This is a genomic window from Cupriavidus sp. 05T42 (assembly GCF_056396345.1).
Window position 1 is genome coordinate 57291 of sequence record NZ_JBFTLH010000014.1, and the last position, 100894, is coordinate 158184.

The 100894-nt window shown below is 66.9% G+C and carries 97 protein-coding genes and 1 pseudogene (1 of these 98 running past the window's edge); 57 read left to right on the forward strand and 41 right to left on the reverse strand.

From position 1 onward, the window contains the following. Positions 1-104: the 5' end (the start) of a LysR family transcriptional regulator gene (locus AC1EJR_RS18955; protein ID WP_092299665.1), read on the reverse strand. 820 nt of this gene lie to the left of the window's left edge; 104 of the gene's 924 nt are visible here — the first part of the coding sequence; it begins with the start codon at positions 102-104; the stop codon falls past the left edge of the window. 107 nt (positions 105-211) lie between these two features. Here AC1EJR_RS18955 and AC1EJR_RS18960 point away from each other — a divergent pair, with 107 nt between their 5' ends. Next, a complete protein-coding gene (locus tag AC1EJR_RS18960) occupies positions 212-961 on the forward strand; it encodes an SDR family oxidoreductase (protein WP_477147391.1) in 750 nt (249 codons plus the stop codon). Between the two features lie 75 nt (positions 962-1036). Then, positions 1037-1468, forward strand: a complete 432-nt coding sequence (locus tag AC1EJR_RS18965; RefSeq protein ID WP_092299953.1) for a MarR family winged helix-turn-helix transcriptional regulator — start codon at positions 1037-1039, stop codon at positions 1466-1468. Positions 1469-1501: 33 nt separating this feature from the next. Here AC1EJR_RS18965 and AC1EJR_RS18970 read toward each other — a convergent pair whose 3' ends face one another. Further along, positions 1502-2281 (reverse strand): enoyl-CoA hydratase, encoded by a 780-nt coding sequence (locus AC1EJR_RS18970; protein WP_454757748.1) that lies wholly within the window; start codon positions 2279-2281, stop codon positions 1502-1504. Positions 2282-2461: 180 nt separating this feature from the next. Between AC1EJR_RS18970 and AC1EJR_RS18975 the strand changes: the two genes are divergently transcribed. Beyond that, positions 2462-3076, forward strand: a complete 615-nt coding sequence (locus AC1EJR_RS18975) for an HD domain-containing protein (RefSeq protein ID WP_477113547.1) — start codon at positions 2462-2464, stop codon at positions 3074-3076. On the opposite strand, the gene AC1EJR_RS18980 is transcribed toward AC1EJR_RS18975, so the two are convergent. The 3 genes from AC1EJR_RS18980 to AC1EJR_RS18990 all read right to left on the reverse strand — a co-directional run bounded on the left by AC1EJR_RS18980 (position 3073) and on the right by AC1EJR_RS18990 (position 6090). Next, the gene (locus AC1EJR_RS18980) at positions 3073-3906 is read right to left on the reverse strand and encodes a class II aldolase/adducin family protein (RefSeq protein ID WP_477147392.1); all 834 of its coding nucleotides are present in this window, start codon (positions 3904-3906) and stop codon (positions 3073-3075) included. The genes AC1EJR_RS18975 and AC1EJR_RS18980 overlap by 4 nt on opposite strands. 73 nt (positions 3907-3979) lie before the next feature. Beyond that, on the reverse strand, positions 3980-4741 hold the full coding sequence (locus tag AC1EJR_RS18985; RefSeq protein ID WP_255370955.1) for a MetQ/NlpA family ABC transporter substrate-binding protein: 762 nt from the start codon (positions 4739-4741) through the stop codon (positions 3980-3982). Between the two features lie 98 nt (positions 4742-4839). Further along, a complete protein-coding gene (locus tag AC1EJR_RS18990; RefSeq protein ID WP_477147393.1) occupies positions 4840-6090 on the reverse strand; it encodes an acyl-CoA dehydrogenase family protein in 1251 nt (416 codons plus the stop codon). A 299-nt stretch (positions 6091-6389) separates the two neighbouring features. On the opposite strand from AC1EJR_RS18990, the gene AC1EJR_RS18995 reads away from it, so the two are divergent. Both AC1EJR_RS18995 and AC1EJR_RS19000 read left to right on the forward strand, forming a co-directional pair. Beyond that, a complete protein-coding gene (locus tag AC1EJR_RS18995; protein WP_092299682.1) occupies positions 6390-7379 on the forward strand; it encodes a fatty acid desaturase in 990 nt (329 codons plus the stop codon). Continuing rightward, complete coding sequence (locus AC1EJR_RS19000) at positions 7366-8193, forward strand: phosphate/phosphite/phosphonate ABC transporter substrate-binding protein (protein WP_477113550.1); 828 nt, start codon at positions 7366-7368, stop codon at positions 8191-8193. Before AC1EJR_RS18995 ends, AC1EJR_RS19000 begins: the two co-directional genes overlap by 14 nt. 10 nt (positions 8194-8203) lie before the next feature. Here AC1EJR_RS19000 and AC1EJR_RS19005 read toward each other — a convergent pair whose 3' ends face one another. The 8 genes and pseudogenes from AC1EJR_RS19005 to AC1EJR_RS19040 all read right to left on the reverse strand — a co-directional run bounded on the left by AC1EJR_RS19005 (position 8204) and on the right by AC1EJR_RS19040 (position 15684). Next, a complete protein-coding gene (locus AC1EJR_RS19005) occupies positions 8204-9151 on the reverse strand; it encodes an ABC transporter ATP-binding protein (RefSeq protein WP_092299685.1) in 948 nt (315 codons plus the stop codon). Further along, the gene (locus tag AC1EJR_RS19010) at positions 9148-9540 is read right to left on the reverse strand and encodes an oligopeptide/dipeptide ABC transporter ATP-binding protein (protein ID WP_477113569.1); all 393 of its coding nucleotides are present in this window, start codon (positions 9538-9540) and stop codon (positions 9148-9150) included. Before AC1EJR_RS19010 ends, AC1EJR_RS19005 begins: the two co-directional genes overlap by 4 nt. Positions 9541-9618: 78 nt before the next feature. After that, positions 9619-10089 (reverse strand): annotated as a pseudogene (locus AC1EJR_RS19015) (ATP-binding cassette domain-containing protein); the annotation flags it as partial. A 70-nt stretch (positions 10090-10159) separates the two neighbouring features. Continuing rightward, complete coding sequence (locus tag AC1EJR_RS19020) at positions 10160-11038, reverse strand: ABC transporter permease (protein WP_477147394.1); 879 nt, start codon at positions 11036-11038, stop codon at positions 10160-10162. Then, a complete protein-coding gene (locus AC1EJR_RS19025) occupies positions 11035-12033 on the reverse strand; it encodes an ABC transporter permease (RefSeq protein WP_092299694.1) in 999 nt (332 codons plus the stop codon). Before AC1EJR_RS19025 ends, AC1EJR_RS19020 begins: the two co-directional genes overlap by 4 nt. Positions 12034-12037: 4 nt before the next feature. Further along, positions 12038-13642: an ABC transporter substrate-binding protein gene (locus AC1EJR_RS19030; protein WP_477113551.1), complete on the reverse strand. Its 1605-nt coding sequence runs from the start codon at positions 13640-13642 to the stop codon at positions 12038-12040. Between the two features lie 34 nt (positions 13643-13676). Further along, positions 13677-15059, reverse strand: coding sequence for an LLM class flavin-dependent oxidoreductase (locus AC1EJR_RS19035; RefSeq protein WP_477147395.1), 1383 nt, complete (start codon positions 15057-15059; stop codon positions 13677-13679). Positions 15060-15213: 154 nt separating this feature from the next. Further along, a complete protein-coding gene (locus tag AC1EJR_RS19040) occupies positions 15214-15684 on the reverse strand; it encodes a nucleoside deaminase (protein ID WP_477113553.1) in 471 nt (156 codons plus the stop codon). A gap of 214 nt (positions 15685-15898) precedes the next feature. Here AC1EJR_RS19040 and AC1EJR_RS19045 point away from each other — a divergent pair, with 214 nt between their 5' ends. Then, complete coding sequence (locus tag AC1EJR_RS19045) at positions 15899-16084, forward strand: hypothetical protein (protein WP_092299706.1); 186 nt, start codon at positions 15899-15901, stop codon at positions 16082-16084. A 118-nt stretch (positions 16085-16202) separates the two neighbouring features. On the opposite strand, the gene AC1EJR_RS19050 is transcribed toward AC1EJR_RS19045, so the two are convergent. From AC1EJR_RS19050 to AC1EJR_RS19060, 3 genes are all read right to left on the reverse strand, one after another. Next, positions 16203-16592, reverse strand: a complete 390-nt coding sequence (locus tag AC1EJR_RS19050) for a DUF427 domain-containing protein (RefSeq protein ID WP_477113554.1) — start codon at positions 16590-16592, stop codon at positions 16203-16205. A gap of 271 nt (positions 16593-16863) precedes the next feature. After that, positions 16864-17571, reverse strand: coding sequence for a GntR family transcriptional regulator (locus tag AC1EJR_RS19055; protein WP_092299711.1), 708 nt, complete (start codon positions 17569-17571; stop codon positions 16864-16866). A 90-nt stretch (positions 17572-17661) separates the two neighbouring features. Next, positions 17662-18417, reverse strand: coding sequence for a TerC family protein (locus tag AC1EJR_RS19060; protein ID WP_477147396.1), 756 nt, complete (start codon positions 18415-18417; stop codon positions 17662-17664). Between the two features lie 192 nt (positions 18418-18609). Between AC1EJR_RS19060 and AC1EJR_RS19065 the strand changes: the two genes are divergently transcribed. The 7 genes from AC1EJR_RS19065 to AC1EJR_RS19095 all read left to right on the forward strand — a co-directional run bounded on the left by AC1EJR_RS19065 (position 18610) and on the right by AC1EJR_RS19095 (position 27028). Then, complete coding sequence (locus tag AC1EJR_RS19065; RefSeq protein WP_477113555.1) at positions 18610-19620, forward strand: 2-dehydropantoate 2-reductase; 1011 nt, start codon at positions 18610-18612, stop codon at positions 19618-19620. A 246-nt stretch (positions 19621-19866) separates the two neighbouring features. Next, on the forward strand, positions 19867-20583 hold the full coding sequence (locus AC1EJR_RS19070; protein ID WP_477147397.1) for a GntR family transcriptional regulator: 717 nt from the start codon (positions 19867-19869) through the stop codon (positions 20581-20583). 339 nt (positions 20584-20922) lie between these two features. Further along, positions 20923-22158 (forward strand): formyl-CoA transferase, encoded by a 1236-nt coding sequence (gene frc / locus AC1EJR_RS19075; RefSeq protein WP_477147398.1) that lies wholly within the window; start codon positions 20923-20925, stop codon positions 22156-22158. 116 nt (positions 22159-22274) lie between these two features. Beyond that, positions 22275-23057, forward strand: coding sequence for a fumarylacetoacetate hydrolase family protein (locus tag AC1EJR_RS19080; RefSeq protein WP_092299724.1), 783 nt, complete (start codon positions 22275-22277; stop codon positions 23055-23057). 279 nt (positions 23058-23336) lie between these two features. Further along, a complete protein-coding gene (gene oxc / locus AC1EJR_RS19085) occupies positions 23337-25070 on the forward strand; it encodes an oxalyl-CoA decarboxylase (RefSeq protein ID WP_092299727.1) in 1734 nt (577 codons plus the stop codon). Positions 25071-25111: 41 nt separating this feature from the next. After that, on the forward strand, positions 25112-26362 hold the full coding sequence (gene frc, locus AC1EJR_RS19090) for a formyl-CoA transferase (protein ID WP_092299730.1): 1251 nt from the start codon (positions 25112-25114) through the stop codon (positions 26360-26362). 219 nt (positions 26363-26581) lie between these two features. Next, complete coding sequence (locus tag AC1EJR_RS19095; protein WP_092299733.1) at positions 26582-27028, forward strand: PAS domain-containing protein; 447 nt, start codon at positions 26582-26584, stop codon at positions 27026-27028. 76 nt (positions 27029-27104) lie between these two features. Here AC1EJR_RS19095 and sucD read toward each other — a convergent pair whose 3' ends face one another. Together sucD and sucC are read right to left on the reverse strand one after the other, a co-directional pair. Next, positions 27105-28037 (reverse strand): succinate--CoA ligase subunit alpha, encoded by a 933-nt coding sequence (sucD, locus tag AC1EJR_RS19100; protein ID WP_477113556.1) that lies wholly within the window; start codon positions 28035-28037, stop codon positions 27105-27107. A 1-nt stretch (position 28038) separates the two neighbouring features. After that, positions 28039-29253: an ADP-forming succinate--CoA ligase subunit beta gene (gene sucC / locus AC1EJR_RS19105; RefSeq protein ID WP_477147399.1), complete on the reverse strand. Its 1215-nt coding sequence runs from the start codon at positions 29251-29253 to the stop codon at positions 28039-28041. 350 nt (positions 29254-29603) lie between these two features. On the opposite strand from sucC, the gene frc (AC1EJR_RS19110) reads away from it, so the two are divergent. Both frc (AC1EJR_RS19110) and AC1EJR_RS19115 read left to right on the forward strand, forming a co-directional pair. Continuing rightward, positions 29604-30836 (forward strand): formyl-CoA transferase, encoded by a 1233-nt coding sequence (gene frc, locus AC1EJR_RS19110; RefSeq protein WP_092299738.1) that lies wholly within the window; start codon positions 29604-29606, stop codon positions 30834-30836. A gap of 55 nt (positions 30837-30891) precedes the next feature. Then, a complete protein-coding gene (locus AC1EJR_RS19115) occupies positions 30892-33021 on the forward strand; it encodes an acetate--CoA ligase family protein (RefSeq protein ID WP_477147400.1) in 2130 nt (709 codons plus the stop codon). A 179-nt stretch (positions 33022-33200) separates the two neighbouring features. Here the strand turns inward: AC1EJR_RS19115 and AC1EJR_RS19120 are convergent, their stop codons facing one another. Further along, positions 33201-33515 (reverse strand): HAD family hydrolase, encoded by a 315-nt coding sequence (locus tag AC1EJR_RS19120; RefSeq protein WP_441593462.1) that lies wholly within the window; start codon positions 33513-33515, stop codon positions 33201-33203. A 107-nt stretch (positions 33516-33622) separates the two neighbouring features. After that, positions 33623-34591, reverse strand: a complete 969-nt coding sequence (locus AC1EJR_RS19125; protein WP_092299747.1) for a LysR family transcriptional regulator — start codon at positions 34589-34591, stop codon at positions 33623-33625. Positions 34592-34806: 215 nt separating this feature from the next. Between AC1EJR_RS19125 and oxlT (AC1EJR_RS19130) the strand changes: the two genes are divergently transcribed. The 7 genes from oxlT (AC1EJR_RS19130) (at position 34807) to AC1EJR_RS19160 (ending at position 45189) form a co-directional block, all read left to right on the forward strand. Continuing rightward, complete coding sequence (gene oxlT, locus AC1EJR_RS19130) at positions 34807-36138, forward strand: oxalate/formate MFS antiporter (RefSeq protein ID WP_092299750.1); 1332 nt, start codon at positions 34807-34809, stop codon at positions 36136-36138. Continuing rightward, positions 36135-37046, forward strand: coding sequence for a LysR family transcriptional regulator (locus AC1EJR_RS19135; protein WP_477147401.1), 912 nt, complete (start codon positions 36135-36137; stop codon positions 37044-37046). The genes oxlT (AC1EJR_RS19130) and AC1EJR_RS19135 overlap by 4 nt, the downstream gene beginning before the upstream one ends. Before the next feature lie 237 nt (positions 37047-37283). Further along, positions 37284-37496, forward strand: a complete 213-nt coding sequence (locus AC1EJR_RS19140; protein WP_092299756.1) for a hypothetical protein — start codon at positions 37284-37286, stop codon at positions 37494-37496. A gap of 515 nt (positions 37497-38011) precedes the next feature. Further along, positions 38012-39331, forward strand: a complete 1320-nt coding sequence (gene oxlT, locus AC1EJR_RS19145; RefSeq protein ID WP_477147402.1) for an oxalate/formate MFS antiporter — start codon at positions 38012-38014, stop codon at positions 39329-39331. A 132-nt stretch (positions 39332-39463) separates the two neighbouring features. Then, positions 39464-41203, forward strand: coding sequence for an NADH-ubiquinone oxidoreductase-F iron-sulfur binding region domain-containing protein (locus AC1EJR_RS19150; RefSeq protein WP_477147403.1), 1740 nt, complete (start codon positions 39464-39466; stop codon positions 41201-41203). Continuing rightward, positions 41200-44064: a formate dehydrogenase subunit alpha gene (fdhF, locus tag AC1EJR_RS19155; protein ID WP_441593459.1), complete on the forward strand. Its 2865-nt coding sequence runs from the start codon at positions 41200-41202 to the stop codon at positions 44062-44064. Before AC1EJR_RS19150 ends, fdhF begins: the two co-directional genes overlap by 4 nt. 108 nt (positions 44065-44172) lie before the next feature. Further along, a complete protein-coding gene (locus tag AC1EJR_RS19160; protein ID WP_477113557.1) occupies positions 44173-45189 on the forward strand; it encodes a zinc-binding alcohol dehydrogenase family protein in 1017 nt (338 codons plus the stop codon). 93 nt (positions 45190-45282) lie between these two features. Here AC1EJR_RS19160 and AC1EJR_RS19165 read toward each other — a convergent pair whose 3' ends face one another. Both AC1EJR_RS19165 and AC1EJR_RS19170 read right to left on the reverse strand, forming a co-directional pair. Then, the gene (locus AC1EJR_RS19165; RefSeq protein WP_255370947.1) at positions 45283-46185 is read right to left on the reverse strand and encodes an alpha/beta fold hydrolase; all 903 of its coding nucleotides are present in this window, start codon (positions 46183-46185) and stop codon (positions 45283-45285) included. A gap of 288 nt (positions 46186-46473) precedes the next feature. Further along, a complete protein-coding gene (locus tag AC1EJR_RS19170; RefSeq protein ID WP_092299774.1) occupies positions 46474-47091 on the reverse strand; it encodes a TetR/AcrR family transcriptional regulator in 618 nt (205 codons plus the stop codon). A gap of 283 nt (positions 47092-47374) precedes the next feature. On the opposite strand from AC1EJR_RS19170, the gene AC1EJR_RS19175 reads away from it, so the two are divergent. The 22 genes from AC1EJR_RS19175 to AC1EJR_RS19280 all read left to right on the forward strand — a co-directional run bounded on the left by AC1EJR_RS19175 (position 47375) and on the right by AC1EJR_RS19280 (position 67502). Continuing rightward, positions 47375-47758 (forward strand): helix-turn-helix domain-containing protein, encoded by a 384-nt coding sequence (locus tag AC1EJR_RS19175; RefSeq protein ID WP_092299777.1) that lies wholly within the window; start codon positions 47375-47377, stop codon positions 47756-47758. A gap of 382 nt (positions 47759-48140) precedes the next feature. Further along, a complete protein-coding gene (hmgA, locus tag AC1EJR_RS19180) occupies positions 48141-49475 on the forward strand; it encodes a homogentisate 1,2-dioxygenase (protein ID WP_477147404.1) in 1335 nt (444 codons plus the stop codon). Positions 49476-49494: 19 nt separating this feature from the next. Further along, positions 49495-50775 (forward strand): fumarylacetoacetase, encoded by a 1281-nt coding sequence (gene fahA / locus AC1EJR_RS19185; protein ID WP_477147405.1) that lies wholly within the window; start codon positions 49495-49497, stop codon positions 50773-50775. 459 nt (positions 50776-51234) lie between these two features. Beyond that, the gene (locus tag AC1EJR_RS19190) at positions 51235-51993 is read left to right on the forward strand and encodes a beta-ketoacyl synthase chain length factor (protein ID WP_454757761.1); all 759 of its coding nucleotides are present in this window, start codon (positions 51235-51237) and stop codon (positions 51991-51993) included. After that, the gene (locus AC1EJR_RS19195) at positions 51986-52762 is read left to right on the forward strand and encodes a lysophospholipid acyltransferase family protein (protein ID WP_092299789.1); all 777 of its coding nucleotides are present in this window, start codon (positions 51986-51988) and stop codon (positions 52760-52762) included. Before AC1EJR_RS19190 ends, AC1EJR_RS19195 begins: the two co-directional genes overlap by 8 nt. Further along, a complete protein-coding gene (locus AC1EJR_RS19200) occupies positions 52749-53018 on the forward strand; it encodes a phosphopantetheine-binding protein (RefSeq protein WP_092299792.1) in 270 nt (89 codons plus the stop codon). The genes AC1EJR_RS19195 and AC1EJR_RS19200 overlap by 14 nt, the downstream gene beginning before the upstream one ends. 40 nt (positions 53019-53058) lie before the next feature. Continuing rightward, a complete protein-coding gene (locus AC1EJR_RS19205) occupies positions 53059-53316 on the forward strand; it encodes an acyl carrier protein (RefSeq protein ID WP_477147406.1) in 258 nt (85 codons plus the stop codon). A gap of 6 nt (positions 53317-53322) precedes the next feature. Beyond that, positions 53323-53880, forward strand: a complete 558-nt coding sequence (locus AC1EJR_RS19210) for a COG4648 family protein (RefSeq protein ID WP_092299798.1) — start codon at positions 53323-53325, stop codon at positions 53878-53880. Beyond that, a complete protein-coding gene (locus tag AC1EJR_RS19215) occupies positions 53873-55603 on the forward strand; it encodes an ApeI family dehydratase (RefSeq protein ID WP_255370948.1) in 1731 nt (576 codons plus the stop codon). Before AC1EJR_RS19210 ends, AC1EJR_RS19215 begins: the two co-directional genes overlap by 8 nt. Continuing rightward, the gene (locus tag AC1EJR_RS19220) at positions 55600-56349 is read left to right on the forward strand and encodes a glycosyltransferase family 2 protein (RefSeq protein WP_477105891.1); all 750 of its coding nucleotides are present in this window, start codon (positions 55600-55602) and stop codon (positions 56347-56349) included. The genes AC1EJR_RS19215 and AC1EJR_RS19220 overlap by 4 nt, the downstream gene beginning before the upstream one ends. Then, on the forward strand, positions 56346-57359 hold the full coding sequence (locus AC1EJR_RS19225) for an LpxL/LpxP family acyltransferase (RefSeq protein ID WP_441593454.1): 1014 nt from the start codon (positions 56346-56348) through the stop codon (positions 57357-57359). The genes AC1EJR_RS19220 and AC1EJR_RS19225 overlap by 4 nt, the downstream gene beginning before the upstream one ends. A gap of 23 nt (positions 57360-57382) precedes the next feature. Further along, the gene (locus AC1EJR_RS19230; protein ID WP_441593453.1) at positions 57383-57799 is read left to right on the forward strand and encodes an acyl-CoA thioesterase; all 417 of its coding nucleotides are present in this window, start codon (positions 57383-57385) and stop codon (positions 57797-57799) included. After that, on the forward strand, positions 57796-58425 hold the full coding sequence (locus AC1EJR_RS19235) for an outer membrane lipoprotein carrier protein LolA (protein ID WP_477113558.1): 630 nt from the start codon (positions 57796-57798) through the stop codon (positions 58423-58425). The genes AC1EJR_RS19230 and AC1EJR_RS19235 overlap by 4 nt, the downstream gene beginning before the upstream one ends. Before the next feature lies 1 nt (position 58426). Continuing rightward, on the forward strand, positions 58427-60793 hold the full coding sequence (locus tag AC1EJR_RS19240) for an MMPL family transporter (protein ID WP_477147420.1): 2367 nt from the start codon (positions 58427-58429) through the stop codon (positions 60791-60793). Between the two features lie 5 nt (positions 60794-60798). Next, positions 60799-62028, forward strand: coding sequence for an NAD(P)/FAD-dependent oxidoreductase (locus AC1EJR_RS19245; RefSeq protein ID WP_092299810.1), 1230 nt, complete (start codon positions 60799-60801; stop codon positions 62026-62028). Next, entirely contained in the window at positions 62016-62618 is a 603-nt protein-coding gene (locus AC1EJR_RS19250) for a DUF3261 domain-containing protein (RefSeq protein WP_477147407.1), read from the forward strand. Before AC1EJR_RS19245 ends, AC1EJR_RS19250 begins: the two co-directional genes overlap by 13 nt. Continuing rightward, positions 62615-63805: a beta-ketoacyl-ACP synthase gene (locus tag AC1EJR_RS19255; RefSeq protein ID WP_477147408.1), complete on the forward strand. Its 1191-nt coding sequence runs from the start codon at positions 62615-62617 to the stop codon at positions 63803-63805. The genes AC1EJR_RS19250 and AC1EJR_RS19255 overlap by 4 nt, the downstream gene beginning before the upstream one ends. Position 63806: 1 nt before the next feature. Beyond that, positions 63807-64292 carry a hotdog family protein gene (locus AC1EJR_RS19260; RefSeq protein WP_255370950.1) on the forward strand — a complete coding sequence of 162 codons (486 nt, stop codon included), beginning with the start codon at positions 63807-63809 and terminating at the stop codon, positions 64290-64292. After that, the gene (gene fabG, locus AC1EJR_RS19265; RefSeq protein WP_144197106.1) at positions 64289-65020 is read left to right on the forward strand and encodes a 3-oxoacyl-ACP reductase FabG; all 732 of its coding nucleotides are present in this window, start codon (positions 64289-64291) and stop codon (positions 65018-65020) included. Before AC1EJR_RS19260 ends, fabG begins: the two co-directional genes overlap by 4 nt. Further along, positions 65017-66246, forward strand: a complete 1230-nt coding sequence (locus AC1EJR_RS19270) for a beta-ketoacyl-ACP synthase (protein ID WP_454757765.1) — start codon at positions 65017-65019, stop codon at positions 66244-66246. Before fabG ends, AC1EJR_RS19270 begins: the two co-directional genes overlap by 4 nt. A gap of 67 nt (positions 66247-66313) precedes the next feature. Further along, the gene (locus AC1EJR_RS19275) at positions 66314-66763 is read left to right on the forward strand and encodes an excinuclease ATPase subunit (RefSeq protein ID WP_092299825.1); all 450 of its coding nucleotides are present in this window, start codon (positions 66314-66316) and stop codon (positions 66761-66763) included. A gap of 76 nt (positions 66764-66839) precedes the next feature. Beyond that, entirely contained in the window at positions 66840-67502 is a 663-nt protein-coding gene (locus AC1EJR_RS19280; protein WP_441593447.1) for a 4'-phosphopantetheinyl transferase family protein, read from the forward strand. Positions 67503-67512: 10 nt separating this feature from the next. Here the strand turns inward: AC1EJR_RS19280 and AC1EJR_RS19285 are convergent, their stop codons facing one another. Continuing rightward, entirely contained in the window at positions 67513-68247 is a 735-nt protein-coding gene (locus AC1EJR_RS19285; protein WP_092299975.1) for an IclR family transcriptional regulator, read from the reverse strand. A gap of 244 nt (positions 68248-68491) precedes the next feature. Between AC1EJR_RS19285 and AC1EJR_RS19290 the strand changes: the two genes are divergently transcribed. From AC1EJR_RS19290 to AC1EJR_RS19310, 5 genes are all read left to right on the forward strand, one after another. Next, complete coding sequence (locus tag AC1EJR_RS19290) at positions 68492-68767, forward strand: helix-turn-helix domain-containing protein (protein WP_092299829.1); 276 nt, start codon at positions 68492-68494, stop codon at positions 68765-68767. Beyond that, entirely contained in the window at positions 68767-70092 is a 1326-nt protein-coding gene (locus tag AC1EJR_RS19295) for a type II toxin-antitoxin system HipA family toxin (RefSeq protein ID WP_477147409.1), read from the forward strand. The genes AC1EJR_RS19290 and AC1EJR_RS19295 overlap by 1 nt, the downstream gene beginning before the upstream one ends. Positions 70093-70436: 344 nt before the next feature. Then, a complete protein-coding gene (locus AC1EJR_RS19300) occupies positions 70437-70718 on the forward strand; it encodes an isochorismatase (protein WP_092299833.1) in 282 nt (93 codons plus the stop codon). Further along, positions 70711-70932, forward strand: coding sequence for a translation initiation factor IF-1 (infA, locus tag AC1EJR_RS19305; protein ID WP_092299836.1), 222 nt, complete (start codon positions 70711-70713; stop codon positions 70930-70932). Before AC1EJR_RS19300 ends, infA begins: the two co-directional genes overlap by 8 nt. A gap of 38 nt (positions 70933-70970) precedes the next feature. Then, on the forward strand, positions 70971-71225 hold the full coding sequence (locus AC1EJR_RS19310) for a translation initiation factor 1 (protein ID WP_092299977.1): 255 nt from the start codon (positions 70971-70973) through the stop codon (positions 71223-71225). A 12-nt stretch (positions 71226-71237) separates the two neighbouring features. Here the strand turns inward: AC1EJR_RS19310 and panE are convergent, their stop codons facing one another. From panE to atzF, 6 genes are all read right to left on the reverse strand, one after another. Next, positions 71238-72158, reverse strand: a complete 921-nt coding sequence (gene panE, locus AC1EJR_RS19315) for a 2-dehydropantoate 2-reductase (RefSeq protein WP_441593445.1) — start codon at positions 72156-72158, stop codon at positions 71238-71240. 80 nt (positions 72159-72238) lie between these two features. Beyond that, on the reverse strand, positions 72239-72943 hold the full coding sequence (locus AC1EJR_RS19320; RefSeq protein ID WP_369823525.1) for a GntR family transcriptional regulator: 705 nt from the start codon (positions 72941-72943) through the stop codon (positions 72239-72241). Between the two features lie 111 nt (positions 72944-73054). Next, the gene (locus tag AC1EJR_RS19325) at positions 73055-73876 is read right to left on the reverse strand and encodes an ABC transporter ATP-binding protein (protein ID WP_092299844.1); all 822 of its coding nucleotides are present in this window, start codon (positions 73874-73876) and stop codon (positions 73055-73057) included. A 2-nt stretch (positions 73877-73878) separates the two neighbouring features. Beyond that, positions 73879-74730 carry an ABC transporter permease gene (locus AC1EJR_RS19330; protein ID WP_441593444.1) on the reverse strand — a complete coding sequence of 284 codons (852 nt, stop codon included), beginning with the start codon at positions 74728-74730 and terminating at the stop codon, positions 73879-73881. 5 nt (positions 74731-74735) lie between these two features. Next, on the reverse strand, positions 74736-75746 hold the full coding sequence (locus tag AC1EJR_RS19335) for an ABC transporter substrate-binding protein (RefSeq protein WP_454757767.1): 1011 nt from the start codon (positions 75744-75746) through the stop codon (positions 74736-74738). Between the two features lie 41 nt (positions 75747-75787). Next, positions 75788-77518, reverse strand: a complete 1731-nt coding sequence (gene atzF, locus AC1EJR_RS19340) for an allophanate hydrolase (protein WP_477147410.1) — start codon at positions 77516-77518, stop codon at positions 75788-75790. A 334-nt stretch (positions 77519-77852) separates the two neighbouring features. On the opposite strand from atzF, the gene AC1EJR_RS19345 reads away from it, so the two are divergent. Then, positions 77853-79154 carry a cation:proton antiporter gene (locus AC1EJR_RS19345; RefSeq protein ID WP_477147411.1) on the forward strand — a complete coding sequence of 434 codons (1302 nt, stop codon included), beginning with the start codon at positions 77853-77855 and terminating at the stop codon, positions 79152-79154. 20 nt (positions 79155-79174) lie between these two features. On the opposite strand, the gene AC1EJR_RS19350 is transcribed toward AC1EJR_RS19345, so the two are convergent. The 3 genes from AC1EJR_RS19350 to pdxR all read right to left on the reverse strand — a co-directional run bounded on the left by AC1EJR_RS19350 (position 79175) and on the right by pdxR (position 83143). Then, positions 79175-80077, reverse strand: coding sequence for a DMT family transporter (locus AC1EJR_RS19350; protein WP_092299856.1), 903 nt, complete (start codon positions 80075-80077; stop codon positions 79175-79177). 92 nt (positions 80078-80169) lie between these two features. Then, positions 80170-81615: a PQQ-dependent sugar dehydrogenase gene (locus tag AC1EJR_RS19355; RefSeq protein WP_477113560.1), complete on the reverse strand. Its 1446-nt coding sequence runs from the start codon at positions 81613-81615 to the stop codon at positions 80170-80172. A 40-nt stretch (positions 81616-81655) separates the two neighbouring features. Beyond that, positions 81656-83143, reverse strand: coding sequence for a MocR-like pyridoxine biosynthesis transcription factor PdxR (gene pdxR, locus AC1EJR_RS19360; protein ID WP_092299862.1), 1488 nt, complete (start codon positions 83141-83143; stop codon positions 81656-81658). Positions 83144-83245: 102 nt separating this feature from the next. Between pdxR and AC1EJR_RS19365 the strand changes: the two genes are divergently transcribed. Together AC1EJR_RS19365 and AC1EJR_RS19370 are read left to right on the forward strand one after the other, a co-directional pair. After that, positions 83246-84511, forward strand: a complete 1266-nt coding sequence (locus AC1EJR_RS19365; RefSeq protein WP_477147412.1) for a 4-aminobutyrate--2-oxoglutarate transaminase — start codon at positions 83246-83248, stop codon at positions 84509-84511. A 230-nt stretch (positions 84512-84741) separates the two neighbouring features. Further along, a complete protein-coding gene (locus AC1EJR_RS19370; protein WP_477147413.1) occupies positions 84742-85701 on the forward strand; it encodes a Bug family tripartite tricarboxylate transporter substrate binding protein in 960 nt (319 codons plus the stop codon). Between the two features lie 9 nt (positions 85702-85710). Here AC1EJR_RS19370 and AC1EJR_RS19375 read toward each other — a convergent pair whose 3' ends face one another. The 3 genes from AC1EJR_RS19375 to AC1EJR_RS19385 form a co-directional block, all read right to left on the reverse strand. After that, positions 85711-86880, reverse strand: coding sequence for an acyl-CoA dehydrogenase family protein (locus AC1EJR_RS19375; protein WP_477147414.1), 1170 nt, complete (start codon positions 86878-86880; stop codon positions 85711-85713). A gap of 24 nt (positions 86881-86904) precedes the next feature. Beyond that, positions 86905-87957 carry a Bug family tripartite tricarboxylate transporter substrate binding protein gene (locus AC1EJR_RS19380; RefSeq protein WP_477113562.1) on the reverse strand — a complete coding sequence of 351 codons (1053 nt, stop codon included), beginning with the start codon at positions 87955-87957 and terminating at the stop codon, positions 86905-86907. An 87-nt stretch (positions 87958-88044) separates the two neighbouring features. After that, complete coding sequence (locus tag AC1EJR_RS19385; RefSeq protein WP_255370952.1) at positions 88045-88875, reverse strand: IclR family transcriptional regulator; 831 nt, start codon at positions 88873-88875, stop codon at positions 88045-88047. 132 nt (positions 88876-89007) lie between these two features. On the opposite strand from AC1EJR_RS19385, the gene AC1EJR_RS19390 reads away from it, so the two are divergent. After that, a complete protein-coding gene (locus tag AC1EJR_RS19390) occupies positions 89008-90252 on the forward strand; it encodes a CaiB/BaiF CoA transferase family protein (RefSeq protein WP_092299881.1) in 1245 nt (414 codons plus the stop codon). Between the two features lie 18 nt (positions 90253-90270). Continuing rightward, positions 90271-91377, forward strand: a complete 1107-nt coding sequence (locus AC1EJR_RS19395) for a CaiB/BaiF CoA transferase family protein (protein ID WP_477113572.1) — start codon at positions 90271-90273, stop codon at positions 91375-91377. Position 91378: 1 nt separating this feature from the next. Here the strand turns inward: AC1EJR_RS19395 and AC1EJR_RS19400 are convergent, their stop codons facing one another. The 5 genes from AC1EJR_RS19400 to AC1EJR_RS19420 form a co-directional block, all read right to left on the reverse strand. Beyond that, positions 91379-92065 (reverse strand): Fe2+-dependent dioxygenase, encoded by a 687-nt coding sequence (locus AC1EJR_RS19400; protein WP_092299887.1) that lies wholly within the window; start codon positions 92063-92065, stop codon positions 91379-91381. Positions 92066-92112: 47 nt separating this feature from the next. After that, entirely contained in the window at positions 92113-94392 is a 2280-nt protein-coding gene (locus AC1EJR_RS19405; RefSeq protein WP_477147415.1) for a TonB-dependent receptor, read from the reverse strand. A 352-nt stretch (positions 94393-94744) separates the two neighbouring features. Further along, positions 94745-95389, reverse strand: a complete 645-nt coding sequence (gene leuD / locus AC1EJR_RS19410; protein ID WP_092299890.1) for a 3-isopropylmalate dehydratase small subunit — start codon at positions 95387-95389, stop codon at positions 94745-94747. Further along, a complete protein-coding gene (leuC, locus tag AC1EJR_RS19415; protein ID WP_477113564.1) occupies positions 95382-96800 on the reverse strand; it encodes a 3-isopropylmalate dehydratase large subunit in 1419 nt (472 codons plus the stop codon). The genes leuD and leuC overlap by 8 nt, the downstream gene beginning before the upstream one ends. Before the next feature lie 20 nt (positions 96801-96820). Further along, on the reverse strand, positions 96821-97789 hold the full coding sequence (locus AC1EJR_RS19420) for a tripartite tricarboxylate transporter substrate binding protein (RefSeq protein WP_477147416.1): 969 nt from the start codon (positions 97787-97789) through the stop codon (positions 96821-96823). Positions 97790-98044: 255 nt separating this feature from the next. Here AC1EJR_RS19420 and AC1EJR_RS19425 point away from each other — a divergent pair, with 255 nt between their 5' ends. Genes AC1EJR_RS19425 through AC1EJR_RS19435 form a run of 3 tightly spaced genes read left to right on the forward strand, consistent with a single transcriptional unit; the run spans position 98045 to position 100668 of the window. After that, positions 98045-98449, forward strand: coding sequence for a cupin domain-containing protein (locus AC1EJR_RS19425; protein WP_477108125.1), 405 nt, complete (start codon positions 98045-98047; stop codon positions 98447-98449). 41 nt (positions 98450-98490) lie between these two features. Next, entirely contained in the window at positions 98491-99483 is a 993-nt protein-coding gene (locus tag AC1EJR_RS19430) for a Bug family tripartite tricarboxylate transporter substrate binding protein (RefSeq protein WP_477147417.1), read from the forward strand. 12 nt (positions 99484-99495) lie between these two features. Next, on the forward strand, positions 99496-100668 hold the full coding sequence (locus tag AC1EJR_RS19435; protein ID WP_092299904.1) for an acyl-CoA dehydrogenase family protein: 1173 nt from the start codon (positions 99496-99498) through the stop codon (positions 100666-100668). Positions 100669-100787: 119 nt separating this feature from the next. Here the strand turns inward: AC1EJR_RS19435 and AC1EJR_RS19440 are convergent. After that, on the reverse strand, positions 100788-100894 hold a 107-nt coding region (locus tag AC1EJR_RS19440; protein WP_284454538.1), incomplete at its 5' end, for an IS3 family transposase.

Genomic DNA, 100894 nt, shown 5'->3' on the forward strand with positions numbered 1-100894 from the left:
TTGCTGAGCGCAGCGGGCGTGACGCCCAGACGCCGCGCGGCCCCCGAGAAGCTGCCCGTTTGGGCGCTCAGGATGAAGGATTCGAGAAGACTCAGGCCTTCCATCGTCAGATCCGATACTTTTGGTTGAAATTGATGATCCGGATTATGGGCTATTCGCGCGGCAATCGTGTGTGGATACTTCACTCACCCTAACCCGATGGAGTTTCGACATGACCACCGCCACCACCTTTGCCGGCAAGGTTGCTTTCGTTACTGGCGGCGCCCGCGGCATTGGCGCCGCGATCGTCCAGCGTCTGGCGCAGGACGGCGCAGCCGTGGCATTTACCTACAAGGGCTCGACCGCCAACGCCAACGCACTGGTGGCCAGCGTGGAAGCCGCTGGCGGCCGCGCACTGGCCATCCAGTCGGACGCAGGCGATGCGGCCTCGCTCACGCGCGCCATCGACGACGCCGCGCGGCACTTCGGCAAGATCGACATCCTCGTGAACAATGCCGGCGTGCTGCTGATGGGCGGGATCGATACCTTCTCGCTGGAAGACTTCGACAAGACCCTGGAAGTGAATGTGCGCGCCGTCTTCGTCGCGTCGAAGGCGGTCTTGCCGCACATGGGGCAGGGCGGTCGCATCATCAATATCGGCAGCTGCAATGCCGAGCGCATGCCGTTCCCGGGCGGMGCGGCTTACGCGATGAGCAAGTCGGCGCTGCAAGGGCTCGTGCAAGGCATKGCGCGCGACCTCGGGCCGAAGGGCATCACGGTCAACAATGTCCAACCCGGTCCGACCAATACCGATATGAATCCGGAGTCCGGCGATTTCGGCGGCGCCCTCCATGCCCTGATGGCCCTGGAGCGTCACGCGCATCCGGCCGAGATCGCAGGCATGGTTGCCTACGTGGCCAGCCCGGAGGCTGGTTTCGTTACTGGTGCAAGCCTGACGATCGACGGCGGTTTCAACGCCTGAGCGGACGGGTTCAAGGCGATGTGCGTGATATGATTCACATGCGAACTAAATCACGACAACTCTTGCCTCAGGAAGATGCAGCATCGCCTTGTATATCTATTGAACGTTGGCCAGCGTCGACTGCAACGATGGCAGACGCGCGCAGCCGGTGGCGGGGTGACAGCGGCTCAGTCCGGGCTGCTGTTCTTCCTGGGCACGCACGACGGTGCACTGATGAGCGAGGCGGCTGCCGCGCTCGATCTGGGTGCGCCGGGCATCAGCGGTCTGGCTGACCGGACCGAAAAAGCTGGATTGATCGAGCGCCGGGCCGATGAGACCGACGGCCGGGCATCGCGCTTGTGGCTGACGGATGCAGGGCGTGCCGCGCGCCAGCGTTCCAAGACGCGCATGAAGGACCTTAATGCAAAGTTGACCGAGGGCTTCACGGAGGCGGAAGTCGACGTGGTGGCGCGGTGGCTCGCCAGCCTGCAGGAAAAGTTTCCCGTTGCCGACGACGGGGACGCGTAACCTGGGCTGCGGCTGGGGCCGCAGCGTGCACGCTTACTGCTGCGTCACCTTCGAGAAATCTGGCTTGCGTTTTTCGGCGAAGGCGGCAAACGCCTCCCTGGCCTCGGCGCTCGTCAGCCGTTCCTGGAACTTGGCGCTCTCGCTATCCATCTGGGCCACCAGCGCCTCGGCTTTACGCATCAGCGCCTTCATCGCGCTGAGGGAACCGGCCGGCTTGGCGGCGATGCGCTCGGCCATGCGGCGCGCTTCCGCACGAAGTTGATCGTTGTTGCAGACCCTGTTGGCGATGCCCCACGCCACGGCAGTCTGGGCGTCCAGCGGCTCACCCATCGCAAACATCTCGAATGCCCGGGCGTGGCCGATGCACAGCGGCATCAGGTAGCTCGAGGCCGCCTCAGGCACGAGCGCGAGATTCACGAAAGGTGTGATCAGTTGCGCATCCTGCGCCAGCAGCACGTAGTCGCAATGCAGCAGCATGGTGGTGCCAACGCCGACGGCCTTGCCGTGGACCGCTGCAACGATGGGCACCGTCGCCTTGGCCAAGGCATGCAGAAAGCGGTGCACATGACGTTCGGCAGGACCCTTTCCCGCCGCGATCGCTGCGAACTCGCTCACATCATTCCCTGCAGTGAACATGTCCCCATCCCCTTGCACCAGCAATACGCGGATGTTGCGATCGTGCTCGGCGCGCTCGATGGTATCAGCCAGCGTGCCGTACATCTGATTCGTGAGGGCGTTCTTCTTGTCCGGTCTGGCTAGCGTGATGGTCAGCACGCCGTCAGTCAGGTCGGTGCGAATTTCCGGGGTGGTCATGTCGGTCTCCATGGGTTTAAGTTCGTATGCGAAGTATATTGATACTTTGCATGCGAAGTAAAGTCCCTGCGGGTCGACGGCAAGCGGTCTTCTGTCCGCTGGCGGGGGTAGTGCCTGAAGCACGCGAAGGTGGCTGCTAGACTTCTTCCTTCCAGTGATTCTTATCGCCTCGTGTTCACCATGGACCTTTCCCACCTGGAGCGGCAGCTCGCCTTCCTGAGAGAGATTGATCGACTGAAGAGCGTCGTAAGGATGTCGCCGCTGATCGATCGCTCGCGTCGAGAAAACAGTGCCGAGCATTCCTGGCATCTCGCCATGTATGCGCTCGTGCTGTCGGAGCACGCGGCGGCGCCTGTCGACGTGGTCCGCGTCGTGAAGATGCTCCTCCTCCACGATATTGTGGAGATCGATGCCGGCGATACACCGTTCCATGATCCGTCGATGCAGGCCGATCAGGTGGAACGGGAGCGCCAGGCGGCGGAGCGGATCTTTTCCTTGTTGCCGGATGCGCAAGCCGCCGAGTTTCGCGGTCTTTGGACCGAATTCGAGGCGGCGGAGAGCGACGACGCGAAGTTCGCCAAGGCGTTGGACCGCTTCCAGCCGCTACTTCACAACGTGGCAACGGACGGCGGCACCTGGGTCGCGCCTCGGGTCAGTGAGGAGCAGGTCTTCGCGCGTTACGGGCCGACCATCGAAAGTGGCGCACCCGCCCTCTGGCAGGTGGCCGTCCAGCTCGTACGGGAACACTTCAGCGATCCGCTGGCCGGGAAAGCCGATCTTGACGGGCGTGTCTAATCGAGCAGATCGGGTTCTGCATCCACCAACCCCGCGAAGAGGCTCTCGAACGCGTGCAACGAGCCTTCATTGCCGCCCACCTGGCCATGTGTGTGCCGCGCCGTGGCAGTGTCGATCAGTTGTGGTGTGCCGGCGGCTTCGGCGAGCAGTTGCGTGTGCGCGGCGTTCTCCAGCGCGATGTACCACCAGCCCGTGGCTTYCACGGTGGGACCCGCCGTCAGGATGCCGTGGTTCTTCAGGATCGCACCTTTGTACGTCTGGCCGTTGCCCTTGTCCAGGGCCTGCGCAATGCGATCCCCCTCGGAGTTGTCCACGACCATACCGGTGAAATCATCGAACAGCACGTGGTCTTCAAAGAACGAGCACGCATCCTGCGTCAGAGGATCGAGCTTGCGGCCCAGCGTGGACCAGGCCTTGCCGTAGGTGGAATGCGTATGCGCGGCTGCTACGACGTKCGGGTGTGCCTCATGAATGGCCGCGTGGATGGCAAAGGCCGCCTTGTTCAGCGGGCGGTTGCCGACCACTGTTTCACCGCGGGAGTTCACGAGCAACAGGTCGGAGACGCGGATGCGCGAGAAATGCACGCCGAGCGGGTTGACCCAGAAATGATCGGGAAACTCGGGGTCCCGCGCGGTGATGTGCCCGGCAAGGCCGAGCGCGAAGCCCTGGCGTGCAAAGAGGCGGAAAGCGCCGGCAAGACGCTCCTGACGGTGCCGACGCTCGGCCGCCACGCTGGGGCGCTCAGGTAGCGGGTCGAACCAGAATTTCTGCCGCGGTTCTGGGTTGGGCGTGAAAGACGCCCGGTGTTCGAACGGAAAGACGGAGTTCATCGTTGGACCTTTGCGGCGATTCCCGCAGGCAATTCGTTGTCATTCACGCAGATGTCGCTGCGCGTCTTCGGGATCAGAATGCAGGGATGATCGACCCCTTGAACTGGGTGTTGATGAAGTTGCGCACTTCGTCGGACTGGTAGGCCTTGACCAGTCTGGCCACCCATGGCTTTTCCTTGTCTTGCGGGCGCGTGGCAATCAGATTCGCGTAGGGGCCGCGTGCATCCTCGATCGCAATGGTGTCCTTCTGCAAGGACAGTCCGGCCTGGTAGGCATAGTCGTTGTTGATCGATGCCGCCGCGAGGTCAGGCAGCGCACGCGGCAACTGCGCGGCGTCGAGTTCCACGAGCTTGAGCTTGCGCGGATTCTCCACCACATCGAGCGGCGTCGCGTTGACGCCGTTCTGGCCTACCCCCACCTTCAACTTGATCAGGCCGGCCTTTTGCAACAGCAGCAACGCGCGATTGCCGTTCGACGGATCGTTCTGGATGCCGATGCGCGCGCCTTCCGGCAGTTGATCAATGCTGTGGTACTTCTTGGAGTAGATGCCGAGCGGCGCCGTGATCGTCAGGCCAGCCGGCACGATCTTGTAGCCACGCGTCTTGATCTGGCTGTCGAGGAATGGCTTGTGCTGGAACGCGTTCGCATCGAGATCGCCAGACGCGAGCGCCTCGTTGGGCTGCAGGTAGTCGTTGAATACCACGACGTCGATCGTCAGGCCGTCCCGGGCGGCCACTTTCTTGACCACATCGAAGATCTGCTCCTGGTTGCCGGCCGAAATGCCAACCTTGATCTTCGATTTTTCCGGTGCGCCCTGCGCCGAGGCAGATCCCATGCCCCCGGTCACGCCGATGCCAACCCCAAGCGCCACGATGAGGGCGCGCGTCCATGTTTTCATTGTGAGAGTCCCTGATTGATGTGAGTTGCGAGGTGCTAAAACAGACCCGTGGTAGGTGGGGGCTGATCCTTGAGCAGCCAGGCGCCTACGGCGGCGGATTTCCACTGGCGCGGATTGTGATTCGCCACGGTGCGTGCATTGCGCCAATGCCGATCGAGGTTGTAGGTGCGATCACACGCCGATGCGCCCCCGACGTCGAACACGTACTCGGCACTCTTCAATGCGGCGCCTACGGCGAAGTACTGTGCCTGGGCCACATCGATGGACGCCTGCGTCAGCGAGGCATCGCTGAGGTGGTCGGCCCACGCGGCGTCAATGGCGTCAGCGGCGCGCAGCGTGGCCGCTTCGGCCGCGTAGACTTCGGCGGCAATCTGGCCGATGGTCTCCTGCACGTAGGGGTCATCCACCGAACGCTCGGCCGAACTGTGCTTGATGGGCCGCGCCTTGTTGCGTGCGAACCAGATCGCATCGTTCAACGCGTTGCGTGCGATGCCGGCCTCGGTAGCGGCGAGGAAGAGCTGGAACACGGGCGTGACGGGATTCCGGCGGTCCCGCGGAACATGACTGCGGCGGACTTCGTCCGGCTCCACTCGCATGTCCGTAAAGCGCGTGGTACCGCTGGCGGTGAGGCGTTGTCCGATGGTGTCGAAGTCATCGACGAGTTCCATGCCCGCGCGTTGGCGTGGCACCGTGAAATGAGTTTCCTGCCCGGTCTCGTCCAGGGCGATGGACGTGACCCAGTCCGCGTACAGTGCCCCGGTGCTGTAGTACTTCGTGCCGTTGACGACGTGATGGTCGTCGTTCCGCACGATCGTCGCCCTGACTTCGCCCTGCTTGCCACCGCGTTCGATGCCGCCATTCCCGATGATCTGGCCAGACAGTAAGCGGTTGAACCAGCGGTCGCGTTCGGCTTCGTTGTCCTGTCCTGCCAATATCCCTTCCACGAGGCCGAAGTTCGGCCGCAGAGATTGAGCGAGATTGGCGTCGACCGCCGCGAGGTCGATGACGAACTGGATCGTGTCCCGAATGCTGCCACCCGGGCCGCCATATGCCTTGGGTATCCTGAGCGTCAGCAGGCCAGCGTTCGCGATCTTTCGGGCGAGCGCAAAGGGCAGCTCGCGCCGGGACTCACGCGCGCTGGCCTCGGCCGCGATCTCGGGCAGCAATGCCCTCGCGCGCTCGCGCAGCACGGCGACTTCCCCGGCCGGCGGTAGCGCTTCGCCGCGCGGGGCAGGGTGCGGGTTGACGGCCGYGTCGCGCGGCGCCAGCGTATCGATAGTTCCCATGTCGTCATCGTGGTTCGGGGCCACTCAGGGTAATCAATACGGCGGGAACGGCGAAGCACGATATCCGCATGTCGATATCGCTTGCGCGTGCGATTCATATGCGAAATCCGGCTGTGCGGTGGCGCGTGGGAATGCCGTCACGGTCGCCCACCGGCGTCGGGTGAATGAGCTCATGAGGAATACGCCGGGAAGTGCTCCGACACCGGGCACGCGCATATTCATATGGTCATTCAATCGTTCCGGTCCAGCGGCTCATGCCCGTAAGCTGAACGTCCATTTCCCGTTGCATCACAGCATTCATGGCCACCTACCTCGACAACAGACAGCGCGCCGAACTGGCCCACGCCGCCCGTCATTGGCTGTGGCGATCGGAATTGCCAACCTGGCTGCTGATCGTTGCCGTCTACGCGTCGTGGTTCGGCGTGGCGGTCAACGCCAACCGGATCGGGCTGCCGCTCGCCTGCGTGCTGCTGACGTTGGCGACCACGTGGTTCCTGTCACTGCAACATGAACTGCTGCACGGCCATCCCACCCGGCTGCCGTGGCTCAATGCCCTGCTAGGCGCCGCACCACTTGGCATCTGGCTGCCATACGGCATCTACCGGCGCTCACATCTGGAGCACCATGCTGCGGACCTCACCCATCCGGATGGCGATCCGGAAAGCTACTTCCTGTACGCCGGTGACTGGCACGCAGCCGGGCCGCTGGTGCGCAGGCTCTACGCGGCGCGCAATACGCTGACAGGGCGTGTGTTGCTCCAGCCGGCGTTTGCCATTGCCTCGATTGGCGCCGATGCCGTGGGCCGGGTTCGCCACGGCAACTGGGAGGATGTGCCGACGTGGATCGCCCATCTGCTGGCGCTAGGCGTGCTGCTGGTGTGGCTCGATACCTCCTGCGGGATGCCGGCGTGGCTGGTGCTGGCGGGCGTGGGATACCCGGCGCTGTCGCTTGCCGCGATCCGTTCCTTCCATGAGCATCGTGTGGATCCGCCGTTTGGCGCGCGCAGCGTGATCAACGATGCCGGATGGGCGTGGCGGCTCCTGTTCCTGAACAACAACTATCACCTCGTGCATCACGATCTGCCAGCAGTGCCATGGTTTGCGCTTGCTTGGGTCTATCGTCGGCGTGCCGGGGACTACCTGGCGCGCACGGACGGATTCCTGGTGCGCGGCTATCGCGAATGGATCTTTCGATACGCGTTGCGTGCCGTGGCACCGGTGGCGCATCCGGTGTATCACGCCCCGGCGGAGCGCCCCAGGGACGCAGGAGGACACCATGAGCGCACCTGAACGCTGGGTGGCCGCACTGCCGATGTACAACGTTAGCCCCGCCTTGCGGGAAGACTGGCACGCGCTGCTGGCTCGAATCGCGGAACGGCTGGCACGAAGCGATACGCCCGTAGCGTTGTCCGTCGTGGAGCCGGGAGAGCGCGCGGAGGCGCTGCACGCGTTCTGGCGCCGTGACGACGTACTGCTGTCGCAGACCTGTGGTTACCCGCTGATCCGTGGCCTCGCCGGCCATGTTCAATTGGTCGGGACGCCGAGTTTCGCGGCGCGCGGATGCGTGGGGCATCGCTATACCAGCGCGATCATGGTGCGTGCGAAGGATGGCCCTGCCACGTTGACAGACTGCCAGGGCATGCGGGTGGCATGCAACGATCGCACATCTCATAGTGGCATGAATGCGTTGCGCCACGCCGTTGCGCCACTGGCGCGCGACGGGCGATTCTTCGCGCACACGGTCTATACGGGTTCGCACCTGTGCTCGCTGGCGGCCGTTGCGGAAGGTGAGGCGGACGTGGCGGCCATTGATTGCGTCACGCTGGCCTTCGCGCGCGAGCACATGCCGGCGAAGCTGGAGGGCCTGCGCCAGATCGGCGAAACACGTGCTGTGGCGGGGTTGCCCTTCATCGCCTCGCGCCGGGTGGGGCAGGCGCTCCTCGACAATGTCAGGCTGGCGCTGTGCGCGTGCCTGCGCGAGGACGCCGCACTGTGCGCACGGCTACGGCTGCGCGACCTCGTGCCCGCCACGGTGGCGGACTACCTGCCGCATGCGCAGATGGAAGACGAGGCGCATCGCCGTGGATACGCCGAGTTGCGATGACGCCCTGCCACTACGCAACGTGGCAAGCTACCCAGTGACCCGCGTCACGCTCCCGCAAAACTGGTGCGGACTCGCGGCATTGTGCGCTGGCATACGCGCAACGGGTGTGAAAGCGGCAACCTGCCGGCGGCGCCAGTGGGCTGGGCAGTTCCCCCTCGATGACCGCGCCGGGACGCTCGCGCGCTTCGCGGCGCGCCGAAGGTGCCGAAGCGATCAACGCACGCGTGTACGGATGCAGCGCTGAATCCCAGACCGCATCGCGGGGGCCCTGTTCGACCACCTGCCCCAGATACATCACGGCGATGCGGTCGGACATATGGCGCACCACGGCGAGGTCGTGCGAGATGAACAGGTAGGCAATGCCGAGCGTGTCGCGCAGGTCCAGCAACAGGTTCAACACCTGGGCGCGGATGGAGACGTCGAGCGCGGACACCGCCTCGTCACAGACGATCAGGTCCGGTTCGAGCATCAACGCCCGCGCAATCGCCACGCGCTGACGCTGACCGCCAGACAGCTCATGCGGCAGCCGTGCGGCCATATCGGCATGCAGGCCGACCTTGTCGAGCATCTCCGCCACGCGCGCGCGCCGCGCTGCCGAAGCGCCCCGACGATGCACGATCAGCGGCTCCTCCAGCGCCCGTCCCACGGTGGTGCGTGGGTTCAACGAGGCGGCGGGGTCCTGGAACACCATCTGCAGGCGCGTACGGATCGTATCGAGCGCGCTGCCGCGCCGCGCGCCAATGTCCTCGCCATCGAGCAGCACGCGGCCGGTATCGACGTCCGTCAGGCGCATGGCCACGCGTGCCACCGTGGATTTGCCGCAGCCACTTTCGCCGACGAGGCCGAGCGTCTCGCCACGTGACACGTGGAGCGAAACGTCGTCAAGGGCCCGCACGACACCTGCCTGGGTATGGAAATGCCGCGTGACATTGCGCAGCGCAAGCAACGGCTCGGTCATGCCGCCACCTCTTCGAGAACGGGGATGCTGCGCACCGGCAAGCTCAGCGGGGCATGGCACGCGGTTTGGCGACCGCCTTCGCGTCGCAGTGTTGGGATCTCCGTCCGGCATCGGGGCAGTGCGTGTGCGCAGCGCGGCGCGAAGGCGCAGCCTGGTGGCATGGCGGACAACGGCGGTACCGTGCCGGGGATCTCCGGCAGCCGCGCGCCGGGCGGGAGCGCCTCGATGGCGAGGGAGGCGAGCAGGCCCGCCGTGTACGGATGAGTGGGGTGTGACAGCAGGTCGCCCACATCACCGTGTTCCACGATACGGCCCGCGTACATGACGGCCGCGCGGTCGGCGGTCTCCGCCACCACGCCGAGGTCGTGCGTAATCAGCAGCATCGCCATGCCGGTCTCCGCCTGGAGACGCTTGAGCAGCGCAAGGATCTGGGCCTGGGTCGTGACGTCCAGCGCGGTGGTTGGCTCGTCGGCAATCAGCAGGTCGGGCTCGCAGGCCAGCGCGATGGCGATCATTGCCCGCTGCCGCATGCCGCCGGACAACTGGTGTGGATAGTCGCCGGCGCGCGCGGCTGATGATGGCATGCGAACCTGCTCGAGCAGCCCCACCGCGCGTTCGGCAGCCTGCGCGCGCGTTACCTGCCGATGCAGGCGAATCGCCTCGGCAATCTGGTCGCCGATCCGCATCACGGGGTTGAGCGCAGACATCGGCTCCTGGAAGATCATGGCGATCCGGTTGCCACGGATGTCCTGTATCGCACGTGCGTCCAGCGCCAACAGGTCCGTGCCATCAAATAAGGCCTGTCCACCCGCAATCCTTGCCGTGCGGCGTGGCAGCAGGCCCATGATCGAGTAGGCCGTCACGGACTTGCCCGAGCCGCTTTCGCCAACGAGCGCCAGCGTCTCGCCGCGATCGATGTGCAGCGAGACGTCGTGCAGCGCGGTGACGGGGCCGTTGGCGGTGGTGAAGGTGGTGCGCAGCGCGCGCACATCGAGCAGCGTCATGGCGTCAGCTCCGTCGTTGGCGCAGGTGGGGGTTCAAGGCATCGTTGAGACCGTCACCGAGCAGGTTGAAGGCCAGCACGGTCAGCACGATGGCAAAGCCGGGCAGGCCACAGATGTACCAGGCGTCCACGACTTGTTCGCGCCCGCTGCCGATGATCGTGCCCCAGCTCATGACGTTGGCGTCGCCGAGACCGAGGAAGGCCAGCGAGGCTTCGGTCTGGATCGCGGTGGCAACCGTGAGGGTCGCCATGGCGATCACGGGCGGCAGCGCATTGGGCAGCAGTTGCGTGACGATGAGGCGCGTGTGGCCCATGCCGATGGTCTCGCCGGCGAGTACGAACTCGCGCTCGCGTAGCGACAGGAACTCGGCGCGTACCAGCCGCGCGGTGGCGGGCCATGACACCACGCCAATAGCCAGCACCACGGTCGTGATGGATGGCTTGAAGATCGCCACCAGCACCACGGCGAGGACAAACTTCGGCACCGTCTGGAAGACTTCGGTCAGCCGCATCAGTGCCGCATCGACGCGTCCACGGAAATACCCGCCGATAGCGCCGACGGCAATGCCGAGGGTGGCCGCCAGCGCGGTACTGACCAGTCCGATCAGCAGCGAGACGCGCGCGCCGGCCGCCAGCCCCGTGGCGAGGTCGCGCCCCATGAAATCGGTGCCAAGCGGGTGGGCCGGGTCCTCGCCGGGCCACAGCATCGGCGGACCTGCCATTTCCCACKGGTCGCCCGGGAACACAACGGGCCCCACTACGGCAGCAAGGACGACGATCAGCATCAGCAGCGCGCCGAGCGAGACGGCCGGATGTCGCGTGATGGTGCGCCAGAGCGCCCGCGGACGGGATCGGGCGATAACGGAAGCGGTCGCTGCAGTCATGGCCGTGCGCCAGTGCGGACCACGGCCACACGCGGGTCAATGGCCGCGTAAAGCAGATCGACGAAGATGTTCACAACGATGACCAGAAGCGAACTGAGCAGCAGGATGCCGAGCAGCAGGTTGAAATCCCGCGCGAGGACCGATTCGAACGCAAGCCGCCCCAGGCCCGGCCAGCTGAAGACCGACTCGACGAGCACCGCCCCACTGAGCAGCGAGGCCACCTGATAGCCTGCCATCGTCACCAGCGGAAGCAAGGCGTTGCGCAGCGCGTGGACGAGCGTGACGCGGATCTCGCCAGCGCCCTTGGCGCGCGCGGTGCGCACGAAGTCTGCGCCGTCCAGTTCCAGCATCGCGGTGCGTACCAGGCGCGTGTAGACCGCCAGATAGAACGTTGCCAGCGTGCAGGCCGGCAGGATGGCGTGGCGCGCCACATCGCCGAAGTAGGCCAGCCCCGTATGGGCGGCGCTGACATCGGTCATGCCACCGGACGGCAGCCAGCCCAGTCGCGCGGAGAACAGCACGATGGCCATCAGGCCGAGCCAGAACGTTGGCATGGCGTAGGCCACCAGCGTTCCCAGCGAGATGAGGCGGTCGGGCCAGCGATGCACGCGCACGGCGGCCACGACGCCGAGGGCAATGCCAAGGACCAGCGCGATGCCCATGGCGAGCGTCATCAGCAACAACGTGGCCGGCAGGCGGTTCACGATCAGGGTGAAGACCGGCATGTTCTGGCGGTACGAAAAGCCGAGATCCAGCGTGGCGATCTGTCGCAGGTAATGTGCGAGCTGTAGCCACATCGGCTGGTCTAACCCGAAGTTCGCGCGCAGTTGGGCCATGGTCTCGGGCGTCGCCGCGCCGGCCTCGCCGGCCAGCACGTCGACCACATCGCCGGGCGCGAGCTGGAGGATCACGAAGTTCAGCAAGGCAATGCCAAGCACCACGGGTATCACCTGCAACAGGCGCTGGCGCAGGAACACAAGGGCGGGGCGGCGCATGCGCTTATGCCTTGGGTGTGAGCCAGGCATCGGCATACGAGGCGAACAATCCGTCGCCCTGCGCAGTGGCCTTCCGGAAGCGCGCCGTCGATACCGTGACCCAGGTCTGCTCGACGAGATCCAGCACGGGCACATCTTCCTGCACGATCTGTTGCCAGTTGCGGATCAGCGCCTTGCGCTTGCCGTCATCGGCTTCGCGTCCGGCCGCCTCCATGATCCGGTCGAGTTCGGGATTCGAGTACCCCGAGCCGTTGGTCCACGGCGCGCCCTTGATGATGTTCTTGGTCCAGAACAGGCGCTGCACGCCGAGCGTGGGATCGGGCAGGCGATGCAGGCTCGAKATCATCAGGTCGTAATCCTGGTCAGTGAACACGCGCCGCAGGTAGGTGGCGGTGTCACCGGCGCGCAACTCCACCTCCACGCCGACGCGCGCAAGCGACTGCTTGATGAACTCGGCAGGCCGGCTGGCGGTGACGCCGCCGCCGCCATCGTAGTCGAGCGTGATGCGCAGCCGCTTGCCGTCCTTGCCGGGCTTGAAGCCAGCCTCGTCGAGCAGCGCCGCCGCTTTCTTCACATCGAACGGGTACTGGCGGGTGTCGCCGGCGTAGTAGTTGACCACCGACGAAGGCACCGGACCCGTGGCCGGCTTGCCGTAGCCGAGAAACACCACCTTGAGCAGCGCGTTGCGATCGATCGCATGGGCGAACGCCTGGCGCACGCGTTTGTCGGCGAAGTAGGGCTTGCGCACGTTGAACTGCGTCAGGAAGATCGTTGCCAGGTAGCGGCCGTCGTCGGTGTTGATGCGGTAGCGCTGCTTGTCCTGGAAGCGGTTCAGGTTCGACAGCGGAATGCTGGAGCCGAGCGCCACGTCCAGCTCGCCGGCTTCCAGCGCCACGGTGCGCGCGGCGGCGTCTGGGATGAATTTGAAGACGATACCGTCGAGATAGGGCTGATCGGCCTGCCAGTAGTGCGGATTGCGCTCCAGCCGGACATGGCTGCCCTTGATCCACTCCTTGAACACGAACGGGCCCGTGCCAACCGGCGCGCTGTTGAGCGGGTTGCTGAGCACGTCCTTGCCCTCATACAGGTGGCGCGGCAGGATCTGCGCGCCGTAGGTGTTGATGTAGTTGATCAGGTACGGGGCCGGCGAGGACAGCCGGATGATGACCGTGTGCGGGTCCGGCGTGTCGACTGCCGTGACGTTGGCGAACGCTGCGCGCCCAAATGGATGCAGCTTCTTCCAGACTTCGAGCAGGGTGTACTGGACATCGGCGGCGGTGAAGTCCTTGCCGTCGTGCCACTTGACGTTCTTGCGGAGCTGGAAGGTGGTCTTGAGCCCGTCCGGCGAGGTGTTCCACGCCGTCGCCAGCGCGGGCACGGGTTTCAGGTTCAGATCGTAGGCGACCAGCCCTTCCAGCACCTTGCTGGAGACTTGCCCGATGTTCATGGTGGTGATGAACGCCGAAGTCAGCAGCGTGGGCTCCGGGGAGACGGCCACATTCAGCACGCCGCCGCGCACGGGGGCGGTGGCCTGGGCGAAGGATTCAGCGGAGAAAGGCAGGCCAATCGAGAGCAGGGTGGATGCAGCCAGGAAATCGCGGCGGTTCATGGATGGGTATGGTGTGATCGGTGGAAGAAGGCGGTCAGGCGGCAGCGCGCGACGTGGCGGGCTCCGGCGCGGATACCCGGCCAGATGGCCGGGGCAGGTCGAGGTGGTCGCGCAGGGTACGACCCGTGTACTCGGTGCGGAAGATGCCGCGACGCTGGAGGATGGGCACCACGCCCTCCACGAAGGCGCTCAGGCCATCGGGCAGCACKTCCGGCATCAGGTTGAAGCCGTCCGCGGCGCCCTGGCGGAACCAGTGCTCGATGTCGTCGGCAATCTGTTCGGGCGTGCCGACKATGACGCGATGCCCCCCACCGCCGGCCAGTTCGCGGATCAGCGCTCGCACGGTCAGCCCGCGCCGGCGGGCCAGCGCCACAGTGGTGTTGAAGAACGTGTGGTTGCCGTTGCCGTTGGCCGGCAGTGTCAATGGCTCGGGCAGCGGCGCATCGAGTCGAAGGCGGTCGGCCGGGATGCCCAGCGTGCCGGCCAGCCGGTTAAGGCTGTAGTCCCACGGGATCAGGTCGACGAGTTCGTCGCGCCGGCGCAGCGCCTCCGCCTCGGTCGCACCGATGATGGTCGTGAGTCCCGGCAGGATCTTCACGGCGCGCGGGCCGCGCCCGATGGCTTCGGCCTGCGCGTTGATCCGCCGGCCATACTCGATGGATTCCTCGATCGACTGCGCCGCCGAGAACACCGCTTCGGCATGCCGCGCGGCCAGTTCCTGCCCGTCGGCCGAGCCGCCGGCCTGGAACAGCACCGGATGCCCTTGCGCCGAACGGGGCAGGTTCAGCGGCCCTTGCACGTTGAACGACGCGCCGCGGTGCGCAATGGGCTGAAGTTTGCGGGTATCGACGAAGCGGCCGTCCCGCTTGTCGCCGATGAAGGCATCGTCCTCCCAGCTATCCCATAGCGCGCGCACCACGGTCGTGAATTCGTCCGCTCGCGCATAGCGCTGCGCATGATCGGGCACGGCGTCGTGGCCGAAGTTGCGTGCCGAGGCAGCGTCGGCGGTGGTCACGACGTTCCAGCCCGCGCGACCGCCGCTGACATGATCGAGCGTGGCAAAGCGGCGGGCGATGTTGTACGGCTCGTTGTAGCTCGTCGAGGCGGTAGCGACCAGCCCGATGTGCGTCGTGGCGGCGGCCACGCAGGCCAGTAGCACAGTGGGTTCCAGCGCAGTAATCGGCCGGAAGTTGATCTGGTCCGCAATGGCCGCGTTGTCGGCCAGGAAGATCGCATCGAACTTGCCGGCCTCGGCGGTGTGGGCCAGCCTGACGTAGTGCTGCACGTCGGTGAATGCGAGCGGGTCGCTGTCCGGGAGCCGCCATGCCGACGGCACGAAGCCGCTGTGCAGCGCGTTAAGGTTCAGGTGCAGCTGGCGTGGGGCGCGTTGAGGATCGAGTTCCAGCGGAGCGGTCATGCGAGGGTCCTTTCCCGTACAAGCTACGCAGGATAGGGAAGGGCCTCTCGCAACGGAACGAAGGAAACACGATAACGATATGTGGCGTACGTGGCCGACCATCACCGCGCCGCCCGGCCATCAAGGCGCCCGTGGCCGCTTCAGGTCCTCAGGATTAGGCCGTGCCCTGTCGGGTTCTCCAGTCCGCATACAGGTCCGCGACGCCGTCCAGCCTGACGGGCACATAGTCGATGTTCATTGACTGTTCCGCGAACGGCCGCGCCAAGTCCGCGTAGATCGCCGCTGTCGAAAGGCCGAACGGTTCCCCATCGTCATTCGAATAGGCGTACGCCACCTGCGTCACGCCGGCCAAGCGCATGGCCGCCATGCACATCGGGCACGGATGTCCGCTGGCATATACCGCGCAGCCAGCAAGGCTTGGGCGGCCCAACGCCTGGCTGGCAGCCCGGATGGCGTTCAGCTCGGCATGCGAGGTGGGATCGTTGGTGGTCAGGATTTCGTTGACGCCGGTGGCGATTACCTTGCCGTCGCGCACGATCACTGCGCCAAAGGGCCGTCCGCCGGCCTCCATATTGGCTTGGGCGAGCCGGATGGCTTCGCGCAGGAATGTTTCGGTATCGGTCATGGTGTGTCTCGAAGTCGTCAGGAAGGCGATAGTACTGGACGCGGGGTGCCTTCTTCGTCGCTTCATGGCTGCCGGCGCCTGGTGGAATGTCCAAGGGGAAGACGGCTTGCGTTGCTTCCCTGCATACGTACTATCACCTAATGCTGCATTGCGACAATCCTTCTGCTACAATTCGGGAAAACCCCATAAGGGTAATCCCTCAAGGAAGGAAGCCATGAACACCCAATCCGACATCAAGATGACCGATCAACTCGAACGCGACCTGATCGAGCGCGAACTGGGCACGCAAAGCCTGGGTTTTGCCAACGACGTGAAGCGCGTTGTGGCTGCTGTGCAGAATGTTTTCTCCCGCCTGCAAGCGGAAGCGCGCAAGGCCAAGGTCGTCTACGCGAACGGTTAATCCGGTCAGAACACCCCCTGTAGTGCCTGCGGCGTCTCCCGGCGCCGCCATTGAAAAGCCGACCCGCCGTACAGCCCTTCGAGGTGTGCGGCGGGTCGGCTTTTGGCTTTTTTGGTGATTAACGCGTCACTTCGATGCGATCGACACGATCCGGGTAGAAGGCCAGATGATTAGCGATCTGGGCAACCGCCTGATGGGGCGATTCGTAGGTCCACACGGCGTTGTCCGTGCGGGTGCCGCCTGCGGGAATGCTGTAGTAGGCCGCATCGCCTTTGTAGGGACAGTGGCTGGTGTGCTGGGTGCGCGTCAGTTGAGACATGTCCACGTCTTCGCGCGGAATGTACTGGACTGGCGGGTATGAGGCCTCGGCGAGCGTCAAGGCGCGGCGGGTATCGGCAACCACACGGCCCGCTACGGTCACCACCACGCGCCCGCCCTGGGGCGTGATCGTGATCGGATGATCCGGGCCGGGAATCCTGACGGATTTGTCGGTGGATTTGTCGGTCATGGCAGACCTCCCTAAGAAAGGAGGCGCGGCGATCAGGCCGCGCCTCAAAGAAAAAACCGCCACGGAGGTGACGTGAGGCCGAAAAGGGAGAGAAGAGCCTCGGCCTCGGTATGGACGATAGCAAGCGCGGGCGGCCCGGCATAGCACGCGCGAGGKAACACACTCTTCTCGTGGATTAAACAATCCACCCCAACATTCCAAAACAAAGCCCCGCATTGGGCGGGGCTGCTGGGGCTGTTGGGGCTAGGCGGGATCGAAAGCTATCGATCAATCAAAACGATAGCGATTGACCGCCTGCTGACTGTTCCTCGATCCACAGCGACAGCCGCACCTTGTACGCCTGCTGGATATGGCGCCGGGCGATCTGCTCGGCCTGCGCCGGGTTGCGGGCCTCGAGCGCTTCCACCAGCGCCAGATGTTCCTCGTATGAGCCCCGGGCGCGGCCCGGCACGGCCAGCGTGGAGCGGCCGAGCAGCGCCATCGACTCGTGCAGCGAGCGCAAGGTCTTCAGCAGATAGCGATTGTGCGCGCAGCGGTGCAGCGTCTCGTGGAATAGGCGATTGTTGACCGCCAGCTTGTCGGGATCTTCGGCGAAGGCCAGGTCGCGCTCGACAATATCGCGCAACAACGAGATTTCCACATCGGTGGCGTGGCGGGCAGCCAGCGCGGCGGCAGTGGATTCCAGTACCTCGCGCATGACGTACAGCTCGCTCACCATGCTGGCGTCGAGCCGCGTCACCATCATGCCGCGATTCGGCTCGTTGACGACGAGCCCTTCGGACTCGAGCCGCGACAGCGCCTCGCGCACCGGCGTGCGCGACAACCCTAGCGATTCGGCCAGTTCCACCTCGCGCAGGCGCGTGCCGGGCGGCAGGTGGCCGGCCTGGATCGCGCCCCGGAGTTGTTGGTAGGCCCGTTCGGAACGCGGCAGCGACGCGCTCTGGTCGCCGTCGGCGCCGGCAAGATCCGCAGGAAGCATGGATGCGTGTGAGTGGGGATGACAGCAAAGACAGCCATCATACCCGCTCGGGCAGGCGGCTCGCCAGCCACCGCGCCCGAATACCCGATATCAGGCCGGCGGCGACGCCGCGCGCCGGCTGCGCCGCCGCCGCGCCAGCATATTCAACGCCTCCACGCCGCACGAGAACGCCATCGCTGTATAGATGTAGCCCTTCGGCACGTGGTGACCCAGCCCGTCGGCAATCAGCGTCATGCCGATCATGATCAGGAAGGCCAGCGCCAGCATGATGATGGTGGGATTGGCGTTGATGAAGTTCGCCAGCGGCGTGGCCGCGAACAGCATCACGGTCACGGCGGCGATGACGGCCACGAACATGATCGGCACGTGGTCGGTCATGCCTACGGCGGTGATGATGCTGTCGACCGAGAACACGAGGTCGAGCACCAGGATCTGGCCGATGGCCATCGCGAAGCCAGGCGCGGCGCGGGCKACCATGCCTTCCTMGCCGTGCCCGGGCTCGGGCGCGACGTGCTGATGGATCTCACGCGTGGCCTTCCAGACCAGGAACGCGCCCCCGGCGATCAGGATGATGTCGCGCCACGAAATGCCCTTGCCGAGGAGCGTGAAGACCGGCTCGGTCAGCGCCACGATCCACGCAATCGTCGCCAGCAAGCCCAGGCGCATCACCAGCGCCAGGCTGATCCCCAGCCGTCGGGCCTTCTCGCGCATGGCCTCGGGCAGCTTGTTGGTCAGGATGGAGATGAAGATGAGGTTGTCGATGCCGAGCACGACCTCCATGGCCACGAGCGTGGCCAGTGCGGCCCAGGCGGCCGGGTCGCGCGCCAGCGCGAGTAGCGATTCCATGCGAACTCCTTGGTTGGGGTGGGCTGGGGCAGGGCTACCCGAAAGCGGACTACCAGGATCATGGTAGCGCACGCCGGCGGTGCAGGGGACATCAGATAGGGCGAGATTGAGGTTGTGAAACGCCAAGACTGGAATATAGTATGTGATATATCAAAATAATACCGGTCATCACAACCATCGAGGAGACAACCCATGAAGATCTGTATCTATGGGGCAGGGGCAATTGGCGGCTACATGGGCGCGCAGTTGGCGCTCGCGGGCGCCGACGTGAGTTTTATCGCACGCGGGCCGCATCTGGCGGCCATGCAGGCCAACGGCGTGCGCCTTCATATCGAAGGAGAGGAGCGCGTGGCGCGCGTGCGCTGCACCAGCGATCCGCGCGAGCTGGATCCGCAGGACTATGTGTTCATCACGCTCAAGGCGCACCAGGTGCCCGGCGTGGTGGATCTGATGCAGCCGCTGCTCGGGCCGGAAACGGCAGTCGTGACCGGCGTCAATGGCATTCCCTACTGGTACTTCCACAAGCATGGCGGCGAGTTCGCCGGGCGCACGCTGGAGAGCGTGGACCCAGGCGGCAAGCAGTGGCGMGGCCTCGGGCCGGAGCGGGCGATCGGCTGCGTGCTGTATCCGGCCGCCGAGATCGAGGCGCCGGGCGTGATCCGCCATGTCTACGGTAAGAAGTTTCCTATCGGCGAGCCAGATGGAAGCCGTTCCTCGCGCGTGACGCAACTCGCCGACCTGATGGTCAAGGCGGACCTCGACGCGCCCGTGCGCGACAACATCCGCGATGAGATCTGGCTCAAGCTGTGGGGCAACCTCTGCTTCAATCCGATCAGCGCGCTGACGCATGCCACGCTGGACATCATCACGTCCGACCCAGCCACGCGCGCGCTGTCGCGCCAGATGATGCTGGAGGCCAAGGCGATTGCCGAGCGCTTTGGCGTGCACTTTCGGGTCGATGTGGAGCGGCGTATCGACGGCGCCGGCGCGGTGGGGGCGCACAAGACCTCGATGCTGCAGGACCTGGAGGCCGGCCGGGCGATGGAAATCGACCCCTTGCTGACCGTGGTGCAGGAGATGGGCCGGATGATCGGCCAGCCTACGCCGATGGTCGATGCCGTGCTGGGGCTGATCAAGCAGCGCGACAGGATGGCGCAGGGCGGTCAGACTGCGCCGCCCGTGCCGGTGGCGCGCGCGGCATGACGCGGGAGAAATCCCCGGCGATGTGGTGATCTTGATATACCATATACGAAAGGCCGGACCCGCCCCTTTCTCACCCATTCGGGTTCTTGACGCGCGATCATCGACGAGATTGATGAGCAAACCGCATGGCGCCATGCCAAACTGGACACCATGCGTCCGCGCGTCAGGTCCCGGCAGTGGAGTGGGGCGGGACGCCGCCGGAGGCCGCCTCGGCCCCCGGGGCGCCGGTCATAGACGAGTGCATTCATGTCCGCCCAAACACCCGAAGTCCAGCCCGCCGGCCTGACCCTGTCGCTGCAGCCGATCAACGCGGGCGCCAGCCTGCGCGACCAGGCCTATGCGATGCTGCGCCAGGCCATTGCCGATGCCGATATCTATCAGTCGCGAGAGGAAGTGCGGCTGGACGAGCGCGTGCTGTCCGAAGCGCTGGGCGTGAGCCGCACGCCGATCCGCGAGGCGATGACGCTGCTCGAGCAGGAAGGCTTCCTGCGCACGGTGCCGCGCCGCGGCATCTACATCATGCGCAAGACCAAGCGCGAGATCGTGGAGATGATCCAGGTCTGGGCCGCGCTGGAGAGTATGGCGGCCCGCCTGGCCACGCTCCATGCCACCGACGAGGAAATCGGCAAACTGCGACACATGTTCGACAGCTTCCGAGACTCCACGCCAGCCGAACACATCGAAGAGTATTCCGACGCCAACATCGTCTTTCACCAGGCGATCGTGCAGCTATCGAAGTCGCAGATCATCATGGACGCGATCAAGAACATCTTCGTCCATGTGCGTGCGATTCGGAAAATGACGATCTCGCAGAGCGACCGCGCCGCGCGGTMGATCGTCGATCATCTGCGGATTATCGAGGCGCTGGAGAAGCGCGATACGGAACTGGCCGAGAAGCTGGTGCGCCAGCACTCGCTGGACCTGGCCGACTACGTGGAAAAGAACTGCGACTTCCTGGACTGACTGCCGGCCACGTCATGCACGCCCCGTCGCCCAGCCCATGACGGAGCGCGGGCATTGTTCCGCGATGTGGCCGAATCTTCTTGCGCCCCAACAGCTTTACGGCACGTTGGGGCTTTTTCTTTGGCACGTTTCTTTGGCTATTTGCCCATCTCGCAGGCGAGGGGCTGTCCTTGGAACGGCCTATGCGCATTTGCTGCGATGCAGCGTCGAAACTTCCATGATTCGGGTTTAAACCCTCTTGCATCTTGCTGATATACCACATACTGTATGTCAAAAGAGCGAAGCACAAATCAGGAGACGAGCATGGCCGAGGCTACCAACCAAAGTCAGAGCAGCACCATGGCGCAACGCAAAGCCCTGGACGGCATTCGCGTCCTGGACATGACGCACGTTCAGGCCGGCCCCTCGGCTACGCAGTTGATGGCCTGGATGGGCGCCGACGTGATCAAGGTCGAATTGCCCGGACGCGGTGACATCACGCGCAGCCAGCTGCGTGACGTGCCCAACGCTGACAGCCTGTACTTCACCATGCTGAACAGCAACAAGCGTAGCCTGACGCTCAATATGAAAACGCCGGAAGGCAAGGCACTGCTGGAAGACCTGATTCAGCAGAGCGATGTGCTGATCGAGAACTTCGGTCCGGGCGTGCTGGCCCGCGCCGGATTCGACTGGGAACATATCCAGGACCTGAATCCGCGCATGGTCTATGCGTCGATCAAGGGCTTCGGTCCCGGCCCCTACCAGGACTGCAAGGCGTATGAAAACGTGGCCCAGTGCATGGGCGGTGCGGCATCGACGACAGGCGAAGCCAGCGGCATGCCATTGGTGACGGGCGCGCAGATCGGCGATTCGGGTACGGGCGTGCACTGCGTGGTCGGGATCCTGGGCGCACTGCTGCAGCGCGAGCATTCGGGGCGCGGCCAGCGCGTGGAAGTCGCCATGCAGGACGCCGTACTGAACCTGTGCCGCGTGAAACTGCGCGACCAACAGCGCCTGGATGCCGGCCCGCTGCGCGAGTACCCCAACGATCAGTTCGACGACCACGTGCCGCGCGCGGGCAATGCGTCGGGCGGCGGCCAGCCGGGCGCTGCGCTGCGCTGCGCGCCGGGCGGTGCGAACGACTACGTCTACGTCATCATCCAGCCGCAGGGCTGGGAGCCGCTGATGCGCCTGTGCGGCCGCGAAGATCTGATCACCGATCCGGAATTCGCCACGCCTGAAGTGCGTCTGAAAAAGCTCGCCGCGTGCTTCGGCATCATCGAGCAATGGACCCTGGGCCACACCAAGTTCGAGGTGATGAACGCACTCAACGAGGTGGATGTGCCGTGTGGCCCGATATTGTCGATGAAGGACCTGATCGGGGACCAGTCGATGTACGAGCGCGGCTTCCTGATCGAGCTGGAGCACCCGGTGCGCGGCAAATACGTGCAGCTCGGCTCGCCGATCACACTGTCCGACTCGCCGGTGAACGTCGAKCGCTCGCCGCTGCTGGGGGAGCACACCAACGAGATCCTCGAATCGCTGGGGCGGTCGCCGGCCCAGATTGCTGCGCTGCGCCTGGCGGGAGCGATCTGACCCGAGGCGTCCGGCCCCGGCCGGTGCCTCGTCTCCACAGCCCCTGACGGGGGTCTCTCCATTCTCTGCTGAAAGAGCAGGCGCGGCACGCTCGCGCCTGTCAGAGGAGTTCTGCCGTGCAAACCTGGATTCGCTTCCGCCGTCCTGATGGCGACGCCGCTTATGGCCGGCTTGACGAGGGTGATGCCGACCGCGTCATCGAATGCGATGGCCCTGGCTATACCGATCCTCGCCCTACGGGCAATAGCTACAGCTACGCCTCGCTGGACCTGCTGGCCCCGTGCCAGCCGGGCAAGATCGTGGCGCTGTGGAACAACTTTCACGCCCTCGCGGCCCGGCTGGAGAAAGCGGTGCCCGTGCATCCGCTGTTCCTGCTGAAGCCGGCAAGTTCGCTGGCCGGCCCCGGCGACGGCATCCTGCGTCCGAGCGGGTATACCGGCAAGATCGCCTACGAAGGCGAACTCGGCATCGTCATTGGCCGCGAATGCCGGAATGTGCCGCTCGCCGAAGCTGCCTCGCACATCTTCGGCTACACCATCGTCAATGACGTCACGGCGAGCGAGCTGCTCAATGCCGATCCCAACTTCCCGCAGTGGACGCGCGCCAAGGGTTCCGACACCTTCGGTTGCGTCGGTCCGGCCATTGTCTCCGGCTTTGACTGGCGAAGCGCCAGCGTGGTAACGCGTCTGGACGGCGTCGAGCGCCAGCACTACCCGTTGTCCGACATTGTTTTTTCGCCCGAGGAGCAGGTCAGCCTGCTGTCGCGGGACATGACGTTGATGCCGGGCGACGTGATCGCCGTCGGCACCTCGATCGGGGTCGGGTCGATGAAGGAGGGTTCTGTGGTGGAGGTGTCGATCCGCGGGATCGGCTCGCTGGTCAACCATGTGCGCGGCTGAACGAGCCAGTTTGCGAAGGCGGGAGCTCGGTAGTTTCCCTTATCTGGTTGCGTAATTTCGGGGAAATGCTGCGGCGCATCGACGAAAGTTCGCATCAATGCTTGCTGAATACTGATATATCACATACCGTATTTGCCAAAGGTCGCTGCCTGTAGCGAATCGTCAAGGAGGAGACATCGTGAAGTCCGAAGTAGCCAGGCGGGCGCGAGAACGACCGCTGAAGACACCTTGAAGCAGAAGTTTTCCAATCCCCGTCAATTTGTATAGAAGGATGCAACCATGGCAGAAGTCGGAAACGAGCTGCAGCGTCAGGCTGGCGAAGAACATCAGGCACAAACCGATGGTTTTCATCTGGTCATCGAAGCGCTGAAGCTGAACGGCATCGAGAACATCTACGGCCTGCCCGGTATTCCGGTCACGGATCTGGCCCGTCTGGCGCAGGCCAACGGCATGCGCGTTATCAGCTTTCGTCATGAGCAGAATGCCGGCAACGCCGCAGCGATTGCCGGCTTTCTCACGCAGAAGCCGGGCGTTTGCCTGACCGTGTCTGCGCCCGGCTTCCTGAACGGGCTGACGGCGCTGGCGAATGCGACCACCAACTGCTTCCCGATGATTCTGATCAGCGGCTCGAGCGAGCGCGAGATCGTCGATCTGCAGCAGGGTGACTACGAAGAGATGGACCAGCTGGCTATCGCCCGTCCGCACGCCAAGGCTGCCTTCCGCGTGCTGCACGCTGAAGACATTGGTGTCGGTATCGCGCGTGCCATCCGCGCCGCCGTGTCGGGCCGTCCGGGTGGTGTGTACCTGGACCTGCCGGCCAATCTGCTGGGCCAGTCGATGGAAGCCGAGCGTGGCCGCAAGTCGTTGATCAAGGTGGTGGACCCGGCCCCGCGCCAACTCCCTGCACCGGACTCGATCGACCGTGCTGTCGCGCTGCTGAAGAGCGCCAAGCGCCCGCTGATCCTGTTGGGCAAGGGTGCCGCATACGCTCGCGCCGATGCGGATATCCGCGCGCTGGTCGAGAAGACCGGCATTCCGTACCTGCCGATGTCGATGGCCAAGGGCCTGCTGCCCGATACACACCCGCAATCGGCCTCGGCCGCACGGTCGTACGTGCTGGCGGAAGCTGACGTGGTGATGCTGGTCGGCGCCCGCCTGAACTGGCTGCTGTCGCACGGCAAAGGCAAGACCTGGGGCAAGCCGAAGCAGTTCATCCAGATCGACATCTCGCCGACCGAGATGGACAGTAACGTGGCCATCGCCGCGCCCGTAGTGGGTGACATTGGTTCGTGCGTATCGGCAATGCTCGACAAGATCGGCAACGGCTTTGCCAAGCCGGGCGCCGATTGGCTGAACGCGGTGGACGAACGCAAGGACAAGAACCTGGCGAAGATGGCCGAGACCTTGTCCAAGGATGTGTCGCCGATGAACTTCCATAGCGCGCTGCGCGCGCTGAAGGACGTCGTCAAAGCCAATCCGGGCATCTCGTTTGTCAACGAAGGCGCCAACACGCTGGACTACGCCCGTGCCGTGATCGACATGTACGAGCCGCGCAAGCGCCTCGACGTGGGCACCTGGGGCGTGATGGGTGTGGGCATGGGCTACGCGGTCGCTGCGGCGGTCGAAACCAGCAAGCCTGTCCTCGCGCTGTGCGGTGACAGTGCGTTCGGCTTCTCGGGCATGGAGGTGGAAACTATCTGCCGCTACAACCTGCCGATCTGCATCGTCATTTTCAACAATAACGGCGTCTACAAGGGTATCGACGTGAATCCGACCGGCGGCAACGATCCGGCGGTCACGATGTTCGTCAAGGGGGCGCGCTACGACAAGATGATGGAAGCGTTCGGTGGGGTTGGTCACAACGTCACCACACCGGCGGAACTCGAAGCCGCGGTGAACGAAGCCTTGCGGTCGGGCAAGCCCACGCTGGTCAACGCCGTCATCGACCCGGCTGCCGGTACCGAAAGCGGTCGTCTGACCAATCTGAATCCGCAGAGCGCGGCCAAGAAGTAATCCACCCCAGTTTCACCCTCTATTCCATCAGGAGAGCGATTGTGAACCTCCCACTCAACGGCATCAAGATCATCGACTTTACGCACGTGCAAGCCGGCCCCGCCTGCACGCAGCTTCTCGCATGGTTCGGCGCAGACGTCATCAAGGTGGAGCGCCCCGGCTCCGGCGACGTCACCCGCACGCAATTGCGCGACATTCCCGACGCGGACGCGCTGTACTTCACCATGCTGAACAGCAACAAGCGCTCGCTGACGCTGGACACCAAGAAGCCGGAAGGCAAGAAGATCCTGGAGCAGTTGATCCGCGAATCGGATGTGCTGGTCGAGAACTTCGGCCCCGGTGCGCTTGACCGCATGGGCTTCTCCTGGGAGCGCATCAAGGAACTGAACCCGAAGATGATCGTGGCATCGGTCAAGGGCTTCAGCGACGGCCACCACTATGAAGACCTGAAGGTCTACGAGAACGTGGCACAGTGCGCTGGCGGTGCCGCGTCGACCACCGGTTTCTGGGACGGCCCGCCGACCGTGTCGGCCGCCGCCCTGGGTGACTCGAACACCGGCATGCACCTGGCCATCGGCATCCTGACCGCGATCATCGGCCGCCAGCAGACCGGCCAGGGTCAGAAGGTTGCCGTATCGATGCAGGACGCCGTGCTGAATCTGTGCCGCGTGAAGCTGCGCGACCAGCAGCGACTGGACCGCCAGGGCTATCTGGAAGAGTATCCCCAGTATCCGCACGGCACGTTCAGCGACGTGGTGCCCCGTGGTGGCAACGCCGGCGGTGGCGGCCAGCCGGGCTGGGTGCTGAAGTGCAAGGGTTGGGAGACCGATCCCAACGCCTATATCTACTTCACCATCCAGGGCCACGCCTGGGAGCCGATCTGCAAGGCACTGGGCAAGGAAGAGTGGATCAGCGATCCGAACTACAACACGCCCAAGGGCCGTCAGCCGCATATCTTCGAAATCTTCAAGACCATCGAAGAATGGCTTGCCGACAAGACCAAGTACGAGGCGGTGGACATCCTGCGCAAGTTCGATATTCCCTGCTCGCCGGTGCTGTCAATGAAGGAACTCGCGGCGGATGAATCGCTGCGCAAGAGCGGTTCGATCGTGGAAGTCCCGCACAAGGAACGTGGCACCTACCTGACCGTGGGCAGCCCGATCAAGTTCTCGGCCATGAAGCCGGAAATCACCGGTTCGCCGCTGCTGGGCGAGCACAGCGAGGAAGTGCTGGCCAGCCTGGGCTATGCCGCCGAGGAGATCTCCCGTCTGCGTGAGTCGCAGGTGATCTGAGCCAGGCGCCAGCACTGCCAGTGCCCAATGTGACAGCGGGTCACACCTGGAGCGCCGGGGAATGCGTAGACGGGACGTAACGCACCCTGGCGCTTCATGGTTTGGACGCCAAGCTGAGGGACCGGCATGGCCGACAGTGCCACAATGACAGCCCGGACCCCTGGTGGCGAACCTCGCCACCCTCCCATTCGCCTGGAAAGCTCAGGAAAGACCAAGACCATGCAGACCGCGATCGACTATGAACAGCTGGTGTCGGCCATCGGCGACGCCGTGATCATCTCCGGCGCCGACGGTGCCATCACGTTATGGAACCCGGCCGCCGAGTACATGTTCGGCTACACCCGGGAGGAGGCCCTGGGCAAGTCGCTGGATCTGATTATTCCCGAGCGCCTGCGTGCGCGCCACTGGGAGGGCTACGACAAGACCATGGCAACGGGCCAGACCCGCTACGGCCATGACTTGCTCAAGGTCCCGGCGATCAACAAGAACGGCGAAGCGATGTCGATCGCTTTTACCGTGGCGCTGCTGCACGGGCAGGGCGGGGAAATCACCGGCATCGTGGCGGTGATCCGTGACGAGACCGTGCGCTTCCAGGAAGAGCGGGCGCTGCGCAAGCGCATCACGGAACTGGAAGCCAGGGCGGGCGCCGAGGCCGGAGCCGGCTGACTCACCGGACGCAGTTGCAGCATGGCGCAGGAACGATAAGGCCGGGCGATTCTCCCGGCCTTTTCCGTTTCTACGTTCACGCGCTGGCCAACGCCAGGTTTCGTCTGAGCGGGGCGCGTTCCGATGCCTGCTTCATTGCCGCCGCCATGGTCGCACCCAGCTCCGCTGGCGACCCGGCGACATGGATGCCGGCTTCGCGCATGGCGTTGACCTTCGCTTCCGCCGTGCCCGTCCCGCCCGAGATGATCGCGCCGGCGTGCCCCATGCGGCGTCCCGGCGGCGCCGTGGTGCCGGCGATAAAGCCMGCCACCGGTTTGCGCCTGTGCGCATCGCGCAGGAACTGGGCTGCCTCTTCCTCCGCCGATCCGCCAATCTCGCCAATCTCGCCAATCATGAGGATGCCTTCGGTCTTGTCGTCGGCCAGGAACATCTCCAGGCAGTCGATGAAGTCGGTGCCGTTCACCGGATCGCCGCCGATGCCGATGCAGGTCGATTGCCCCAGTCCGGCCGCCGTGGTCTGCGCCACGGCCTCATAAGTCAGCGTGCCCGAGCGCGACACCACGCCGATCTTGCCCGGTGTATGGATGTGGCCGGGCATGATGCCGATCTTGCACTGCCCCGGCGTGATTACCCCCGGACAATTCGGGCCAACCAGGCGGCTGCCGGACCCCGACAGCGCACGCTTGACTCGCACCATGTCCATCACGGGAATGCCTTCGGTGATGCAGACGATCAGCGCGATGCCGGCATCGACCGCTTCCAGGATGGCATCGGCGGCGAACGGTGGCGGCACATAGATGACCGAGGCGTCGGCGCCTGTGGCATTGGCGGCAGCGGCCACGGTATCGAAGACCGGGAGGCCCAGGTGCGATTCACCGCCCTTGCCGGGCGTGACGCCGCCCACCATCTTCGTGCCATAGGCCAGTGCCTGTGCCGAATGGAATGTGCCTTGTGCGCCGGTAAAGCCCTGGCAGATCACGCGGGTGTCTTTGTCGATCAGCACKGCCATTTCACTTTCCTCCCTTCTTCGATGGGTGCGTGCGCACGGCGGACACGACTTTCTCGGCCGCATCGGCAAGATCCTTGGCCGAGACGACCGGCAGGCCCGAATCTCGCAGGATCTTCTTGCCGAGGTCGACGTTGGTGCCTTCCAGCCGCACCACCAGCGGCACGGTCAGGTCCACTTCGCGCGCCGCGGCCACCACGCCTTCGGCAATCACGTCGCAGCGCATGATGCCGCCGAAGATATTGACGAGAATCCCTTCGACCCTGGGATCGGCCAGGATCAGCCGGAACGCCGCGGTGACGCGCTCCGTCGTGGCGCCGCCGCCTACGTCGAGGAAGTTGKCCGGCTCGCCGCCATGGAGCTTGATGATGTCCATCGTGGCCATCGCCAGGCCTGCGCCATTCACCATGCAGCCGATGTTGCCGTCCAGCCGCACGTAGTTCAGGGCGTGCCGGGCGGCTTCGGTCTCGGCCGGGTCTTCCTCGCTCTCGTCGCGCATGGCATCGATGTCGGGATGGCGGAAGAGGGCGTTATCGTCGAAACTGAACTTGGCGTCGAGCGCCATCACGTCGCCGCTGCCGGTGACCACAAGCGGATTGATCTCGACGATMGACGCGTCGAGTTCGGTGAACGCGCGGTAGGTCGAGAGGATAAAACGGGTAGCCGCGCCCACCTGCTTGCCCGACAGCCCCAGGCCGAATGCCAGCCGGCGTGCATGAAACGGCTGGATGCCGCTGGCCGGATCGATTGCCACCTTCAGAATTTTCTCGGGCGTGCGTGCGGCAACCTCCTCGATCTCCATGCCGCCTTCGGTGGACGCCATGATCGTGATGCGCGAGGTGGTGCGGTCGATCAGGATGCCCAGGTAGAGCTCGCGCGCGATGTCGCAGCCTTCCTCGACGTAAAGGCGCCGCACTACCCGGCCGGCCGGGCCGGTCTGCCTGGTGACCAGGGTCTTGCCCAGCATCTGCGCGGCGCTCGAGCGGACGTCATCGATCGACTTCACCACGCGCACGCCGCCCTTGCCCGAGCTGTCATCCGCGAAGCGGCCGGCACCGCGGCCGCCAGCGTGGATCTGCGACTTCACCACCCAGACCGGGCCGCCCAGCTTGCGGGCGGCATGGGCGGCCTCGTCTGGTGTAAAGGCCACGCGGCCATGCGGTACAAGCACGTCATAGCGCCTGAGCAACTCCTTGGCCTGATATTCGTGAATGTTCACGTGTCTCCTCGGTTGAAAAGCGCCGCGGGCCGCCAGGTCGGGACCMGCCTGTTCAGTTCTTCGCGGCGTAAAATACGATATGTAATATATCAATAATAAAATCATGCCGAAACTGGGTGCGAGCTGAATCGCGCAAAAGGGATGTCCGCGCTGACAAGGCCATCGCATCAATAGCGCAAGATTGATCGCAAAGCCTTCTATGTTGCGGGTTAACGCTCGTGTATGCCGCAGGATCTATTGCGATGCGGAATGAAAAGTCTGAACCGCGCTGCATTTTCTTCTTGTTGTGTCGTGATATATCACATACGTTATCCAGCAAGCGCGCACGGGAATACTCAAGGAGACAACGCATGAATAACAAAGCACTCGACGGTGTCCGCATCCTGGACATGACGCACGTGCAGGCCGGCCCCTCGGCCACCCAGCTGATGGCCTGGCTGGGCGCCGACGTGATCAAGGTGGAACTGCCCGGGCGGGGCGACATCACGCGCAGCCAGCTGCGCGACGTGCCGAACGCCGACAGCCTCTACTTCACGATGCTGAACTCCAACAAGCGCAGCCTCACGCTGAACATGAAGACGCCCGAGGGCAAGGCGCTGCTGGAAGACCTGGTGCAGCGCTGCGACGTGCTGGTGGAGAACTTCGGTCCCGGCGTGCTCGACCGCGCCGGTTTCGACTGGGACCGCCTGCAGGAGTTGAACCCGCGCCTGATCTACGCGTCGATCAAGGGCTTCGGCCCGGGGCCGTACGCGGACTGCAAGGCGTACGAGAACGTGGCCCAGTGCATGGGCGGCTCGGCCAGCACGACCGGTACCGAGGATGGTGCCCCGACGGTGACCGGCGCGCAGATCGGCGACTCGGGTACCGGCGTGCACTGCGTGGTCGGCATCCTGGCCGCGCTGCTGCACCGCGAGCATTCGGGCCGTGGCCAGCGCGTGGAAGTGGCGATGCAGGATTCGGTGCTGAATCTCTGCCGCGTGAAACTGCGCGACCAGCAGCGCCTCTCGGCCGGTCCGCTTAAGGAATTTCCGAACGAAACCTTTGGCGACTATGTGCCGCGTGCCGGCAATGCGTCGGGCGGCGGCCAGCCGGGCGCCGCGCTGCGCTGCTCGCCGGGCGGGGCCAACGACTACGTCTACGTGATCATCCAGCCGCAAGGCTGGGAGCCGCTGATGCGCCTGTGCGGCAGGGAGGACCTGATCACCCATCCGCAGTTCGCCACGCCGGAAGCGCGCCTGAAATGCCTGGGCGAGTGCTTCTCCATCATCGAAAAGTGGACCAAGACCAAGACGAAATTCGAGGTCATGGACGCCCTGAACGAGGTGGACGTGCCGTGCGGCCCGATTCTCTCGATGAAGGACTTGATCGAGGACGAGTCGATGTTCGACCGCGGCTACCTGGTCGAGCTGGACCACCCGGAGCGCGGCAAGTACGTGCAGCTGGGTTGCCCGATCACGCTCTCGGCCTCGCCCGTGGAAGTGGAACGTTCGCCGCTGCTGGGCGAGCACACCGAAGAAATCCTCGACTGGCTCGGCCGCTCGCCGGCCCAGATCGCGGCGCTGAAGGCGGCCGGCGCGGTCTGAGCCGCGCCACCTCTCGAATGATTGTCTGCAATGCCTGAACAGATGGAGACCTGACATGGCACATGACAAGGATGCGGTACGCAAGATCCTGGCGACCGTGAAGGAAGAGGGGCGCGCTGCGCTGACGGCGCCCGAGGGCAAGCTCGTCTGCGACGCCTATGGCATCTCGGTGCCGGGCGAGGGCGTGGCCAAATCGCCGTCGAACGCGGTGGAATTGGCGACGAAGATGGGTTTTCCGGTGGTGATGAAGATCGTCTCGCCGGACATCCTGCACAAGACCGAAGCCGGCGGCGTGCTGGTGGGCCTGAAATCGGCGGCGGATGTGGAGCAGGGCTACCGCACCATCATCGAGAACGCCAAGAAGTACAACGCCAACGCCGAAATCATCGGCGTGCAAGTGCAACAAATGATCACAGGCGGCCAGGAAGTGATCATCGGCGCCGTGACCGATCCGTCGTTCGGCAAGCTGGTGGCGTTCGGCCTGGGCGGCGTGCTGGTGGAAGTGCTCAAGGACATCACCTTCCGCATGGCACCGGCCACCAACGAAGATGCGCTGTCGATGCTGGACGGCATTGCCGCTGCCGAGGTGCTCAAGGGCGTGCGCGGCGCCGACCCGGCCAACCGCGAGGCGCTGGCCGGCATGATCGAGCGCGTGTCGCAGCTCGTCAGCGATTTCCCGGAGATTTCCGAGCTGGACCTGAACCCGGTGTTCGCCAGCAAGGACGGCGCCATCGCCGCCGACGTGCGGATCGTGGTGGACTTCTCGCCGCAGCCGGAGAAGTACCGTCCGACGCAGGAACAGATCGTCAAGCAGATGAACCGCATCATGCGCCCGGACACGGTGGCGGTGATCGGCGCGTCCGCCGAGGACGGGAAGATCGGCAATTCGGTGATGAAGAACCTGATCAACGGCGGCTACCAGGGCAAGATCTACCCGATCCACCCCAAGGCCGAAGAGATCATGGGCATGACGGCCTACAAGAGCGTGCTCGACGTGCCGGGCAATATCGATGTGGCGGTGTTTGCGATCCCGGCCAAGTTCGTGGCCCAGGCGCTCGAGGAAGTCGGCAAGAAGGGCATTCCCGGCGCCGTGCTGATTCCGTCCGGGTTTGCCGAAACCGGCAACGTGCAAGGGCAGGACGAGATCGTGGCGATTGCCCGCAAGCACGACATCCGCCTGATGGGACCGAATATCTACGGTTTCTACTACACGCCGAAGAACCTTTGCGCCACGTTCTGCACGCCGTATGACGTGAAGGGCAAGGCGGCGCTGTCGTCGCAGTCGGGCGGTATCGGCATGGCCATCATCGGCTTCTCGCGCTCGGCCAAGATGGGCGTGTCGGCCATCGTCGGCCTGGGTAACAAGTCGGATATCGACGAAGACGATCTGCTCACCTTCTTCGAGCAGGACGACAACACCGAGATCATCGCCCAGCACTGCGAGGACTTGAAGGATGGCCGTGCCTTTGCCGAGGTGGCGCGCCGGGTGTCGAAGAAAAAGCCGGTGGTGGTGCTCAAGGCTGGCCGCACCAGCATGGGCGCGCGGGCAGCCAGCTCGCACACCGGCGCGCTGGCCGGCAACGACCGCATCTACGAGGACGTGTTCAAGCAGGCCGGCGTGATCCGGGCGCGCTCGCTGCGCGACCTGCTCGAGTTCGCGCGCGGCATTCCCAAGCTGCCGACGCCGAAGGGCGAGAACGTGGTCATCATCACGGGCGCGGGCGGGTCGGGCGTGCTGTTGTCCGATGCCTGCGTGGACAACAACCTGTCCCTGATGACGATGCCGGACGACCTCGACGCAGCGTTCCGCAAGTTCATCCCGCCGTTCGGCGCCGMCGGCAACCCGGTGGACATCACCGGCGGCGAACCGCCCACGACGTACAAGAACACGCTGCGCCTTGGCATGGAAGATCCGCGCATCCATGCGATCATCCTCGGCTACTGGCACACGATCATCACGCCGCCGATGGTGTTCGCCCAGCTGGTCATCGAGGTGAAGGAAGAGATGGCGGCGAAGGGCATCGAAAAGCCGATCGTGGCGTCGCTGGCCGGCGACGTGCAGGTGGAGGAAGCTGCCGAGTACCTGTACGAGCACGGCGTACCGTCCTACGCGTACTCGACCGAAATCCCGGTGGCGGTGCTCGGCGCGAAGTACAAGTGGGCGAGGGGAGCGGGCAAGATCTGATGCGGTCCGCCCCGCCGGCATAGCCAGACCTGCCGGCATCTCCAGCACAACCAGCCCCCAGCGAGACAGCAACCGTTGGGGGCATTTGATAAACGAAGGGGCAAATGCGACAGGCCGTTCCCGAGGGAACGGCCTGTCTGGTATTGCGCGACGAATCGTAAAGGGAAATCGTAAAACGCCTAGTTCATGCCGGTGCCGGACATCGCACGCAGGTATTCATTCTTCTTGTCGAAGATCAGCTGGCTCAGGAACGGCGCGTCGTAGGCGTTGAGCAGATGCGCGTGGTGTTCCTCGATATAGCGGGCCACGCGGGTCTTCTCGCATTCGATGCCGCAGAGCCACTCGAACATCGGCATGTCCCAGCGGAAGCGCAGGCCCAGTTCGGCGAAGGCGGCGTTGAAGGCGGCGAGTTGCAACGTACGATCAGGGCCCGTGGCGCCGGCGACGGGCGACGAAACGGACGCGGAAGACGCGGCGGGATGCAGTGGGTTCATGATCGTCTCCTGTGTTTGCAAGGTCACGAGCTTGGTACAAGTGCAGAGTAGGCGCGACGAACGATTTACGATAATTAAAGTTTCATCGAGAAACCATAAGCTATCGCTTATACATTGGGAATCTGGACCTGGCGGGCGATACGCGGCCGGATCAGCCCCTCCACGCCGGTGATCTGCTGGATCAGGGTGGCGCCTTCTTCCATCAGGAAATGCTTGAATGCCAGCGCCACGGGCGGCAACCGCTTGTTCTTGCGGTGCACCACATACCAGTTCAGCATGACTGGGAATCCCTCGATGTCGAGCACGGCCAGCTTGCCGGCCTGTAGCTCCAGCCCCACCGTGTGCGCGGACAGGAAGGCGATACCCATATTGGCGATGACTGCCTGCTTGATCGTCTCGGTGCTCTTGATCTCCATGGCGATGCGCAGGTTCGAGAGCCGCCCGGCAAAGCCTTCCTGCATCGAATTCCAGGTATCGGAGCCTTTCTCGCGCGAGACGAACGCCTCTTCGGCCAGCCCGGCCAGGGGGATGTCGCGGCGCCCGACCAGCGGATGGTTCGGCGCGGCCACGATGACATAGGGGTGGGGGGCGAACGACTCGGCGATGGTGTCCATGCCTTCGGGCGGGCGCACCATGACGGCGAGGTCGGTCAGGTTGCCGGCCAGCTGGTGCAACAGTTCCTCACGATTGTGCACCGCGAGATTCAGCGTCACGCCATCATGCCGATTCATGAATTCGGCCAGCAGGCGGGGAAAGAAATAATCGCCGGCGCTGATCACCGCCACGTTGAGCCGGCCTCCGGAAATACCCTTGAGTTGCGCCATCGCGTCCTCGGCCTCGCGGAATTGCTGGATGATGCTGCGGCTGTAGTGCAGCATCTCCGTGCCGGCCGGCGTGAGGTAGATCCGCTTGCCCAGCTGCTCGAACAGCGGCAGGCCCACGTGGTGTTCGAGCTGCCGAACCTGTGTGGAAACAGCGGGTTGCGTGAGATGCAGTTCCTCCGCCGCGCGCGAAAAGCTCAGATGGCGGGCCACCGTTTCGAACACTTTCAACTGGCGCAGCGTGGCGTTCTTCATTGGTCGATATCCTGCAATCTATAAAGGATCGTCAATGATCATAATAAAAAACTTTATGCTTTGCGTATCTAAGTTTGAAGTAGCATCAATCAGCAATGCAACGTGCCGCAATGTCAGGCGCGCTCATTCAGTAGTGAAGTAGGGCGTCCCCACGCAGGTCTGCCCACCAGTCGCGCCGTCAGAGCGCGAGACACACTAATGTAAGGAGACACGACATGGCGCACCCGCACGCGGCAGGCCCCGCCTTTGGCAACGGCAATCTGGACGGGCAGGGCGGCTTGCTCCGCAATCGCTGGTTCCAGCTCTTCATCGGCGTCCTTTGCATGGGCCTCGTGGCGAACCTCCAGTACGGCTGGACGCTGTTCGTGACGCCCATGAATGCGCGTCATCACTGGGGCGAGTCCCCCATCCAGGTCGCCTTCTCCATTTTCATCGTCACCGAAACCTGGCTCGTGCCGGTAGAGGGCTGGCTCGTGGACAAGTTCGGCCCGCGCCCCGTGGTGGCCGTGGGCGCGCTGTGCGCCGGAGCAGCCTGGGTCATGAACTCGTTCGCCACCTCGCTGCCGATGCTCTACGCGGCGGCCGTCGTGGCCGGTATCGGMGCGGGCGGCGTCTATGGGACGTGCGTGGGCAACGCGCTGAAGTGGTTCCCGGACAAGCGCGGCCTGGCCGCCGGGCTGACCGCCGCCGGCTTCGGCGCGGGCTCGGCGCTGACCGTGATCCCCATCGCCAACATGATCCAGAAATCGGGCTACGAGCACGCGTTCTTCACGTTCGGCATCTTGCAGGGCGTGCTGATCTTCATCCTGGCGATGTTGCTGGTCAAGCCGAAGCCGCCCAAGGGGCTCGTCGCCGGCAAGGCCAACCTGACCAACCCCGTGGCGCTGACGCCGGGCCAGATGGTGCGCACGCCGGTGTTCTGGGTGATCTACGCATCGTTCGTGGCCGTGGCGGCAGGCGGCATCATGGCCACTGCGCAGCTCGGCCCCATCGCCAAGGACTTTGGCTTCGCCTCGATGCCGGTCACGCTGCTGGGCATGACGCTGCCGCTGCTGACCATGACGCTGTCCATCGACAACCTCTGCAACGGGCTGACGCGCCCGCTGTGCGGCCTGATCTCCGACCGCATCGGCCGCGAGAACACCATGTTCTTCATCTTCATCGGCGAAGGGCTGTCGCTGATCGGGCTGATGGAGTTCGGACACAACCCGTACTGGTTCATGTTCTTCGCGGCGCTCACCTTCCTGTTCTGGGGCGAGATCTTCTCGATCTTCCCGGCGCTCTGTGCCGATACGTTCGGCAGCGAGTACGCCGCAGCCAATGCGGGCACGCTCTATACGGCCAAGGGGACGGCGGCGATGCTGGTGCCGCTGGCCTCGGTGTTGTCGCATCGCGGTGGATGGAGCCTGGTCTTTACGGTGGCGGCCGTGCTGACCGTGGCAGCGGGGCTGTCCGCCAAGTTCCTGTTGCAGCCGATGCGCCGGCGCTTCATCACCGGACACGCGGCAACCCATCCCACCATGCAAGGACAAGGAGCGGCACCATGAATGTTTCGCTTCCCCAACTGAAGGCCTTTGCTGCGGTTGCGCGCCAGAAGAGCTTCACGCGCGCGGCGGCGGAGCTCGGCCTGACCCAGTCGGMCATCAGTCGTAGCGTGCGTGAGCTGGAGGAGGAAATCGACCAGCGGCTGTTCGACCGCACCACGCGCCAGGTGGAGCTGACCGACGCCGGCGAGCATCTGTCCCAACGGATCTGCCATCTGATCGAGGAAGTCGAGCAGACGCTGCGCGAGAGCCACGGCACCGGCAAGCCCAGCCAGGGCACCGTGCATATCGCCACCGATCCGGTCTTGTCGTCGATGTCCATGCCGATGTGGGTGGCCGGCTGCCGTACGGCATGGCCCGGCATCGGCATCACGCTGCGCGACCGCTCGCACGAATGCGTGCTGCAAAGTGTGCGCAGCGGCGAGGTGGACTTCGGCATCGCCAGCAACCCGGTGGCCTGCGACGACCTCTATTGCGAACCGCTCTATATGGACCCGCTGCACGCGGTGCTGCCCTCCGGGCATCCGCTGGCCGCGCGCGAGTCCCTCGGCTGGGGCGAACTTGCCGATGCCTCGGTGCTCTCGCTCGACCACAACTCGGGCGTGCAGCCCGCCGTGGAGCGCGCGCTGGCCACCTATCACGTACGGCCCGGCGCCTTGCAGCTGCTCGGGCATTTCTCGGCGATTTTCGGCATGGTGGCGATGGGGCTCGGCATCGGCGTGGTGCCGTCGCGCACGCAGGCCGCCGGTCTGGCGCCCGCGGCCGTGCTGCGGCCCTTGCGGCCCCAGGTCAACAATAACGTGATGCTGGTTCGAAGGAAGGCCCGCTCGCTCAAGCCCAACGCGGCGGCGGTGTGGGACAACCTGCGTGGCCAGGAGTACGAACAGGGCCAGATGAAGAAAGCGGGGTAGGGCCGTGAATCGGATTCATCTGATGCAGCGCCGCAACGTTTTTTGCGCTGAATAAGGCGCTATTTCCCGCGAATTCGCCAGTCGTTCTCGCGAGAAGCGATCCACAACGCACCCCACGGGGAGCGTTGTTGTTTTTAGTGCCAATCTTCTATTGATATATCACATACAGGATATTTACAGACCTCGCGGTGCAGCATATACTGAAGACTCATTGACCTACCTCATTCAGGAGTTTTCATGCACGCCGCACAGCTTTCCCTCATCGCCCTCGGTCTGATTGCCTCGGGTGTTTCCGTAACCTGGCTGATTGCCACGCGCCTGCCGATGGGTCTGCTGACCACCGCCGGTGACCATGGCCGCTTTGCCGGCCTCGGCTCGGATCAGGCAGTGGACGGGATCGGCCGTGCGACGCCTGCCGCTGGCGCGCGCCCGCAGTTCGCCCACGCGTAAGCCAGTTGGGTTCGAAGGCAGGGAGCTTGTAGCGGCCGGCAACTCCCTCCCAGCAGTCGTCGTACTCATCGGCCGTATCTTTCGTTTCCCCCTCGCTTCATCCCCCGCCTGATCCAGCGTTTTCCAGCCTTTCCCAAGGCCTAGGACTTTCCCTAGGACATCTTTTTTCCCTTCGCATTGCAGCATCCCAGGTGCTTGCCGCCAGGTCGCGCCATTGATCTGGCGCCGTCCGCTAAGTCATTGATCGGCAACGAACCGAGCGCCGTTTCGCGGCATGGTTTGATGCGCCCGGCGCACCACTGCCAGCCTCGCTCCGGGCGGCGGTGGTCTGAGTCGTATCGGGCAGAAAAACTGGTCACTGAAAACGGCTTGACTTGGGTGATATACCACATACTGTATAGCACTAGAGCGGCGAGCCACTCTACGAAAACATCTAGAAAACGATAGCGGTACACAGAGGCATCGAATCAGATGCCCATCCACAACGGCGGCGATGACCGCCAGAAGGAGACACCATGGAACTACAGCAAAGCGCGTCCACGTCACGATTTGCGTCCCCATGGACGCAGCTCGTATTCGGCGTTATCTGCATGGCGATGATCGCCAACATGCAATACGGCTGGACCCTGTTCGTCAATCCGATCGATGACAAATACCACTGGGGCCGCACGGCCATCCAGGTGGCGTTTACGATTTTCGTGGTCACGGAAACGTGGCTGGTGCCGATCGAGGGCTATCTGGTCGACAAGTACGGCCCGCGCCCGGTGGTGGTGGGCGGCGGCCTGCTCTGTGCGATTGCATGGGCGCTGAACTCGGTGGCGTCGTCKCTGCCGCTGCTGTACTTCGCTGCGGCCATTGGCGGCGTCGGGGCCGGCGCGGTGTATGGCACCTGCGTGGGCAATGCGCTCAAGTGGTTCCCCAACCGGCGCGGGCTCGCGGCGGGGATTACGGCGGCCGGTTTCGGCGCGGGCTCCGCGCTGACCGTGGTGCCCATCGCCAACATGATCAAGACCAGCGGCTACGAGAGCACCTTCCTGACCTTCGGGCTGGGGCAAGGCATCGTGGTGGTGATCCTGGGCCTGGCGCTCTATCCGCCGTCGGCCAAGATCCTCTCCGACGTGAAGAGCACCCTGAAGGCGGCTGCTACTTATAATGCGTCGCCGCGCCAGGTGCTGTCCTCGCCGATCTTCTGGGTGATGTACGCGATGTTCGTGATGATGGCCGCCGGCGGGCTGATGGCCACGGCGCAGCTGGGCCCCATCGCCAAGGACTTCGGGCTCCATGACTCCCCGGTGTCCATCCTCGKCCTGACGCTGCCGGCGCTGACCTTCGCGCTGACCATCGACCGCGTGCTGAACGGGCTGACCCGGCCGTTCTTCGGCTGGATCTCCGATAACATCGGCCGCGAGAACACCATGTTCCTGGCCTTCGCGGTGGAGGCGGTCGGCATCCTGCTGCTGTCCAAGTACGGGCACAACCCGGTGGCGTTCGTGATTCTGACCGGCGTGGTGTTCTTCGCCTGGGGCGAGATCTACAGCCTGTTCCCGGCCACCTGTGGCGACACCTTCGGCCCCAAGTTTGCAGCGACCAACGCCGGCCTGCTGTACACGGCCAAGGGCACGGCCGCGCTGCTGGTACCGTTCTCGAGTGTGATTACCGCCGCCACCGGTGACTGGCACGCGGTGTTCATGCTGGCCTCCKGCATGGCGGCGCTCTCGGCGGTGCTGGCGATCTTCGTGCTCAAGCCGATGCGCGAGGCCCATGCCCGGAAGTACGTCAATGATAGTTCGGCGCCGCCGATGGGCTATCGGGCCGTGCCGGACGACCTGACCTGACCTGAGCCGAGCGCCGGGTTAGACAGAAGGGGCCCGCCATCGCGGGCCCCGTGCGTCTGGCGATGCCGGGCGTATCATCAGACCAGCCGGCAGCATAGCCGGCGCGCAACACAGCAACCGACAGGATTCCCCATGAACCAGGTTGTGATTCCGATTGTGGTGGAGGGCGGGGGACGCGAGCGGAAGCGCCGCCAGCCCAAGGGCCGGCAGGTGGATCCGGCGGCACTGTCCGAGGTGCGCCAGCTGCTGGGCGATGCCCCACGCCGCCGCGATCTGCTGATCGAGCATCTGCACGCCATCCAGGACCACTACGGCCAACTGGCCACCCCCCATCTGGCCGCGCTGGCGCAGGAAATGCGCATGGCCCAGACCGAAGTCTTCGAGGTGGCCAGCTTCTATCACCATTTCGATATTGTCCGAGAGGACGCCGATGGCCATATCACCGCCCCGGCGGCGCTGACCGTGCGCGTCTGCGAGGGCATCGCCTGCGAGATGGCCGGCGCGTCCGCGCTGCTGGAACGCCTGCCGGCGTTGCTCGGCACCGATGTCCGCGTGCTGGCCGCGCCCTGCATCGGCCGCTGCGAACGGGCGCCGGCCGTGCTGGTAGGCCAGCATCCCGTGGATGCCGCCACGCCTGCTGCCGTCCAGGCCTGCGTGACGGCCGGCACGGTGCGCGATGACCCCCAACCCTACCTCGGCTATGACGACTATCGCGCCCAGGGTGGCTATCGCCTGTTGCAGGCGCTGGAGCAGGGCGATACCAATGCGGATGCGCTGATCGCCGTGATGGAGAACTCGGGCCTGCGCGGGCTGGGCGGGGCGGGCTTTCCCACCGGCCGCAAATGGCGCATCGTCCGGGCTGAGCCGGCGCCGCGCCTGATGGCCGTCAATATCGACGAAGGCGAGCCGGGCACGTTCAAGGACCGCGTCTACCTGGAGCGCGATCCCCACCGCTTCCTGGAGGGGATGCTGGTGGCCGCACGCGTGACCGGCGTGGCCGCCATCTATATCTACCTGCGCGATGAGTACGCGGGCTGCCGTGCCGTGCTGACCGAGGCGCTGGCGCAACTGCGCGCCGCGCCGCCCGTGCCCGGCCTGCCCGAGATCCACCTGCGGCGGGGCGCCGGCGCGTATATCTGCGGCGAAGAGTCGGCCATGATCGAATCGATCGAGGGCAAGCGTGGCATGCCCCGGCTGCGTCCGCCCTATGTGGCGCAGGTCGGGCTGTTCGACCGGCCCACGCTCGAGCACAACTTCGAGACCCTGTACTGGGTGCGCGAGATCGTGGAGCGCGGCCCGGAGTGGTTCGCGGGGCAGGGCCGGCATGGTCGCAAGGGGCTGCGCTCGTTCTCCGTGTCCGGCCGGGTGCGGCATCCCGGCGTGCATCTGGCGCCGGCTGGCATCACCGTGCGCGAGCTGATCGACGAATACTGCGGCGGCATGCTGGACGGCCACGCCTTCTACGGCTACCTGCCGGGCGGGGCGTCCGGCGGCATCCTGCCGGCGGCGATGGGCGATATTCCGCTCGATTTCGACACCTTGCAGCCACATGGCTGCTTTATCGGCTCGGCGGCTATCGTGGTGCTGTCCGACCACGACCGGGCCGTCGATGCCGCGCGCAATCTGATGCACTTCTTCCGCGACKAGTCCTGCGGGCAGTGCACGCCGTGCCGTGTGGGCACGGCCAAGGCGCTCGACCTGATCCGGCAGCCGGCAGCGGCGTGGGACCTGGCCGCGCTGGCCGACCTGTCCGCCGTGATGCGTGACGCGTCGATCTGCGGGCTGGGGCAGGCCGCGCCGAATCCCGTCGATTGTGTGATCCGCTACTTCCCGCATGAACTCACATCCGTCGCTCCGGAGGGCCAGCCATGAATGCACTGACCCGCGCTGAAGTCGCGCTCGTTCAGGCGTCGTCCGATACCGAGGTCACCTTCCGGCTCGATGGCCGGGACGTGACCGCCCGCCCCGGGGAGTCGCTGCTGCAGGTGGCGCGTCGGGAAGGCATCGAGATTCCGCATCTTTGCTACAAGGATGGGCTCGATACGGCCGGCAACTGCCGCGCCTGTATGGTGGAGATCGATGGGGAACGCGTGCTGGCGCCGTCGTGCTGCCGCGCGCCGGCCAATGGCATGACGGTGCACACGGACTCCGAGCGTGCCCGCCGCGCGCAGCGCATGGTGCTGGAACTGCTCCAATCCGACATGCCGGAGACCGCGTACACGCGCCATAGTGAACTCGACCAGTGGTCGGCCCGGCTCGAAGTCGGCAAGCCACGCTTCGCCCCGCGCGAGGCGGTGCCGGCTGACCTGTCGCACCCAGCCATCGCCGTCAACCTCGACGCCTGCATCCAGTGCACGCGCTGCGTGCGTGCCTGCCGCGACGAACAGGCCAATGACGTGATCGGGCTGGCATTTCGCGGCGATCATGCGCGCATCGTCTTCGATATGGCCGATCCGATGGGCGTCAGCACCTGCGTGGCCTGTGGCGAGTGCGTGCAGGCCTGCCCGACCGGCGCGCTGATGCCGGCACGCAACGTGGCGCTGGCGGTGCCCGACCGCGAGGTGGATTCGGTCTGCCCGTATTGCGGCGTGGGCTGCCAGCTCACGTACCACGTCAAGGACAACCGCATTTTGTTCGTGGAAGGGCGTGATGGCCCGGCGAACCACAATCGGCTCTGCGTGAAGGGGCGCTACGGCTTCGACTACGCCCAGCATCCGCACCGGCTGACGGTGCCGCTGGTGCGGCGCGAAGGCGTGGCGAAATCCGGCGACATCGTGCTGGATCCCGATCGCGTCATGGAGGTATTCCGGGAAGCCACCTGGGAAGAGGCGCTGGCGCTGGCCGCCGGCGGGCTTGCGCGCATCCGGGACACCCTGGGTGGCCGCGCACTGGCGGGGTTTGGCTCGGCCAAGGGCAGCAACGAGGAAGCCTATCTGTTCCAGAAGCTCGTGCGGACCGGGTTTGGCAGCAATAACGTCGATCACTGCACGCGGTTGTGCCATGCCTCATCGGTGGCGGCGCTGCTCGAGGGGATCGGCTCGGGCGCGGTGTCCAATCCGGTGATGGATGTCGGCAAGGCCGAGGTGGTGCTGCTGATCGGCGCCAATCCCACGGTCAACCATCCGGTGGCGGCCACCTGGATCAAGAATGCGGTGCGCAACGGTACGAAGCTGATCGTCGCCGATCCTCGCCGATCGGATCTGGCGCGCTTTGCGCACCGTTTCCTCCAGTTCCAGGCCGATACGGACGTGGCACTGCTGAACGCGATGATGCATGTGATTGTGGAGGAAGGACTTGTCGATCCCGAATTCATTGCCTCGCGCACGGCCGGCTACGAGGCGCTGGCGGCCAATGTGGCCCCGTACAGCCCCGAAGTCATGGCCCCGGTCTGTGGCATCGACGCGGAAACCATCCGCGAGGTGGCCCGGCTCTATGCCACCTCGAAGGGATCGATGATCCTGTGGGGCATGGGTGTGTCCCAACACGTGCATGGCACCGATAACGCGCGCTGCCTGATCGCGCTGGCGCTGATGACGGGCCAGATCGGCCGGCCGGGCACGGGTTTGCATCCGCTGCGCGGGCAAAACAACGTGCAGGGCGCGTCCGACGCGGGGCTGATCCCGATGATGTTCCCGGACTACCGGCGCGTGGATGACCCCGCCGCCAATGCCGCCTTCGAGGCGCTGTGGGGCATGCCGCTGGACAAGCAGCCGGGCCTGACCGTGGTGGAGGTCATGCAGGCTATCGAAGCGGGTACCGTGCGCGGCATGTACATCATGGGCGAGAACCCGGCGATGTCCGACCCGGACGCCCAGCACGCGCGCGAGGCGCTGGCCGCGCTCGACCATCTGGTGGTGCAGGACATCTTCCTGACCGAGACCGCCTGCCTGGCCGATGTGGTGCTGCCCGCCTCGGCCTTCCCCGAGAAGACCGGCACGTTTACCAATACGGATCGCACCGTGCAGCTTGGCCGGCAGGCCATCGACCCGCCCGGGCAGGCGCGTCAGGACCTGTGGATTCTGTGCGAACTGGCTGCGCGGCTCGGGCTGCCCTGGGACTATGGACATGCCACCCGCGATGCGGCGCCCGTGGCCTTGGTTTTCGACGAAATGCGACACGCGATGCCGAGCATCGGCGGCATGACGTGGGCGCGGCTCCAGCGCGAGCATGCGGTGACCTATCCCTGCAAGACGGAGGGAGATCCAGGCGAGCCGGTGATCTTTACCGACACGTTCCCGACCGTAAGCGGACGCGGGCGATTCGTGCCGGCAGACATCATCCCGGCGGCGGAGCGTCCGGATCAGGAATATCCGACGGTCCTGATCACGGGCCGACAGCTCGAACACTGGCATACGGGCAGCATGACGCGCCGCGCCGGCGTGCTCGACGCCATCGAGCCGGATCCGGTGGCGCTGGTCCATCCGCTCGATCTGGCGGCGCTCGGCGGCAAGCCCGGCGACGTGGTCACGCTGGCGTCCCGGCGCGGCCAGGTGATGCTCTACGCGCGCGCCGACGATGGCACCCCGCGCGGCGCCGTCTTCGTGCCGTTCTGCTATTACGAGGCGGCCATCAACAAGCTGACCAACCCGGTGCTCGACCCGTTCGGCAAGATTCCGGAGTTCAAGTACTGCGCGATCCGGATGACGCTGGGCGGCGCCGTGCCCGAGCAGCTGAGCTTCGGCGGTGGGCAAATCCTGGATTCGCTGGCCGGTGCATTGGCCTTGCCCGGATGATTTTCCGAAAATTCGTGAAAGTGATTGCGGATTCATCTGGCTAATCAGGGCAATCCGAAACGGTTAGGATGCAGGCATCCCCTCGATACGTTGGAAAGGATGCCTGCAATGAAAGCCATTGGACTGACCCGTTACCTGCCGATCAGCGACCCCCAAGCGCTGGTGGATGTGGCAATCGACAAGCCCGCCGCTTCGGGCCACGACCTGCTGGTCAAGGTRGAGGCGATCGCCGTGAACCCGGTGGACACCAAGGTCCGCGCGCCCAAGGACAAGGTTGAAGATGCCCCGCGCGTGCTCGGCTGGGATGCCGCCGGCACCGTGGCCGCCGTGGGCCCTGACGTGACGCTGTTCAAGGTCGGCGACCCGGTCTTCTATGCGGGCAGCATCACGCGGCCCGGCGCCAACAGCGAATTTCACCTCGTCGATGAGCGCATCGTCGGCCATAAGCCGGCATCGCTGGACTTCCCCAACGCCGCCGCGCTGCCCCTGACGGCCATCACCGCCTGGGAGGCGCTGTTCGATCGCCTTGGTGTCTCGCCGAAGGGCGACGATGCCGGCCGTTCGGTGCTGATTATCGGCGGGGCAGGGGGCGTGGGCTCCATCGGCATCCAGCTGGCCAAGGTGCTGGGMGGGCTGACGGTCATCGCCACGGCCTCGCGGCCGGAATCGGAAGCCTGGTGCCGCCGCCTGGGCGCCGACCATATTATCGACCATCGTGCCGACATCCCCGCGCAACTGCGCAAGCTTGGGTTTGACGCGGTGGATTACATCCTCTGCTTCAACGACACCGATCGCCATTTCCCGGCGATGGCCGAAGCCATCGCGCCGCAGGGCAAGATCTGCTCGATCGTCGAGAACGCGAGCGAACTGCCGGTGGGCGCGCTGAAGAGCAAGAGCGCGACCTTCGTCTGGGAGTTCATGTTCACCCGTGCGATGTTCGGCACGCCGGACATGATCGCGCAGCACCGCCTGCTCAACGAGGTGGCACGGCTGATCGATGCGGGACGCCTGCAAAATACGGTGGGCGAGAACCTGGGCACGATCAACGCGGCCAACCTGCGCCGCGCCCACGCGCAGCTCGAAGGTGGCCAGACTATCGGCAAGCTGGTGCTGTCCGGGTTCTAATCTGCAATTAACCGCCAAGTCGCGGGCGCGCCATAAACGAGGGCCGGGGCTGCTGACGCAGCACCCGGCCCTTATTGTCTATATAGAAGGGGGTTAGCTGAGAGGACGAGCGGCGACCGCGCGCGCGAGGCTTCGCACTGGGTTCTCCCCAACCAGTCCCGCCACGAAACTGACCACTTCGGTCGCCACGGCCTTGTCCTGCAGGATGCGCCGATGGCCGAGTCCGGTCGTGGTCACCAGCTGCGCCGCCGGCCACGCGCCTGCGATGGCGGCGCCGTCTTCCCAGCGCACTTCCTTGTCGTCGCGGTCATGGATTACCAGCGCCGGCGGCACCGGCCGCGTGCGCCCCACATCGGGCACGTTGAACGTCGCCCAGGACGTGCCGAGCCACTGTTCGCTCTGTTGCCGCATACGCGCGAGGATGCCCGGCGCAATGCCGAGCTGCCAGGCGAGGGCGGCGCAGGATTCGCCCATATCAGCGGGCGAGCCGATCATCACCGCGCCGCGCACCGGCAAGCCTTCGCGTATCGCCTGCGCGGCGGCGGCACCGCCCAGCGAATGGCCGACCACTGCATGGACCGGCCCGACCTGCCAGGCCGCGGCCAGCAGCGAGCGTGCCATCTCCAGCAAGGAGGTCTGGTTCGGCCCGCGTGCGCCGGCGTCGGAGGCCCCGTGAGATAGCGCATCAAACGCCACCACGCGCATCCCGGCGCCCAGCAGCGCATGGACCAGCGCATGCCACTGGCCGGCATGACCGCCCCAGCCATGGGCCAGCAGGACCACCGGCCCTTCGGTGCCCCAGCGGTAGACGCGCACACGCCGGCTGATGCCCTGGCCGGTGACCAGTGCCCATTCGCTGCGCGCGGCATCGATCAGGCGCAGTGCATCCGGGCTCGACTTGGCGCGGGGCGGCGTGAACCATAGGCGCTCCAGCGCGCGGGCGGTGCCCCCCGGATGGAGGAGGCTCGCAGCCTGCCACCGCAGTCTGAGCCACACGGGCGGCCCCCTGCGGACGGTGGAAACGGGTTCCGCATGCGTCACATGATGTGACCCAGCGGCGCGTGGCGTGGATGAGGAAAACAGCACTTGCGGCACGGCTAACACCTCCAACCGATGGCTTGCCGGCGAAATCGGCCAGCTTCGCTGGCTTCCCGCCTGTTTTTTTATGATTCACGACCGACCAGTCGTGCTATTTTTCGGGCAATAAATGACGATGAAAATGCCGTCTGACACACTGCGTTCGTGCCCGGGAACGCCGTGGTGTGAAGCCGCCGGCGAGCCGTTTCAGGCGTCGGCCGGGGCGGTTTCCCGCGTGGTTCGGGCGTCGTCGAGCAGCCGGGCGAACGCGCGCCGGGCCATCGCCTCGGCATCGCTGCGCGCCATCAACTTGAACGATGTCTGGAACGACATACCAATTCCGGCCATCTCGAACGCAAACTGGCGCGGGTCCACATCGGTCCGGAGATCGCCTTCGTCCATCGCGTCGGTAATCACGCGGCAGATGGTGCTGTGCCAGTCCTTGAAGGCCTGCACGACCCTGTCACGAATGACGCCAGGCTTGTCGCGGTACTCCTGGGAGAGCGCCATGAACAGGCAGCGCCCCTCCGTCACCGTGGCACCTAGCCAGTCCATATAGCCGTCGAACAGCGCCTGCAGGCGGCGTGCGCCGCGCGGCTGGCGCATCGCCGGACGTACGACGACATCGTTGAAACGCTCCGCCGCGCGCTCGAGCACGGCCTCCTGCAGCGCCTCTTTCGAGCGGAAGTGCGCGTAGAGCCCGCTCTTCGACATATTMGTGTCCGCGGCCAGCGTGGCGAGCGAAAGCTGCTCGAACCCCACGCGCGCGGCGGAAGCGAGTGCCTGTTCGATGATCGCGGTACGGGTGAGCTGGCCTTTTTGCATGAGGTTGAGAATAGCACGACCGGTCGGTTTGTCAACTTGCCTTATTCCACACATCGTTGATACTGAAGTGACGTCAACGCAAAGCGTGCGTTGTCGTTATGAGGAGGCGGGGAGAGGAAGTTGTGCTGTATCCGCCTTTTGGAGGAGGTTCCGGTGGGCGAGATCAAGCCATCATAAGAAATCTGTAAAAGTGTTCCAAACATGACCTTACGGAACGCTTTACGTGCTCTATACTCGAATGCACGTCCGCGCACTTTTTTTTCACTGGTGACTGGAGACCGACATGAACAGTACAGCCGTGCCAAGAGGCGCTAGCGAACCGTTCCGGCAACTGCGGGCGTTGCGTCGTGCGCGCAAGCTCAAGCAGGAGGACGTCGCCCGTAAGGCGGGAATTTCCCGGGAAGCCTATCTTCGGGCCGAATCGGGGCAAGCCGATCCACGCATGTCCACGTTCCTGGCGGCCTGTGAGGCGCTGGGGCTGGAAGTGGTGCTGGCCCCGCAGCATCTGGCAGCCGACGTCAACGCATTCATCGCCAGCCGCAATGGCGGCGTTACAGCAGCCTCGATGGCCGGCCAGCCGGCCGGCTCGGCTCCCGCGGCAGCGCCGCAGGGGCAGGGCGGGTTCGGTTCCGGACCCAGCACCGGGGAGGGCCACAAGCCCATGTAACACCGCCAGTCCACGGGCCTGGGGGCACCCGCCCACATGGTCTGCGGATAGCAAGACCACCGGGCATTTCCGGCGCGGCTAATCCGCCGCGCTGGCAATGCCCGGTCCTTCATGCCGATCGCGCCCGCGATCCCCAGCCGCTGCCATTGCGCCGCGTGCTTTTTCGTGCACATCTCGCTGCGCGTCTTCTGATTTCCGCTTCGCCTTTTCCATCGGCAGTGCTGTAACCGGCCGCCGGGTCGCCTATTGTMGTCCTAGGACCGACTTAGGGTCGTTCCCGGTTTGACACGTCCATCCGTCGTCATTACGATATGAGAAATTGATTTTACCATTCGTAATTTGTCGGACGACGAATACGATCCGGGGCACGAGAGGAGACTTCATGACCCAGACTCAACTGAACGAAGCCATGGCGGACGTCTCGGTGGCCGGCTATCTGTCCGGCTTCGCCAACGAATTCGCCACCGAGGCACTGCCCGGCGCGCTGCCCGTGGGCCAGAACTCGCCCCAGCGCGTGCCATATGGCCTGTACGCCGAGCAGATCTCGGGCACCGCCTTCACCGCGCCGCGCGCTCACAACCGGCGCGCGTGGCTGTACCGCATCCGCCCGGCCGCCATGCATCAGCCGTTCAGCCGCCTGGAGCCGGGCCGCTGGCTGAGCCGTTTCGACGAGGTGCCGCCGTCGCCGAACCAGCTGCGCTGGAGCCCGCCGGCGATGCCGACCGCGCCGACCGACTTTATCGACGGCATCGTGACGATGGCCGGCAATGGCAGCCCCGAAGCGATGACGGGCTGCGGCATCCACCTGTACCTGGCCAACCAGTCGATGCAGGACCGCTTCTTCTACAACGCCGATGGCGAGATGCTGATCGTCCCGCAACAGGGCCGCCTGCTGTTGTCGACGGAAATGGGCCGGCTGGCGGTGGAGCCGCAGGAGATCGTCGTGATTCCGCGCGGCGTGCGCTTCCKCGTGGACCTGCCGGACGGCACCGCGCGCGGCTATATCTGCGAGAACTACGGCGCGCTGTTCAAGCTGCCGGACCTCGGCGTGATCGGCTCGAACGGGCTGGCCAATCCGCGTGACTTCCTGACGCCGGTGGCGAGCTACGAAGACCGCGAGGGCAAGTTCGAACTCGTCGCCAAGTTCCAGGGCAATCTCTGGCAGGCCGAGATCGACCATTCGCCGCTCGATGTGGTCGCGTGGCATGGCAATTACGCGCCGTACAAGTACGATCTGCGCCGTTTCAACACGATCGGATCGATCAGCTACGACCATCCGGATCCGTCGATTTTCCTCGTGCTGCAGTCCCCGTCGGACACGCCGGGCGTGGACACCATCGACTTCGTGATCTTCGGCCCGCGMTGGCTGCCCGCGCAGAACACGTTCCGTCCGCCCTGGTTCCACCGCAACGTGGCGAGCGAGTTCATGGGCCTGATTTCGGGCGTTTACGATGCCAAGGCCGAGGGCTTTGCACCGGGTGGCGCCAGCCTGCACAACTGCATGAGCGGCCATGGCCCCGATGCGGAAACCTTTGAGCGCGCCTCGGGGGCTGACACGAGCCAGCCGCACCACATCACCGACACCATGGCGTTCATGTTCGAGACGCCGGGCGTGATCCGCCCGACGCCGTACGCGGCCCAGTCGGCGCTGCTCCAGCATGACTACTACACCTGCTGGCAAGGCCTGAAGAAGCATTTCAACCCGAACGTGCGCTGATTTCCGGAAGATTCCCAAGATGACTGCCCCCCAAACCGGCACCCAAACGCGTGCCACCAGCTGGGTCGAATCGGCCAACGACGGCCAGACCCATTTCCCGATCCAGAACCTGCCATACGGCCTGTTTTCGGCAAACGGCCAGGCCCCGCGCGTGGGCGTGGCGATTGGCGACCAGGTGCTGGACCTCGTCGCGCTCGACGATGCCGGCCTGCTGCCGGCGGCGGCCAAGGGCGCGTTTGCCTCGGCCAGCCTCAACCGCTTTATCGCGCTGGGCCAGCCCCTGTGGCAGGCCACCCGCGCCCGGCTGACGGCGCTGCTCTCCGGCGAAGACGCCGCGCTGCGCGATCACGCGGCGCTGCGCGCMAAGGCTTTGTTGCCGATGGCCGGCGTGACGCTGCACCTGCCGGTCGAGATCCCTGGCTACACMGATTTCTATTCGTCGCGCGAGCACGCGACCAACGTCGGCCGCATGTTCCGCGACCCGGAAAACGCGCTGCTGCCGAACTGGCTCGAAATCCCAATCGGCTACAACGGCCGCGCCAGCTCGGTGGTGGTTAGTGGCACCGCGCTGCGTCGCCCGAACGGCCAGACCAAGCTGCCGAACGAGGCGCGCCCGACCTTCGGCCCGTGCCGCAAGCTCGACTATGAGCTGGAGATGGGGTTCATCGTCKGCAAGCCGTCGGCGCTGGGCGAGCCGGTCAGCACGGGGGATGCCCCCGCGCACATGTTCGGCATGGTCATCCTCAACGACTGGAGCGCGCGCGATATCCAGCAGTGGGAATACGTGCCGCTCGGGCCGTTCAACAGCAAGTCGTTCGGGACGTCGATCTCGCCGTGGGTGGTGACGATGGAGGCGCTCGAGCCCTTCCGCCGTGACAATCCGGCACAGTCGCCCGAACCGCTGTCGTATCTGCAGCAGCAGGGCCGCAACGCCTACGACATCGCGCTCGAAATCGCGCTGCAACCGGCTGGCGCGGCGCCCAGCACGGTCTGCCGCACCAATTTCAAGGCGATGTACTGGACCATGGCGCAGCAACTGGCGCACCACACGGTGTCTGGCTGCAATGTGCGCGTCGGCGACCTGATGGGCTCGGGCACGATCAGCGGCACCACGCCCGATTCGTGCGGCAGCCTGCTGGAGACCACGCGCAATGGCGCCGAACCGGTGGCGCTGAGCGGCGGCGTGCAGCGTGGTTTCCTCGAGGATGGCGACACGGTGACCATGACCGGTTGGTGCCAGGGCGATGGCTACCGGGTCGGCTTTGGCGAGGTCACGGGGAAGATCCTGCCGGCGGCCTGATCGACACGTCCTCCGGGGCGTCCCAGCACAGGGCGGGGCGGCTGAAAAGCCGCGCCCGCCCTCGTTACATTTGCGAAGGACCGTTACTGTTGCGCCATTCCTACGGGTGCCGCTTTATGCGAGAATTCGCCCCTGACAAAAAAAGTGTGGCGAAGTTCGCCGGGTTGAAACATTTCGGTAGTTTGCCGCGATGACCGCCCGGAGCACGCTCCACGGACACCCCTCGACTGGGCGGCTCAGTGTTTGGCCGAAACCCGCCGTTAGCGCGGTATATGCGAAATCGGGGTGTCGATAACTAACTTCGGCGAAATCCTCGGATTTTGCTTCTAATTTCAGGGAAAAACGGAATCTGTTCCCCGGTGCGATGGTCGCGCGCGGGCCCGCGCACACGCGCGTGGCCAACGTTGCCCCAGGCACGGCGGGGGACGCGGGGCTCACATTCCACCCAACGCGCACGGCATGGCAATTGAATTCGGAATTCGCGCATGGGCGGCCTGTGCGCCGGCACTGCAATCCCCGGAAGCCTGGCAGGCGTGGAGTCTTGCGCCATGGCTGCCCGAGGGATCGGACCTGCCGGCGCTCTCGGCCATGGCCCCGATGTTGCGCCGACGCGTCAATGCCATCGGCCGCGCGGCGCTGCATCCCGCCTACGACACCCTCCCGCCCGACGAGGCCCCCGCCGCGCCAGCCCCGCCGGCCGTGTTTGCCTCGCGCCACGGCGACACCCGCCGCGCCTTCGACATGCTCAGCGAACTGGCAGCCGGCGAGCCACTGTCGCCCACCGCGTTCGGCCTCTCTGTCCACAACGCCATTGGTGCGATGTTTACGATCGACCGGGGAGACGCCTCCAACCTCCAGGCCGTGGCGGCTGGCCGCGATACCGTGGAGACGGCCGCCTTCGAAGCCTGCGCGCTGCTGGCCGATGGGGCGGACGAGGTGCTGCTGGTCTGCTATGACGCGCCGCTGCCCGAGGCCTATGCCGAGTTCGCCGATGAGCCCGGCTGCCTGTTCGGCTGGGCCTGGCGCATCGGCAAGCCGCGCCCGGGCGAGCCGGTGTTCCGGCTCGACATCGACCATGTGCGCGAGGCGTCGGACCCCGACACCGCCCATCCGGTGCTGCCGCACGCGCTGGATGTGCTGCGATTCATGCTGACCGGCGACGCCGAGCTGTGCCACCGTGGCGAACGCGCGGTCTGGAGGTGGCAGCGCCATGGTTGAACGCCTCGACCGCGCCTGGCGCGTGTGCGCCACCGGCTTCTGCTTCTCGAGCTTCGGCGTGGGCGGCCTGCTGCTGCGCGTGCTGGTGTTCCCGGCGCTGGCGCTGCTGCCGTGGTCCACCCAGACGCGCCAGCGCGTGTGCCGCGATGTCATCCACCATGCCTTCCGGCTGTTCCTCTGGCTGATGCGCAGCGTCGGCGTCATCGGCTACGAAATCCGCCATCCAGAACGGCTGCAACGCGAGGGGATGCTGGTGGTGGCGAACCATCCGTCGCTGATCGACGTGGTGTTCCTGATGGCGCTGACGCGCCGCGCCGACTGCGTGGTGAAGTCCGGCCTGGCACGCAACCCGTTCACGCGCGGCCCGGTGCTGGCCACCGGCTGGGTGCAGAACGACAGTGGCGCGGCGATGGTCGACGACTGCATCGCCTCGCTGCGGGCCGGCAACAACCTGATCATCTTTCCGGAAGGCACGCGCACGCGCCCGGGCCAGCCGCTGCAACTCCAGCGCGGCGCGGCCAACGTGGCCGTACGCGGCGGCTTTGCGCTGACCCCGGTGGTCATCCGCTGCGAACCGCCCACGCTGACCAAGGGCGAGAAGTGGTACCACGTGCCGGTGCGGCGCCCGCGCTTCGTCATCGACGTGCACCCAGACGTGCCACCCGCGCAGTGGGTGGCGCCGGGCACCGACGACGCCATGGCCGTGCGCCACCTGACCCAATCACTATTCGAGTTTTTCTCCAGGGAGATCCGCCGTGCAGGCGCTTGAGCAAGAAATCAAGGAACTGATCATCTCGTCGCTGTCCCTCGAGGACGTGGCGGCTGACGATATCGACGCCACCGCGCCGCTGTTCATCGAAGGCCTGGGCCTCGATTCCATCGACGCACTGGAACTGGGCCTGGCGCTGCAGAAGCGCTACGGCATCACCATGAACGGCGACAAGGAGGAAATCCGCGCGCGCTTTGCCAGTGTTTCGGCGCTGGCGGCGTTCGTGGCGTCGCAGCGCGGCCAGGCCCCGGCCTGATCCGCGAGGTCATCGCAATACTGCTATACGGAGCCAGATCATGACTCACGACGAAATCTTCGCGCGGGTGGCGGCGGTTCTCGAGGAAACCTTCGAGATCGCCCCGGAGCGCATTACGCCCGAGGCGCGGCTGTATGACGACCTCGACATCGACAGCATCGACGCCGTTGACCTGCTGGTGAAGCTGAAGCCGATGCTGAACAAGCCGCTCAAGCCCGAGCAGTTGAAGTCCGTGCGCACCGTGCAGGACGTGGTGCAGGCGCTTGCGCTGCTGATCGACTCGCCGGCCACCGCCTGACGCCCGATGACCTGGCGMAAGTGGGGGCTGGGGCTGCTGACGCTGTCGTACCCGGTGGTGATCTACCTGGGTCTGCAGCACTTCTCGCCGCGCGTGATGGCGCTGGCGCTGGTCGCGCTCGCCCTGCTGCGCGCCGGCACCAGCCGCCAGGCCGGCTGGCGGGCGATGGCGGTGCTGGCGGCGGGGCTGGCCCTGATCGTGCTGGCCTCCGACCACGCGCTGCCGCTGAAGCTCTACCCGGTGCTCGTGAACGTGGCGATGCTGGGCGTGTTCGGCTGGAGCCTGCGCCATCCGCCCTCGCTGGTGGAACGCATGGCCCGGCTGCGCGAGCCGAACCTGCCGCCCAGCGGCGTGGCCTATACGCGCCGGGTGACGCAGGCCTGGTGCGTGTTCTTTATCTGCAATGGCGCCGTTGCCGCCGTGACCGCGCTGGCCGCCAGCGACCGGGTCTGGGCGCTGTACAACGGCGCGATTGCCTATGGCCTGATCGGCGCGATGTTCGCCGGCGAATGGCTGGTGCGGCAGCGCGCGCGTGCGCGGCATGCGGAGAATCGTCATGACTGAGCCCGCGCTCAGTGGTTTCACCGGCTTCACGGGCGTTGGCGCCGTGATGGCTGCCCAGGCGGCACGGGCCGCGCAAGGCGATGCCCAGGCGGCAGCGGTCGTCGCCAGTGTGGCGGCGTGGCGCCGGGCCTTCGCGGCGGCGCCAGGCGCGCGCTGGGCGCTGTACTTCGAGGGCACGGCCGATTTCGCCGCCGCGCTGTTCGGCGCGTGGCATGCCGGCAAGCACGTGGTGCTGCCCGGCGATACCCGCACGGAGACGCTCGCGGCGCTGCGCGGCCATGCCGATGGCTGGGCCGGCGAGTTGCCGGGCGGCCTGGTGCCAGCGCCCGGAACAACTCCGGGGGCAGGGGAGGCCGACTGGCTCCCGCTAAGCACGCACGACACCTGGGTCACGCTGTTCACCTCGGGGTCCACCGGCGAGCCCGGCGCCATCGACAAGCGCCTCGCCCAACTCGATGCCGAGGTCCACACACTCCAGCAGGCCTTTGGCGCGCGGCTGCCCGCCGATGTGCGCGTGCTGAGCACGGTCTCGCACCAGCACATCTACGGCCTGCTCTTCACGGTGCTCTGGCCGCTGGCGGCGGGCCGGCCGATGCCCGGCGCGCGGCTCGCCTTCCATGAGGAACTGGTACGCGCCTGCGCGGACGACGCCCGCCCGGCGGTGCTGGTCAGCAGCCCGGCGCACCTGAAGCGTATGCCCGATGCGCTCGACTGGCCCGTCACGCGCCCGGTGCTGCAGGCGGTGTTCTCGTCCGGCGGGCCGCTCCCGCCCGAGGCTGCGGCGGACGCGCTGCGCCACACCGGCCGCTCCCCCATCGAAGTATTCGGCAGCTCCGAGACCGGCGGCATCGCCTGGCGCCAGCGCGCCGTGCAGGCGGACCGCTGGACGGCGCTGCCCGGCATCGCCTGGCGCCTGCAGGACGGCTTCCTGGCCGTGCGCTCGCCGCATCTGGCCGATGACGACTGGTACGTCTGCGCGGACCGCGCGCTGCCCGCCGGCGACGACAGCTTCGTGCTGGCCGGCCGCGCTGACCGCATCGTCAAGATCGAGGAAAAACGCGTCTCGCTGACGCAGATCGAGCAGCGGCTGGCCGCCTCGCCGCTGGTGCGGGAGGCGCGGGTCGTCATGGTCGAACTCGATGTCGGCACCCGCGTGGCCGCCGCCGTGGTGCCTGGCGACGCCGGACAGGCACTCCTCGACACCCATGGGCGTGCCGCGTTGACCGCCGCGCTGCGCGCGCAACTGGCCGACGCCGTGGACCCGGTGGCGCTGCCGCGTCGCTGGGCCTTCGTGCCGGCGCTGCCGTGCAACGCGCAGGGCAAGACCACCGAAGCCATGCTGCGCGACCTGTTCCGCCGCACGGTGCCGGCTGCGCACTGGCTGGACGCTGAGGCCAATTCGGCCACCTCGGCCACCGCCGCGCTGGAGGTGACCGATGACCTGGCGATCTTCGACGGCCACTTCCCCGATACCCCGATCGTGCCCGGCGTGGCCCAGGTGGACTGGGTGATGGCGCTGGCGCCCCAGCGGCTGCCGATTCCGCCGCGCGAGCGCTTCGCGCGGCTGGACACGCTCAAGTTCCAGGCCGTGATCCAGCCTGGCACCACGGTGCGCATGGCGCTGACGTGGCAGCCAGACGCCCTCGCGCTCGGCTTCCGGCTGACATCCGACACCGGCCCGCACGCCAGCGGCAAGATCGTTTTTCATCCCGATACGCCATGACGCCGCTCCGTCCGGTTGTGCTCGTGCCGGTCTATGACCACGAAGGCGCCATCGGCGCCATGGTCGATGCCATCCTCGCGCATCCGCTGCCGTGCCTGCTCGTGGACGACGGCAGCAGCCCGGCCTGCGAGCAGGTGCTCCGCGAGATTGCCGCCGCGCACCCCGAGCGCGTCCGCCTGATCCGCCTGTCCGTGAATCAGGGCAAGGGCGGCGCGATCATGGCCGGCTTCACGGAGGCCGCGCGGCTTGGCTACACGCACGCGCTGCAGATCGATGCCGATGGCCAGCACGACGCCGGCTGCATTCCCCAGTTCACCGCGCTGGCGCAGGCCCAGCCTGCCGCGATGATCTGCGGCCACCCGGTCTACGACGACTCGGTGCCGCGCCTGCGGCTCTACGCGCGCTACCTGACGCACATCTGGGTCTGGATCAACACGCTCTCGTTCCAGATCAAGGATTCGATGTGCGGCCTGCGGGTCTACCCGCTGGCGGCGGTAACCGCCCTGATGCGCGACGTGGACCTCGGCCGGCGCATGGAGTTCGACACCGAGGTGCTGGTGCATCTGGTCTGGCGCGGCGTGCGCATCGTCAACGTGCCGACGCGCGTGACGTATCCGTCCGATGGCGTCTCGCACTTCCAGGCGTGGCGCGACAACGTGCTGATCTCGCGCATGCATACGCGGCTGTTCTTCGGCATGGTGTGGCGGCTGCCGCGCCTGCTCTGGCGCAGGGTGAGGCCGGCATGAGCACGGCGAAGCCTACGGCTGACGCCGCCACGCGCCGCACGCCGTCGCGCCACTGGAGCACCATCGGCGAGGCCACGTGCGTCTGGGGCGTCTGGTGCCTGTACGGGCTCTATCGCGTCTTCGGCCGCACGCTGTTCCGGGCGGTGCTGTACCCGGTGGTCACCTATTACTGGATCACGCATCCGCTGGCGCGCCGGGCGTCGATGGACTACCTCACGCGCATGGAGGCCACCGCCGGCGCGATCGGCGCGCAGCCCACCTGGCGCCATACGCTGCGCCACCTGTTCTCGTTCGCAGACACGCTGCTGGACAAGCTGCTGTCCATCGGCGGCCAGTACCGCTTCGGCAACGTCACGCGGGAAGGCCACCAGGTGCTGCTGGACCAGATCGCCAGCGGGCAGGGCGGCATCATCATGACCGCGCATATGGGCTGCCTGGAGCTGTGCCGGGTGCTGGCCAACCAGCGGCAGGGGCTGCGGCTGACCGTGCTGGTGCACACCGCCCATGCCGAGCGATTCAACCGGATCCTGTCGCGGCTCGATCCCAAATCGGGCCTCCAGCTCTATCAGGTGGACGATATCTCGCCCGCCACGGCGCTGGAACTGGCGGCCAAGGTGCAGGCGGGCGAGTTCGTGGCGATTGCTGGCGACCGCGCGCCCGCGCACGGCGGCCGGGCGGTGCGCGTGCCGTTCCTGGGCGCGCCGGCGCGTTTCCCGGTGGGCCCGTACGTGCTGGCGGGGCTGATGCGCTGCCCGCTGTACGCCATGGGCTGCGTGCGCCATGGCGACGGCCATCTGCTGCGTTTCACGGAACTCACGCGCGCGGTGACGCTCCCACGTGCGAGCCGTGACGCCGCGCTGACCGCGCTGGCCACGACTTACGCCGCATGGCTGGAGGCGCTGCTGGTGCGCTCGCCATTCGACTGGTTCAACTTCTACGACTTCTGGGCGGACGATCCGGTCCGTACCGGTCGCCAGAACGCGCAGGACGCGCGCCAGGACGCGCACTAAGCCGCGCCGCCCACCGGAGACCTATGTCCAAAGCTTTCAGCCACGAGATCACGCTGACGCCGGCGTTCCACGACCTCGACCCGATGAACGTGGTCTGGCACGGCAACTACGTGCGCTACTTCGAAGTGGCGCGCTGCGCGCTGCTCCAGCAGATCGACTACGACTACCCCCAGATGCGCGATTCCGGCTACGCGTGGCCGGTGGTGGACCTGCGCGTCAAGTACGTGCGCCCGCTGGTCTACGGCCAGTCGATGATCGTGCGCGCCACCATCGTCGAATGGGAAAACCGGCTCAAGATCGACTACGAGATCCGCGATGCGGCGTCTGGCCAGCGGCTGACCAAGGGCTATTCGATCCAGGTAGCCGTGGACATGACGACGCAGGAGATGCTCTACGTCTGCCCGCCGGTGTTGCTGCGGAAGCTCGGGGTGCCGTCGTGAGGCGCCGCCAGGTTCTGGCCGCTGCTGGCGCACTGGCGCTGGTGGTGATGTTGCCGGCGCTGCCGGCCCATGCCGACGACCTGCTGGCCTCGGTGGCCAAGCGGCTGGCCGATGCGCCCGTGATCCGGGGCCGGTTCGAGCAGACGCGCCGGCTGTCCGGCTTCAGCAATCCGCTGGTCTCGCGGGGCGATTTCGTGCTCGCGCGCGGCCGTGGCGTGGTCTGGCAGACGCGCGAGCCGTTCCCGTCGAGCCTGCTGGTCACCCCTGAGAAGCTGGTGATGCGCGGCGCCGATGGCAGCGTGCAGCAGCAGATGCAAGCCGAATCCCAGCCTGCGATGCGCGTGGTCGGCGAGTCGATGATCGCCGTGCTGCGCGGCGACCTGCACGGGCTGTCCGCGCGTTTCGACGTGACCGGCAAGCTGGTCGGCAGCGCCGGATGGGCGCTGACGCTGATCCCAAAGGATGCCGGCATGCGGCGCGTGTTCACCCGGATCGAGCTGGCCGGCGACAAGTTCGTGCGCGACGTGCGGCTCGAGGAAGCCGGCGGCGACAGCACCGTGGTCCGCATGATCGACCCAGCCGCCGCCGCCAGGCTGACCCCGGCCGAGGAGCAGCGCTTTGAGTAACGTGGCGGGCGGCGTGGCGATGCAGGGCGGCATCACGCGGCTGGCGCGTGGGCTGGCCATCGTCTGGCTGCTGATCGTGCTGGCGATGATCGCCCATCAGGTGCAGTTCTGGCGCGGCTCGCGGCTCGATACGGATGTGATGGCGCTGCTGCCGACCAGCGAGCGCACCGCTGCGGCGGACCGCGTGCTGCGCCGGCTGGCCGACAGCGTGGCGCAGGAGGTGGTGGTGCTCGTCGGCAGCCCGGACTGGGCGCGCACGCGCGCCGCCGCGCAGCGCTTCAGCCAAGCCACGGCGCAGGGCGGCACGCTGCTGCAACCGGTGGACAAGATCGCCGCGTTCGACTTCGACAAGGCGCTCGACTTCTATCGCCCGTGGCGGGACCGCCTGCTGACCGACGCCCAGCGTCAGCAGTTGCAGCAAGGTCATCCGGACCAACTCGCCCAGCAGGCGCTGACGCGCCTCTACCAGCTCTCCACCGGGCCGCGCCTGACCGACTGGGCCGCCGATCCGCTTGGGCTGTGGCAGGACTGGTGGCTCTCCCGCGCCGCCGTGACGCGCGTGCAGGAGCGCGACGGGCTGGCCGCCTTGTCCGGCGATGGCAAGGAGTGGGTGCTGCTGACGTACCACATCACCAAACCGGCATTCTCGGTCAGCGGCAGTACCGACTACAGCGACCTGCTGCGCGCCGCCGAGGCCGCTGCGCGGCAGGGCGATGCGGACGTGCGCGTAGTGGCCGCCGGCATTCCGCTGCACGCGGAGGCCGCCGCCGCGCAGGCGAATTTCGAAATGAACGTGATCGGCTGGGGCTCGCTGGCGGCGGTGCTGCTGCTGGTCTGGCTGGCGTTCCGCTCGCTGCGGCCGATCGTGCTGGTGGGGCTGTCGCTGGCCATCGGCACGGCGGCGGCGATCTCGGCCACGGCCATCGTCTTCGACCGCGTGCACCTGATCACGCTGGTGTTCGGCGCCAGCCTGGTGGGCGTGGCGGAGGACTTCGGTATCCATTACTTCGTCTCGCGGCAGGCGCTGCCGCGCGCCACGCCGCCATCGGTCATGCGCCATCTGCTGCCGGGCATGGCGCTGGCGCTGGCGACCAGCGTGGTGGCATACCTGGCGCTCGGCATCGCGCCGTTCCCGGGGCTGCGCCAGATGGCGCTGTTCTCGGCGGTGGGGCTGGTCGCCGCGTTCCTGACCGTGGTGTTCTGGTTTCCACTGCTGGACCGGGGCGCGCTGCGGCCCACGCGGGTGTCGAGCTGGCTGGCCCAGAGCCTCGCCCGCTGGCCGCGCGTGCGGGCGGACCGGCGCACGGCGCTGGCGCTCGGGGCGCTGGCCCTGTTTATCGTGCCGGGGATCTGGCAGGTGCGGGTTGTCGATKACGTGCGCCAGCTGCAAAGCTCGCCGCCGGCGTTGATCGAGGCGCAGCGCCTCACGGGCCGCCTGCTCGGCACGCCGAGCCCCGCGCAATTCGTGCTCGTACGCGGTGCCACGCCGGACGAGGTGCTGGCGCGCGAGGAGGCCGTCAAGGCCGCGCTGGCGCCGGCCATCCGGCGCGGCGAGCTGGCCGGCTTCCTGGCGATTTCCGACTGGGTGCCGTCCGCCGCCCGCCAACGCGCGGACGCCGCGCTGGCCGGCCGTCAGGAAGCTGCCGTGCGCGAGCGGGTGACCCGCACGCTGGGTGGGTCGATTGCCGCGCCGGCGGCGTCCCCGGCCGACGCCGTGCTGACGCTGCCCGCCTGGCTGGCCAATCCGGTCTCGGGCACGCTGCGTCATCTGTGGCTGGACCGCGAGGGCAGCGGCTATGCCAGCGTGATGCTGCTGCGCGGGCTGGAAAATCCGGCAGTCATGTCTGGCATCGCCGCCGCCGTTAACACGGTGCAGGGTGCCGAATGGGCCGACCGCATCGCCGATCTGTCCTTCCTGCTGCACCATTACCGCGTGCTGATGAGCTGGCTGCTGCTGGCCGGTGCGGCCGGCGTGGCCCTGCTGCTGGCGTGGCGCTATGGCCGCGAGGGTTGGCGCGCGCTGGCGCCCACGCTGCTGGCCGCCGCCTTCAGCGTGGCCGTGCTGGGCTGGCTCGGCGTGCCGTTGCAACTGTTTTCGGTGCTGGCGCTGGCGTTGCTGCTCGGCGTAGGTGTCGATTACGGCATATTTCTGCTCGAACACCCCGGCGATGGCGTGTCCTGGACCGCCATCGTGCTCGGGGCGGCCAGCACGCTGCTGGCGTTCGGGCTGCTCGCACTGTCTTCCACGCCGGCGCTGCATGCGTTCGGCATGACCATGCTTTCGGGCGTGGGCGCGGTCTGGGTGCTGTCGCCATGGTTCCGGCCATTCGCCCGGCATGCCTCACAACAACAAGCTGAACAGGGTTGATCCATATGAAAACGGAACAGGTGGAGGTTTTGATCGTCGGCGCCGGGCCCGCTGGCTCGGTGGCGGCTGGCCTGCTGCGCAAGCGCGGCGTCCAGGTGCTGGTCATCGAGAAGGAGACGTTCCCGCGCTTCTCCATCGGCGAGAGCCTGTTGCCGCAGAGCATGGAATACATCGAGGAAGCCGGCATGCTGCAGGCCGTGGTGGAGGCCGGGTTCCAGTACAAGAACGGCGCCGCCTTTGCCCGGGGCGACCGCTACACGGAATTCGACTTCCGCGACAAATTCTCCAAGGGCTGGGGTACCACCTACCAGGTGCAGCGCGCGCATTTCGACGACGTGCTGATCCGCGAGGCCGAGAAGCAGGGCGCCGAGGTGCGCTTCCGCCACGTGGTGGAAGCGGTGGATGTCACCGGCGCGCAGCCGGTGGTCACCGTGCGCGACCCGGACGGGCAGGCGTACAACGTGCAGGCGAAGTGCCTGCTCGATGCCTCCGGCTTCGGTCGCATCCTGCCGCGCCTGCTGAAGCTCGAGTCCCCGTCGAACTTCCCGGTACGCGCAGCCATCTTCACGCACGTGGAAGACCGCGTGGCGCCCGGCACCTTCGACCGCAACAAGATCCGCATCGGCGTGCATCCCGAGCATGTCGATGTCTGGTACTGGACCATTCCGTTCTCGAACGGCCGCTGCTCGCAGGGCGTGGTGGCGGAGAAGTCCTTCCTGGACCAGTATCCGGGCGACGAGATGGCCAAGCTGAAGCAGCTGGTCAGCGAGGAACCGGGGCTGGCGCACCTGCTGCGCGACGCCAACTGGGACACGCCGGCGCGGCAGATCGTCGGCTATTCGGCCAACGTCAGCTCGCTCTGGGGCAATGGCTACGCGCTGCTCGGCAATGCCGGCGAGTTCCTGGACCCGGTGTTCTCGTCGGGCGTGACCATCGCCTTCAAATCGGCCAGCCTGGCCACCGCCTGCCTCGCCCGCCAGCTGGCCGGCGAGACCGTGGACTGGGAGGCCGACTACGCCAAGCCGCTGAAGGCCGGCGTGGATTGCTTCCGCACCTTCGTCGAAGCCTGGTACGAAGGCCGCTTCCAGACCCTGATCTTCCATCCGAACGCCACGCCCGAGATTCGCCGGATGATCTCGTCGATTCTGGCCGGCTACGCCTGGGACCGMAGCAACCCCTTCGTGGCCGAGTCCCGGCGGCGCCTCAACGTGCTGGAGCAGCTTTGCGCGGTCTGAGGCTGACGTGTTCGATATTGGCCGGCGCGGCGTTTGCCGTGCTGGCCGGTTGCGCCGCCACGCCGCCGGCCGGCCCCACGCCGCCCGTGGCGGAAGCGGGCCGCCMGGCGGTGCCGCTGCTGCGCCTGCCGCCCGCGTCGCTCGGTCGCACCCTGCATCTGCAGCAGCAGATCACGGTGCGCTATCCGTCGCCGCAGGGCGAGCAGACGCGGGACATCCTCGCGCTGCTGGAGGCCGACGCCGGCCACACCCGGCTGGCCGCGCTGGCCGGCGGACAGGTGCTGGCCCGGCTGGACTGGGACGGCAGTGACCTGCACGTGACACGCGCGCCATGGGCGCCCGCGGAACTCGTGCCGGAGCGTATCCTCAGTGATCTGCAGTTGTCGCTCTGGCCCGTGGCGGCCATTCGCGCGGCGCTGCCGCCGGGCTGGCGCCTGGACGCCACGCCGGCCATKTGCCGCCTGCTGGCCGGTGACGAACTCGTGGCCGAGATCCGCTATCCCGACGCCGCCACCACGGAATTCGTGCAGCGCCGCGACGGCTACCGGCTGACCATCCGCACGCTGCAGGGCGAAGGAGCACGGCCATGACGATCTTCCTGAACGCGATGAATGTCATCTGCGCGCTGGGCAGCGGCAACGACGCCGTGCGCGCCGCGCTGTGGCGCACGGACGGCCCGACGGGCGGCGAAGTCACTGACCGCTACACGCCCGGCACGCCGCTGCACCTGGGCACCGTGCGCGAGCCGGTGGCCGCCACCGACCTGCCGGCCGGCATCGCTCCCGCGCTGTTCAGCCGCAACAATGCGCTGCTGGACCGCACGCTGGACGCGCTGCGCCCCGCCGTGGAAGCTGCCATCGCCCGCGTGGGTCCGACCCGCGTGGCCATCGTGCTCGGCACCAGCACCTCGGGTATCAGCGACGGCGAGCTGGCMGTGCGCGCGCGGCACGCGGMCGGCACGTGGCCGGATGCCTTCCACTATGGCCAGCAGGAGCTGGGCTCCCCCGCGCAGTACCTCGCGCTGGCGCTGGGCACGGCCGGGCCGGCCTATACGATTTCCACGGCGTGCTCGTCGAGCGCGAAGGCGCTGGCCGCCGCCGCGCGGCTGCTGGAACAGGGCATGGCCGATGTCGCCATCGCCGGTGGCGTGGATACGCTGTGCGCGTTCACGATCGCCGGCTTCCGCTCGCTCGACTCAGTCAGCGCGGAGCGGTGCAATCCGCTGTCGGCCCATCGCCACGGCATCAACCTGGGCGAGGGCGCGGCATTGTTCCTGATGTCGCGCGAGGCCGGGCCGGTGCGGCTGGCCGGCTGGGGCGAGACGTCCGATGCACACCATATGTCCGCGCCCGACCCGGCCGGCGCGGGCGCCCGCGCCGCCATGCAGGAGGCCCTGACGCGCGCTGGCGTGCAGCCGGCGGACATCGACTACCTGAACCTGCACGGCACGGCCACCGAGCAGAACGACGCGATGGAATCCCGCGCCGTGGCGGACCTGCTCGGGCACGACGTGCCGGTCAGCTCGACCAAGCCGCAGACCGGGCACACGCTGGGCGCTGCCGGCGCCGTGGAAGCGGCGCTGATGGTGCTGACCATGACCGACAACCCGCGTGGCCGGCTGCCGGCCCACTGGTGGGACGGCGCGGCCGATCCGACGCTGCCGCCGCTGCACGTGGTGGGCGCGGACGAGTCGCTGGGCCGGGCCCCGCGCTACGTGATGAGCAATTCGTTCGCCTTCGGCGGCAGCAACAGCGTGCTGGTGATGGGGGAGGGCTGACGTGACGGCATCTGACACGCAGCCTGACTTCACGCCACTCCTGCCGCCGGTGTCCGAAGTGGTGCCCCACGCGGGCGCCATGCGGCTGATCGACGAACTGGTTGAGGCCGATGGCGAGCACTGCGTGGCCCGCGCCACGGTGCGCGCCACGCAGTTGTTCGTGGACGATGCCGGCATGCCCGGCTGGGTCGGTATCGAATATATGGCCCAGACGATTGCCGCCTGGGCCGGTGTGCGCGAGCGCGCGGCGGGCCGCCCGCCGGGGCTGGGCTTCCTGCTCGGCTCGCGCCGCTATGCCTGCGACGTGCCCGCATTTCCGGTGGGCAGCGTGCTGACCATCCGCACCCAGGTGGAACTGATCGGGGACAACGGCCTCGGCATGTTCGCCTGCACGCTCGAGATGGATGGCCGCGACGTGGCGCGCGCCAATGTTTCCGTTTTCCAGCCTGCGGACGCGCAGGCGTTTCTCCAGGGGCAGCAAGCATGACGAACAAGACCGTGCTGGTCACGGGCTCCTCGCGCGGCATTGGCCGCGCCATTGCGCTGCGGCTCGCGCGCGACGGCTACGACGTGGTGGTGCACTGCCGCGCCCGCCGGGACGACGCCGACTCCGTGGCCGACGCCGTGCGCGCCTTCGGCCGCAACGCGCGCGTGCTGGCTTTCGACATCAGCGACCGCCAGGCCACCGCCAGCGTGCTGCATGCCGACATCGAGGAACACGGCACCTACTACGGCGTGGTCTGCAACGCTGGCATCGCGCGGGACGCGGCGTTCCCGGCCATGAGCGGGGAGGAATGGGACGAGGTGGTGCATACCAATCTCGACGCCTTCTACAACGTGCTCAATCCGCTGGTGATGCCGATGGTGCAGCGCCGCCAGCCGGGCCGCATCGTCACGCTGTCGTCGGTGTCCGGGCTGGTGGGCAACCGCGGCCAGACCAACTACAGCGCCGCCAAGGCCGGCATCATCGGCGCCACCAAGGCGCTCGCCATCGAACTGGCCAAGCGCCATATCACGGTGAACTGCGTGGCGCCGGGGCTGATCGACACGGAAATGGTGGACGAGCATGTGCGCGAGGAAGCGCTGAAGATGATTCCCGCGCGGCGCATGGGCACGCCGGACGAGGTGGCGGCCACGGTGGCCTTCCTGCTCTCGCCGGATGCCGGTTACATTACACGGCAGGTGATTTCGGTGAACGGGGGGATGTTCGGATGAAGCGGGTTGTCGTAACCGGCGCGGGCGCAATCAGCGCATTGGGCAACGACTGGACCACGGTGCGCGCGCGCCTGGCCAGCGGCCGCAATGCCGTGGTGCAGATGCCGGAGTGGGCCGACATCAAGGGCCTGAACACGCAGCTGGCGGCACCGGTGCCGCCGTTCGCGCTGCCGGCCCACTACACGCGCAAGGCCACGCGGTCCATGGGGCGGGTCGCCCTGATGGCGGTGCTGGCCAGCGAGGCCGCGCTGGCGGATGCCGGGCTGACCGGCCATCCGATCATCACGGGCGGGCAGATGGGCATCGCCTACGGCTCGTCCACGGGCACGCCGTCCGCGATCCAGGACTTTGGCCGGATGATGAGCGAGCGCACCACCGAGGACATCAGCGCCACCACCTATATCCGCATGATGCCGCACACCACGGCGGTCAATATCGGGGTGTTCTTCGGCATCACCGGACGGATTCTGACCACGTCGAGCGCGTGTACGTCCGGCAGCCAGGGGATCGGCTACGCCTACGAGACGATCCGCGCGGGCCGGCAGGTGGCGATGCTGGCTGGCGGCGGCGAGGAACTGGATGCGACCGAGGCGGCCGTCTTCGACACGCTGTTCGCCACCAGCACGCGCAACGACGCCCCCGAGGCCACGCCGCGCCCGTTCGACGCAGACCGCGACGGGCTGGTGCTGGGCGAGGGCGCCGGCACGCTGGTGCTCGAGGAACTGGAGCACGCCCAGGCGCGCGGCGCGCGCATCCTGGCGGAGATCGTCGGCTACGGCACCAACAGCGACGGCGCGCACGTGACCCAGCCGCAGGCCGCGACGATGGCCGTGGCCATGCGGCAGGCGCTGGAGGACGCCGGGCTGGCGCCGGATCGCATCGGCTATGTCAATGCGCACGGCACGGCCACCGACCATGGCGACATCGCCGAATCCCACGCCACGCACGCGGTGCTGGGTGGCGCCGTGCCGGTCAGCTCGCTGAAGAGCTATCTCGGCCATACGCTGGGCGCGTGCGGGGCGCTGGAGGCGTGGATGACCATCGAGATGATGCGCGACGGCTGGTTCGCGCCCACGGTGAACCTCGTCAACCCGGATCCGCGCTGCGCGCCGCTGGACTACATCATGGGCGAAGGCCGCCGACTCGACACCGGGTACGTGATGAGCAACAATTTCGCGTTCGGCGGCATCAACACCTCGCTGGTGTTCCGCCGCTGGGACGCCTGAGCAGGAAGCCGTACCCGAGCCGTACCGCCGTTTTCATCCCTCAACAATCAAGAACAAAGGAAGGTCAATGAAATTCGCTCTCCCGCTGGTTGCCCTCGCCTGTGCAGGCACGCTGCTGTCCACCCCTGCCGCCGCGCGCGACACCAAGTACATGCTGCCGTTCCAGGACGTCCTGAACATGCCGGAAGCCAAGGAAAAGCTCGACGGCTCGGTTGCGTTCTACCTGGCCGGCCAGAAGACGCCGAAGGTGCTCGAGAAGAAGGACAGCGACGTCTCGAACAAAAAGACCAACGGCGTGGGCAAGGCCGATGAGGAAGCGTGCCGCTGGGCCGCGCTCTCGGCGCTGATCTCGTTCCAGGACAAGGCCAAGTCGCTGGGCGTGAATGCGGTGGTGGACATGGTGAGCTATTACAAGAAGGACACCAACGCCAGCAACACCGAGTACGAATGCCACGCCGGCGCCGTGGTGGTGGGCGTGACGCTGAAGGGCACCTACGCCAAGGTGGCCGCCAAGTAAGGCGCCATCGACGGGACCTGTTTGAGACGTTTTCAGGACGATTGCCATGCCGCTCGCGCTGCGCACAGGATCGGTCATGGCATTCGCGGCCATGGCGCCGCCCGTCAGCCGTTGGATGTCACCCGAGGAACTGGCGCGGCTGGCCGCCATGCGTGCCCGGGCCCGCGCCGAGCAGTTCGCGGCGGGCCGCTGGCTCGCCCGGCGGCTGCTGGCGGTGACGTTCGGCGGGGAGGCGGCGGAATGGTCGCTGTCGGCCGCCGAGGATGCGCCGCCGCTGGCGACCCATACCAGGGGGGCCGTCGGCACGCCGGTATTCCTGTCGATTGCCCATTCGGGTGATCACCTCGCTTGCGCCGTGTCCGACCTGCCGGTTGGCATCGACATCGAGGACATGCAGCCGCGCAAGCACCTGGACACGCTGATCGAGGCCACCACCACGGAGGCCGAGCGCGACGCGTTGCCGGCCTTGCTGGACGTGGGTGACGAGTTGGCGAAGCTGGAGGCGTTCTACGAGCTCTGGACGCTCAAGGAAGCCTGGATCAAGTGCCACGGCGGCAATCTGTTCCGGACCATGATGGGCCACGTGGTGGAAGCCGTGCCGGTGCAGATGGCGCACGCCAATGGCATCACATGGCGGCGCGATGACGCGGTGCTGGCGCTGACGGCTTCGGCGCCGCTGGCCTCGGTGTCGGTGCCCAATCCGGCCGGATGGCGCCTCCGCGCGCAGCAGATCGACTAGATCCGCCTGGCTAGATCTTCTCCAGCGCCGCGCACGCCGCGCGCAGGATGGCCGCGTAGCGCTCCAGATGCGGCTCGATCCGGTAGACCGGGCCGGCAATCGAAATCGCGTAACTCTCGCCCGACAACCGCACCGGCCAGGCCAGCGCGCCGACATCAGGCATCGACTCACTGAGATTCACGAACGCACCGCGCTCGCGCGCTTGCCGGAGGTCGTCCTCCAGCGCCGCCGGCGTGGCTAGCGTGCGCGCGGTGAACGGCTGGAAGGGAAGCTGCGGGAGCAGGGCGGCGCGCTCGGCGTCGTCCATGGCGGCCAGCAGCGCCTTGCCGATCGAGTTCGCATGGAGTTCGCGCCGCTCGCCGGCCGTGGCGATGTAGCGGATCGCATGTGGCGATTCGAGCACATCGAGATACACCACCGCGTGGCCCTCATGCAGCTTGCCGATAACGATGGTCTCGCCAGTGGCTTCGCGCAATTCGCTCATGGTGCCGTGCACGCGATCGAGTACGGGGTCGTGCCGGGCAATCTGCTGGGCCATGGCCAGCAGCCGGCCGGTGGGGTAGTAGCCCTGCCTGCGGGCCGTCTCATAGAGATAGCCTAGCGAGGTCAGTGTGCGGATCAGCGCCAGGCAGCTAGAGGCTGGCACGGACAGCAGCCGGGAGAGCTCCGAGAGCGACAGCGCGCGCCGTTCGCGCGCAAAGGTCTCGATGATCTCGAGCACGCGCAGGGCGGTCTTGACGTTCATCGAGGGCGGCTTGGCGGCGGACGGATCGGGACGCACGGGCATCGGGGCGTGTCATGCAATCAGGAGGGATATGGGGCCGGAATGTACCACGGCGTGCCCGATGGGCCGCGTCGATACAGCTTAATGGCTGTATTTCCGTTTTACGCCCGATAGGCTGTATCTTGAAAATACAGCCAAAATGGCGTAAAACGGCTTTACAACTTCCTAGCTGTATTCGCGCCCCCATCCGAGCATACATCCGACTATGTATCCCATCCGCATCATCAGCCAGTTACGGCCGATCCTCCAGGGCTTCCGCAAGTCCCGCGGGCTGACCCAGGCGCAACTCGCGGCGCGCCTGGGGGTGAGCCAGCAGACCTATGCCCGGCTGGAAGCCAACCCGGCACGCGTCAGCGTGGAGCGGCTGCATGCGGTATTGCAGGCGCTGGACGTGGAAATGCTCCTGTCGACCGATGGGGACGAGGACTATCGCGGCGGCGGCTCCATGCTCCGCCAGCCCCCGCCAAGCGAGCCCTGGTAATGGGACGTCGACCTCTGCGACGCCAGCTCGGCGTCTGGATGAACGGCCATTTCACGGGCGTGTGGGCACAGGGCAGCGAGGGCGAGACCTTCCACTATGCGGCCCGCTGGATCCACAGCGCGCAAGGCCGGCCGCTGTCGCTTTCGATGCCGTTCCGGTCAGACAACGCGCCGTATCGCGGCCGCGTGGTGACGGACTACTTCGACAACCTGCTGCCGGACAGCGACGCCATCCGCCGGCGGCTCGCGCAGCGCTATCGCACGCGCGGCATCGGTCCGTTCGATCTGCTCACGGCGCTGGGCCGCGACTGCGTGGGCGCGCTGCAGCTGCTCCCCGAAGGCGAGGTACCCGAAGAACTGCGCGTCATCGAAGGCAGCCTGGCTGATGACGCCCACATCGCCCGCTTGCTGCGCGACACCACGAGTGCATCGCCCCTCGGCCAGCATGGCGACGATGCCKACCTGCGCCTGTCGATCGCCGGCGCGCAGGAAAAGACCGCGCTGCTGCGCCGGGACGGCCAATGGTTCGTTCCGCACGGCAGTACGCCGACGACCCATATCCTCAAGCTGCCGCTCGGGCTGGTAGGCAATATGCGCGCGGACATGCGCACGTCCGTCGAGAACGAATGGCTTTGCGCGCAGCTGGTCGAGGCCTTCGGCCTGCCCATCGCGGCGTGCGAGATGGCGATGTTCGAGGATCAGAAGGCGCTCGTGGTCGAGCGTTTCGACCGGCGCGTGGCGCCCGATGGCGAGTGGATCCTGCGCCTGCCGCAGGAGGACTTCTGCCAGGCGATGGGCATGTCCCCGCTGGCCAAGTATCAGGCCGATGGCGGGCCGGGCATCGCGGACATCATGGCGATCCTGGCCGGCTCCGACGCGCGCGAGGCGGATCGTCGCAATTTCTTCAAGACGCAGATCCTGTTCTGGATGCTCGCCGCCACGGACGGGCATGCCAAGAACTTCAGCCTGAGCATCGGGCCGGGCGGTCGCTACTGGGCCACGCCGCTGTATGACGTGCTTTCGGCACATCCCATCGTCGGGGGCGGCGCCAATCAACTCGCCATACAGAAGGCGCGCATGGCCATGGCGGTGCGGGGCTCGCAGAACTACTACCGGCTGGCCCAGATCCAGCGTCGGCACTGGATTGCGCAGGGGCGGCAGGTGGGGCTGCCCGAGGCGGAGGTGGAGTCGATGATCGCCGAACTCGTTGCCGCCATGGACCCGGCGATCGCCGCCGTCGCGGCCCGCCTTCCCCGGGAATTTCCGCAGGACGTGGCCGGGGCCGTGTTCGATGGCATCAGGGCCCAAGGCAAGAAGCTGTTATAATGCCGGACTTGGTCCTCTCTCCAAACGACAGGACCGGGTGCCGACATCACTACAAAGACTCAGTTTTGGCACCCTTCGGGCGTACACCCGAATCGATCCGGGCCACGTGGCCCGTCACCATAATGACCGGCGGCAAGTCCGCTCCGTACCCGGCACGCCCCGTACCAGCGCGCCAGCTTACGCAAGCACGGTCACTCCGCGTCAATCGCGACGACATGCGCCTCAGTGCGTGTCGCGCACATTGACCCCCTTCCCATCGCGTTGGAACCAACTGGCAAGCAGAGGCGCACATCGGTGCCCAGCCTGCGCATGCGCGTTCACGCGAAACGAGACATCACATCACATTGCAGCAAACGCAAATCATTGAATCGCCGTACACGGTTGCCGTGTACCCCATCGAGCAAGAGCCAGGCGTCTGGTTCGCGGCCTACCTGATCCGCGAATACAAGGACGGCATGGAACGCGTGGTGGCCAACGTGGCCATGCGCCACGACACCTACCGCACCGCCGCCCGGGCCAAGCATGCCGCCCGCTGTGCCGGCGAAGGCGCCATCACGCGCCTGGCTGCGCGACACCATCAACCGGGCGCCACTGCCCACGCTAATCAAGGAGCCCGTCATGGCTAAGGAAGATCTCGTCGAATTCGGCGGCCACGTTTCCGAAGTGCTGCCCGATAACCGTTTCCGCGTCGTTCTCGAAAACGGCTTCCAGGTGTGGGCATATTCGTCGGGCCGCATGAAGAAGAACCGCATCCGGATTCTGGCCGGCGACCGCGTGACGCTGGAAATGTCGCCCTATGACCTGACCAAGGGCCGCATCAACTACCGGCACAAGAATTGAGCGCAGTCATGAGCCATCCCGACCTGGAAGAGGCCGTCATGTCAGCCAATGACGAATGGGAAATCATGCATCTGACGCCCAAGGGCTGGATGGACGGCAGCTACCGGCACGAGCCGGGCGATGCCGTGAACATCGCCCCGCCGGCCGATGACGTGCTGACCGTGCGCCGGCACGTCAGCGCCACCTACGGCGGGCCGTCCCGCGTGGTCGAGGACCGCACGCCGCGCACCGAAGACATGGCGCTGATCGAACAGCTGCTGACGAAATTCGGCGCGCCCGGCTTCGGCGTCTGAGTACCCGAGGCGTCAGCCGCGTGCGCGGCGCGCCTCGTAGGCCTTGAGACTCGTCAGGGCCAGTTCCAGGGTCGGCGCCGGCGTCTTGCCGCGCCGCGCCAGCAAATCTCCCACGATCTGGTCCGATTCGATGGCAGCGCCACGCTCCAGGTCGCGCAGCATCGACGCCATCAGCGGTGAACCTTCCGCAAACAGTGTCGCCCGAGCCTGCTCGAGCGCCGGCGCCCGCGCCGGATAGCCGTTCGCGGCCGCAATGGCCGCGCACTCATCGAGCAGCGCCGCAATGGTCTCCCGCCCGCGCGGTGCGGCCAGAATGTCGCCAATCGTCGCCCGCATCAGGCAGGTGGCCGACGCCAGCGTCGCCAGAAACAGCCACTTCTCCCACATGTCCTGCATGATCGCTTCGCTGCGCTGCACGTCGAAACCGGCGTTCTCGAGCAAGGCGGCCACGGCGCGCGCGCGTTCGGTATTGCCAGCCGGGCGCTCCCCGAACGAGAGGATATGGAAGGCCGACAGATGCAGGATGGTGCCTTGCTCGTCCAGCGTGCTGGAGATCATGCAGCGGCCACCCATCACGCGCTCGGCGCCGAAGCGCGCATCGAGCTTGTCCAGGTGCTGCATGCCGTTGAGCATCGGGATGACCACCGTGCCGGGGCCCATGGCCGGCGCGAAGCTGTCCATGGCGCCGTCGAGGTCGTAGGCCTTGCAGCTCAGCAGCACCACGTCGTACGGCTCGGTGATCTGGGTGGATAGCACGGTGGGTGGGTCTTCCACGCGCACGTCGCCGTGCGGGCTCATGATCCGCAGGCCGCGTTCGGCCAGCAGGGCCGCGCGCCGGGGCCGCACGAGGAACGTGACGTCACGCCCGGCCTGCAGCAGCCGCGCCCCGAAATACCCACCAATCGCACCCGCTCCGACTACCAGAATCCGCATGTTCGACTCCCCAGGTCAGCCCGGCTTCAGGCCGGGTGTGCGCCATTGTAGTGGCGCGCCGCAAAAGCTGCAGGGGCCGTTCATTTCCCTTCGCCCCGCGCCTGGCTGCGGGCGAGGTAGACCTCGTGCAGGGTGATCTTGCGCACCTCCGCCTGGCTCGCCCCGATGTGCGAGCGCAGCAGCCTGCAGGCTTCATCTGACCGATGGGCGAGCACGGCGCGCAGGATGCGCCCGTGCTCTTCATACGTGGCATCCACGCGCGCCGGCTTGGTGAAGTCCAGCCGGCGGATCAGCCGGATGCGTTCGGTTACGTCGCGATGCACGCGCGCCATCTCGGGATTGCCGGCAGCCTCCACCAGCGTGCAGTGGAAAGCCTCGTCCAGTTCGCCCACGCGCGCCATGTCCGGCAGCCGCGCCTCGGGCGGCACCAGCCAGATCGCCGCCAGCGCGGCCAGCGCCTCCTGGTTGCTGTCCGGCGCCATCGCGCACAGCCGCCGTACGGCCTCGGTCTCCAGCACCATGCGCAAGTCGTACAGTTGCTCGAACTTGTCGAAGTCGAACGGCAGCACGCGCCAGCCGGCGCGGAAGCTGACCTCGACGAATCCTTCCTGCTTCATCCGGAACAGCGCCTGGCGGACCGGCGTGCGTGACACGCCCAGCCGCTCGCAGACTTCGTTCTCGGTGAAGCGGTCGCCGGGCACGAGGCGAAAGTCGGCGATATCGCGCTTCAGCAGCGCGTACACATCGTCGGCACGCGAGGTGCGTTCGGCATCGGTAGGGGGCATGGCATTCATGGGGATAGGCGCGGTGCGGGTCTCATGGGGAAGGCTGGGCCGGCGCTGGCGCCCATTATGCGCCGGCGCCGGCCGGGTCGCCACCGGCCCCGGGGGCACGCTTCAGCGCCTGACTTCACGCTGGAAGATCTCCAGGCTCTGCCGCTTGGCCGCKACGAAGCTCGCCTGCGACAGCGTCTCCACCGTGCGCGGCCGCGCGTCGCCGTAGTCGAGGATCTCGGCCACGCGCGTCGGGCGCTTGGTCAGCAGCAGGATCTGGTCGGCCAGGTACACCGCCTCCTCCAGGTCGTGCGAGACCAGCAGCATGGTCGTGCCGGTCTGCATGAACACCTCCTGCAGCTTCTCCCGGATGAACAGCGTCATTTCGAAGTCGAGCGCGGAGAACGGTTCGTCGAGGAACAGCACCTCGGGCCGGGGCGCCAACGCCCGCATGATCGACGCCGTCTGCTGCTGCCCGCCAGACAGCTCGTACGGGTAGCGGTTCAGGTCGAACTTCACGTCGAAGGACGCCACCAGCTCCGCCATGCGCCGGTCCACCTCGGCCTTGCTGCGGCCCTCCAGCAGGAGCGGATAGGCGATGTTGTCGATGGTCCGCATCCACGGGAACATCGCCTCGCGGTAGTTCTGGAACACGTAGCCGATGCGCGTGTCCTTGAGCGACTTGCCGTCGAACAGGATCTCGCCCCGGTCGATCGGAATCAGCCCCGCGATCATGTTGATCAGCGTGCTCTTGCCGCAGCCGTTGGGGCCGAACACCGAGACGATCTTGCCTTTCGGGATGTCGAGGTCGAAGTTCTCGTACAGCGGCCAGCCGGCGAAATACTTGGTCAGCCCGCGGATGGTGATGTGGGTGCCCGGCGGCCCGGGGCGGAACGGCGGCACCGGCACGTCGGCGTGGCGGGCAGGGGACAGAACGGTGGTCATGGTTACCTTCCACTCCAATGGACGATGCGGCGTTCCAGCACGAGGAACGCGATGTTGAGCACGTAGCCGAGCGCGCCGGCCGCGAGGATGGCCGCGTACATGGTCTTGACGTTGAGCACCTGCTGGGCATCGATGATGGCGTGGCCGAGACCGTTCTCGGAGCCGATGAACATCTCCGCGACGATCACGATGACCAGCGCCATCGACACGGCGGAGCGCAGGCCGACAAAGCTCGGCTGCAGGCTCTCCCAGACCAGCACGTCCCGGAAGATGCGCCAGCGGGAGGCGCCCATCACGCGCGCCGCCATCACGCGCTGCTTGCGCGCGTTGATCACGCCATAGGCGCTGTTGAAGACCACGATCAGCAGGGCACCGAAGGCGGCGATGGCTATCTTGTTGATGTCGGACACGCCGAAGATCAGCAGGAACAGCGGAATCAGCGCGGAAGACGGCGTGGAGCGGAAGAAGTCGATCAGGAACTCCACGCTGCGGTAGGCCCGCTCATTGCTGCCGAGCAGCACGCCCAGCGGCATGCCAACCACCGCCGCAATGGCGAACGCCTGCAGCGTCCGCGCGACGGTGACGGCGAAGTCCGCCAGCAGCTCGCCGCCGGCCAGCCCGGTGGCCAGCGCCACCAGCGTATCGCCGGGGCTCGGCAGCAGGATCGGCTTGATCAGGCCGAAGCGGACCACCAGGTCCCAGATCAAGAACAGCACCAGCGGGCCGACCATCGGCAAGAGTCGGTCGCCGAGGGGCCGGCGTGGCGCGGCGTCGTGCGAGGCCGGGGGCGCCCAGGACTGGCCGGCGGGCGGGGCCGTGCCCGGCACGGCGGCGGTATCGGAGAGTTCGGACATGGTCGTCAGGCCTTGTAGAGCAGCGTGTTGACGTCCACCTTGCGCGAGAAGATGCCCTTTTCGGTGAACAGGTCGTAGAACTTCTGGAAGTGGGCGGCGTCGCTGGCCTTGAATTCGTCGAAGAACAGGTAGTCAGCCATCGGCACCTCGGCCGTCAGCGCGCCTTCGATGGCCGTATAGCCCTTGAGGAAGGGGCGCGCCTCGGTCGGGTTCTGGCGCACCAGCACCACGCCGCGCCGGTAGGCGGCGAGGTAGGCCTTGACCACGTCCTTGTTCTTGCCGAGGAATTCCGTGGTCAGGCTGGCCGAGCCGCCATGCCACGGGGCCATCGGGTCGCCGAGGATGTAGCGCGCCACCACGCCGGCTTCCAGCGTGCGCGTGGTGCCGTTGAGCCGGCCGATGGTGCCGGTCGGCTCGAGCGAGTAGACCCCATCGATCTGGCCGGCGGCGAGCGCCGCCACGTGCTGGCCAATCGGCAGTTCCGTCACGCTGATCTTGCCGGCACCGGCACGCTCCAGCATGGTCTTGGCCAGCACCACGTTCTGCAGGCCCGGGCCGCACGCCACGCGCTTGCCCTTGAGTTCCGCCACGGTCTTGATCGGGCTGTCCTTGGCCACGAGGAACTCGTCGAGCACGAACTTGGCGTTGGTCGGGTTGGTGCAGAAGATCTTCAGCAGGCCGGGCTGGGCGATGTCACCGATGGCCAGCGCGGCCGAGGCGGTGCCATTGGCGCTGCCGTCGCAGCGGCCGGCCAGGATGGCCTCGATGACCTGCTGCGGGCTGGCGAACTTGATCGGCTCGACGTTCAGCCCCGCTTCCTTGAAATAGCCCTTTTCGACGGCGGCGAAGAAGGGCAGGCCCGAGGCGACCGGCCAGTAGCCGATGCGCAGCTTGGGCGTACCCTGCGCGCGGACGATGGCCGGCGCGGCCAGCACGGACAGCGCGGCGGCGCCGGCCTTCAGCGCGCGGCGGCGCGAGGGGGAGACGGTGGCGGGACGGGAGGTGGAGCGGGTCATGGCAGGTTCCTGTGCGTGAATGTTGAGGATTCGGAAGACGGTCAAGCGGCGGAGAGCGACGTGATATAGGCGCGCCAGCCGCCATGGGCGCTGACATCGGGCGCACCGTGCAGCGCATGGCCTTCGCAGACGAAGCCATGGACCCAGCGGCCATCGGCCAGCTCGAGGCTGCCCAGCGCGAGCGGGGCCGGCACCAGCGCCAGGAAGCTGCCGACGGCGGCGAGCGGCACCTGCCACACCTCCACCGCGATGGCGGCGCCGGCATCCTCCCCGGCGTCCACGCGGCGCAGGCCGGGCTTTGGCGGGGTGGTGCCGGGCAGCGCGTGCAGCMGATAGTGCGGCGCGGTGGTGGTGGCCTCGGCCAGCGTCGCACCGCGTTCGGTCAACTGACCGTTCAGCGGCATGCCAGAGAGATGGGCGCCCACCACGGCCAGCGGCAGATGAGTGGCGGGGGACGGGGCCAGCCCGGCAATGGACACCGGCGCGGGCAGCGGCTCGCCCGTCGCACCCAACGTCAGCCCCGTGGCGTGGTGGAAGCGTTGCCCCAGGTCGGCGAGCTGCCAGTCGCTGCCGGCCTGGCCGATCAGCGTGATGCCGAACGGCAGCCCGTCCGGGCGCAGGCTAGCGGGCACGGACAGCGCGGCGTAGTCGAGCAGGTTGACGAAGTTCGTGTAGTGGCCGAGTTCGCGGTTGCGTACCACCGGATCGGCCAGCATGGCGGCGATGGTGCAATGCGTCGGCGCCGTGGGCACGCACAGCACGTCGATGTCCTGCCACATCGTGGCCGCGCGCTGGGCCAGGGCCTGGAGCGCGTGCTGGGCATCGAACACATCGGCGGCGCTGTAGCGGCTGCCGGCGGCCAGGATCGAACGCACCGGCTCGATGACCGCGCCCGGCGCGCGGTCGAAGAAGGGGCGCACGGCGGCGTAGCGCTCGGCGACCAGCGCGCTGTCATAGAGCAGCGCGGCGGCTTCGGCCAGCGGGGCATAGTCGATGGGCACCGCGCGACCGCCCAGCGCCTCCAGCGCGGCAACGGCGGCGTCGAAGGCCCGGCGGGCGAGGTCATCGCCGAAAAACTCCGGCTCGGCCGGCAGGCCAAAGCGGAACGCAGCCGGCAGCGGCGTGCGCGCCAGCGGCAGCGCGCGCGAGTACGGGTCTTGCGGATCATGGCCGGCGGCGGCTTCCAGCACGCGCACCGCCATGGCCACCGTGCGTGCCAGGATCGACACGCAATCCACGCTCTGCGCGGCGGGGAACACGCCGTGGGCGGAGATCAGGCCCTTGCTCGGCTTCAGCCCGACGATGTTGTTGAGCCCGGCGGGCACCCGGCCGGAGCCGGCGGTGTCCGTGCCCAGCGCGAAGTCAACCTCACCGCTGGCCACCGCGTACGCCGAACCGGAACTCGACCCGCCGCTGACATAGGCCGGGTCGAACGCATTGGGCACGGCGCCGTAGGGCGAGCGCGTGCCATTCAGGCCGCAGGCGAACTGGTCCAGGTTGGTCTTGCCGGCCAACGCCGCGCCGGCGCCCAGCAGGCGCGCGATCACCGTGGCGTGGGCGTCCGGCACGTAGGCGAATTCGGGGCAGGCGGCGGTCGTCGGCACGCCAGCCACGTCGATATTGTCCTTGGCCGCAAAACGCAGGCCGGCCAGCGGGGCGTGCTCCGGGTGCGGGGCGACGACCGGGGTATCGAACCGCGCGATCCACGCCGCATCGGCCTCGCCGGGGGCGGCTGTCGTGGCCGCTGTGGTGGCCGAGGTAGAGGTACGCATGAGAGTCCTATCTGAAATCCAATCTTGGATACAAGATAGCAATCACCGTGCCAAAGGGACTTTTGGGCAGGGGGAAGCCCGGTCAGACGTGGAAAATGTCAATGAAATCAGTCGATTAACCACGTGGCTGTTCACGCGTGACCGGCTGCTGGGCGCCTTCGGCCTGCCACCCACACCCCGCCGCCCACCCGCAAGCCCCTGCGTGGTGCGCGCACGCACCAGTGTCGGGAGGTCTTCACTGACACGGCGCTACGGGGTCCGCCCGACAGCGCCCGCCCGCCGCGCCGCCTACTGTGAAAGTCTCGACCGGGATATATCGAATAGAGGAGCCAGCTTGTTCGCGACCTGGGCATTGGTCATTGGCGCGCTGCTGATCACGATGGGGCTGATCGACTCCATGGTGAAGCGCCTGCCCATGTCCCCGTCCGGCCTGTATCTATTAGTGGGGATGGCGCTGGGGCCCGGCGGGGCCGGGCTGATCGTGCTCGATCTGACGGACCCGGGCCACGTGAGGGTACTGGAATGGATCACCGAGCTGGCCGTGCTCGTCGCTCTGTTCGGCGTGGGCTTGCGGCTGCGGGTGCAGATGACGTACCGCGTCTGGCGCCTGCCGGTGCGGCTGGCCACCGTGGCGATGCTGCTGACCATCGGCGGCGTCTGCGCCGTGGCGGTGGGCTGGCTGCAGGTGCCACTGGGCCTGGCGGTGCTGCTCGGGGCGATCCTGGCGCCCACGGACCCGGTGCTGGCCTCGGACGTGCAGATGGCCGATACCGAGGATCGCGACGTGGTGCGCTACAGCCTGACGGGTGAGGGCGGCCTGAACGATGGCGCGGCGTTCCCGTTCGTCATGCTCGGCCTTGGCTTGCTGGGTTTCCACGAACTGGGCGCGTGGGGCRGCCGCTGGATGGCGGTCGATCTGGTCTGGAGCACCCTCGGCGGGCTGGCAATCGGTGGGCTGCTGGGCTGGCTGGCGAGCAAGACCATCCTGGTCCTGCGGCTGCGCTTCCATGAGGCGGTGKGGCTGGAGAGTTTCCTCACGCTGGGCCTGATCGGCGTGTCCTACGGCGCCGCGCTGTTGCTGCACACCTACGGCTTCCTGGCCGTGTTCGCGGCGGGGCTGGCGATGCGGCAGGTGGAGCGCCGCGAGAATCCCGCCACCTCGCCGGCGGAGGTGCTGGGACCGCTGCATACGGCCGATGTCGAGACCACCTCCACGCACGAGCGCAAGGCCGCCGCCTACCTCACCCATACCGCCTCGGAGTTCTCGTTCAATATCGAACGGCTGGCCGAGCTGTGCGTCACCCTGCTGATCGGGGCGATGCTGACCCGGGAGGTCTTCCACGCCCAGTACGTGGTGCTGGCGCTGCTGCTGATCTGCCTGATCCGGCCGCTATCGGTCTATGCGTCCACCTTCGACCTGCCCATGGCGCGCGGCCAGCGGCGCCTGACCGCGTGGTTCGGCATTCGCGGCATCGGCTCGCTTTACTACCTGGCCTATGCCCTGACGCACACCGCCGGCGAGGAATGGAGCCCCTTCCTGATCCACGCCACGCTGTGCACCGTGGTGTTCTCCATCGTCCTGCACGGCCTGACGGCCACGCCGCTGATGGCCTTCCATCAACGGCTGGGGCGCTAGCCAGCACCCTTCAGCGTCATTCAGCGCCGCTGCGCCAGCCCGATGCCTGCGGCGATGGTKAGCAGCCCCACGCCGTGATACCAGTGGGGCGACTCGCCGAGCAGCAGCGTGGAGAGCAGGGCGGCGAACACCGGCGTCAGCGTGATGAAGAACACCGGCAACTGCGCGCCGGCCCGTGCGATGGCGCGGTCCCAGGCGAAGTAGGCCAGCAGCGAGGGAATCGTCGACACATAAAGCAGGATGCCCATCACCTTGCCGTTCCAGGGGATGGGCGTCGACAGCGTCATCAATTCCCACGCCGTGACGGGCACGCTGGCCACCACGCCGGTGACGATCTGCGCGAACAGCAGCACCGGCAGCGGCAGGTCCGGGCGATGCTTGCGCAGCAGCCAGGTATAGGCGCTCCAGGCGATGGTCGCCGCAAGCATGTATAGGTCGCCGGGCACGAAGTCGAGCTGCGCCAGCCGCCCCAACTCCCCGCGCACCAGCACGAAAGACACCCCCACCAGACACAGCAGCGCCCCCGCCACAGCCCACGGCCGCATGCGCTCCCCGAAGAACAGCGCGCCGATGATCAGCAGGAACAGCGGCGTGGAGGCGCCAATCAAGGTGACGTTGATCGGCGTCGAGGTGGTCAGCGCGAGGTACTGGAACGCGTTGTAGCTGGCAATCGACAGCACGCCCATCGCCGTCAGCAGCCCCGCATGCCGGCGCAGCGTGGCCCGATGTTCCACCACCCCGCGCCAGGCGTAGAGCCCCAACAAGGTCCCGGCCAGTACCCAGCGCACGAAATTCAGCGTGAGGGGCGGAAACGTACCGGCGGCCAGCCGCCCGACAATGGCGTTGCCCGCCCAGGCCAGTGGCGGGAAGGTGAGCAGGAACAGGGTGGTCCCGTCGAGGCGGCGGGTGGCGCTGGCATGCATGGGGGTGGGGAGGGCGTCGTGAGGATGCGGGATTATCCGCCATCACGGCGTGTGGCGCTGGCGCCCCCCCGCAAGGCGCCCCTAAGGCGCCCCTAAGGCGCCCGCTGTACCCGATACACCTTGCCGCTCGTCGAAGACGTGCCGGCGTCGGCCAGTACGTAGAGTTCCTGCGCGGCATCGATGCCGAAGGAGTAGACGCTGCCGCTGGCGGTGACCGGCCAGTCCACCCGCTCGGAAACGGCGCCGTCGCGGTACAGGAAGCTCGCCAGCTTGCCGGTGCACAGGTCGGTGTAGAAATAGCGGCCCTGGAGTTCGGGCAGGGCCGCGCCGCGATAGACGTAGCCGCCGACGATGGCGCAGCCGCCGGCGTCGTGGCTGTACTCGAACACGGGCGCGGTCAGGCCGGCGGGGTCGCACGCGGTGGCGCCGACGCAGGCGGTGCCTTCCAGACGATCCCATCCGTAGTTGAGGCCGCCGCTGGCGGTTGGCATGGCGTTGACTTCCTCGCGCTGGCCTTGGCCGACATCCGCGATATAGAGCAGGCCGTTCGCATCGAACGAGAACCGCCACGGGTTGCGCAGCCCGGTGGCCCAGATCTCGGGGCGTCCGCCCCCACCGCCGGCGAACGGATTGCCGGCCGGCACGGTATAGCTGGCGCCGCTCACGTCGATGCGCAGGATCTTGCCCAGCAGCGTGCCGCTGTTCTGGGCGTTGTTGGCGGGGTCGTTGCTACCGCCGCCGTCGCCGGTGCCGATGTAGAGCATGCCGTCCGTGCCGAACGCGAGCTGGCCGCCGTTGTGGTTGCTGGCCCCCGGGTGCGGAATCGACAGCAGCAACGTGCCGGTGGGGTTCGCTGCGTCCGGGTTGCTGGCCGAGACCGTGTAGCGCGCCACGGTGATCGCGCCGTTCTGGTCGGTGTAGTAGACGTAGAAGCGCCCGTTGGTGGCGTAGGCGGGGTCGAACGCCATCGAGAACAGGCCGCGCTCGCCGTCGGTGGTGGTGAGGATGGAGAGGTCGAGGAAGGACGCGGCGAGCACGCTGCCGTCCCGCACGATGCGGACCCGGCCGGCGCGCTCCACCACGAACAGCCGGGGGTCGTTGGCGGGTGCGGTGAGGAAGATCGGCGCCGCGAAGCCTTCCGCCACCTGGGTCAGCGACAGCCGCATGTCCGAGGGCGCGCCGTAGCTCACGCCGATAGTGGGCGCCGTGTTGGCGGCCACCATCGCGGTCTGCGCGGCCTGCGAGGGCTGGTAGGACGTCGATCCGGTCAGTACCGGGGCCGCCGTCACGGTGTAGGTGCCGGCCGCGAGGTTGCCAAGCGTGACGGTCTGGCCGACGGTCTGCCGATAGCCGCCCGGCCCGGTCACCGTGATGTTGGCCGGCGTGCCGGCGGGCAGGCCGGACACGACGATCGCGAGGGTGGCGGGCGTGCTGCCGCTGGTGATCTGGACGTCGCCGCCGCCACCGCCACAGCCGGCCAGCCACAGCGTGGTGATGGCGAGCAGCCGGCATAGCATCGATCGATGTGCATGAATCATCACGTCCTCCTGCTCACCACGTTACCGAAGCCTTTGTATCCTAGGTCGGTCTGAGCCGGGGCAGCAGGCAATCGAGCAGCACGTCGAAGGCGGGGCCGATGTCTTCCTCGGGCACGCAGGCATAGCCCAGCAGCAGCCCGCGCCGAACCGTCGGCCCCATGAAATAGCGCGATAGCGGCCGTACCAGGATGCCGCGCGCGCGGATGTCCGCCGTCAGGGCCACATCGTCCACGTGGTCGGGCAGGCGCAGCACGAGGTGCAGCCCGGCGTTGCTCGCGTGTTCGTGCAGCGCCTCCGTCCCGAGGTAGCGTTCGATCAGCCCGGCCAGCACCGCGCGCCGCCGGGCATAGAGCGGGCGCATGCGGCGGATGTGCGCGGCATAGTCGCCGGCCTGCATGAACTCGGCCACGGTGGCCTGCGTCATCAGGTGGCCGGCGCGGTACAGGTCGGAATGGGCGGTCTGGAAGGCCTCCGTCAGCCCCTTCGGCAGCACCAGATAGCCCATGCGCAGGCCGGGGTAGAGCGTCTTGCTGAAGGTGCCGATGTAGAGCACCGGCGCGTCCGGCTCCATACCCTGCAGCGACGGAATCGGCTGGCCGGAGAAGCGGAATTCGCTGTCGTAGTCATCCTCCACGATCCAGCTCCCGTGCCGCCGCGCGAACTCCAGCAGCGCGCGCCGCCGCCGGAGGCTCATCACGGCGCCCAGCGGATACTGGTGCGAGGGCGTGACGAAGATAAAGCGCGGCGCGGGGGCGCTGGCGTCCGCATCGGGCAGGCACAGCCCTTCGGCGTCCACGGGCAGCGGCACCATGCCGATGTCGCTGACCTGCAGCACGCCGCGGATGCCCCAGTAGCCCGGCTCCTCCACCCACGCCTGATCGCCCGGCGAGCCCAGCATGCGCGCCACGAGGTCGATCGCCTGATGGATGCCTTCGGTAATCAGCACCTGATCGGCATCGCAGCGCACGGAGCGCGCCACGCGCAGGTGGGCCGCCACCGCCTCGCGCAGGGCCGGCAGGCCGCCGCCGTGGCTGTAGCTGAGCCATTCGGGCTGCGGCCGGCGCCACAGCCGCGCGGCGATCTGGGCATAGCGCCGATGCGGGAAGCGCGTCAGGTCCGGCACGCCGGGCATGAAGGCGCCCCATTGGATGGGCGATGCGGAGGCACTCGAGACCAGCCGCTGCCCGCGCGGCGAGAGGCCCGGCATGGCGTCTGCCGTGGCCGGCGCGCTGTCGGCGGCGGTGGCGTTCAGGTAGCGCTCGGGCGCCGTGTCGGCCACGAAGGTGCCGCTGCCCGTGCGGGCGCGCAGGTAGCCCTCGGCCAGCAACTGCTCGTAGGCAAACATCACCGTGTTGCGGGACAGGCCCAGCTCCGCCGCCAGGTCGCGCTGGGGCGGCAGGCGCGTGGCGGGCGCCAGGCTGCCGTCCAGGATCGCCCCCCGGATGCAGGCGTACAGCGCCCGATTGAGCGGTTGGTCGGTCGGCTGGCCGAGCCGCTGGAGCAGCAGGTCGCCGCAGATCGATTTCACATTGGCACCATCTGATTTGTCGAAGTGGCGCTGGATTGTAGAGCCAAAGGGGATTGGAATGCACGTCACACCTGTCACTCCCTGCTCCAAGACCTCGGACCCATGAAAAACAGCGAACTGAACCAATCCCGTGCCCAGGCCACGCCGCGAGGCGTTGGCGTGATGTGCGATTTCTATGCAGACCGGGCCGAGAACGCCACCCTGTGGGACGTGGAGGGCCGCCAGTACACCGACTTCGCCGCCGGCATCGCCGTCCTGAACACCGGGCATCGGCATCCGCGTGTGATGCAGGCCATCGTCGCCCAGTTGGACCGCTTCACCCACACCGCCTACCAGGTGGTGCCGTACCAGAGCTACGTCACGCTGGCCCAGCGCATCAACGAGCTGGCGCCGGTGCCCGGGCCGAACAAGACCGCGCTGTTCACCACGGGCGCGGAAGCCGTGGAGAACGCAGTCAAGATCGCGCGCGCCCACACCGGCCGCCCGGGCGTGATCGCGTTCTCGGGCGCCTTCCACGGCCGCACGCTGCTGGGCATGGCGCTGACCGGCAAGGTGGCGCCGTACAAGGTCGGCTTCGGCCCGTTCCCGTCGGACATCTTCCACGCGCCGTTCCCCAACGCGCTGCACGGCGTCAGCACGGCGCAGGCGCTGCAGGCGCTGGAAGGGCTGTTCAAGACCGATATCGATCCCAACCGCGTGGCGGCCATCATCGTGGAACCGGTGCAGGGCGAGGGCGGCTTCCAGCCGGCCCCGGCCGACTTCATGCGCGGCCTGCGCGCCGTGTGCGACCGCCACGGCATCGTGATGATTGCCGACGAGGTGCAGACCGGCTTCGGCCGCACCGGCAAGCTGTTCGCGATGGAGCACTACGACGTGCGGCCCGATCTCGTGACGATGGCCAAGAGCCTCGCCGGCGGCATGCCGCTGTCGGCGGTGTGTGGCCGCGCGGCCATCATGGATGCCCCGCTGCCGRGCGGGCTCGGCGGCACCTACGCGGGCAACCCGCTGGCCGTGGCCGCTGCGCACGCGGTGATCGACACCATTGCCGAGGAACAGCTGTGCGAGCGTGCCAACGCACTGGGCCGGCAGCTTAGCGAGCACCTGACCGCGCTGCGCGCCACCTGCCCGGCGCTGGCCGAGGTGCGCGGGCTGGGCTCGATGATCGCCGCCGAGTTCCGCGACCCCGCCACGGGCGCGCCGAGCGCCGAGCACGCGCTGCGCGTGCAGCGCCGCGCGCTGGACGCCGGCCTGCTGCTGCTGACGTGCGGCACCTACGGCAATGTGATCCGCTTCCTCTACCCACTGACGATTCCGCAGGCGCAGTTCGACGCCGCGCTGGGCGTGCTGGCGCAAGCCATGGTCGAGTAAGTCAGACGCCATGGCGGGGCACGCCAAGCGTGCCCCGCGCCAACCCGGTGCATCGCCCCGGCCAACTTCCCCACGCGGAAGGGGGCGGGAAACACGCATTTCAACGCTAGCCTGAAGCGTGCCGATTCAGCGTGGCACGCATGTTGCGGATAACACCCAGCGCGAACCTGCGCAAAATCCACGAGGGACCAACCATGCGTTTTAGTAGATCGACGAGTTTCCGGGCACTCATGACGGCTTCCGTGCTGGCGGTGCTCGCCATGTCCTCCACGGCCATGGCGCAGACCGCGCGCGACTGGCCGACCCAGCCGGTGCGCATCGTCGTGCCGTTCCAGGCGGGTTCTGCCACGGACCTCATCACGCGCCAGCTTGGCGTGGGGCTGGGTAAGGAGTACGGGCAGAGCTTCGTGGTGGAGAACCGGCCCGGCGCTGCCGCGATGATCGGCAGCGAGGCCGCGGCGCGCGCGCCCGGCGACGGCTACACGCTGTTGATGTCCGGGCCGGCGTCGATGGTGACCAACCGCTTCCTATATAAGAAGCTCAGCTATGACCCGGATGCCTTCGAGAAGGTGGCCGTGGTGGCGATCACGCCGAACATCCTGCTGTCCAACCCGTCGCTGCCGTTCAAGACGCTGCCGGAGATGGTCGCCTACGCCAAGGCGAACCCCGGCAAGCTGACCTATGCCTCGTTCGGCTMGGGCACCACCTCGCATATCGCCGGGGAAATGCTCAAGGCCGTGGCCGGCATCGACATCGTTCACGTGCCCTACAAGGGCGCCGGCGAGGCGATTCCCGCGCTGCTCTCGGGCCAGGTGTCGATGTACTTCGACACCATCATGACCGGCCTGCCGTTCGTGAAGTCCGGCAAGCTGCGCGCGCTGGGCATGTCCACCGCCAAGCGTTCGCCGCAGGCGCCCGAGATCCCGACCATCGCCGAGCAGGGTTATGCGGGCTTCGACATCGCGCCGTGGTACGGCATCGTCGCGCCCAAGGGCACGCCGGCAGACGTGGTGACCCGCCTCAACGTGTCGATCAACAAGCTGCTGAACTCGCCAGACTTCCGCGAGAAACTGGCCGTCACCGGCGCCGAGCCGCGCGGCGGCAGCGTGGGCGACTTTACGGCGATGGTCGATGCGGAGATCCCGCGCACCGAGAAACTGGTGAAGCAGGCCGGCGTGACCCTGCAGTAAGGTCCGGGCTCAGCCCAGCTCCAGCGCCCGGCCGCGCGCGTCCATCGTGCGCCGGGCGATATTGAGCTGGTGGATCTGCGTGGTGCCTTCGTAGAGGCGGAATACGCGCACATCGCGGTAGAAGCGTTCCGCCACGGTGCGCGCCACATAGCCGCTGCCGCCGAAGACCTGCACCGCGCGGTCCGCCACGCGCCCGCACATCTCCGAGGCKAACAGCTTGCACATGGACGCCTCCATGGTCACGTCGCCGCCGTTGTCGCGCTTGCGCGCCGTCTCCAGCACCAGCGCCCGCGCTGCGTGCACCTCGGTGTTGCTGTCGGCAATCATCTGCTGCACCAGCTGGTAATCGGCGATGGGGCGGCCGAACTGCTCGCGCGTGGCGGCGTAGCGCACCATTTCGTCCACCAGCCGGATGGCCGGGCCGATGCACAGCCCGGCCAGGTTGATGCGCTGCTTGTTGAGCGCCTTCATCGCGGTCTTGAAGCCACGGCCCGGCACCTCGCCGACGATGGCCGAAGCCGGCACGCGGCAGTTCTTCAGGTACACATCGCCCACCGGGGAGCCGTGCTGGCCCATCTTGCGCTCCGCCGGCCCGGTGCTCAGGCCCGGCGTGCCGCGCTCGATCAGGAAAGCGCTGATGCCGTGCGCGCCCGGCGTGTTGGGGTCCGTGCGGGCGAAGACCGTGAACAGGTCCGCCAGCGGCGCGTTGGTGATAAAGCACTTGCTGCCGTTGAGCACGTAGTGGTCGCCATCGCGCACGGCCACGGTGCGCAGCGAGGTGGCGTCCGAGCCGGCCTCGGGCTCGGTCAGCGCGAAGCAGCCGGTGATCTCGCCGGAGGCCAGCCGGGGCAGGTAACGCGTGCGCTGGGCCTCGGTGCCGTCTGCCACCAGCGATTCGGAGGCGATGCCGGTATTGCCGCCAAAGCGGGCGCGGAACACCGTGGCCGCCTGCGACACCTCGATATTGACCAGCGTCAGCTCCTCGGCCGTCAGGCCGGCGCCGCCGTACTCGCGCGGAATGCTGTGGCCGAACAGGCCCAGCGCGCGCATCTGTTCCACCACGGGCTCGGGAATGACATCGGTGCGATCGATCTCGGCTTCCAGCGGGATGCAGGTTTCCAGCACGAAGCGGCGGATGTCGGCCAGCAGCGTGTTCATGGCGGAAGGGTTGGTAATCATGGGAGGTCGCCTCTCGGGAAAGGATTATTGGGCGGTGATGCCGGACGCCTTGAGCACACGGGCCCACTTGCGCGATTCGGCATCGACGTATTTGTCGAAGGCGGGGGCGGTCTGCGGGGTCACGTCCATGCCGAGGTCCTGGAGCCGGCTGGCCACATCCGGCGCGGCCACGGCCTGGGCCACGGCATCGGCCAGCTTGCGCACCACGGCGTCCGGCGTCTTGCGCGGCGCCACCAGCCCGAACCAGCCGCCGGCCTCGTAGCCGGGCAGGTTGGCTGCCTCGGCCACCGTGGGCACGTCCGGCATGCCGGGGTAGCGCTTGGTGGACGTTACGGCCAGCGCGCGCAGCTTGCCGCTCTTGACGTGCGACTGGGCGATGGCCACCGTCAGCGGCATCATCGACACCCGGCCGCCGAGCAGGTCCGTCAGCGCCTCCGGCTGGCCCTTGTAGGGCACGTGGGTGATCTGCACCCCGGCGCTCTGCGCCAGCAGCGCGCCCGCCAGGTGGTTGGAGGTGCCGACGCCGGCGCTGGCATAGGTCAGCTTGTCCGGGTGGGCGCGGGCATCGTCGAGCAGCGCCTTGAGCGTCTGCGCGCTGGAGTTGGCCGGCACGGCGATCACGTTGGGAATCATGCCGAAGCCGCCGATGGCGCGGAAATCGCGCTCGGCGTTCCAGGTGATGCTGGCGTTGAGCAGCGGGGCCACCGCGTGGCTGGGGCTGACCGCGAGCAGCGTGTAGCCGTCCGGCGTGGAGCGGGCCACGCCGTCCGTGCCGATGGCGCCGCCGGCGCCGGACTTGTTCTCGACGATGACCGGCTGGCCCAGCGACTTCGACATCCGCTCCGCCACCACGCGCGTCACGGAATCCACCACGCCGCCGGCGGAGAAGGGCACGATGATCCGGATCGGATGGTCCGGGAAGCGCGCCGCGCTCTCGTTGGCCTTATCCGCTGCCTTATCCGCTGCCTTGTCCGCTGCCTGAGCGGCCGCTGACCAGAGGGCCGGTGAGGCTGCCATCAGCAGCGCGCCAGTGAGCCACCCGCGACGCGAGCGGGCCAGATTCTTCATGCCAGACATGGTTGTCTCCGTATTTGACGATGGTCCACGATGGGTCCGGCGGCCTCTGCGGGCCGTCCGGGTGGCCGGTGCGCGATGGCGGGTTCGCTATCGCATCAGGCCGAATTCKATTTGCCGCACGGCTTCCAGCAGCTTCGGGGCGACTTCCCGCTCCAGATACCCGTCCTTGTCGCGCAAGGCCGAGATCGAACAGTTCAAGGCAAACGGCTCCTGCTTCGGCATGCGGATCGGCGCGGCAATCGCGTGGATCTCCGCCCGCCACTCGCCCGGGCTCAGGCAGAAGCCGCGCGCGGGAAAGTGCTGCTGCTCGGCCGTCCACATTGGCTTCTCCACGCGGAACCGCTCCGGGTCTTCCACGCGCAGCCGGTTCAGCACCGCCGTGCGCTCCTCCGCGCTGCACCCGAGCAGCAGCGCGCGGCCAATCGACGTGGACAGCACCGGCCGGGTGCTGCCGATGTCCGGCTGGTACACGTTGGTCGGGTCCAGCCGGCAGCTATCCACGTACACCACGGTCAGCCGGTCCCGCATGCCGAGGTTCACCGTGCAGCCGGTTTCCCGCGCGATGGCCTCCATGTAGGGGCGGGCCACCTGGCGGATCGGCAGCGCGGCGAGCATCGGGTACGCCAGCGCCAGCACGCCCGAACCGAGCCGGTATTTCTGCGTGCCGGGCACCCGGCTCAGGAAGCCCAGCAGGCACAAGGTGTAGGTCAGTCGCGACACCGTGGCCTTCGGCAGCCCGGTACTGACCACGAGATCCTGGTTGCCCAGGATCGGCCGGGCCGGGGTGAAGGCACGCAGCACTTCCACGCCGCGCGCCAGGTTGGTGGCGAACTGTCTGTCGTGGGCCAGCTCGTCGGCGCTGGCCAGGCCGGAAATCGTGTTTGGGTCCATGGCGGGGGGGCGCTGGGGTGGATTCATGTTGGTTTCCGCAGGTCGGGGAGTCAATGATGAACCGGAACGGTTTCGCTGTGCGAAACCCTGCTTGCAAGGCGGGTCTGGCGGGACCACCCTCGTCTCACCGTGCTTTTTCCCTTTCTACCTGGCGACGACATGCACCCCTCCGAATGCAATTCCGCACAGCGGACCCCCTCCGACTCGCCCCAAGGCGGCCCGCTGCGCGGCGTGCGCATCCTGGACATGGCCACCGTGGTGGCCGCGCCGTTCTCCGCCACGCTGTGCGGCGACATGGGCGCGGAGGTGGTCAAGCTGGAACTGCCGGACGGCAGCGACCCGCTGCGCGGCCTGGCGCCGGTAAAGGACGACCTGTCGCTGTACTGGAAGGTCACCAATCGCGGCAAGCAGGGTATTTCGCTCGATGTGCGGACGCCCGAAGGCCGGGCGCTGTTCCTGCGCCTGCTGCCGGAGTTCGATGTGCTGGTGGAGAATTTCCGCACCGGCACGCTGGATCGATGGGGTCTGGATATCGCCACCCTGCATCGCGCCAATCCGCGCCTGACCGTGCTGCGCCTGACCGGCTTCGGCCAGACCGGCCCGTATGCCGCCAACCCCGGCTTCGCGCGGATCTTCGAGGCGATGAGCGGCTTCACCAACCTGTGCGGCGAGGCCGCCGGCGGGCCGATGCATATGAACTATCCGATCGGGGACATGGTGGCGGGGCTGTTCGGCGCGTTCTCGATTGCCACGGCGATTGCCGAGGCGCGCGGCGCGCCGGAGGGCCCGGGGCGGGAGATCGACCTGTCGGCCACGGAGGCGCTGCTGCGCCTGCTGGAGCCGCTGGCGGTGGAGTACGAGCAACTTGGGCAGGTGCGCGGGCGCTCCGGCAACCGGGCGACCTACACCGCGCCGTCGAATATGTATCGCACGGCGGACAACCAGTGGGTCTCGCTGGTGGCCTCGTCGGACGTCACGTTCCGGCGGCTGGCCAAGGCCATGGAACGGCCCGATCTGGCGGAGTCCGTCGACTATCGCCGCAACCCGGACCGCATCCGCAATATCGGCCCGCTGGACGACCTGATCGTGGCCTGGTTCGCCGCGCAGTCCTATGACGCCATCGCCACCGCGCTGAAGGCGCACGAGGTGCCGTTCAGCAAGGTCTTCACCATCGTCGATGTGATCGACGATCCCCACCTGCAGGCGCGCGAGGCCATCGTCCGGCTCGAAGACGCCGACCTCGGCACGATTCCGGCGCCGTGCGTGGTGCCGCGCTTCTCCGGCTACCAGCCGTCGCCGCCGCGCAGTGGTCCGGCCACGGGCGAGCACAACGCGGCGGTCTATGGCGCGATCGGGGTCACCGCTGCGGATCTTGCGGCGCTGAAGTCGGCCGGAGTCGTTTGAGCGATGTCAGGAGCAGCCATGCTGGAAGGCGTGCGGATCGTGGAAATCAGCGGGCTCGGCCCGGGGCCGTTCTGTGCGATGCATCTGGCCGACCTCGGCGCCGATGTGATAGCCGTGGAACGGCCTGACGATGGCGCGTCGGGGCAGCCGCGCAAGCTGGTCAACCGGGGCAAGCGCTCGGTGATGGCCGACCTGAAGACGCCGGAAGGCCGCACGCTGGTGCTGGACCTGATCGCGGACGCGGACGCGCTGATCGAAGGCATGCGTCCCGGCGTGATGGAGCGGCTGGGGCTCGGGCCAGAGGTGTGCATGGCGCGTAACCCCCGGCTGGTCTATGGCCGGATGACCGGCTGGGGCCAGACCGGCCCGATGGCGCAGGTCGCCGGCCACGACAACAACTACACCGCGCTGTCCGGCGCGCTCTACTACAACGGGGCGCCCGACGCGCCGCCCTCGACCGCTTTCGCCGTGACCGGGGACGTGGGTGGTGGGGCCCTGTACCTCGCCGTGGGCCTGCTGTCCGGCATCCTGCGCGCGCGGGGCACGGGCGTCGGCACGGTGGTCGATGCCGCCATCGTCGATGGTTCGGCGCACATGCTGCAACTGCTGCTGGGGGCCACGGCCAAGGGCTATATCCACGGCGAGCGCGGGCGCAATCTCCACGACAGTTCGCACTTCTACGCCACTTATCGCTGCGCGGATGGCCAGTTCATCACCGTKGGCGCCATCGAGCCGCAGTTCTACGGCTTGCTGGTGCAGGCGCTGGGGCTGGCCGATGACCCGCGCTTCGCCCGGCAGTGGCAGCGCGAGGCCTGGCCGGAACTCCACCGGCATCTGGCCGAGGTGTTCGCCACGGATACCCGGGAAGGCTGGTGCCGCCGGCTGGAGGGCACCGACGTGTGCTTTGCGCCGGTACTGAGCCCGGCGGAGGCCGCCGCCCATCCCCATAACGTGGCGCGCGGGGTCTATGTGGAGGCGGATGGTTTCCTGCAGACTGCCCCGGCGCCGCGCTTCGACGGCGCGGTGCGGCAGGTCGGGCGTATTCCTGCCATTGGCGAGCATGCCGACGAAGTCCGGGCCGGACTGGAGCGGGGCAGCCCGTGGCTCGCCGCCGATCCGCGCTAGCTCAGGTCTCGCTCCACTGCCGCAGCAGGTTGTGATAGCAGCCCACCAGGCTGCGCCGGGCGCGTTCGTCGGCGTTGGTCTGGTTCAGGGTCTGGATGGCGTTGTCCATGTCGAACAGCAGCGCGCGCTGGCCATCGTCGCGCACCAGGCTCTGGATCCAGAAAAAGCTGGCCAGCCGGGTGCCGCGCGTGATGGGCGTGACCTGATGCAGGCTGGTGGCCGGGTAGATCACCATGTCGCCGGCGGCCAGCTTGACCTTGTGCAGGCCGTAGGTGTCTTCCACCTGGAGTTCGCCGCCGTCATAGCTGGCCGGGTCCGAGAGGAACAGCGTGGCCGAGATGTCCGTGCGCAGCTTGCGCCCGCTGTGCGGGTCGATGCGCACGCTGCCATCCACATGGGCGCCGAAGGTCATGCCCTCGCTGTAGCGGTTGAACATCGGCGGATAGACGAGGTTGGGCAGCGCCGCGCTGATGAACAGCGGGTTGCGCTCCAGCGCGCTCAGGATCAGGTGCTGGCACTGGGCCGCCACCTCGGCGCGTTCGTCGATCTGCTGGTTGAACTTGACCGGGGCGCCGGAGTAGCCGGCCGTGACGCGGCCATCCACCCAGGCATCGCCGGCGTGTTCGAGTTGGGCGACCAGTACCGCGAGCTGTTCGGCGTCGAGTACCCGGGGAATGCAGACGAGCATGGCTGGAATCCTGGCGAAGGCCGCCGGCAGGGCGGCCCCGCCGGCGTTTACATGCGATAGGTGAGCGACAGCATGGCGGTACGGCCCGTGCCCGGCACCGACCGGCCGCCATCCGACTGAATCAGCGCATCGTAATACTTCTTGTCGAAGATGTTGAAGAGATTCAGGCGGACATCGTACTTCGGTTGGTGGAAGGCGATCATGCCGTCCCAGCGCACGAAGCCGCCCACCTGCACGGTGTTGGTGTTGTTGGCGTAGCGCTCGGACATATAGAACGCGCCGCCGCCCACTTCCCAGCTTGGCAGCACGGCGTAGCTGGTCCATGCCGTGGCGGTGTGCTTGGGCGTGTTGGTCGGCACCTTGCCCTGCGTGCCCGCCGCGATGCCGTTCTTGATCTCGGCGTCGAGGTAGGTGTAGCCGGCAAAGACCTGCCACTTCGGCGTGATGCGGCCGGTGACGCCGGCGCGGAAGCCGTCCACCTGGATCTTGCCGGCCAGCGCGTAGGTGGTGGCGTCGATCTGGCTGCGCGCGTTGTCCTTGGTGATGCGGAAGAGGGCCGAGGTGACCGAGAGGTTGCCGTTCAGCAGGTCCCACTTGCCGCCGGCCTCGTAGGACTTGTTCTTCTCGGGGTCCAGCGACTGCTGGCCCACCGTGCCCACCAGCTGCTCCAGCGACGGGTTGAACGACGTGCCATACGAGAGGTAGTACGACTGCTGCTCCGTAGGCTGCCAGATGCCGCCCAGCCGCACGCTGGTGAAGTTGACGGTCTGGTCGGCGTTGGCCAGCGCCGTGTTGCCCCGTGTGTTGGTGGCGTTCACCGAGTTGCTGATGCTGGCGATGTAGCGGTCATAGCGCAGGYCCGCCACCGCCTTCCACTGTTTTGTGAATTCGATGGCGTCGTTGGCGTACACGGCGACCGTGTTGGCCGAGCCGCCCTGCAGGTTGCCGGTGGCGGTCGGCACGTTGCCCGGGGAGTCCCGGTACACCGGATCGACCACCGGCGTGCAGGCCACGAAGCCCGAGGTGCCGGCGGCAGCCGTAGCGGTGGCCGGCGGGTTCAGCGGCGTGCTGCCGCAGCTGCCGTTCCGGTAGTAGTTCTGGTTGTTGTAGCCGTCGTGGCCCAGTTCCACGCCCGTGAGCAGCGTGTGCTTGATCGACCCAGTTTCGAAGGTGGCGGTCAGCTCGGTCTGGTTGAAGATCGAGTAGTCGCGGATGTTGCGGTCGTGGCTCTGCTGGCGCACGTAGAGCTGCGACAGCGGCAGGTTGGTGGTGGTCAGCGCGGTGAAGGCGCCCGCCGCGTTGATGGAGCCGACGGCGTTCGGCGCGGTCTCGCGGGCGTCCGTCTCCACGTAGTTGAACGCGGTCTGGTTGCGCAGGCGCAGGTTGGGCGAGAACTTGTGGTCGATGCCCGCCGACAGCGAGGCGATGTTCTGCCGCGTGTGGTCGTTGTTGAAGCCGTAGAACGTGTCCCGGTCCACCTTCACCGGATGGCCGTTGATGGCCGGCAGGCCGTAATCGGGCATGTCCTCGTTGTGCTGGAGCAGCACGGACAGCGTGATCTGGGTGGACGTGCCGATGCCATAGCGCCACGACGGCGCGATGCCGAAGTCCTGCACGGTCATCTCGTCGCGCGTGCTCGGCTTGCCGTCCTGCGCCATCGCCGAAATGCGGAAGGCCGAGGTGTCGCCGGTAGGGGTGTTCACGTCGGCGGTGGCACGCACCAGGCCGTTGGTGGTGACCGAGGCGCTGACCTCGGTGGCGGCCTTCAGGGACGGCTTCTTGGTGACCTGGTTGATCACGCCGCCGGTGGAGCCGCGCCCGAACAGCATCGAAGAGGGGCCCATCAGCACTTCCACCTGATCCAGCGCGAAGGTGTCGCGGTAGTACTGGCCACGGTCGCGGAAGCCATCGAGGTAGATGTCGGTGCGCGCCGAAAAGCCGTTCAGGTTGATGTTGTTGCCGATCTGGCCGCCTTCCGCGCCGCCGATGGTGATGCCGGGGACGTTGCGCAGCGCGTCGGTCAGGGAGCTGACGCCCTGCGATTGCATCAGCGCCTGGTTCACGATGGTGACGGACTGGGGCACGTCGCGCAGGTCGGCGGGCAGCTTGGACAGCTGGCTGCCGGACGCATTGAAGTCGTCGCGCGCCGCCGAGCCCTGGACCGTGACTTCGCGCAGCGTGGTCGGCGCGCTTTCGGTGGCAGCAGGGGCGGCTGGGGCGGCCGTGGCGGCCGGAGGCGTGGGGGCCTGCTGCGCGAACGCAGCGGGGGCGGCGGGGGCGGCGAACAGGGCCACAAGTGCGGTGGCCACGGGGGTACGGCGAATCATTGTCAGGTCCATTCGCTCCTCCGCGGTCGGGCCCGATCCGTCCTCAGCCGCCGGGCGCGATTGCGCGGGGTTCGGCTGCGGGAGGGGCATCTATCTGGCGGGCTGGCGGAATATAAATGCGAACAATTCCCATTGCAATTTGCGTTGCTGGCCCGACACAGACACGGTGAGCGTATCGAGATTGTCTCCGTTTTAATACATTGTCGGCGTGGAAAATGGTGAAAGCGGCGCTTATAGTGCCGCCTGCCTGGTCCCCATATCGATTCCGAAATGCAAAACGGCCCGTTCATCACGGGCCGTATGCAGACAGGTTCCACCCGTTTGGGTGGCACTCATCCGAAAGATTTTTATTTCAGACCTCGGAGAGGCGATCCCGGGTGCGCCGGGCGACGTCCTTGGTCCAGGGGAATGCCGACCAGTAGCGCGCGGCGAATTGCTCGATCTCGCCGCGCTGCTTCAGGGACAGGCCGATCATGTCCAGCCCCTCCAGGAACATGCGGCGGTGCCGCGCGGACAGTTCGAACGGGTATTCGCCAGCCGGGGTGCGCACCCGCATGGCGTCGACGTCGATGGTGATGACGTTGTCGCTGTCGGCATCGACATCGTTCATCAACTGCTCGATCACGTCCCGGGGCAGCATCACCAGCAGCAGGCGATTGTTCATCGCGTTCGAGTAGAAGATCTCGCCGAAGCTCGGCGCGATCACCGCCTGCACGCCGAACTGCTGGAGCCCCCACACCGCGTGCTCGCGGCTGGAACCGCAGCCGAAGTTGGCGCCGCCCACCAGGATGCGGGTGCCGGCGTATTCGGGCCGGTTCAGCACGAAATCGGGGCGCGGCTGGCCGGCGGCGTCGAAGCGGTGGTCGTAGAGCACGCCCTGGGCCAGGCCGGCCTTGTCGATGCCGCGCAGGAACTGCTTGGGGATGATCTGGTCCGTGTCGAGGTTCTCGAAGCGGATGGCTGCGCCCTTGCCGGTAAGGTGTGCGAAATCAGACATGGGAAAGCTCCAGCTTGCGGACATCGGTAATCGTGCCGGTGATGGCGGCGGCCGCGGCCATGGCCGGGCTCATCAAGTGGGTGATGGCGCCGCGCCCCTGGCGGCCTTCGAAGTTGCGGTTGGTCGTGGAGGCGCAGCGCACGCCATCGGCCAGCACATCGTCATTCATCGCCAGGCACATCGAGCAGCCCGGCTGGCGCCATTCGAAGCCGGCGGCGGTCAGGATGTCGGCCAGCCCCTCGCGTTCGGCCTGCGCCTTCACCGTGCCGGAGCCCGGCACGACCATCGCCCGCACGCCTTGCGCCACGTGCTTGCCGCGTACCACGCTGGCCACCGCGCGCAGGTCCTCGATGCGGCCATTGGTGCAGGAGCCGATGAACACGTGCTGGATCGGCGTGCCTTCCAGCGCCGCGCCAGACGTCAGGTGGGTGTAGGCCAGGGCGCGTGCCACCGAGCGCTGCTCGGCATCGTCCATCTGGTCTTCGGGGAAGGGAATGTGGCCAGATACCGGCAGCGCCTGGTCCGGGCTGGTACCCCAGGTGACGTAGGGCTCGATGTCGCTGGCATCGAACACGTACTCCATGTCGAAGGTGGCGTCGGCGTCGCTTTTCAGCGTTTCCCAGTACTGGCGGGCGGCGATGCGCTGCGCCTCGTCCATATCGGCTGCTCGGCGCAGCACGTAGTCGATGGCGGCGTCGTCCGGGGCGATCAGCGCGCCGCGCGCGGCGGCTTCCACGGTCATATTGCACAGCGTGAAGCGCGCCTCGATGCTCAGGTCGCGAATCGCGGTGCCGCAGTACTCCACCACGTAGCCGCGCGCGCCCTGCGCGCCGATGCGGGCGATGATCTTGAGGATCAGGTCCTTGGCCGTGGTGCCCACCGGCAGCTTGCCATCCACGCGGATGCGCATGGTCTTCGCCATCCGGTAGACCAGCGTCTGGGTGGCCAGCACATGCTCGACCTCGGACGTGCCGATGCCAAAGCCCAGCGCCCCCAGCGCCCCATAGGTGGTGGTGTGGCTGTCGCCGCAGATCACCACCATGCCGGGCCGGATCATGCCGTGCTCGGGCGCCACCACGTGCTCGATGCCCTGCAGGCGGTCATTGGTGTCGAACAGCGGAATCGCGTGGCGGGTGCAGTTATCGCGCAGGTTGGTCGCCTGTAGCGCCGACGCCGGATCCGCAATCACGCGGATCACCGTGGGATGGGTCGGGATGATATGACTGACGACCGAKACATTCTGCCCCGGGACCAGCACGCCGCGCCCTTGCTCGTGCAGGCCGGCAAAGGCCTGCGGGCTGGTGTACTCGTTCATCAGATGCAGGTCGCAGAACAGGAGGACGTTGTCCTCATCGATCCGGGCGACGGTGTGGGAGTCCACCAGCTTGTTGTATAGGGTTCGGGAAGTCATCGCTACGGTCTCTGCTTCGGTCATTCGGCGGTGATGCCGCGCTGCTTGATCAATTTGGCCCACATCGGCATTTCGCGCTCCAGGCGCTGGCGGGCGGCTTCCGGCGTGGTCGGGGTGGGCTCGAAACCCTCCTTGACCATGCGCTCMTTGGTGGCCTGCGCGGCCAGCGCGCTGTTCAGCGAAGCGTTGAGCTTGTCGATGATGGGCTTGGGCGTGCCGGTCGGGGCGAAGACCATGAACCACGTCTCGAACTGGTAGTCGGGCAGGCCGGCTTCGGCGGCGGTCGGCACATTCGGCAGCAGGGCCGAGCGCTTGGCGCCGGTCACCGCCAGCGCGGTCAGCTTGCCGCCCTGCACGTGCTGCTGGGCGGCGGAAATCACCGGGAAGCTCATGTCGACCTGTCCGGCGATGGTGTCCACCAGGGCCGGGCCGCCGCCGCGATAGGGCACGTGGACGATCGACACATTGGCGACGGACTTGAACAGTTCCGCCGACATATGGAAGGTGCTGCCATTGCCGGCGGAGCCGTAGGTCAGCTTGCCCGGCGACGCCTTGGCCAGCGCAATCAGTTCCTGCAGATTCTTGGCCGGCACCTTGTTGTTGACCACCAGCACGTGCTGCGAGCTGGCCACCATGCCGATCGGGGCCAGATCCTTCAGCGTGTCATACGGCATGCGCGGGAACAGGCCCGGGTTGATGGCCAGCGAGACGGTTTGCAGGCCGATGGTGTAGMCATCCGCCGGCGACTTGGCGACGGCATCCACGCCGATATTGCCGCCCGCACCGGCGCGGTTCTCCACCACGAGGGTGCCGCCGAGGCTCTTCGACCAGGCTTCCGAGATCAGGCGCGCGGCGATGTCGGCGCTGCCGCCGGGCGCGTAGGGCACGATCAGGCGAACCGGGCGTTGCGGGTAGGACTGGGCCGAGGCCGTACCCACGATGGTGGTGCAGGCGAGCAAGGCAGTGCAGGCGAGATGGCTGAGTTTCATGGGGTTGTCTCCTTTTGGATAGGTGTCGTTATGGCTGGCATCCTAGCATTTGCCTGCGGCGACATAATTTCGGTCGATGCACTTCATTCGTGCCTCAATTTCATGAATGCGATGTGCACCCGCGCCACACCCAAGGGCCATCCCCTAGTTGACTTCGTTTTTCATGGGCATAAAATCAGTTTCACAAACATGAAAAGAGACGCCCGTGATGCCACGCGGCGACCGATGTCATTCCCTGTTGGAGACAAGCCCTTTATGACTCAAGCATCACCCGCATCCGGGCCGGTGTATTTCGTCCGCACCGAGGACGTTGCCGGCTACCACCCCGCCAATCACGTCGGCACGCTGAACCGCCGCATCATCGGGCGCGAGAACGTCGGCGCCACCCAACTCGAAGTCATCCACGGCACCATCGAACGCGGCAAGGGCGCGCTGCCCCACGCGCACCCGGGCATCGAACAGGTCTGCTATGTGCTGGAAGGCCGTGCGCGGGCCGAAGTCAACGGACAGTCCCAGGAACTGGGCCCCGGGGACTGCTGCTTCTTTCCCGCCGAAGCGATGCACGTCTTCACGGTGATCAGCGACGAGCCCGTCAAGCTGCTCGTGGTCTACGCCCCGCCTTACGAGGAATCGCCGGACCGCGTCATCCGTCCCGCCTGAATCCGCGCCGCCTGCCTATATAAGAACCCGAGGAGACCTCCATGCCGACTTTCCGTGCGCGGCGCGTGCTTGCCGCCGCCATCGTGGCGTTGCCCGCGCTGGCAACGCTGTCGTTTGCCCCCGCCGTCCAGGCTGCCGATAACTGGCCTAGCCGCCCGATCCGCCTCGTCGTGCCGTTTGCGGCCGGCAGCGGCACCGATGCCGTGGCGCGCATCACGGCCAAGGAGTTGGGCGATGCGCTCGGCCAGAACGTGGTGGTCGACAATCGCCCCGGCGCCAATGGCGCCATCGCAGCGGAGCTGGTGGCGCAGGCGGCCCCGGACGGCTACACGCTGTTCATGACCACCAACACCACGCATTCGGCCAATCCGTCGCTGATGAAGAAGCTGCCCTACGACCCGATCAAGGACTTCACGCCGGTCGGCCGCATGGGCAACCTGCCGTTCATGCTGGTGATCAATCCCAAGCTGCCGGTGAAGACGGTGGGCGAGCTGATCGCCTATGCCCAGGCGCATCCGGGCATGTCCTACGCCAGCGGCAACAGCACTGGCATCGTCTCCGGCGCCACGTTCTCGCGTCTGGCCAAGCTGGACCTGCTGCACGTGCCTTATAAAAGCACACCGCCGGCCATGACCGACGTGATTGCCGGCCAGGTGCCGATGATGTTCGTCGACGTGGCCGCCGGCATCGCCAACGTGAAGGCCGKCAAGATGCGCGCGCTGGCCGTGACCACCGCGCAGCGCAGCCGCCTGCTGCCGGACCTGCCGCCGATTGCCGATACGCCGGAGATGAAGGGCTTCGACATCACATCGTGGAACGGCGTGTTCGCGCCGGCCAAGACGCCGCAGCCGATCGTCGAGCGGGTCAATCGCGAGCTGTCGCGCATTGCGTCGAGCAAGGAGGTGGCGCCGCGCTTCGAGGCGCTGGGCTTCGAGGCCTTCGGTCAGACCCCGCAGCAGTTCGCCGGCTTCGTGGCGGGCGAGCTGGTCAAGTGGACCAAGCTGGTGAAGGACGCCGGCATCCAGCCGGAATAACGCGAGACGCCGATGAACTTCGAAAGGACACCTGAACAGAACGCCATCGTCGAGGCCGTCAGCCAGCTATGCAGCGACTTCGGCCCCGACTACTGGGCCGGGCTGGACCAGCGCCACGCGTTTCCCGAGGCGTTCCACAAGGCGATGGCCGGCGCGGGCTGGCTCGGCATTGCCATGCCGGAGCAGTACGGCGGCGCGGGGCTGGGCATTACCGAGGCGGCGCTGATCATGCAGACCGTGTCGGCGTCCGGGGCGGGATTCTCGGGCGCGTCCGCCATCCACATGAACGTGTTCGGCCTGAACCCGGTGGTGGTGTTCGGCACCGAGGCCCAGCAGGCGGCCGCGCTGCCGCCGCTGATCGCCGGGCAGGAGAAGGCCTGCTTCGCCGTGACCGAGCCGGACGCGGGGCTCGATACCACCCACCTGAAGACGCAGGCGGTGCGCACGGCGGACGGCAGCGCCTATCGCGTGGATGGCCGCAAGATCTGGATCTCCACGGCGCAGGTGGCCACGCGCATGCTGCTGCTGGCGCGCACCACGCCGCTGGAGGCCGTCGCCAAGCCCACGCAGGGCCTGAGCCTGTTCTACACGGCGCTGGACCGCGAGCACATCGAGGTGCGCGAGATCGACAAGATGGGCCGGGGCGCCGTGGACTCGAACATGCTGTTTATCGATGGCCTGATGGTGCCGGCGGCGGACCGCATCGGCGAGGAGGGCAGGGGCTTCGAGTACATCCTCCATGGCCTGAACCCGGAGCGCATCCTGATTGCCGCCGAAGCCGTGGGACTGGGCCGCGCTGCGCTGGAGGCCGCCACCCGCTACGCCCGCGAGCGCATCGTATTCGGCCGGCCCATCGGCCAGAACCAGGGCATCCAGCATCCGCTGGCGCAGGCGTGGATGGCGCTGGAAGCCGCCGACATGATGGTGTGGAAGGCCGCCTGGCTCTACGACAACGGCAAGCCGTGCGGCGCCGAGGCCAACGCCGCCAAGTACCTGGCCGCCGAGGCCGCGCACCAGGCGTGCCAGACCGCCGTGCTGACGCTGGGCGGCATGGGCTATGCGCGGGAATACCACGTGGAGCGTTACCTGCGTGAGTCGTACATCCCGCGCATCGCGCCGGTCAGCGCCCAACTGATCATGTGCCATATCGCCGAGCGGGTGCTGGGGTTGCCGAAGTCGTACTAGTCCTATCGCGCGGGAACGCGAGAGGCGTGTCGAAAGCAGTGTCGAAGGCAGTATCGAGAAAAGCAGGAAAAGAAAAAGCCCCGGTGTGAACTGACCCCCAGAAGTTGGACGGTTGATGGCTAGGCCGGAAAGGGCTGAGTCCTGTATTGCACGGGACTCAGCCCTTTTAGTTTGAGCTTGATGCGGTCATGATTGTAGTAGTGAATGTATTGGCGCAGTCCATCCT

Coding starts and splice junctions, on each gene's coding strand:
- AC1EJR_RS19280 (WP_441593447.1), top strand. CDS start 66,840: ATGGCATTCGCGGCCATGGCGCCGCCCGTCAGCCGTTGGATGTCACCC.
- AC1EJR_RS19330 (WP_441593444.1), bottom strand. CDS start 74,730: ATGTCCGAACTCTCCGATACCGCCGCCGTGCCGGGCACGGCCCCGCCC.
- AC1EJR_RS19195 (WP_092299789.1), top strand. CDS start 51,986: ATGGTTGAACGCCTCGACCGCGCCTGGCGCGTGTGCGCCACCGGCTTC.
- AC1EJR_RS19320 (WP_369823525.1), bottom strand. CDS start 72,943: ATGCCCCCTACCGATGCCGAACGCACCTCGCGTGCCGACGATGTGTAC.
- AC1EJR_RS19275 (WP_092299825.1), top strand. CDS start 66,314: ATGAAATTCGCTCTCCCGCTGGTTGCCCTCGCCTGTGCAGGCACGCTG.
- AC1EJR_RS19400 (WP_092299887.1), bottom strand. CDS start 92,065: ATGCTCGTCTGCATTCCCCGGGTACTCGACGCCGAACAGCTCGCGGTA.
- panE (WP_441593445.1), bottom strand. CDS start 72,158: ATGCGGATTCTGGTAGTCGGAGCGGGTGCGATTGGTGGGTATTTCGGG.
- AC1EJR_RS19270 (WP_454757765.1), top strand. CDS start 65,017: ATGAAGCGGGTTGTCGTAACCGGCGCGGGCGCAATCAGCGCATTGGGC.
- AC1EJR_RS19390 (WP_092299881.1), top strand. CDS start 89,008: ATGCACCCCTCCGAATGCAATTCCGCACAGCGGACCCCCTCCGACTCG.
- AC1EJR_RS19175 (WP_092299777.1), top strand. CDS start 47,375: ATGAACAGTACAGCCGTGCCAAGAGGCGCTAGCGAACCGTTCCGGCAA.
- AC1EJR_RS19335 (WP_454757767.1), bottom strand. CDS start 75,746: ATGACCCGCTCCACCTCCCGTCCCGCCACCGTCTCCCCCTCGCGCCGC.
- fdhF (WP_441593459.1), top strand. CDS start 41,200: ATGAATGCACTGACCCGCGCTGAAGTCGCGCTCGTTCAGGCGTCGTCC.
- AC1EJR_RS18995 (WP_092299682.1), top strand. CDS start 6,390: ATGGCCACCTACCTCGACAACAGACAGCGCGCCGAACTGGCCCACGCC.
- AC1EJR_RS19140 (WP_092299756.1), top strand. CDS start 37,284: ATGCACGCCGCACAGCTTTCCCTCATCGCCCTCGGTCTGATTGCCTCG.
- AC1EJR_RS19095 (WP_092299733.1), top strand. CDS start 26,582: ATGCAGACCGCGATCGACTATGAACAGCTGGTGTCGGCCATCGGCGAC.
- AC1EJR_RS18965 (WP_092299953.1), top strand. CDS start 1,037: ATGCAGCATCGCCTTGTATATCTATTGAACGTTGGCCAGCGTCGACTG.
- oxc (WP_092299727.1), top strand. CDS start 23,337: ATGGCAGAAGTCGGAAACGAGCTGCAGCGTCAGGCTGGCGAAGAACAT.
- AC1EJR_RS19435 (WP_092299904.1), top strand. CDS start 99,496: ATGAACTTCGAAAGGACACCTGAACAGAACGCCATCGTCGAGGCCGTC.
- AC1EJR_RS19040 (WP_477113553.1), bottom strand. CDS start 15,684: ATGACCGATACCGAAACATTCCTGCGCGAAGCCATCCGGCTCGCCCAA.
- AC1EJR_RS19220 (WP_477105891.1), top strand. CDS start 55,600: ATGACGCCGCTCCGTCCGGTTGTGCTCGTGCCGGTCTATGACCACGAA.
- AC1EJR_RS19190 (WP_454757761.1), top strand. CDS start 51,235: ATGGCAATTGAATTCGGAATTCGCGCATGGGCGGCCTGTGCGCCGGCA.
- AC1EJR_RS19120 (WP_441593462.1), bottom strand. CDS start 33,515: ATGAACCCACTGCATCCCGCCGCGTCTTCCGCGTCCGTTTCGTCGCCC.
- AC1EJR_RS19225 (WP_441593454.1), top strand. CDS start 56,346: ATGAGCACGGCGAAGCCTACGGCTGACGCCGCCACGCGCCGCACGCCG.
- leuD (WP_092299890.1), bottom strand. CDS start 95,389: ATGTCTGATTTCGCACACCTTACCGGCAAGGGCGCAGCCATCCGCTTC.
- AC1EJR_RS19050 (WP_477113554.1), bottom strand. CDS start 16,592: ATGACCGACAAATCCACCGACAAATCCGTCAGGATTCCCGGCCCGGAT.
- AC1EJR_RS19005 (WP_092299685.1), bottom strand. CDS start 9,151: ATGACCGAGCCGTTGCTTGCGCTGCGCAATGTCACGCGGCATTTCCAT.
- AC1EJR_RS19355 (WP_477113560.1), bottom strand. CDS start 81,615: ATGATTCATGCACATCGATCGATGCTATGCCGGCTGCTCGCCATCACC.
- AC1EJR_RS19010 (WP_477113569.1), bottom strand. CDS start 9,540: ATGGCGATGCTGCTGATTACGCACGACCTCGGCGTGGTGGCGGAGACC.
- AC1EJR_RS19055 (WP_092299711.1), bottom strand. CDS start 17,571: ATGCTTCCTGCGGATCTTGCCGGCGCCGACGGCGACCAGAGCGCGTCG.
- fabG (WP_144197106.1), top strand. CDS start 64,289: ATGACGAACAAGACCGTGCTGGTCACGGGCTCCTCGCGCGGCATTGGC.
- AC1EJR_RS19205 (WP_477147406.1), top strand. CDS start 53,059: ATGACTCACGACGAAATCTTCGCGCGGGTGGCGGCGGTTCTCGAGGAA.
- AC1EJR_RS18985 (WP_255370955.1), bottom strand. CDS start 4,741: ATGGGATCTGCCTCGGCGCAGGGCGCACCGGAAAAATCGAAGATCAAG.
- AC1EJR_RS19215 (WP_255370948.1), top strand. CDS start 53,873: ATGACTGAGCCCGCGCTCAGTGGTTTCACCGGCTTCACGGGCGTTGGC.
- AC1EJR_RS19000 (WP_477113550.1), top strand. CDS start 7,366: ATGAGCGCACCTGAACGCTGGGTGGCCGCACTGCCGATGTACAACGTT.
- AC1EJR_RS19230 (WP_441593453.1), top strand. CDS start 57,383: ATGTCCAAAGCTTTCAGCCACGAGATCACGCTGACGCCGGCGTTCCAC.
- AC1EJR_RS18970 (WP_454757748.1), bottom strand. CDS start 2,281: ATGACCACCCCGGAAATTCGCACCGACCTGACTGACGGCGTGCTGACC.
- AC1EJR_RS19025 (WP_092299694.1), bottom strand. CDS start 12,033: ATGCGCCGCCCCGCCCTTGTGTTCCTGCGCCAGCGCCTGTTGCAGGTG.
- infA (WP_092299836.1), top strand. CDS start 70,711: ATGGCTAAGGAAGATCTCGTCGAATTCGGCGGCCACGTTTCCGAAGTG.
- AC1EJR_RS19125 (WP_092299747.1), bottom strand. CDS start 34,591: ATGAAGAACGCCACGCTGCGCCAGTTGAAAGTGTTCGAAACGGTGGCC.
- AC1EJR_RS19290 (WP_092299829.1), top strand. CDS start 68,492: ATGTATCCCATCCGCATCATCAGCCAGTTACGGCCGATCCTCCAGGGC.
- AC1EJR_RS19380 (WP_477113562.1), bottom strand. CDS start 87,957: ATGTCTGGCATGAAGAATCTGGCCCGCTCGCGTCGCGGGTGGCTCACT.
- AC1EJR_RS19045 (WP_092299706.1), top strand. CDS start 15,899: ATGAACACCCAATCCGACATCAAGATGACCGATCAACTCGAACGCGAC.
- AC1EJR_RS19310 (WP_092299977.1), top strand. CDS start 70,971: ATGTCAGCCAATGACGAATGGGAAATCATGCATCTGACGCCCAAGGGC.
- frc (WP_092299738.1), top strand. CDS start 29,604: ATGAATAACAAAGCACTCGACGGTGTCCGCATCCTGGACATGACGCAC.
- AC1EJR_RS19285 (WP_092299975.1), bottom strand. CDS start 68,247: ATGAACGTCAAGACCGCCCTGCGCGTGCTCGAGATCATCGAGACCTTT.
- AC1EJR_RS19425 (WP_477108125.1), top strand. CDS start 98,045: ATGACTCAAGCATCACCCGCATCCGGGCCGGTGTATTTCGTCCGCACC.
- AC1EJR_RS18975 (WP_477113547.1), top strand. CDS start 2,462: ATGGACCTTTCCCACCTGGAGCGGCAGCTCGCCTTCCTGAGAGAGATT.